This is a genomic window from Dactylosporangium sp. NPDC049742, from assembly GCF_040674675.1.
In the GTDB taxonomy this organism is placed as follows: Bacteria; Actinomycetota; Actinomycetes; order Mycobacteriales; family Micromonosporaceae; genus Dactylosporangium; species Dactylosporangium maewongense.
This window is the reverse complement of sequence record NZ_JBFANF010000001.1, coordinates 248,681-362,168: the sequence shown is the minus strand read 5'-3', so window position 1 is coordinate 362,168 and position 113,488 is coordinate 248,681. Positions and strand designations below refer to the sequence as shown.

Annotated in this window: 107 protein-coding genes (1 of these 107 only partly in view); 71 read left to right on the top strand and 36 right to left on the bottom strand. The window is 71.5% G+C overall.

Annotated elements, in window-relative coordinates; translation table 11 throughout:
- From AB0J72_RS01680 to AB0J72_RS01645, 8 genes are all read right to left on the bottom strand, one after another.
- On the bottom strand, positions 1–1,705 hold the 5' portion of the coding sequence (locus AB0J72_RS01680; protein ID WP_363393331.1) for a UvrD-helicase domain-containing protein. The gene continues 1,514 nt to the left of window position 1, outside the view; 1,705 of the gene's 3,219 nt are visible here — the first part of the coding sequence; it begins with the start codon at positions 1,703–1,705; its stop codon lies off the left edge, out of view.
- A gap of 911 nt (positions 1,706–2,616) precedes the next feature.
- Positions 2,617–3,954 carry a metallophosphoesterase gene (locus tag AB0J72_RS01675; RefSeq protein WP_363393927.1) on the bottom strand — a complete coding sequence of 446 codons (1,338 nt, stop codon included), beginning with the start codon at positions 3,952–3,954 and terminating at the stop codon, positions 2,617–2,619.
- A gap of 9 nt (positions 3,955–3,963) precedes the next feature.
- Positions 3,964–4,209, bottom strand: coding sequence for a MoaD/ThiS family protein (locus tag AB0J72_RS01670; protein WP_363393328.1), 246 nt, complete (start codon positions 4,207–4,209; stop codon positions 3,964–3,966).
- Positions 4,206–5,237 carry a GTP 3',8-cyclase MoaA gene (gene moaA, locus AB0J72_RS01665; protein WP_363393325.1) on the bottom strand — a complete coding sequence of 344 codons (1,032 nt, stop codon included), beginning with the start codon at positions 5,235–5,237 and terminating at the stop codon, positions 4,206–4,208. The genes AB0J72_RS01670 and moaA overlap by 4 nt, the downstream gene beginning before the upstream one ends.
- A gap of 31 nt (positions 5,238–5,268) precedes the next feature.
- Positions 5,269–6,135 (bottom strand): fructosamine kinase family protein, encoded by an 867-nt coding sequence (locus AB0J72_RS01660; RefSeq protein WP_363393323.1) that lies wholly within the window; start codon positions 6,133–6,135, stop codon positions 5,269–5,271.
- Complete coding sequence (locus AB0J72_RS01655; RefSeq protein WP_363393320.1) at positions 6,135–6,575, bottom strand: hypothetical protein; 441 nt, start codon at positions 6,573–6,575, stop codon at positions 6,135–6,137. The genes AB0J72_RS01660 and AB0J72_RS01655 overlap by 1 nt, the downstream gene beginning before the upstream one ends.
- Positions 6,547–8,205, bottom strand: coding sequence for a GTPase (locus AB0J72_RS01650; RefSeq protein ID WP_363393317.1), 1,659 nt, complete (start codon positions 8,203–8,205; stop codon positions 6,547–6,549). Before AB0J72_RS01650 ends, AB0J72_RS01655 begins: the two co-directional genes overlap by 29 nt.
- Positions 8,202–9,914, bottom strand: coding sequence for a dynamin family protein (locus AB0J72_RS01645; protein WP_363393925.1), 1,713 nt, complete (start codon positions 9,912–9,914; stop codon positions 8,202–8,204). Before AB0J72_RS01645 ends, AB0J72_RS01650 begins: the two co-directional genes overlap by 4 nt.
- 349 nt (positions 9,915–10,263) lie before the next feature.
- On the opposite strand from AB0J72_RS01645, the gene dnaK reads away from it, so the two are divergent.
- From dnaK to AB0J72_RS01625, 4 genes are read left to right on the top strand one after another with little or no spacing between them, the layout of a single operon-like run.
- Positions 10,264–12,135: a molecular chaperone DnaK gene (gene dnaK / locus AB0J72_RS01640; RefSeq protein WP_344500780.1), complete on the top strand. Its 1,872-nt coding sequence runs from the start codon at positions 10,264–10,266 to the stop codon at positions 12,133–12,135.
- Entirely contained in the window at positions 12,132–12,884 is a 753-nt protein-coding gene (grpE, locus tag AB0J72_RS01635) for a nucleotide exchange factor GrpE (protein WP_363393314.1), read from the top strand. Before dnaK ends, grpE begins: the two co-directional genes overlap by 4 nt.
- 24 nt (positions 12,885–12,908) lie before the next feature.
- Positions 12,909–14,156, top strand: a complete 1,248-nt coding sequence (locus tag AB0J72_RS01630; protein ID WP_363393311.1) for a DnaJ C-terminal domain-containing protein — start codon at positions 12,909–12,911, stop codon at positions 14,154–14,156.
- The gene (locus AB0J72_RS01625) at positions 14,146–14,589 is read left to right on the top strand and encodes a helix-turn-helix transcriptional regulator (RefSeq protein WP_363393308.1); all 444 of its coding nucleotides are present in this window, start codon (positions 14,146–14,148) and stop codon (positions 14,587–14,589) included. The genes AB0J72_RS01630 and AB0J72_RS01625 overlap by 11 nt, the downstream gene beginning before the upstream one ends.
- Positions 14,590–14,712: 123 nt before the next feature.
- Here AB0J72_RS01625 and AB0J72_RS01620 read toward each other — a convergent pair whose 3' ends face one another.
- Positions 14,713–15,144 (bottom strand): hypothetical protein, encoded by a 432-nt coding sequence (locus AB0J72_RS01620; RefSeq protein WP_360559150.1) that lies wholly within the window; start codon positions 15,142–15,144, stop codon positions 14,713–14,715.
- Positions 15,145–15,344: 200 nt separating this feature from the next.
- Between AB0J72_RS01620 and AB0J72_RS01615 the strand changes: the two genes are divergently transcribed.
- From AB0J72_RS01615 to AB0J72_RS01570, 10 genes are all read left to right on the top strand, one after another.
- A complete protein-coding gene (locus AB0J72_RS01615) occupies positions 15,345–15,899 on the top strand; it encodes a DUF1707 domain-containing protein (protein ID WP_363393305.1) in 555 nt (184 codons plus the stop codon).
- Entirely contained in the window at positions 15,887–17,092 is a 1,206-nt protein-coding gene (locus tag AB0J72_RS01610) for a sialidase family protein (protein ID WP_363393302.1), read from the top strand. Before AB0J72_RS01615 ends, AB0J72_RS01610 begins: the two co-directional genes overlap by 13 nt.
- Positions 17,093–17,165: 73 nt before the next feature.
- A complete protein-coding gene (gene clpB / locus AB0J72_RS01605; RefSeq protein WP_363393299.1) occupies positions 17,166–19,760 on the top strand; it encodes an ATP-dependent chaperone ClpB in 2,595 nt (864 codons plus the stop codon).
- An 11-nt stretch (positions 19,761–19,771) separates the two neighbouring features.
- Positions 19,772–20,140 (top strand): hypothetical protein, encoded by a 369-nt coding sequence (locus tag AB0J72_RS01600; protein WP_363393296.1) that lies wholly within the window; start codon positions 19,772–19,774, stop codon positions 20,138–20,140.
- A 69-nt stretch (positions 20,141–20,209) separates the two neighbouring features.
- Positions 20,210–20,884, top strand: a complete 675-nt coding sequence (locus tag AB0J72_RS01595; protein ID WP_363393294.1) for a hypothetical protein — start codon at positions 20,210–20,212, stop codon at positions 20,882–20,884.
- A 105-nt stretch (positions 20,885–20,989) separates the two neighbouring features.
- The gene (locus AB0J72_RS01590) at positions 20,990–21,784 is read left to right on the top strand and encodes an SDR family NAD(P)-dependent oxidoreductase (protein WP_363393291.1); all 795 of its coding nucleotides are present in this window, start codon (positions 20,990–20,992) and stop codon (positions 21,782–21,784) included.
- Between the two features lie 340 nt (positions 21,785–22,124).
- Positions 22,125–22,664: an orotate phosphoribosyltransferase gene (gene pyrE, locus AB0J72_RS01585; RefSeq protein ID WP_344500802.1), complete on the top strand. Its 540-nt coding sequence runs from the start codon at positions 22,125–22,127 to the stop codon at positions 22,662–22,664.
- Positions 22,665–22,727: 63 nt separating this feature from the next.
- A complete protein-coding gene (locus AB0J72_RS01580) occupies positions 22,728–23,108 on the top strand; it encodes a metalloregulator ArsR/SmtB family transcription factor (RefSeq protein WP_203848243.1) in 381 nt (126 codons plus the stop codon).
- 1 nt (position 23,109) lies between these two features.
- Positions 23,110–23,748, top strand: coding sequence for a class II aldolase/adducin family protein (locus AB0J72_RS01575; RefSeq protein WP_363393287.1), 639 nt, complete (start codon positions 23,110–23,112; stop codon positions 23,746–23,748).
- A 159-nt stretch (positions 23,749–23,907) separates the two neighbouring features.
- Positions 23,908–25,554, top strand: a complete 1,647-nt coding sequence (locus AB0J72_RS01570) for a VWA domain-containing protein (protein ID WP_363393284.1) — start codon at positions 23,908–23,910, stop codon at positions 25,552–25,554.
- A 2-nt stretch (positions 25,555–25,556) separates the two neighbouring features.
- Here AB0J72_RS01570 and AB0J72_RS01565 read toward each other — a convergent pair whose 3' ends face one another.
- Genes AB0J72_RS01565 through AB0J72_RS01555 form a run of 3 tightly spaced genes read right to left on the bottom strand, consistent with a single transcriptional unit; the run spans position 25,557 to position 30,170 of the window.
- Complete coding sequence (locus AB0J72_RS01565; RefSeq protein WP_344500810.1) at positions 25,557–26,294, bottom strand: VTT domain-containing protein; 738 nt, start codon at positions 26,292–26,294, stop codon at positions 25,557–25,559.
- Between the two features lie 25 nt (positions 26,295–26,319).
- Positions 26,320–28,815, bottom strand: coding sequence for a polynucleotide kinase-phosphatase (locus tag AB0J72_RS01560; RefSeq protein ID WP_363393281.1), 2,496 nt, complete (start codon positions 28,813–28,815; stop codon positions 26,320–26,322).
- The gene (locus tag AB0J72_RS01555) at positions 28,812–30,170 is read right to left on the bottom strand and encodes a 3' terminal RNA ribose 2'-O-methyltransferase Hen1 (RefSeq protein ID WP_363393278.1); all 1,359 of its coding nucleotides are present in this window, start codon (positions 30,168–30,170) and stop codon (positions 28,812–28,814) included. Before AB0J72_RS01555 ends, AB0J72_RS01560 begins: the two co-directional genes overlap by 4 nt.
- Before the next feature lie 65 nt (positions 30,171–30,235).
- On the opposite strand from AB0J72_RS01555, the gene amrS reads away from it, so the two are divergent.
- The 5 genes from amrS (at position 30,236) to AB0J72_RS01530 (ending at position 34,834) form a co-directional block, all read left to right on the top strand.
- Entirely contained in the window at positions 30,236–31,300 is a 1,065-nt protein-coding gene (gene amrS, locus AB0J72_RS01550; protein WP_363393275.1) for an AmmeMemoRadiSam system radical SAM enzyme, read from the top strand.
- 46 nt (positions 31,301–31,346) lie between these two features.
- Complete coding sequence (gene amrB / locus AB0J72_RS01545; protein ID WP_363393272.1) at positions 31,347–32,156, top strand: AmmeMemoRadiSam system protein B; 810 nt, start codon at positions 31,347–31,349, stop codon at positions 32,154–32,156.
- Positions 32,157–32,296: 140 nt separating this feature from the next.
- Positions 32,297–33,214: a phytanoyl-CoA dioxygenase family protein gene (locus AB0J72_RS01540; protein ID WP_363393269.1), complete on the top strand. Its 918-nt coding sequence runs from the start codon at positions 32,297–32,299 to the stop codon at positions 33,212–33,214.
- Between the two features lie 55 nt (positions 33,215–33,269).
- Positions 33,270–33,782 (top strand): SigE family RNA polymerase sigma factor, encoded by a 513-nt coding sequence (locus tag AB0J72_RS01535; RefSeq protein WP_363393266.1) that lies wholly within the window; start codon positions 33,270–33,272, stop codon positions 33,780–33,782.
- Positions 33,779–34,834 (top strand): LCP family protein, encoded by a 1,056-nt coding sequence (locus AB0J72_RS01530; protein ID WP_363393263.1) that lies wholly within the window; start codon positions 33,779–33,781, stop codon positions 34,832–34,834. The genes AB0J72_RS01535 and AB0J72_RS01530 overlap by 4 nt, the downstream gene beginning before the upstream one ends.
- On the opposite strand, the gene AB0J72_RS01525 is transcribed toward AB0J72_RS01530, so the two are convergent.
- Positions 34,831–35,049: a hypothetical protein gene (locus AB0J72_RS01525; RefSeq protein ID WP_344500826.1), complete on the bottom strand. Its 219-nt coding sequence runs from the start codon at positions 35,047–35,049 to the stop codon at positions 34,831–34,833. The two genes, AB0J72_RS01530 and AB0J72_RS01525, sit on opposite strands and share 4 nt — an antisense overlap.
- A gap of 203 nt (positions 35,050–35,252) precedes the next feature.
- Here AB0J72_RS01525 and fbaA point away from each other — a divergent pair, with 203 nt between their 5' ends.
- Positions 35,253–36,278, top strand: coding sequence for a class II fructose-bisphosphate aldolase (gene fbaA / locus AB0J72_RS01520; protein ID WP_363393260.1), 1,026 nt, complete (start codon positions 35,253–35,255; stop codon positions 36,276–36,278).
- Between the two features lie 61 nt (positions 36,279–36,339).
- On the opposite strand, the gene AB0J72_RS01515 is transcribed toward fbaA, so the two are convergent.
- Positions 36,340–37,560, bottom strand: a complete 1,221-nt coding sequence (locus AB0J72_RS01515) for a hypothetical protein (RefSeq protein ID WP_363393257.1) — start codon at positions 37,558–37,560, stop codon at positions 36,340–36,342.
- Positions 37,561–37,738: 178 nt separating this feature from the next.
- Here AB0J72_RS01515 and AB0J72_RS01510 point away from each other — a divergent pair, with 178 nt between their 5' ends.
- Positions 37,739–38,155: a DUF3151 domain-containing protein gene (locus AB0J72_RS01510; protein ID WP_363393255.1), complete on the top strand. Its 417-nt coding sequence runs from the start codon at positions 37,739–37,741 to the stop codon at positions 38,153–38,155.
- Positions 38,156–38,158: 3 nt separating this feature from the next.
- Here AB0J72_RS01510 and AB0J72_RS01505 read toward each other — a convergent pair whose 3' ends face one another.
- Positions 38,159–39,784 (bottom strand): chromosome partitioning protein, encoded by a 1,626-nt coding sequence (locus tag AB0J72_RS01505; RefSeq protein ID WP_363393252.1) that lies wholly within the window; start codon positions 39,782–39,784, stop codon positions 38,159–38,161.
- Between the two features lie 62 nt (positions 39,785–39,846).
- Complete coding sequence (locus tag AB0J72_RS01500; RefSeq protein WP_363393250.1) at positions 39,847–40,731, bottom strand: diacylglycerol kinase family protein; 885 nt, start codon at positions 40,729–40,731, stop codon at positions 39,847–39,849.
- A gap of 89 nt (positions 40,732–40,820) precedes the next feature.
- Here AB0J72_RS01500 and AB0J72_RS01495 point away from each other — a divergent pair, with 89 nt between their 5' ends.
- Genes AB0J72_RS01495 through AB0J72_RS01480 form a run of 4 tightly spaced genes read left to right on the top strand, consistent with a single transcriptional unit; the run spans position 40,821 to position 44,718 of the window.
- The gene (locus AB0J72_RS01495) at positions 40,821–42,107 is read left to right on the top strand and encodes an adenylosuccinate synthase (RefSeq protein ID WP_363393247.1); all 1,287 of its coding nucleotides are present in this window, start codon (positions 40,821–40,823) and stop codon (positions 42,105–42,107) included.
- Between the two features lie 8 nt (positions 42,108–42,115).
- Entirely contained in the window at positions 42,116–43,363 is a 1,248-nt protein-coding gene (purD, locus tag AB0J72_RS01490; RefSeq protein ID WP_363393244.1) for a phosphoribosylamine--glycine ligase, read from the top strand.
- Between the two features lie 60 nt (positions 43,364–43,423).
- On the top strand, positions 43,424–43,915 hold the full coding sequence (locus AB0J72_RS01485) for a SigE family RNA polymerase sigma factor (RefSeq protein WP_363393241.1): 492 nt from the start codon (positions 43,424–43,426) through the stop codon (positions 43,913–43,915).
- Positions 43,906–44,718, top strand: a complete 813-nt coding sequence (locus tag AB0J72_RS01480) for a hypothetical protein (protein WP_363393238.1) — start codon at positions 43,906–43,908, stop codon at positions 44,716–44,718. Before AB0J72_RS01485 ends, AB0J72_RS01480 begins: the two co-directional genes overlap by 10 nt.
- Here AB0J72_RS01480 and AB0J72_RS01475 read toward each other — a convergent pair.
- On the bottom strand, positions 44,715–45,554 hold the full coding sequence (locus tag AB0J72_RS01475; protein ID WP_363393235.1) for a hypothetical protein: 840 nt from the start codon (positions 45,552–45,554) through the stop codon (positions 44,715–44,717). The genes AB0J72_RS01480 and AB0J72_RS01475 overlap by 4 nt on opposite strands.
- The gene (locus AB0J72_RS01470) at positions 45,547–46,041 is read right to left on the bottom strand and encodes a SigE family RNA polymerase sigma factor (protein ID WP_363393232.1); all 495 of its coding nucleotides are present in this window, start codon (positions 46,039–46,041) and stop codon (positions 45,547–45,549) included. The genes AB0J72_RS01475 and AB0J72_RS01470 overlap by 8 nt, the downstream gene beginning before the upstream one ends.
- 144 nt (positions 46,042–46,185) lie before the next feature.
- Here AB0J72_RS01470 and AB0J72_RS01465 point away from each other — a divergent pair, with 144 nt between their 5' ends.
- On the top strand, positions 46,186–47,409 hold the full coding sequence (locus tag AB0J72_RS01465; protein WP_363393230.1) for a hypothetical protein: 1,224 nt from the start codon (positions 46,186–46,188) through the stop codon (positions 47,407–47,409).
- A 50-nt stretch (positions 47,410–47,459) separates the two neighbouring features.
- On the opposite strand, the gene AB0J72_RS01460 is transcribed toward AB0J72_RS01465, so the two are convergent.
- Genes AB0J72_RS01460 through AB0J72_RS01450 form a run of 3 tightly spaced genes read right to left on the bottom strand, consistent with a single transcriptional unit; the run spans position 47,460 to position 50,716 of the window.
- A complete protein-coding gene (locus AB0J72_RS01460) occupies positions 47,460–49,007 on the bottom strand; it encodes an AMP-binding protein (protein WP_363393227.1) in 1,548 nt (515 codons plus the stop codon).
- Between the two features lie 27 nt (positions 49,008–49,034).
- Positions 49,035–50,249, bottom strand: a complete 1,215-nt coding sequence (locus AB0J72_RS01455) for an acyl-CoA dehydrogenase family protein (RefSeq protein ID WP_363393224.1) — start codon at positions 50,247–50,249, stop codon at positions 49,035–49,037.
- An 11-nt stretch (positions 50,250–50,260) separates the two neighbouring features.
- Positions 50,261–50,716, bottom strand: coding sequence for an SCP2 sterol-binding domain-containing protein (locus tag AB0J72_RS01450; protein ID WP_360559176.1), 456 nt, complete (start codon positions 50,714–50,716; stop codon positions 50,261–50,263).
- A gap of 73 nt (positions 50,717–50,789) precedes the next feature.
- Between AB0J72_RS01450 and AB0J72_RS01445 the strand changes: the two genes are divergently transcribed.
- On the top strand, positions 50,790–51,404 hold the full coding sequence (locus AB0J72_RS01445) for a TetR/AcrR family transcriptional regulator (protein WP_363393221.1): 615 nt from the start codon (positions 50,790–50,792) through the stop codon (positions 51,402–51,404).
- On the opposite strand, the gene AB0J72_RS01440 is transcribed toward AB0J72_RS01445, so the two are convergent.
- Positions 51,401–52,366 (bottom strand): rhomboid family intramembrane serine protease, encoded by a 966-nt coding sequence (locus AB0J72_RS01440; RefSeq protein WP_363393218.1) that lies wholly within the window; start codon positions 52,364–52,366, stop codon positions 51,401–51,403. The genes AB0J72_RS01445 and AB0J72_RS01440 overlap by 4 nt on opposite strands.
- Positions 52,367–52,389: 23 nt before the next feature.
- The gene (locus AB0J72_RS01435; RefSeq protein ID WP_344500856.1) at positions 52,390–52,929 is read right to left on the bottom strand and encodes a peptidylprolyl isomerase; all 540 of its coding nucleotides are present in this window, start codon (positions 52,927–52,929) and stop codon (positions 52,390–52,392) included.
- 161 nt (positions 52,930–53,090) lie between these two features.
- On the opposite strand from AB0J72_RS01435, the gene AB0J72_RS01430 reads away from it, so the two are divergent.
- Complete coding sequence (locus AB0J72_RS01430; RefSeq protein WP_363393214.1) at positions 53,091–53,729, top strand: hypothetical protein; 639 nt, start codon at positions 53,091–53,093, stop codon at positions 53,727–53,729.
- Positions 53,730–53,801: 72 nt separating this feature from the next.
- Here AB0J72_RS01430 and AB0J72_RS01425 read toward each other — a convergent pair whose 3' ends face one another.
- Positions 53,802–54,872: a magnesium and cobalt transport protein CorA gene (locus AB0J72_RS01425; RefSeq protein WP_363393923.1), complete on the bottom strand. Its 1,071-nt coding sequence runs from the start codon at positions 54,870–54,872 to the stop codon at positions 53,802–53,804.
- A gap of 309 nt (positions 54,873–55,181) precedes the next feature.
- Positions 55,182–56,273: a PLP-dependent aminotransferase family protein gene (locus tag AB0J72_RS01420; protein WP_363393211.1), complete on the bottom strand. Its 1,092-nt coding sequence runs from the start codon at positions 56,271–56,273 to the stop codon at positions 55,182–55,184.
- A 99-nt stretch (positions 56,274–56,372) separates the two neighbouring features.
- Here AB0J72_RS01420 and AB0J72_RS01415 point away from each other — a divergent pair, with 99 nt between their 5' ends.
- A complete protein-coding gene (locus tag AB0J72_RS01415; RefSeq protein WP_363393208.1) occupies positions 56,373–56,876 on the top strand; it encodes a Uma2 family endonuclease in 504 nt (167 codons plus the stop codon).
- Positions 56,877–58,691: 1,815 nt separating this feature from the next.
- On the opposite strand, the gene AB0J72_RS01410 is transcribed toward AB0J72_RS01415, so the two are convergent.
- The gene (locus AB0J72_RS01410; RefSeq protein ID WP_344500864.1) at positions 58,692–59,084 is read right to left on the bottom strand and encodes a CBS domain-containing protein; all 393 of its coding nucleotides are present in this window, start codon (positions 59,082–59,084) and stop codon (positions 58,692–58,694) included.
- Between the two features lie 166 nt (positions 59,085–59,250).
- On the opposite strand from AB0J72_RS01410, the gene AB0J72_RS01405 reads away from it, so the two are divergent.
- The 4 genes from AB0J72_RS01405 to AB0J72_RS01390 all read left to right on the top strand — a co-directional run bounded on the left by AB0J72_RS01405 (position 59,251) and on the right by AB0J72_RS01390 (position 63,527).
- A complete protein-coding gene (locus tag AB0J72_RS01405) occupies positions 59,251–60,687 on the top strand; it encodes a GuaB1 family IMP dehydrogenase-related protein (protein WP_363393204.1) in 1,437 nt (478 codons plus the stop codon).
- Positions 60,688–60,851: 164 nt separating this feature from the next.
- On the top strand, positions 60,852–62,162 hold the full coding sequence (locus AB0J72_RS01400; RefSeq protein WP_363393202.1) for a hypothetical protein: 1,311 nt from the start codon (positions 60,852–60,854) through the stop codon (positions 62,160–62,162).
- Positions 62,163–62,226: 64 nt separating this feature from the next.
- The gene (locus tag AB0J72_RS01395; RefSeq protein ID WP_363393200.1) at positions 62,227–62,724 is read left to right on the top strand and encodes a SigE family RNA polymerase sigma factor; all 498 of its coding nucleotides are present in this window, start codon (positions 62,227–62,229) and stop codon (positions 62,722–62,724) included.
- 5 nt (positions 62,725–62,729) lie between these two features.
- The gene (locus AB0J72_RS01390) at positions 62,730–63,527 is read left to right on the top strand and encodes a hypothetical protein (RefSeq protein ID WP_363393197.1); all 798 of its coding nucleotides are present in this window, start codon (positions 62,730–62,732) and stop codon (positions 63,525–63,527) included.
- Here the strand turns inward: AB0J72_RS01390 and AB0J72_RS01385 are convergent.
- Both AB0J72_RS01385 and AB0J72_RS01380 read right to left on the bottom strand, forming a co-directional pair.
- Positions 63,493–64,845, bottom strand: coding sequence for a hypothetical protein (locus tag AB0J72_RS01385; protein ID WP_363393195.1), 1,353 nt, complete (start codon positions 64,843–64,845; stop codon positions 63,493–63,495). The two genes, AB0J72_RS01390 and AB0J72_RS01385, sit on opposite strands and share 35 nt — an antisense overlap.
- Positions 64,842–65,993 (bottom strand): glycosyltransferase family 4 protein, encoded by a 1,152-nt coding sequence (locus tag AB0J72_RS01380; RefSeq protein ID WP_363393192.1) that lies wholly within the window; start codon positions 65,991–65,993, stop codon positions 64,842–64,844. Before AB0J72_RS01380 ends, AB0J72_RS01385 begins: the two co-directional genes overlap by 4 nt.
- A 34-nt stretch (positions 65,994–66,027) precedes the next feature.
- On the opposite strand from AB0J72_RS01380, the gene AB0J72_RS01375 reads away from it, so the two are divergent.
- The 23 genes from AB0J72_RS01375 to AB0J72_RS01265 all read left to right on the top strand — a co-directional run bounded on the left by AB0J72_RS01375 (position 66,028) and on the right by AB0J72_RS01265 (position 93,474).
- On the top strand, positions 66,028–66,888 hold the full coding sequence (locus tag AB0J72_RS01375) for a DNA-formamidopyrimidine glycosylase family protein (RefSeq protein WP_363393189.1): 861 nt from the start codon (positions 66,028–66,030) through the stop codon (positions 66,886–66,888).
- A gap of 4 nt (positions 66,889–66,892) precedes the next feature.
- The gene (locus tag AB0J72_RS01370; RefSeq protein ID WP_363393186.1) at positions 66,893–68,311 is read left to right on the top strand and encodes a DUF2142 domain-containing protein; all 1,419 of its coding nucleotides are present in this window, start codon (positions 66,893–66,895) and stop codon (positions 68,309–68,311) included.
- A gap of 198 nt (positions 68,312–68,509) precedes the next feature.
- Entirely contained in the window at positions 68,510–70,021 is a 1,512-nt protein-coding gene (locus AB0J72_RS01365) for a sugar transferase (protein WP_363393183.1), read from the top strand.
- A 1,212-nt stretch (positions 70,022–71,233) separates the two neighbouring features.
- Entirely contained in the window at positions 71,234–72,421 is a 1,188-nt protein-coding gene (locus AB0J72_RS01360) for a histidine kinase (RefSeq protein WP_344500884.1), read from the top strand.
- Between the two features lie 20 nt (positions 72,422–72,441).
- Positions 72,442–73,254, top strand: coding sequence for a LytTR family DNA-binding domain-containing protein (locus AB0J72_RS01355; protein WP_363393180.1), 813 nt, complete (start codon positions 72,442–72,444; stop codon positions 73,252–73,254).
- Between the two features lie 73 nt (positions 73,255–73,327).
- Positions 73,328–74,032 carry a response regulator transcription factor gene (locus AB0J72_RS01350; RefSeq protein WP_363393177.1) on the top strand — a complete coding sequence of 235 codons (705 nt, stop codon included), beginning with the start codon at positions 73,328–73,330 and terminating at the stop codon, positions 74,030–74,032.
- Positions 74,029–75,048, top strand: coding sequence for an ATP-binding protein (locus AB0J72_RS01345; protein WP_363393174.1), 1,020 nt, complete (start codon positions 74,029–74,031; stop codon positions 75,046–75,048). Before AB0J72_RS01350 ends, AB0J72_RS01345 begins: the two co-directional genes overlap by 4 nt.
- A 303-nt stretch (positions 75,049–75,351) precedes the next feature.
- On the top strand, positions 75,352–76,998 hold the full coding sequence (locus AB0J72_RS01340) for a DUF4173 domain-containing protein (protein ID WP_363393171.1): 1,647 nt from the start codon (positions 75,352–75,354) through the stop codon (positions 76,996–76,998).
- 80 nt (positions 76,999–77,078) lie between these two features.
- Positions 77,079–77,465, top strand: coding sequence for a hypothetical protein (locus AB0J72_RS01335; protein WP_363393169.1), 387 nt, complete (start codon positions 77,079–77,081; stop codon positions 77,463–77,465).
- Entirely contained in the window at positions 77,462–79,168 is a 1,707-nt protein-coding gene (locus tag AB0J72_RS01330; protein WP_363393166.1) for a cation acetate symporter, read from the top strand. Before AB0J72_RS01335 ends, AB0J72_RS01330 begins: the two co-directional genes overlap by 4 nt.
- 41 nt (positions 79,169–79,209) lie before the next feature.
- Positions 79,210–79,974: an ABC transporter ATP-binding protein gene (locus AB0J72_RS01325; RefSeq protein ID WP_360559196.1), complete on the top strand. Its 765-nt coding sequence runs from the start codon at positions 79,210–79,212 to the stop codon at positions 79,972–79,974.
- A complete protein-coding gene (locus AB0J72_RS01320; protein ID WP_363393162.1) occupies positions 79,965–81,707 on the top strand; it encodes an ABC transporter permease in 1,743 nt (580 codons plus the stop codon). The genes AB0J72_RS01325 and AB0J72_RS01320 overlap by 10 nt, the downstream gene beginning before the upstream one ends.
- A 54-nt stretch (positions 81,708–81,761) precedes the next feature.
- A complete protein-coding gene (locus tag AB0J72_RS01315) occupies positions 81,762–82,271 on the top strand; it encodes a flavin reductase family protein (RefSeq protein ID WP_363393159.1) in 510 nt (169 codons plus the stop codon).
- 233 nt (positions 82,272–82,504) lie between these two features.
- On the top strand, positions 82,505–82,849 hold the full coding sequence (locus tag AB0J72_RS01310) for a DUF485 domain-containing protein (RefSeq protein ID WP_344500904.1): 345 nt from the start codon (positions 82,505–82,507) through the stop codon (positions 82,847–82,849).
- Complete coding sequence (locus AB0J72_RS01305; RefSeq protein ID WP_363393156.1) at positions 82,846–84,609, top strand: cation acetate symporter; 1,764 nt, start codon at positions 82,846–82,848, stop codon at positions 84,607–84,609. The genes AB0J72_RS01310 and AB0J72_RS01305 overlap by 4 nt, the downstream gene beginning before the upstream one ends.
- 108 nt (positions 84,610–84,717) lie before the next feature.
- Positions 84,718–85,689 (top strand): UDP-glucuronic acid decarboxylase family protein, encoded by a 972-nt coding sequence (locus AB0J72_RS01300; protein WP_363393153.1) that lies wholly within the window; start codon positions 84,718–84,720, stop codon positions 85,687–85,689.
- Between the two features lie 71 nt (positions 85,690–85,760).
- Positions 85,761–87,038, top strand: a complete 1,278-nt coding sequence (locus AB0J72_RS01295; RefSeq protein WP_363393151.1) for an LCP family protein — start codon at positions 85,761–85,763, stop codon at positions 87,036–87,038.
- 381 nt (positions 87,039–87,419) lie between these two features.
- Positions 87,420–88,808: an LCP family protein gene (locus AB0J72_RS01290; protein ID WP_363393148.1), complete on the top strand. Its 1,389-nt coding sequence runs from the start codon at positions 87,420–87,422 to the stop codon at positions 88,806–88,808.
- Positions 88,809–88,845: 37 nt separating this feature from the next.
- Positions 88,846–89,166 carry a rhodanese-like domain-containing protein gene (locus AB0J72_RS01285; RefSeq protein WP_363393146.1) on the top strand — a complete coding sequence of 107 codons (321 nt, stop codon included), beginning with the start codon at positions 88,846–88,848 and terminating at the stop codon, positions 89,164–89,166.
- A 10-nt stretch (positions 89,167–89,176) separates the two neighbouring features.
- Positions 89,177–89,986 carry a glycerophosphodiester phosphodiesterase family protein gene (locus AB0J72_RS01280; protein WP_363393143.1) on the top strand — a complete coding sequence of 270 codons (810 nt, stop codon included), beginning with the start codon at positions 89,177–89,179 and terminating at the stop codon, positions 89,984–89,986.
- Positions 89,987–90,092: 106 nt separating this feature from the next.
- Positions 90,093–91,670 carry a HAMP domain-containing sensor histidine kinase gene (locus AB0J72_RS01275; protein WP_363393141.1) on the top strand — a complete coding sequence of 526 codons (1,578 nt, stop codon included), beginning with the start codon at positions 90,093–90,095 and terminating at the stop codon, positions 91,668–91,670.
- Positions 91,651–92,073, top strand: a complete 423-nt coding sequence (locus AB0J72_RS01270; RefSeq protein WP_360559206.1) for an ATP-binding protein — start codon at positions 91,651–91,653, stop codon at positions 92,071–92,073. The genes AB0J72_RS01275 and AB0J72_RS01270 overlap by 20 nt, the downstream gene beginning before the upstream one ends.
- A 513-nt stretch (positions 92,074–92,586) precedes the next feature.
- The gene (locus tag AB0J72_RS01265; protein WP_363393138.1) at positions 92,587–93,474 is read left to right on the top strand and encodes a DUF5926 family protein; all 888 of its coding nucleotides are present in this window, start codon (positions 92,587–92,589) and stop codon (positions 93,472–93,474) included.
- Here AB0J72_RS01265 and AB0J72_RS01260 read toward each other — a convergent pair whose 3' ends face one another.
- A complete protein-coding gene (locus tag AB0J72_RS01260; RefSeq protein WP_363393135.1) occupies positions 93,475–94,692 on the bottom strand; it encodes an arginine deiminase in 1,218 nt (405 codons plus the stop codon).
- A 290-nt stretch (positions 94,693–94,982) separates the two neighbouring features.
- Here AB0J72_RS01260 and AB0J72_RS01255 point away from each other — a divergent pair, with 290 nt between their 5' ends.
- The 5 genes from AB0J72_RS01255 (at position 94,983) to pheA (ending at position 98,343) form a co-directional block, all read left to right on the top strand.
- Positions 94,983–95,588: a hypothetical protein gene (locus AB0J72_RS01255; RefSeq protein WP_363393132.1), complete on the top strand. Its 606-nt coding sequence runs from the start codon at positions 94,983–94,985 to the stop codon at positions 95,586–95,588.
- A 133-nt stretch (positions 95,589–95,721) separates the two neighbouring features.
- Positions 95,722–96,216 (top strand): hypothetical protein, encoded by a 495-nt coding sequence (locus tag AB0J72_RS01250; protein WP_363393129.1) that lies wholly within the window; start codon positions 95,722–95,724, stop codon positions 96,214–96,216.
- 157 nt (positions 96,217–96,373) lie between these two features.
- Positions 96,374–96,778, top strand: coding sequence for an ACT domain-containing protein (locus AB0J72_RS01245; protein ID WP_344500930.1), 405 nt, complete (start codon positions 96,374–96,376; stop codon positions 96,776–96,778).
- Between the two features lie 90 nt (positions 96,779–96,868).
- Entirely contained in the window at positions 96,869–97,387 is a 519-nt protein-coding gene (locus tag AB0J72_RS01240) for a hypothetical protein (protein ID WP_363393126.1), read from the top strand.
- Positions 97,388–97,404: 17 nt separating this feature from the next.
- Entirely contained in the window at positions 97,405–98,343 is a 939-nt protein-coding gene (gene pheA / locus AB0J72_RS01235) for a prephenate dehydratase (protein ID WP_363393123.1), read from the top strand.
- Positions 98,344–99,240: 897 nt separating this feature from the next.
- Here the strand turns inward: pheA and AB0J72_RS01230 are convergent.
- The 4 genes from AB0J72_RS01230 to AB0J72_RS01215 all read right to left on the bottom strand — a co-directional run bounded on the left by AB0J72_RS01230 (position 99,241) and on the right by AB0J72_RS01215 (position 101,592).
- The gene (locus AB0J72_RS01230; protein WP_363393120.1) at positions 99,241–99,948 is read right to left on the bottom strand and encodes an AIM24 family protein; all 708 of its coding nucleotides are present in this window, start codon (positions 99,946–99,948) and stop codon (positions 99,241–99,243) included.
- Between the two features lie 59 nt (positions 99,949–100,007).
- Entirely contained in the window at positions 100,008–100,739 is a 732-nt protein-coding gene (locus tag AB0J72_RS01225; RefSeq protein WP_363393117.1) for an AIM24 family protein, read from the bottom strand.
- A gap of 11 nt (positions 100,740–100,750) precedes the next feature.
- A complete protein-coding gene (locus AB0J72_RS01220) occupies positions 100,751–101,104 on the bottom strand; it encodes a metallopeptidase family protein (RefSeq protein WP_363393114.1) in 354 nt (117 codons plus the stop codon).
- Between the two features lie 62 nt (positions 101,105–101,166).
- Entirely contained in the window at positions 101,167–101,592 is a 426-nt protein-coding gene (locus AB0J72_RS01215) for an OsmC family protein (protein ID WP_344500940.1), read from the bottom strand.
- A gap of 24 nt (positions 101,593–101,616) precedes the next feature.
- Between AB0J72_RS01215 and AB0J72_RS01210 the strand changes: the two genes are divergently transcribed.
- From AB0J72_RS01210 to AB0J72_RS01190, 5 genes are all read left to right on the top strand, one after another.
- Positions 101,617–102,150 (top strand): hypothetical protein, encoded by a 534-nt coding sequence (locus AB0J72_RS01210; RefSeq protein ID WP_363393111.1) that lies wholly within the window; start codon positions 101,617–101,619, stop codon positions 102,148–102,150.
- The gene (locus tag AB0J72_RS01205) at positions 102,143–102,760 is read left to right on the top strand and encodes an NAD(P)-binding domain-containing protein (RefSeq protein WP_363393921.1); all 618 of its coding nucleotides are present in this window, start codon (positions 102,143–102,145) and stop codon (positions 102,758–102,760) included. The genes AB0J72_RS01210 and AB0J72_RS01205 overlap by 8 nt, the downstream gene beginning before the upstream one ends.
- 15 nt (positions 102,761–102,775) lie before the next feature.
- Positions 102,776–103,384: a hypothetical protein gene (locus AB0J72_RS01200; protein ID WP_363393108.1), complete on the top strand. Its 609-nt coding sequence runs from the start codon at positions 102,776–102,778 to the stop codon at positions 103,382–103,384.
- Positions 103,385–103,492: 108 nt separating this feature from the next.
- Positions 103,493–104,308 (top strand): HAD hydrolase family protein, encoded by an 816-nt coding sequence (locus AB0J72_RS01195; protein WP_363393105.1) that lies wholly within the window; start codon positions 103,493–103,495, stop codon positions 104,306–104,308.
- Positions 104,305–105,117 carry an HAD family hydrolase gene (locus AB0J72_RS01190; RefSeq protein ID WP_363393102.1) on the top strand — a complete coding sequence of 271 codons (813 nt, stop codon included), beginning with the start codon at positions 104,305–104,307 and terminating at the stop codon, positions 105,115–105,117. The genes AB0J72_RS01195 and AB0J72_RS01190 overlap by 4 nt, the downstream gene beginning before the upstream one ends.
- An 88-nt stretch (positions 105,118–105,205) precedes the next feature.
- On the opposite strand, the gene AB0J72_RS01185 is transcribed toward AB0J72_RS01190, so the two are convergent.
- Positions 105,206–105,742 carry a bacterial proteasome activator family protein gene (locus tag AB0J72_RS01185; RefSeq protein ID WP_363393099.1) on the bottom strand — a complete coding sequence of 179 codons (537 nt, stop codon included), beginning with the start codon at positions 105,740–105,742 and terminating at the stop codon, positions 105,206–105,208.
- Positions 105,743–105,825: 83 nt separating this feature from the next.
- On the opposite strand from AB0J72_RS01185, the gene AB0J72_RS01180 reads away from it, so the two are divergent.
- The 3 genes from AB0J72_RS01180 (at position 105,826) to AB0J72_RS01170 (ending at position 110,031) form a co-directional block, all read left to right on the top strand.
- Entirely contained in the window at positions 105,826–106,644 is an 819-nt protein-coding gene (locus AB0J72_RS01180; RefSeq protein WP_363393096.1) for an alpha/beta hydrolase, read from the top strand.
- Positions 106,645–106,656: 12 nt separating this feature from the next.
- Positions 106,657–107,931, top strand: a complete 1,275-nt coding sequence (locus tag AB0J72_RS01175) for an ABC transporter substrate-binding protein (RefSeq protein ID WP_363393093.1) — start codon at positions 106,657–106,659, stop codon at positions 107,929–107,931.
- Between the two features lie 225 nt (positions 107,932–108,156).
- Positions 108,157–110,031: a hypothetical protein gene (locus tag AB0J72_RS01170; RefSeq protein WP_363393090.1), complete on the top strand. Its 1,875-nt coding sequence runs from the start codon at positions 108,157–108,159 to the stop codon at positions 110,029–110,031.
- A 51-nt stretch (positions 110,032–110,082) separates the two neighbouring features.
- Here the strand turns inward: AB0J72_RS01170 and AB0J72_RS01165 are convergent, their stop codons facing one another.
- Both AB0J72_RS01165 and AB0J72_RS01160 read right to left on the bottom strand, forming a co-directional pair.
- Positions 110,083–110,331 carry a hypothetical protein gene (locus AB0J72_RS01165; RefSeq protein WP_344500958.1) on the bottom strand — a complete coding sequence of 83 codons (249 nt, stop codon included), beginning with the start codon at positions 110,329–110,331 and terminating at the stop codon, positions 110,083–110,085.
- Positions 110,332–110,385: 54 nt separating this feature from the next.
- Positions 110,386–111,750 (bottom strand): ABC transporter substrate-binding protein, encoded by a 1,365-nt coding sequence (locus AB0J72_RS01160; protein ID WP_363393087.1) that lies wholly within the window; start codon positions 111,748–111,750, stop codon positions 110,386–110,388.
- A 109-nt stretch (positions 111,751–111,859) separates the two neighbouring features.
- Here AB0J72_RS01160 and AB0J72_RS01155 point away from each other — a divergent pair, with 109 nt between their 5' ends.
- Both AB0J72_RS01155 and AB0J72_RS01150 read left to right on the top strand, forming a co-directional pair.
- Entirely contained in the window at positions 111,860–112,285 is a 426-nt protein-coding gene (locus tag AB0J72_RS01155) for a hotdog fold thioesterase (RefSeq protein ID WP_344500962.1), read from the top strand.
- 48 nt (positions 112,286–112,333) lie between these two features.
- Complete coding sequence (locus AB0J72_RS01150; RefSeq protein ID WP_363393084.1) at positions 112,334–112,726, top strand: hypothetical protein; 393 nt, start codon at positions 112,334–112,336, stop codon at positions 112,724–112,726.
- The last annotated feature ends 762 nt before the right edge of the window (positions 112,727–113,488 follow it).

Below are 113,488 nucleotides of genomic sequence, written 5' to 3'. Positions count from 1 at the left end.
GCCGTTCCCGCAGTTCCTCCGCCGCCCGCCGGGTGAACGTGATCGCCAGGCACTCCTCCGGGTACACGTCCAGCTCGGCGCACAGGTACGCGATGCGATGCGTCAACGTCCTCGTCTTGCCGGTGCCGGGTCCGGCCACGATCAGCAGCGGCCCGCCGGGCGCCGACGCCGCCACCCGCTGCAGCGCGTCGAGCCGGTCGAGCAGCCCCGTCCCGACCTCCTCCATCCCGGCCAGCATCGGCTCGAGCGGCTCATGCGGCGACGCGGGCGCCGAGATCGGCGGCGCGGGCTCGGGTGCCGCAGCGGACGCCGGTCGGCGTCGCTTCGGCGCCGGCTTCGGAGTGGGTTCAGCCTTGCGCTGTTTCGGCAGCTGCGGCATCGGTACGTCGAACAGCACGTCCTCTTGCATGCCACGCGATCGCAGCTCGTCCGGTTCGAAGAGCTTGATGACCCCGTACTCGCCGTCGAAGCCCGGCGTGCGCCGCACCTCGCCACGCCGCAACCTGCCGATGCCCTCGCCGAGCAGTTCCCCGCCCACGCGGCTGATCTCGTCGACCGGGACCTCGCGCAGGATCGCCAGCTCCGAGCCGAGCTCCGCGACGAGCGACGCCAGCTGCGAGTCGACGGTCTTGGACTTGGCGCCGACGCCGTGGATCTCACCGAGAATCTCGTGCAGCTGGATCAGGTGCGTGACCTGCGGCGCGCCCGGCGGCACGTACCCATCTGGCCGGTCGGCCAACTCCTCGACGCGGTGCAGCACACCGACCGTGAGCGCCTTGCCACAGACCGGGCACAGGCCCTGCGCCTCGCGGGTCTGAGCCGGCAGCCAGTTCACGTCACAGACTCGATGCCCGTCGCCGTGATACTTGCCCTCCTCCGGGAAGAACTCGATCGTCCCCGCGAGGCCGTCGCCGGTACGCAGCGCGTCCCGCACCTTGAAGTAGTCCAGCTCACTGGTCAGCAGCGTCGCCTCGCGAGCCAGCGCCGGCGGCGAGTGCGCGTCCGAGTTGGACACCAGCCGGTACTGGTCCAGCGACGACACCCGCCAGTTCATCGCCGGATCGGACGACAGGCCCGTCTCCACGGCGAAGATGTGCCCGGCCAGGTCGCCGTAGCAGTCGGCGATCGCGTCGAACCCCGACTTCGACCCCAGCGCGGAGAACCACGGCGTCCAGATGTGCGCCGGCACCAGGAACCCGTCGGGGCTCGCCTCCAGCGTGATCTCGAGCAGGTCCCGCGAGTCGAGCCCCAGGATCGGCCGCCCGTCGGACCCGAGGTTGCCGATCCTGCCGAGCGCGGCGTTGAAGCGCCCCGCCGCCTCGAAGTCCGGCTGGTACACCAGGTGGTGCACCTTGCGCGTCCGATCGCCCCGCTTGTAGATCGTGGAGATCTCCACCGACAGCATGAACCGCACCGGCGCCCCGTCGGCCGCGTTCGCCAGCCGCCCCGGCAGCCGCCGCAGGATCTCCGCCTCACGGTCCGGCTGCAGGCGGAACAGGCCCGGCTCCGCCGGGACCAGCGCCTCCCGCAGGTGGTCATGCCAGGCGGGGTGGGTGAAGTCGCCGGTGCCGAGCAGCGTGATGCCCTTGCGCCGGGCCCACCAGGTGAGCGTCTCGATGCTGAGGTCGCGACTGCACGCCCGGGAGTACTTCGAGTGGATGTGCAGATCGGCTACGAACGAGTGGTCGTCGACGTTCGAAGGCACGCCGAATACTGTCACACTGTGCCTCCGCCCCACCGCTGCCGCGGCGGGTCCCGGCGGGGATTCTCACCCGCACCCCAATGCGCCGCTCCGCGACGCACTGCCCGCGCCGAGGCGCGAGGCAGGGCAAGCGGCGCGTGCGCGCCGCATCCGGTGGCCGCCCTCCGCCGTGGCCAGGGTCGCTCTCCCGCCCATGATCCCGAATGGTTCTGGTGGCCCTGATTACCAGAACCGCACGGGATCATGGGGCACGGCATCGGCATCTTGCCCTAACACCACCGCAAATCCGAAATATCCGGTGTGAGAAACCTCGCCCTGCCTCGCGGCGGCTCGCCGGTCGCGTCCACGGAGGGCGACTCGCCTGCTTTGGGCGTGATGTGATGAATGGAACGGCCACCGCTAGATCCTTCGAACGGCGAAGTAACGAAGGAGAGATCAAGCGATGGCCGCACCTCTTCCCGGACTGGCTGTTGCAGCACCGCCCCCGCGCCGAACAGGCACCGATCAGCCTCGTGGGGAAGCTGGGCATCACGAAACCTGTCGAGTCGCAGGTGTCGGATGGTGGCGCATCTGGACGCGCGGGTCGAGGCGCTTCCGTCTTCGGTTCCTCGACGCAGCTCATTGCATATTTGTGTGGATGGACCCGCACGTGATCAAGGTCTGCGAACACGGCCGGGTTGGGTCGTGCGCCGTCGTGTGGCCAGGGAATCGTGAACCACTTGAAGCATCGGTGTCCGGGGCCGGGGCAGTCGGGTCTGGTGTGCCGGGCGGTGCGGGCGTAGGCGTCGCCGCGTGTGCCCGGGACCCGGGCCAGAGTGGGAACGCTCACCGGGGCGATCGAGGCGAGCCCACCCGTCGACGCGACGACGAGCGCCGTGTCGCTCGCGCGGACCTGCCTCTGGGTGGGTGGCTTGTCAGGCGCGGTGTAATTCGATGACCGAGATGTCTGGTGGGGCGCCGAAGCGGACCGGTGGGCCCCAGAAGCCGGCGCCGCGGGTGACGTAGACCTGGGTGCCGTCGACGGTGCCGAGGCCGGACACCACGGGGGCCTCCAGGCCCACCAGCAGGTTGAAGGGCACCATCTGGCCGCCGTGGGTGTGGCCCGACAGTTGCAGGTCGACACCGTGCTTGGCGGCGTCGTGGGCCTGGACCGGCTGGTGGGCGAGCAGCACGACCGGGCGCGAGGCGTCGCGGCCGTCGAGGGCCTTCGCGAAGTCCGGCCCGTCGCCCACGTCGGAGCCCGTGACGTCGTTGACGCCGGCGAGGTCGAGGCCCTGGATGTCGAGGCGCTCGTTGCGCAGCACGCGCACGCCGAGCGAGTTCACCTCGTCGACCCACTCCTGGTAGCCGGAGAAGTACTCATGGTTGCCGGTGACGAAGAAGCTGCCCTGCCGCGACCGCAGGTCCTGCAGCGGCTCCGCCGCCGGGCCCAGCTCGGCCACCGAACCGTCGACCAGGTCCCCCACGATCGCGACGAGGTCCGCGTCGACCGAGTTGATGATGCGGACGATCCGCTCGGTGTGCGAGCGGCCCAGCAGCGGGCCGAGGTGGATGTCGGAGACCAGCGCGATCTTGAACCCGGACATGCTCGCCGGCAGCTTCGCCAGCTGGATCGGGACGCGCTTCAGCTGCGGCGCGCTCTTCGCCTGCCACGTGCCGATGCCCACCGCGCCCACGGACAGCACCCCGGCCGTCGCGGCCAGGGACCGCCCGAGCAGCAGCCGCCGTGACGGGTCGTGCCTGTTGTCCACAGCCTGTGGCAGCGGCTCCGCCGGCGACCGCTCGTCCACGACCTCGGCGAGCGCGCCGTCGTCCACAGCCTGGGCCGGCCCGGCGGCGGCGCCGATATCCACAGCCCGCCCGCCCGCGTCCACAGTCTCCTGCACAGGTCGGGGACTTCTGTCCACAGGCCCCGCAGTTGTTTCCACAGAGTTATCCACAGGGCGGCGGCGGGTCCACAGGCGCAGGGCGAGCCGGGGCAGCTCCAGCAGCGCGAGCGTCACCAGCAGGTAGAACATCAGGGCCAGCCACAGGAACCCGGGCCACGCCAGGATCGGCTGCTGCTTCAGCGGCAGCACCCGCGAGCCGACCAGCGTCACCGGGATCAGCACCCCGAGCAGCACCACCACCAGCGTGCCGATCCTGCGGCCGCGGCGGGTGGTGAAGACGTCCTTGACCAGGCGCTTCCACAGATACCAGTGGATGCCGAACACGATGAGCAGCACGACCACCAGGAACAGTGCGATGAACACGTACACGTGTCAGCCGCCCGCGAACGGTGGAAGGACGTCGACCGTCGCCGTCGCTGGCAGGGCCGCTTCGCGGTCCCGCCAGGACATGCCGTCGACCAGGAACGAACAGGCCGTGAGCACCGACGCCAGCCTGGGCCGGTCGTGGGTGAGCACGGCCACGAGCTCGCCGAGCGTCGCCGCCTCGACCTTCTCCTCAGGCACGCCGGCGGCCGCGCGGGCCCCGGCGAAGTAACGCACGAGCAGCACCGCGGTCATCCCCCGATCGCTGACATGGGACGGGCGGGCTGCAGGAACGTCGGGTCGTCGATGCCGTGCCCGGCCGGCTTCGCCCACATCGCCTTGCGCCACAGGTCGGCGAGCTCGCCGTCGGTGGCGCCCCCGCGCATCGCGCTGCGCAGGTCGGTCTCCTCCTGGCTGAACAGGCACGAGCGCACCGAGCCGTCGGCGGTCAGGCGGGTGCGGTCGCAGGCGCCGCAGAACGGGCGCGACACGCTCGCGATCACGCCGACCCGCGCGGGTCCGCCGCCGACGGCGGTGTGCCCCTCGACCAGCCAGGTCTCGGCCGGGGCGCCGCCGCGCAGGACGGGGTCGGGCCGCAGGTCGAAGGACTCCCGCAGCCGGGCGAGGATCTCCTCGCCGGTCACCATCTCCTCGCGCCGCCAGGTGTGCCCGGCGTCCAACGGCATCTGCTCGATGAACCGCAGCTCATAGCCGTGCTCGAGGGCGAACCGCAGCAGCGGCACCGCCTCGTCGTCGTTGACCCCGCGCAGCAGCACCGCATTCATCTTCACCGGCACCAGGCCGGCCTCCGCCGAGGCGGCGAGCCCGGCGAGCACGTCGGCGTGCCGGTCACGGCGGGTCAGGGTCTGGAACCTGGCGGGGTCGATGGTGTCGAGCGAGATGTTGACCCGGTCGAGGCCCGCCTCGGCGAGCGTGCCGGCGAGCCGGGCCAGGCCGACGCCATTGGTCGTCAACATGCTGCTCGGGCGCGGCTCCAGCGCGGCGACGGCCCGCACGATCTCCGGCAGCCCGCGGCGCAGCAGCGGCTCGCCGCCGGTGAACCGGACCTCGGTCACGCCGAGCTGGGTGACCGCGATCCCGATCAGCCTGACGACCTCGGCGTCGGTGAGCAGGGTCGGGCTCGGCAGCCAGTCGAGGCCCTCGGCGGGCATGCAATAGGTGCAGCGCAGGTTGCACCGGTCGGTGAGCGAGACCCGAAGGTCGGTAGCCACGCGGCCATGGCGGTCGGCGAGACCGGCACCAGGTGGCTCCGAAGGCTTCATGCCGGAAACGGTACCCCAGGGGTCTGACAGTTCAGAGTGCCCGCAATGTCGACCGCACCGACTCCCGGTACGCCGCCCCGAACAGCGCCGTGTGCACCAGCAGCAAGTACAGCCGGTGCAACGCCACCCGGTCCTGCCAACCATCGGCGAGCGGCCACGCCTCGCGGTACGCGGCCATGATCCGGTCATGGTGCGGCGCCCCGCCCCACAGCCCCAGCAGCGCCAGGTCGGTCTCCCGGTGCCCGCCGTGCGCCGCCGGGTCCACCAGCCACCCGGCGCCGGACCGGTCCCACAGCACGTTGCCCGGCCACAGGTCGCCATGGATTCGCGAGGGCGGTTCGTCGCCACCGTACGACGAGATGCCGGCGATCACGCGCTCCGCATCGGCCACGTCGGAGCCGGTCAACGCGCCGTTGTCGATCGACGTCCGCAGGAAGGGCAGCAGCCGCCGCTCCGCGAACCACGGTCCCCACGGCCCGTCGGAGGGGTCGTTGGGCAGCGGCGCCGTGCCGATGAACCCGGGCCAGGCGGCCCCGAACGACGGCGCGCCCGCCCGGTGCATCGCCGCCAGCTGCCGCCCCAGCTCGGCAGCCCCGTCGGGGGTCGCCTCACCGTGCTCGATCCACTCGAGGGCGAGCATGGCCGGCAGCTCGGCGATCACCGACGGCACCCGCACCGTGCCGGACTCCTGAAGCCACCGCAGACCGGCGGCCTCGGTGGCGAAGAACCCCGCGGGCGGGTCGTCGAGGGACTTGCAGAAGATCGAGCTGCCGTCGTCGAGCGTGAGTCGCTGCGCGGTGCAGATCGACCCGCCCGGCACCGGCGTCTCGCGGATCCGCTGGTGCTTGATGAACACCGGCAGCTGCCCGGGGTGTGCGCGCAAGAAGTCCAGATCCATCAGCGCTGCCTCCGCAGAGAAACCGAGTGGGTCGCGGCCAGCGCCGGCGGCACCAGCGCCCCGGCCACCAGGCTCAACAGGCTCAGCACCCGATCCGTCGCGCCCATGTGCCCGGCGTGCAGCGCGTGGAAGCCGAAGTGCAGGGTGCCGAAGACGGCCGTGGCCACCCCGGCGAGCCAGCTGGTGGCGGGCCGGTCGAGCACGGCGGCGCCGCCGCAGAGCACCGCGATCATGAGCATCGTGGCGCCCAGGTCGACGATCAGGTGCTGGTTGTAGGGCGGGTACGCGGCCGTCCAGTGCAGCCCGAAGCCGGGAAACGTGGCGAAGAACCGCTCCGGGAAGACCACGGCCCACGCCCCCCAGGCGACGTTGACCAGGGCGATCACGGAGAAACCGGCGCGGCGGACGAAGTCAGCGGGCGGCGGCGCGCAAAGCGTCACGCGCGTCATCGTACGAGCGCAGCACCCCACGCATCGGCGTGACGATGTGCACGTCCGCGACCTGCGCGATCGCGGCCCGCAGCCGGCGGTCGGCGCGCGCCCTGGCCTGGCGGGCGGCCATCCCCACGACCGGGCGGACGACGACCGACAGCAGCACCCCGAACAGCAGCCCGCCGGCGAGCAGCGCGGTCGGCAGCGGCAGCCGCCCGGCGTGCGGCGCCGCGACGTCCGGCAGCCCGAGGAACGCGAAGGCCGCCCGGACCGTCAGCCACAGCAGCCCCACCAGCGCGGTCGCGGCGCCGAGCCACTGCAGCGCCCCCACCAGCCGCCACCAGAACGGTTTGCGGTCCATGCCGAGGTCCGCCGAGGCGACCGCCACGTCCAGCGCGTCGGGCACGTCGTCGAGGCGTGCGCGGGAAGCTGCGGTGACCGCGGCCGGCCACGGCTCCGGCAGCCCCTCGCTCGCCTGCTCGGCGACCTCTCGGGACGCGAGCGCGACCGCGGCCTTCTGCGCGGCGCTCGACTCAGGCAGTGACGATGCGGCAGGTGTACTGCCGGCAGGCTGGTCCAGGTGCAGCCGCCGCAGCGGATCCGGCCGCAGCCGGCGGACCCAGCGGGCGACCGGCCAGCCGAGGACGCCGGTGGCCCGGTGCCGGTAGGTGCGCTCGGTCGCCGCGACGACGATCGGCACCCCGGCCGCCGTGGCGAGGGACTCCGCCAGGCGGTCGATCGCGGCGGGTTGGATGCGCTCGCCCCGTACATCGGCGGCCACCAGCGGATCGAGCTCGCCGACGGCACCGCTCACGTCGCCGGCGAGCCGCTGCAGGAAGGCCTGGCGCTTCGCGACGGTGCGCTCCAGCGTGGCGCGGAGCGTGTCGAGGCCGGGCTGGCCCTTCGCGGACGTCGGGAAGGCCGGCACGCCGCCGAGCCCGTCGGCGTCCAGCAGGCGGCCCAGGTCGGCGACGAGCCGCTCGCTGTCGGTGCGGGTGAGCCGGTCGGCCTGGTTGAGCACCACGACCGTCACGTCCCGGTGCCGCTGGAACTGGGAGAGGTACTGCTGGTGGACCACGCGGTCGGCGTACTTCTGCGGGTCGAGCACCCACACGACCAGGTCGACGAGGCGCAGCAGCCGGTCGACCTCAAGCCGGTGCCGGGCCTCGATGGAGTCGAAGTCGGGCAGGTCGAGCAGCACCAGCCCGCGCAGGCCGGCCTCGTCCTCGCCGTCGAGCGCGCTCTCCCGGGTGAAGCGCCGGTTGGGCGGCACGCCGAGCCAGTCGAGCAGCGGCCCGGCGCCCTGCGCGCCCCACACGCAGGCGTGCGCGACGCCGGTCGTCGGGCGGCGCACCCCGACCCGCGACAGCTGAAACCGGCACAGCGCGTTGAACAGGCTGGACTTGCCGCTGCCGGTGGCGCCCGCCAGCGCGACGACGGTGTGCGCCCTGGACAGCGCGAGCCGCTCGCCGGCCCGGTCGATGACCGTGCGGGCCGTGACCAGCCTGGCGTCGGGCACGTGGTCCTCGGCCGCCTGCACGAACCGCCGCAGCGACTCCACCCGGTCGGCGAGCTGGTCGGCGTCCACCGCGCCGCCCTGCCGCGGGATCACCTGCTTGATCTTGTCCACCAAGCTCATTTCTGCGGCTCCAGCCGGACGTCGGCGCGGGCGAGCTGCACCGCGGTGCTGGCGGCGCGCAGGCGGCCGGCGTAGTCGTCGTCGATCCCCGCCCCGGCCAGCGCGCTGCGGTAGCGGCCGGCCTCCTCGTCGAAGAGGGCGGTGACCCGCTCCAGCAGGTCCTGTCTGGCCCGGGCGGCGAGCGACCGCACCGCCTGGTCGCCGAAGATCGCCTCGAGGACCTTCTGCGCGGTGACGGTGGTGCCGCCGGCGACCACGATCTCCAGCCCGGTCGGGATGAACGCGGTCGCCGCGAAGACGGAGACCATCACCAGCAGCCCGGTCGCGTTGACCGCATAGGCGCTGGCCCGGGCGAGCACCCGCTTGTCGCCGGCCTCGGAGCGCACCAGGTCGAGGACCGAGCGCTGCCAGTCGCGGATGAGCCGGGCGATCCGATCGTCGAGGTCGTCGGAGGGGCGGGTCAGGTTCGGCGCGGCGGTCAGCAGCGCGGCGCCCGCGGGGTGGGCCTTCCAGGCCGTGCCGGCCCGCTCGGCGGCGTCGGTCGCGGCGCCCTTGAGCAGGATCGCGAGCCCCGAGCCGATCGCCTCCTGGAAGCGCTCGCCGGGCGCCGGGCGGCCGGTGACGGCGGCGACGACCCGGTCGCGGGCGCGCCCGACCCGGGCCTGCAGCGCGCGCATGATGTCGCCCGTGCCGACGAGCTCCTGCCATCGGGCCAGCACCTCGCCCCGCAGCAGCGCCCCGTCGTGGATGCCCTGCTCGACCGATGAGGTGGCGGCCCGGTAGGACCCGCGGACCGCGTCGTCGAGCGACTTCGCCGCCGTGACCTGGTCCTCCGCGGCCGAGGCGAGCACGCCGACGTCCATCGTGAGCGCGTCGACGGCGCCGCCGACGGTCTGGCGGACCACGGCCGCGCGCGCCTCCGCGGAGCGGGCCAGCTTGCCGAACCAGTCGCGCAGCGGCGCCACCTGCGCCTCGCTGAGCAGCCCCTGACTGTCGAGCCGGGTCTCGGGCAGGATGAACAGCGGCACCCCGCCGAGGTCCTGCTCCTGCAGCATCCCGGTCAGGTGCGGGCCGATCTCGTCGGCCGCGCCGCCGCCGGGCACCCGGTCGAGCACCAGGGCGATGGCGGTGCCCCGGTTACGGGCGGTGCGCAGCATGCCCCACGGCACCGCGTCGGCATACCGCGCGGCGGTGGTGACGAAGAGCCAGAGATCGGCGGCGGCGAGCAGTTGCGAGGCGAGCTGCCGGTTGGCGTCGACGACGGAGTCGATGTCGGGCGCGTCGAGCAGGGCCAGCCCGGGGCTGAGCGCCTGGGCGGACACGACCTGCAGCGTCCTGGCGTCGCTGCTCGCGCCGCTGGTGCGGGTCAGCGAAGGCAGCACGTTGGCCTTGGCGAACCACGACATGTCGGTGGGGTGGCAGACGAGGACCGGCGCCCGGGTGGTGGGGCGCAGCACGCCCGACGGGCTGACCGGGGTGCGGACCAGGCTGTTGACCAGCGTCGACTTGCCGGCGCCGGTCGAGCCGCCGACGACCACCAGCAGCGGCGCGTCGAGCCGGTCGAGCCGGGGCAGCAGGTAGTCGTCGAGCTGGCCGACCATGGCGGCGGCGACCTCGGTGGCGCGCTCGGCGCTGGGCAGCGGCAGCGCGAAGCGGGTCTCTTTGCCGAGGTCGCGGAGATCGACGAGCGCCGAGACGAGGTCGGCCAGTCCGGACCGCTCCGGCTCCCGGGCGCGTGGGGGCCGACCGGCGGACGGGCCATCAGCTGAAGGGCTGGCAGCCGCCGACCGGGCGGACACCGACTCGCCCTGTGTGGTCACCGCTAAAGCGTGCACGATGTCGCTGTCTAGCGCCATGCAATGGCCGTAAGCATCGATGTCACCCAGCGCAATCTCACCCGTGGCGTACCACGGCGCCGGCCCCGGGTGTGACAAGTTGCGTCGGTCTCACTCAAGGTTGGACTTGACGATCGTGACTTGCATGGCACTATTGAGTGACAGTCACTCAACTTCGCAGCCGGGGCTCTCGCTCCGACTGTCTCTTGGAGGTCAAGCAGCTATGGCACGTGCGGTCGGCATCGACCTCGGAACCACCAACTCGGTGGTCAGTGTCCTGGAGGGCGGCGAGCCCAGCGTCATCGCCAACGCCGAAGGTGCGCGCACGACGCCGTCCATCGTCGCGTTCGCCCGCAACGGTGAGGTGCTGGTGGGCGAGGTCGCCAAGCGCCAGGCGGTCACCAACCCGGACCGGACCATCCGCTCCGTGAAGCGTGAGATGGGCACCAACTGGGCCATCGACATCGACAGCAAGAAGTACACCCCGCAGGAGATCTCCGCGCGGGTGCTCATGAAGCTCAAGCGCGACGCCGAGGCCTACCTCGGCGAGCAGATCACCGACGCGGTCATCACCGTGCCGGCATATTTCAACGACTCGCAGCGCACCGCCACGAAGGAAGCCGGCGAGATCGCCGGTTTCAACGTGCTGCGCATCGTCAACGAGCCGACCGCCGCCGCCCTGGCCTATGGCCTGGACAAGGGTCCGAAGGAGCAGACCGTCCTGGTCTTCGACCTCGGTGGTGGCACGTTCGACGTGTCGGTCCTGGAGCTCGCCGAGGGCGTCGTCGAGGTCAAGTCGACCTCCGGTGACAACCACCTCGGTGGCGACGACTGGGACGAGCGGGTCATCGACCACCTGGTGAAGATGTTCCGCGGTCAGCACGGCATCGACCTGTCCGCCGACAAGATGGCGATGCAGCGTCTGCGCGAGGCCTCCGAGAAGGCCAAGATCGAGCTGTCCGCCGCCACCACCACCTCGATCAACCTGCCCTACATCACCGCCGGCCCCGACGGCCCGCTGCACCTGGACACCCAGCTGTCGCGCGCCGAGTTCCAGCGGATGACGCAGGACCTGCTCGACCGCACCAAGGTCCCGTTCGAGAACGCGATCCGCGACGCCGGCATCAAGGTCGGCCAGCTCGACCACGTCATCCTCGTCGGCGGCTCGACCCGTATGCCCGCGGTGACCGAGCTGGTCAAGCAGCTCACCGGCAAGGACCCCAACAAGGGCGTCAACCCGGACGAGGTCGTCGCCGTCGGCGCCGCCCTGCAGGCCGGTGTCCTCAAGGGCGAGGTCAAGGACGTCCTGCTGCTCGATGTCACCCCGCTGTCGCTGGGCATCGAGACCAAGGGCGGCATCATGCACAAGCTGGTCGAGCGCAACACGACCATCCCGACCAAGCGCTCCGAGGTCTACACCACCGCCGACGACAACCAGCCGTCGGTGCTCATCCAGGTCTTCCAGGGTGAGCGGGAGATGGCGGCCTACAACAAGCGCCTCGGCACCTTCGAGCTGACCGGCCTGCCGCCGGCGCCGCGTGGCGTGCCGCAGATCGAGGTCACCTTCGACATCGACGCCAACGGCATCGTGCACGTGTCCGCCAAGGACCTCGGCACGGGCAAGGAGCAGTCGATGACGATCACCGGCGGCTCGGCGCTGCCGAAGGACGACATCGAGCGGATGATGCGCGACGCGCAGGAGCACGCCGACGACGACAAGCGTCGCCGCGAGGAGGCCGAGACCCGCAACCTGGCCGAGGCCCTGCAGTGGCAGACCGAGAAGTTCCTCGCCGAGTCCGGTGACAAGATCCCGGCCGACGCCCGCGACCAGATGAACGAGGCGCTGGGCGACCTGCGCAGCGCGCTGGGCGGCAACGACACCGAGCGGATCAAGGCGGCGCACGAGAAGCTGGCGCAGGTCTCGCAGCAGGCCGGCAGCGCGCTCTACGAGCAGCAGCGGCAGCAGAGCGCCGGCGGCGAGGCCCCCGGCGCCGGGTTCGGCGGCGGCGACACGGCCGGCACCGCCGGCACCGCCGGCAACGGCCCGGATGACGTCGTCGACGCCGAGATCATCGACGAGGGCGACAAGAAGTGACCGACGAAGCCCGCGCCGCCGGCCCGGAGGGGCCGGCGGAGCGCGTTGTGATCAAGGACAAGCGGAAGGTGCCGGCCAACAGCAAGCCGACCGAAGCACCCGACGCCGGACACACCGCGGAGGAGGCACACGTGGAGGTCGAGGAGACCGAGACCGTCGCCGAGCAGGCCGGGACGGACGTCGCAGAGACCGACGAGGCGCCGGTCGAGGGCGAGATCGTGGACGAGGCGTTCACGGTGCACGCGCCGCCGGCCAGCGAGCCGGGCGAGGCCGCCGCGCAGGGCACCACGGACGACGCGCACCAGCACGGCCTCGGCGCCGAGCTGGCCGCGCTGCGCACCGACCTCGACGAGCGCACCCGCGACCTGCAGCGGGTCACCGCCGAGTACGCCAACTACCGCAAGCGGGTCGACCGTGACCGGGCGATGGTGGTCGAGCAGTCCACCGGCAACGTGCTCGGCGCGCTGCTGCCCGTGCTCGACGACCTGGACCGGGCCCGCGAGCACGGCGACCTGGTCGGGCCGTTCGGCGCGGTGGCGGAGCAGCTGACGGCGGCGCTGACGAAGTTCGGGCTGACCGTCTTCGGGTCGAAGGGCGATCCGTTCGACCCGACCCGTCACGAGGCGGTGGCCCACCTGACCTCGGCCGAGGTGAGCGAGCCGACCTGCATCGACGTGATGCGGCGCGGCTACCTTCTCGGCGAGCGGCTGCTGCGACCGGCCCTGGTCGCCGTTGCCGACCCGGAGTAAGAGACGCCTGGAGGAGGTGGCGCGATGAGTTCGAAGGACTGGTTGGAAAAGGATTTCTACGCGGTTCTGGGCGTCACCAAATCCGCTTCCACCGACGAGGTCAAGAAGGCGTACCGCAAGCTCGCGCGCGAGCTGCACCCCGACCGCAACCCCAACAACGCGGCGGCCGAGGAGCGGTTCAAGGCGGTGTCGGAGGCGTATGACGTGCTCTCCGACCCGGGCCGGCGCAAGGAGTACGACGAGATGCGGTCGCTCTTCGGCGCGGGCGCGTTCCGGCGCAACGCGCGGGCCGGCAACCACGGCCCGGGCGGGCCCGGCTTCGACTTCTCCGACCTGTTCGCCAATGGCGCGCAGGGCGGCGGGGCCGGCCCGGGCGCCGGCGCCGGGGCGGGTGTAGGTGGCGACCGCCGCTTCGGCGGTGCGGGTTTCTCCGACCTGTTCAGCTCGATCTTCTCCGGTGGCGGCGGACCCGGCGCGCCCGGTGGGGCGCCCGGCCGCCGCGGCCGAGGACGCGACGTCGAGACCGAGGTGGTCCTCAACTTCGCCGACGCGGTCCAGGGCGCGACGCTGCCGATCACGCTGCGCACGCCCGGCACCTGCGAGACCTGCCACGGCAACGGCGCGGCCCCCGGCTCCACGCCGCGGACCTGCCCCAACTGCCGCGGCCAGGGTGTCGTCAGCAGCAACCAGGGCTCGTTCAGCTTCACCGAGCCGTGCCGCGAGTGCCAGGGCGTGGGCACGATCGTCGACGAGAAGTGCCCGGAGTGCGTGGGCAGCGGCGGCGTGACCAAGACCCGCACGATCAACGTGCGCATCCCTCCGGGGGTCGCCGAGGGTCAGCGGATCCGCCTGAGCGGTCGGGGCGAGCCGGGCACGCGTGGCGGCGCGGCCGGCGATCTGTTCGTGTTGATCAGGGTGCGTCCCGACTCGGTCTTCGGCCGGACCGGCGACGATCTGACCCTGACGGTGCCGGTGACCTTCGCGGAGGCGGCGCTCGGCGCCGACCTGCGGGTGCCGACCCTCGACGCGGCCGTGACGCTGCGGGTGCCCCCGGGCACCCCGAGCGGGCGGACGCTGCGGGTGCGCGGCAAGGGGGTCGCCCGGCGCGACGGGAAGGTCGGTGACCTGCTCGTCACGATCGACGTCCACGTGCCGGCGGAGCTGAGCGAGGCCGCCCGGCAGGCACTGTCCGACTACGCGGCCGCGGCGCCGCCGGCTCCGAGGGAGCGGCTCGACGCGATCGCACGGGAGCGCAGCAGCTATGAACGATGACGATGACGAGCGCGCGATCTTCATCGGCTTCGAGGCGGTCTCCGACGCCAAGGTGCTGATCATCTCGATCGCTGCCCGGCAGGCCGGGATGCACCCGCAGACCCTGCGGCAGTACGACCGCATGGGGCTGGTGCAGCCCGGCCGCACCTCCGGTGGCGGCCGCCGCTACAGCGAGCGCGACGTGGCGCTGCTGCGTGAGGTGCAGCGGCTCAGCCAGGAGGAAGGCGTCAACCTCGCCGGCATCAAGCGGATCATCGAGCTGGAAGGGCTCGTCGGTGACCTGCGCCAGCGGGTGGCCGATCTGGAGGACGAGCTGATCCGCACCCGGACCAGGCTGGCGCAGCTGGAGGCGGCCGGCTTCCCGCGCCGCGACCTGGTGCCGACCAACCAGCACCAGACGGCGCTGGTGGTGTGGCGGCCTTCGCAGAAATAGCGTGTTTGCCGTTCCCCGCCGCAGGGCATCAAGTGCGCAGGGAATGGTGTGGTCATCCGGAGGGCTGACCGGATGCTCGCAGGGTGTGGTCAATGAGGGGGCGCCGTCGCTGACGGCGCCCTTTCAGCTGATCCTGCGGGGTGCGCGGGTCAGGCCGCCCTCGCACCAGTCGTGATACTCGAACAGCTCCGGCCGGGCCAGCAGCATCCGGGCGTTGTGCGCCCAGGTGGTCAGGTGCTCGTCGCCCTGCTCCTCGGCCTGCTCGACAAACTTGCGCAGCCGCCGCTTCGGGTGGGCCCGGAAGTGCGTGCGGATCCCGTCGGCGGCGTAGATGTACAGGCAGTGCAGTGCGAACCGGCGGGCCGGGCAGGCCGGGTCCATCGCCAGGTCGAACAGCGTGCCGATCAGCCGGTCGCCGGCGACCAGGAGGTCCCAGTCCGGCGGCATCGTCTGCAGCACCGCCGCGTCGGGGTGGTAGGCCCAGGCACGCAGCTCTGCTGGAGTAGGGTCGACCGGATTGGCAAAGCCCCGGAATCCCGCTTGTTGCACGCTCACCGTCAGCTCCCGTGGCCAGCGGGTATGTGATCGCCAGAGGTCCTGGAGTCGGCGACAACTTAGCCCGCCACCTGGTGACTGCGGAAGAGCCGAAGGGACCGGTTACTCTCCGGATACAGCCATACGGGTGGCTTTAGGGTGAAAAGTCGCCCTGGTTCAGGGCTATATCAATGAATCTCGCCTGGGTCTACAGTGTCGTCGTGAGCACGGACCATCGCGACATGCGCATCTCAGACGCGGAGCGCGAGCGGGTCGTGGCCCAGCTGAACACGGCGGTGTCCGAGGGTCGGCTCACCCTCGCGGAGTTCGAGGAACGCGTCGACGGCGTCCTGCGCTCCCGCACGTTCGGCGAGGTCGAGCCGTATGTGATCGACCTTCCCGTGCAGCAGGTGACCGCGCCCAAGCTCGTCGAGATCCGCAACCGGGCGTCGGCGCTGAAGCGGCAGGGCCGCTGGACCGTCCCCCGCCTGCTGTCGATCTCGACCCGGTCCGGTTCCGTGAAGATCGATTTCACCGAGGCGATCTTCAGTGCCGCCGCCGTGGACGTCGCGCTCGACGCGCAGTCCAGCTCGGTCGAGCTCATCCTGCCCGCCGGTGCCACCGCCGACCTCGACAGCATCGACGCCGACGCGAGCAACGTGCGGTCGAAGGTCGAGCCGTCCGGGCCGGGCGTCGCGTTCCACATCAGCGGCCAGGTCAAGCGCAGCAGCGTCAAGGTGCGCTACCAGCGGAGGTTCCTGCGGTGGCGGTGGTGAAACACGCGGCGGTGGCGAAGCAGGTGGCGTCGGGGAAGCAGGTGGCGTCGGGGAAGCGTCGTGCACTCGCCGCCGCCCTGGCCGTCACACTGCTCATGACGCTGACCGCCGGTTCCTGCGGCCCCGGCGAGGAGCAGGCCGACGACCCCGCGCCGGACGTGTCCTACCAGGAGGAGGCGCCGGCCCCGGCCGGCACCGAGGACCCGCACAACCGGCAGTCGGTGGTCCAGGTGCCGAAGGGCACCTCGCCGCGCTCGGTCGAGTTCGCCGACGCCGACACCGGGTATGCCCTGTTCAGCACGTGCGTCAACGGGCAGGCCTGCCAGGTCGGCCTGGTCATCACGCTCGACGGCGGGCAGTCGTGGGTGCCCCGCAAGGTGCCCTTCGACGACGCCACCGAGGTCGAGATGCGCCTCGGCCGGGGCAACGTGCTGCTGCTCCGCACGGCGCCCGGCGGCTGGTACGTCTCCAAGGACACCGGCCATACGTTCAAGCAGTACCCGCTCAACCCGCCGCCGCCGGAGCTCAACCTCACCGAGCCGCGCTTCAGCGTCGGCTGCCTCGACGGCACGGTCGACTGCGCGGCGCGCCAGCCGATGGAGATCACCGACGACGGCAAGCGCGTGGCGCTGCCCAGCCACCCGTCGGGCAACCAGCGCTTCACGAGCCTGGTCGCGCAGGCGGACGGCAAGCTGTGGCTGACCGCGCAGTCCGTCGAGACCTCCGGCAGCGCCCCGCCGATGATCACGGTCAGCGTCTGGAGCAGCGCCGACCGCGGCCGCACCTGGCGCACCGAGGGCGCGGCCAGGCTGCCGCAGCAGAGCGGCGTGGAGCCGCACGTGGTGGTGGCGCCCGACGGCTCCGACGTGTGGCTCGCCGCCAACCAGTTCGCGGCCCGCCGCGCCGAGGGCGGGACCTGGGTCGAGGCGAGCGCGATGCGTGAGGTCGCCGAGGTGTACAGCGCGGAGGTGCTGCCCGGCGGCCTGCTGCTGGTCGCCAGCGGTCAGGGCGTCTGGACGGTGGACAGCGAGCGGCGCACCCGCGACCAGGGCGGCCGGCTGGTCTTCCGGCTGCGCCGGCTGTCGGAGACGACGATCCTGGGCTACCCCGCGCAGCAGTCGGGTGAGGTGTGGCTGTGCGAGGTGAAAGACAGGAATTGTGAGTGGTCGAGGGTCGCTGTCGCTGCACGATAAGACTTGAGTGGAATAGACTCAACCTCGCGAGCGTCGTACCTGGTGCACAGGTATGGACCGGAACGAGGAGCCGATGAACGCCGAACGCCTGACCACCAAGAGTCGCGAGGTCATCAAGGCCGCCGTTGACGCGGCGAGCCAGCGCGGACACGCGACCGTCGAACCATGGCACCTGCTGCTGGCGCTGCTGGACACGGGTGGCTCGACCGCCGCGGGCCTGCTGCGCGCCGTGGGCGCCAACCCCGCCGACATCCGCCGCGCCGCGCTGCACGCCGTGGACCGGCTACCCAGCGCCAAGGGTTCCAGCGTGGTCGAGCCCAATGTCGCCCGCGAGTTCGCCAACGCGATCGCGGCCGCGGAGCAGATCGCCCGCCCGCTCGGCGACGAATACACCTCGACCGAGCACCTGCTGGCCGGCCTGGCCCGCGTCGGCGGCGCGGTCGGCGCCCGCCTCAAGGAGTCCGGGGCCACCGAGGAGACCCTGGTCGCCGCGTTCCCGCAGGTCCGCGGCGGCGATCGGCGCGTCACCACCGCCGACCCGGAGCAGACCTTCCAGGCCCTGGAGAAGTACGGCGTCGACCTGACCCAGGCCGCCCGCGACGGCAAGATCGATCCGGTCATCGGCCGGGACTCCGAGATCCGCCGGGTGATCCAGGTGCTGTCCCGCCGCACCAAGAACAACCCAGTGCTGATCGGCGAGCCGGGCGTCGGCAAGACCGCGATCGTCGAGGGCCTGGCCCAGCGGATCGTGGCCGGCGACGTGCCCGAGTCGCTGCGCGACAAGCGCCTGGTCAGCCTCGACCTGGCGGCCATGGTCGCCGGCGCGCAATACCGTGGCCAGTTCGAGGAGCGCCTCAAGTCCGTCCTGGAGGAGATCAAGGGCTCCGACGGGCAGGTCATCACGTTCCTCGACGAGTTGCACACGATCGTCGGCGCCGGCAAGGGCGAGGGCTCGATGGACGCCGGCAACATGCTGAAGCCGATGCTCGCCCGCGGCGAGCTGCGGATGGTCGGCGCGACCACCCTGGACGAATACCGCGAGCACATCGAGAAGGACCCCGCGCTGGAGCGCCGGTTCCAGCCGGTCGTGGTCGGCGAGCCGTCGATCGAGGACACCATCGGCATCCTGCGTGGGCTCAAGGAGCGCTACGAGGTGCACCACGGCGTGCGGATCACCGACGCGGCCCTGGTCGCGGCGGCCACGCTCTCCGACCGGTACATCAGCGACCGCTTCCTTCCGGACAAGGCGATCGACCTGGTCGACGAGTCCGCGTCGCGGCTGCGTATGGAGATCGACTCCCGGCCCGTCGAGGTGGACGAGGTCGAGCGGACCGTGCGGCGGCTGGAGATCGAGGAGATGGCGCTGGCCAAGGAGCCCGACGCCGCCTCCGCGGAGCGGCTGGAGCGGCTGCGCGCCGAGCTGGCCGACCGCCGCGAGCACCTGACCGCGCTGACCGAGCGCTGGCAGAACGAGAAGCAGCACATCTCCGCCGTCTCCTCGATCAAGGAGCAGCTGGAGCAGCTGCGCGGCGAGGCCGACCGGGCCGAGCGCGACCTCGACCTCGCGAAGGCCTCGGAGCTGCGGTACGGGCGGATCCGCGACCTCGAGCAGGAGCTGCGCACCGCGGAGGTCGAGCTCGAGGAGCTGCAGTCCGCCGGCTCGATGCTGAAGGAGGAGGTCTCCGCCGACGACATCGCGGCGGTGGTCGCCTCGTGGACCGGCATCCCCGCCGGCCGGCTGCTGGAGGGCGAGACCGCCAAGCTGCTGCGGATGGAGGAGTCGCTGCGCAGCCGGGTCATCGGCCAGGAGGCCGCGGTGCAGGCCGTCTCCGACGCGGTGCGCCGCGCCCGCGCCGGGATCGCCGACCCCGACCGCCCCACGGGCAGCTTCCTGTTCCTGGGCCCGACCGGCGTCGGCAAGACCGAGCTGGCGAAGGCGCTCGCGGAGTTCCTCTTCGACGACGAGCGCGCCATCGTCCGCATCGACATGAGCGAGTACGGCGAGAAGCACACGGTCGCCCGGCTCGTCGGCGCGCCGCCCGGATACGTGGGCTACGAGGAGGGCGGCCAGCTCACCGAGGCGGTCCGCCGCCGGCCCTACTCGGTGGTGCTGCTCGACGAGGTCGAGAAGGCGCACCCCGACGTGTTCGACGTGCTGCTGGCGGTGCTCGACGACGGCCGGCTCACCGACGGGCAGGGCCGCACGGTCGACTTCCGCAACGCGATCCTCATCCTGACCTCCAACCTCGGCTCCGAGGTGCTCGCCGACGACCCGACGCTGACCGCGGAGCAGCGGCGCGACGCCGTGATCGCCTCCGTCCGGCAGCACTTCAAGCCGGAGTTCGTGAACCGGCTCGACGACATGGTCGTGTTCGACACGCTGTCGCCCGCTGACCTGCGCGAGATCGTCGACATCCAGCTGCGGGCGCTCGGCCGGCGACTGTCCGACCGGCGGCTGACCCTGGACGTCACCGACGCGGCACGTGACTGGCTCGCCAGTCTGGGGTATGACTCGGTGTATGGCGCCCGCCCGCTGCGGCGCCTGGTCCAGACGTCCATCGGCGACCAGCTCGCCAAGGCGCTGCTGGCCGGCACGATCCGCGACGGCGACCGCGTCGTGGTGGACCTGGCGGACGACAAGAAGGCGCTCGCTGTCAGCGCCGGATAAGGACGAGGGCGATGCTGTGGAAGAGGAAGGGCGCGTTCGACGATGAGCTGAGCCAGCTCGCCGCCGCCGACACGCTGGCGTTCGGCGGGGTCGGCTTCGCCGGCACGCTCACGCCCGCCACCAAGGCGTATTTCGCGGTCGGGGAGGGGCTCCAGCGGCACGGTGCCAAGCTGCGGCCCAAGCTGGAGGCGCTTCTCGACCGCGCCACGCCCGCCGGCCGGGTGTACGCGGCGGAGCTGCTGACCCGCATCGACCCGTCGGCCGGCAGGGCCGCGTGGCAGCGCCTGGCGGGGCAGGACGCCGCGGTCAGCACGTTCACCGGATGCATGATGGGCAGCACCACGCTGGCCCAGTATGCGCAAGATCGCCTCAACAGCTGAGCCCATTACCTGCGCCCGCAGCCCGACATCGATACGGTTGATCCCCAAGGTTTCCTGGGAGGAGATCCGATGGCATTCGCCGACCCAGCGTCTGGGCCGCGAGCCCGACCGTCCACCGTCAACCTGGCCGTCTACCTGCTCTACGCGGCGGCCGGGATCGAACTGATCAATATCATCATCTCGCTCGTCTACGCCGGTGCGCTCGCCGACGGCGCCAAGAAGGCCGTCGCCGGCACGTCGCAGGAGGGCGCCGGCTTCGGCGCTGGTGCCAACGGTGCCGTCACGTTGATCTTCGGCATTCTGATCATCGTCCTGCTGGTCCTGCTCGCCGTCTTCGTCGGCAAGGGCAAGCAGGTCGCCCGCATCCTCACGTGGGTGCTCGGCGGCCTCGCGGCGTGCTGCTCGCTCGGTGGGTTCGCCTTCTCGCTCGCCGGGGAGAGCCTCTGGGAGCAGGCGCGCAAGAACGACCCGAAGCTGCCGACCTGGGACAAGTACAACGAGCTGCTCTACTCGGAGGTGCCGGGCTGGTTCCAGCCGGTGACCACGGTGCTCGGCGTGCTGCTGATCCTGGCGATCCTGGCGGTCATCGTGCTGCTGGCGCTGCCGGCGTCGCACCCGTACTTCCGCAAGGTCGAGGCGCAGTGGGAGCCGCCGGCGCCCGGCACGCCCGGCGACACCGGCTACCCGGGTGGCTACCCGCCGCCCGCCGACGGCCCGCCGCACCAGCCGCCGCCGGCTCCGTAAGGCGGCACCGCCTCCGTAAGGCGACACCGTCGAAGCGGCTCGGCGAACACTCGAAGGCCCCGGGAGACCGGGGCCTTCGGCGTGCCCGGGACTAGATTGGCGCGCATGACCCAACGGCCAGTCGCCCTCATCACCGGCGCCACCGCGGGCATCGGTGCCGCGTTCGCCCGTGAGCTCGCCAAGACCCACGACCTGGTGCTGGTGGCCCGGGACAAGGCCCGCCTCGAGGCCGTGGCGGCCGAGGCGGCGGCGGCCGGGGCGGGCGGCGCCGAGGTGCTGCCGGCGGACCTGTCGACGCCCGAGGGCTGCGACCTGGTCGCGGCCCGGATCACCGCCGCGGACCGCCCCGTGGACCTGCTGGTCAACAACGCCGGGATGAGCCTCAACACGCCGTTCCCGCGCTCCAGCGTGGAGCGGGAGGAGCTGCTGCTACGGCTCAACGTCCACGCGGTCATGCGGCTCACGCTCGCCGCGCTGCCCGGGATGACCGCCCGCGGCCGGGGCGACATCATCAACGTCTCCTCGGTGTCCGGGTTCGCCGCGATGATGCCCGGCTCCACGTACCCGGCGACCAAGGCCTGGGTCACCAACTTCAGCGAGTCGACCGGCCAGCTGGTGCGGGCCGGAGGGGTCCGCGTGATGGCGCTGTGCCCGGGGTTCACCCGCACCGAGTTTCACCAGCGGGCCGGCATCGACACGGGCAAGACGCCGCCGTGGCTGTGGCTGGACGCCGGCAATGTGGTCCGCGACGCCCTGCGCGATCTGAAGAAGGGCAAGCTCGTCAGCGTGCCCAGCTGGAAGTACAAGATGGTCGTCTTCGGGGTGCGGCACGCCCCGCAGGCACTGATGCGGCGTGTCGCCCGCGGCACGAGAAGCCGCATCGGCCGCGATGATCATTGAGTGGGGCCAGCATCGAGCATGATTGACGTCACGATGCCGCCGAACGGTCGGACTTGTGCGGCGAAGGGCTGAGTCCCTGGGACAGGCCCACCCTCAAAGCAGTGTTCGCGCAGGTCAGAGCCCATGTGACGACCCCTGCAGAGGGGTACGAACCGGTGAAACCAACGCGAATCTCCCTCACGTGCGGTTCGTTGACCCCTGTCACCGTCACCCCTCGCGTCACTCGTGGTGATCGCTGCGATCACCTTCGTATTCCTCCTTGTCCACTTGACGGCCCTAAATTTCTGCGAGAGTGCGGGTCATCGATTCGCCGAGCAGATTTAGCGCGTACGCTTCGGTCATGACCGACCGTGACGACCTGCTGAAACTCGTACTCGACCTGGCTGTGGTCCGAGGCAAGGTGACGCTGTCGTCGGGACAAGTAGCTGACTGGTACGTGGACCTCCGTCGCTTGACGCTGCACCATGCTGGTGCGCCGCTCGTCGGCCGGGTGCTGCTCGATCTGGTCGCCGACTGGGATTTCGACGCTGTGGGAGGGCTGACCCTCGGCGCCGATCCGGTGGCCACCGCGATGCTGCATGCGGCTGCCGCGCGGGGGACGGGACGCGAGCTCGATGCGTTCGTCGTCCGGAAGAGTGACAAGGCTCACGGTCTGCAGCGCCGGGTCGAAGGACCCGACGTGGCGGGCCGGCGGGTGCTGGCGGTCGAGGACACCTCCACGACTGGGGGAAGCGTCCTCACTGCAGTAGAGGCGTTGCGCGAGGCCGGCGCGGAAGTTGTCGGTGTCGCGGTTATCGTCGACCGTGGGGCGGAAAAGGCGGTCCGCGCCGCGGGGCTGAGCTATCGCTCAGCATTTTCGTTGGCCGACCTCGGCCAATAGGGCTGAAAAATTGTCGATTCGGACCTGCGTATATGCAGGCGGGTCGATGGTGTTGGTGGAAGGATGGAATACGTGGGAACTGCGCTGGCTGAGATGACCCTGCCCCAGATCTCGCCACTTGCTGGCGAGCCGATTGACCGCGCCGATGCCGAGCGTCTTGCCGGCGTCCTGAAGGCACTTGCCGACCCTGCCCGACTCCGGCTCCTGAGCCTGATCCAGTCGGCACCGGACGGCGAGGCGTGTGTGTGTGACCTGACGGCCCCGCTCGGGCTCTCGCAGCCCACGGTGAGCCACCACCTGCGGATCCTGACCGAGGCCGGGCTCCTGGAGCGCGAGAAGCGGGGTGTCTGGGCGTTCTACCGCCTGGTGCCCGCCGCTATCGGCACCATCGCCGACCTTCTGACGCCGCCGCGCAAGCGCGCGACCAAGAAGGCACCTCGGTAGGTTGCTCCAGCAGCCCGGCGACCTGCGCGACCAGCTTGCCCTCCTGGGGCGGGCGGTCGTGCGGTCAGGGCTCGTCGTGGGCTCGGGCGGCAACCTGTCCGCCCGGGCGCCCGGCTCCGACGAATGCTGGGTGACGGCTGCCGGCACCTGGCTCGACGGACTGTCGCCAGACTCGTTTGTTCGGGTCCGAATCAGCGATGGCGCGGCGCTTGACAAAGATGCCGCGCCATCATCTGAGCTTGGGCTCCACCTGGCGACCTACCGCGTCCGACCCGACGCGAATGCGATCGTGCACCTCCACCCGCAGACGGTGCTGCTGCTCGACGCGATCGGCGAGCCGATCCGGCTCGTCACCACCGACCATGCCTTCTACCTCCGGCAGGTCGTGACCACCCCGTTCAGCCCGCCCGGCGATCCCCGGGTCGGTGAGCTGGCCGCGGCCGCGTGCGCGGGTGGCGTCAACTGCGTGATCCTCTCCCATCACGGCTGCTCCGTGATCGCCGACTCGGTCGAGCTGGCCCACAAGCGCGCCCTCTACCTGGAGGAAGCCGCGCTGCTGACTTACCGAGCGTTAACCCTGGGTCGCACCCCGCAGCCGGTGCCGACCGACTGGCTGAACCTTCCCTCAGCAACCGCCTGACCTGCGCCTACACTGCTCCGATCGCGAAGACTCGCGACAACGCGCGACGACACGCGACAACGCGGGCAGAGGCACGCGACGCCATGCGGCAACGCGAGCAGAGGCACGCGAAGACGCGTACAGGGACGCGAGCAGGCGGCGAAGGGCACGGTGAGGCACGTGGCGCGAGGGAAAGCACCGTTGGCGGTCGCCGGGATCGTGGCGCTGATCGGCGTCACCGTGGTCGGCGTCCGCGCCGTGGCCGGCGGCTCCGGTGACTGCGACGGCGGGATCAGGCTCGTCGTCGCCGCGGCGCCCGACATCGCGCCCGCGGTCCGCGACGCCGCGACCCGCTGGAGCGCCACGAAGCCCGAGGTCGGCGGCGACTGCGTCCAGGTGCAGGTGCGCGCCGCCGAGCCGGCCGACGTCGCCGGCCAGCTCGCCGCCCGGGCCGGCGGCGCGATCAACGTCGCCGCCACCGCGGTCCCTTCCCCCGCCGACGCCGACGTGCCGACCGTGTGGATCCCCGACTCGACCGCGTGGCTGGTGCGGATGCAGGCGGTCAGCCGCGAGGCGTTCGAGCCCGACGCCCAGTCCGTCGCCACCAGCCCGGTCGCCATCGCCGTGCCCGATCCGCTCGCCGCCGCGCTCGACGCCACCGGCGGCACCGCGGGCGCGCCGCAGATGGCGGCGCTGCTCGCCAAGGTCGCCAGCAAGCAGGTCCAGCTCGCCGCCGTCGACCCGCGCCGCAGCACCGCCGGCCTCGCCGGGGCCGGCCTGCTCTACGACTCGATCCTCACCGACCCCAAGCGACTGGTCGACGTGGTCAAGGCGTACCGGTCGATCGCCGTCGCCGCCGACCAGACCGCGCTGGACAAGAGCACGGGCCCGGCGCAGGTGGCGCCGATGAGCGAGCAGGCGGTCATCGCCCACAACGCGGGTGGGCCGGTCGTGCCGCTCACCGCCCTGACCGTGGATCCGGCCGTGACGCTCGACTACCCGTACGCCATGATCAACGGCAAACCGAGGGCCAACCTCGAGGCGGCGGGCCGCTTCCGGGCCGCGCTGACGGCGGAGGGCAACCGCGACCTCTTCGCCAGGCTCGGCTTCCGCGCCGCCGACGGCTCGACCAGCGCCGGCTTCCCCGCCGGCCGCGGCGCCGCCACCGCTCCGGTCACGGTGAAGGCGCTCACCGAGGAACGGAAGATCACCGACATCCTCGGGTACTGGAACGCCACGACCGCCCCGTCGCGCGTCCTCACGCTGGTCGACACGACGTCGTCGGTGAACCGGCCGATGGCCGGCGCCGGCTCCCCGTCGCGCCTGCAGGTGCTGCGCAAGACGGCCACCGACGGGCTCGCCCTCTTCACCGACGACAGCGAGCTGGGCCTGTGGGCCTACGCCTCCGGCCATCAGGAGGTCGTGCCGCTCAACCCGCTCAGCCAGGGCCAGCGCGCCAGGCTGACCACCGCCGTCGCCGGCGCCAAGGCCACCACCGCCGACGTCTGCGGGCTCTACGAGACGGTCCTGGCGGCGTACAAGGCGCTGAAGGAAGGCTACAAGGAGGGCCGCTCCAACACCGTCGTCGTCTTCACCGACGGCACCAACTCCAAGCCGGGGATGAGCCTGGAGACGCTGAAACTGGAGCTGGAACGAGCGACGGACCCGACCCGTCCAGTGCGCGTGGTGCTACTGGGGGTCGGGCCCGACGTCAAGCAGCAGGAGCTGGCGGAGATCGCCGCGGCCACCGGTGGCCGGTCCTTCGTCGTCACCGACCCCGAGCAGATCGGCAACATCTTCCTGCAGGCGCTGATCAGGACCAGCTAGTGCTACTCCGCGGCGCGGTGGGCGCCGGCGCGGCCCTCCTCGACGGGGACCGCAGGGGTGCGGCGGCGCTCCCGCCAGCCGCGGAAGATCTCGATGAAGATCGGCAGGGCCGAGATCAGCACGATCAGCAGCACCGCCGGCAGCAGGTACTTGTCGATCTGGCCGTCCGGGATCGCGTCGTTGATCTGCTTCGCGAGGCCCCAGCCGACGAGCAGGATGCCGTCGGTCCACAGGATGCCGCCGATCACGTTCCACAGAAAGAACTGCCGCGCCGGCATGCCGATCGTGCCGGCGACCGGGTTGAGGAACGTCCGGACGATCGGGATGAACCGGGCGAGCACCACGGCCTTCGCCGGGCCGAACTTCACGAAGTAGTGCTCGGCCTTCTCGACGTACTCCTTCTTGAACAGCCGTGAGTTGGGCCGGTCGAACATCCTGCGGCCATACTTGGCGCCGAGGAAGTGGCCCAGCTGGGCGCCGGCGATCGCGCACAGCGGCGCGCCGATGAGCAGCTGGGTCAGGCTCAGCCTGGTGCCCAGCAGCTCCTCGGCGACCGATGACGCGCCGACGCCGGCCAAAAACAGCAGTGAGTCTCCGGGGAAGAAGAAGCCCACGAGGAGGCCCGTCTCCACGAACATGATGATCCAGACGCCGATCACGCCGAAGGTGTTGAGCAGGCCCTTCGCGTCGAGCGGGTTGAAGGCGAGCAGCTCGCTGAAAGCGCGAGTCTTTTCTTCCATGGCGCACCAGCGTACGTGAGCCCGGCTACAAACGGGGATCGACCGGCTCGCTTTCACAGGCCAGCAGGGCAAACACCAGCTGGTGCACAGCTCGCGTGGAGCCTCCGGCCGCCAGCAGGTCCAGCGCCGCGAGCCCCAGGCCCTGCTCCCGCAGCGCCAGGTTGCGCTTGCGCTGCAGCCCCCGGGCCCGCAGCTGGTCGAGCCGCGTCAGGTAGTCGGGTCCGTAGATGATCCGCAGGTACTCCCGGCCGCGGCACTTCAGCGCCGGCTGGACCCGCGGCCCGGCGTCGACGGCCGGCTTGAGCACCATGCCCTCGCCGCCCGCCGCGGTCAGCTCCAGCCACCAGTCGGTCGCGGCCGCGACGTCCGCGGGGGACGCCGGGTCGACCACCAGCCGCCGGGTCGGGGCGAACAGGTCGTCCGCCGCCACGAGCCGGTCCACCATCGCCAGGTGCCACTCGTGGTCCTGGCGCAGGTACGACGCGCCCTCCCCGGCCAGCACGTGGAACGGCGCCAGCCGGAGCCCGTCGAGGCCGTCCGTCGGCCAGCAGTACTGCCGGTACACATCCGTGAACGCCGCCATCGACGTCACCCGGCCGGTGAAACGGGCCCGCAACGACGCCACGTCGATGCCCCGCCCGGCGGCGGCGGTCAGGGCCGCGACGGCGGCGGGCAGCGCGGCACCCGCCGCCGCGGCGACGCTCGCGTACTGCTCGCGGATCAGCGGCTCGGCCTTCGCCGACCACGGCAGCACCTCGGCGTCCAGCAGCAGCCAGTCGGTGCCGAGCTCGTCGAAGAGCCCGCCGGCGGCGGCCCGGACCCGATCGAGCAGCGCCGTCTCGATCGGCGGCGGGAAGAACGGCCGGCCCGTCCGCGTGTAGATCGCCCCGCCACCCGAGCCGCCGAAGCGCCGCTCACCCGCGGCAGCGGACCGGCAGACCACCAGCACCGCCCGCGAGCCCATGTGCTTCTCCTCGCACACGACCCGCGGCACGCCCGCCTTGGCGTAGTCGGTCAGGGCCTCCACCGGGTGCTCCAGGTAGCCCTCGACCGCCGACGTCGACGCGGGCGCCATCGTCGGCGGCAGCCACACCAGCCAGCGCGGGTCGACCGCGAAGCGGCTCATGACCTCCAGGGCCGCCGCGGCGTTCTCGGCCGCCACCGTCACCCGCCCCGCGGGCGTCTCCAGGGTGCGCCGTCCGGTGACGTCGGCGATGTCCAGTCCGCGCTCCTCCGGCACCGGCACGACCAGCGGCCGCACCGGCTCGTAGTGCGCGCGGACGGCCGGCACCGAGACCAGCTCCCGGGACGGGTACCGCAGCGCGGTCAGCGCGCCACCGAAGACGCAGCCGGTGTCGACACAGATCGTGTTGTTGACCCACTCGGCGGCCGGCACGGGCGTGTGGCCGTAGACGACGGTCGCCGCGCCCTGGTACTCCTGCGCCCACGGGTAGCGGACCGGCAGCCCGTACTCGTCGGTCTCGCCGGTCGTGTCGCCGTACAGCGCGAACGCCCGCACCCGTCCCGACGCGCGCCCGTGGTAGGCCTCCTTGAGCCCGGCGTGCGCGACCACCAGCCGCCCGCCGTCGAGCACGTAGTGGCTGATGAGCCCGTCGAGGAAGGCGGGCAGCACGGCGCCGAGCTCGGCGTCGGTCTCGAGCTGGTCGAGGGTCTCCTGCAGCCCGTGCGTCCGCTTGACGTTGACGCCCCGCAGTGCCCGCAGCAGCTTCGCCTCGTGGTTGCCCGACACGCACAGCGCGTGCCCGGCCGCGACCATGCCCATGACCAGCCGCAGGACGCCGGGGGAGTCGGGGCCGCGGTCGACGAGGTCGCCGACGAACACCGCCGTGCGCCCGTCCGGGTGCCGCGCGTCCGCGGGCCGCCCGGCGGCGTCGCGGGCCAGGACGTAGCCGAGCCGGTCGAGCAGCAGCTCCAGCTCCTCCCGGCAGCCGTGCACGTCGCCGATGATGTCGAACGGGCCGGTCAGCTCCTTCTTGTCGTTGAAGAGCTTCTCGTACGCCACGACCGCCGACTCCACCTCGGCCACGTCACGCAGGACGTGCACCTGGCGGAAGCCCTCCCGCCCGAGGTGCTTCAGCGAGCGGCGCAGGTCGCGGTGCTGCCGCGACAGCACGGGCCGGCCGAAGTCCCGGTCGGGGCGCAGCTCGGTGCGCGCCCAGCACTCGCTCTCCGGCACGTCCAAGACGATCGCGACGGGCAGCACGTCGTGCGCCCGGGCCAGGTCGACCAGCGCCTTCCGCGCGTGCGCCTGCACGTTGGTCGCGTCGACGACGGTGAGCCGGCCGGCCCGCAGCCGCTTGCCGGCGATGTAGTGCAGCGCGTCGAACGCCTCCGCGGACGCGGACTGGTCGTTCTCGTCGTCGGCGACCAGCGCCCGGAACGCGTCGGACGACAGCACCTGCGTCGGCGCGAACTGCCGCCGGGCGAACGTCGACTTGCCGGAGCCGGAGATGCCGACCAGCGCCACCAGGCACAGCTCGGGGATCGTCACCGTGGTCACTTCTTGAACACCGCCATCTGGGTGGACGTGCCGACTTCAAGGTCTTCCTCGCCGATGCCGTGGCGCGTCACGGTGTACCCGTAGCGGGCCGCGACGTCGTCGCACCACGCGCCGAACTGCGCCCGGTCCCACTCGAACCGGTGGTCGTGGTGGCGCATCCGGCCGTGCTCCAGGCCGGGGTACCGGACGTTGTACTCGACGTTGGGGGTGGTGACGACGACCGTGCGCGGGGCCGCGTGCCCGAAGACGCTCGCCGCGAGCGCCGGCAGCCGCGACGGGTCGACGTGCTCGACGACCTCCATGAGGACCGCCACGTCGTAGCCGCGCAGCCGGTCGTCGCGGTAGGTCAGGGCCGTCTGCAGCAGCCGGATCCGTGCCCGCTGCCGGTCGGGGAGGCGGTCCAGGCGCAGCCGGCGGGCGGCCATCTCCAGCGACACGGTCGACACGTCGGCGCCGACGATCTCGGTGAACCGCCGGTCCCGGATCAGCTCGCCGAGCAGCGCGCCGGGGCCGCAGCCGAGGTCCAGCACCCGGCTCGCGCCGGCCTCGGCCAGCTGCCGGACGACCGCGGCCCGGCGCAGCGCCGCCAGCGACTCGGGCCGGGGAGCTCGTTCGATCACGGAGTCGGCGTCGGGATCCACGTCCGACAGCCGCGACAGCGCCTCGTTGGTCAGCGACGTGCGGTGCGCGAGGTATCGGCGGGCGATCACGCCCTTCGCCGGGTGCTCCGCCAGCCACCCGGTCCCCGCCCGGATCAGCTTTTCGACCTCGTCGGAGGAGACCCAGTAGTGCTTGGCGTCGTCGAGCACCGGCAGCAGCACGTACACGTGGTTGAGCGCGTCCGCGAGCCGCATCGTGCCGCGCAGCGTCAGGTCGACGTACCGGCTGGGCCCCCACTCCGGGTGCGCGGCGTCCAGCGGGATCGGCGCCGCCTCGACGGTCCAGCCGAGCGGCTCGAAGAACGTCGCCGCGTCACCCTTGCAGCGCAGCGCCGGGATCCGCAGCTCGAGGGGGATCGGGGTGGCGGCGAGCTCGGGCCGGTCCCGTGAGTCGCCGCGCAGCGCGGTGCGCAGCACCCGGCCGAGCGCCACCGCCAGCAGGCTCGACGCGGCGTAGGGCCGGTCGTTGACGTGCTGGCGCAGCGTGAACGTGTCGGGCCCCTTCGCCGTGCGTGCCGCCGCCGGATCCGCCTCCAGCAGCAGGGCGGCCGTGCACCGGTCCTCGCCCGCCTCCGGGTAGAAGACGTGCGCCGTGCCGCCGCTGACCTCGAACGACTGCAACCTGCCGGGATGCTTCACGAGCAGGTAGCCGAGGTCGGTCGCGGGCCGGTGGGTGGTGGTGATGGTCAGCAGCACCGCGCCATCGTCCCGCCGCGATTATCGGTGGGTCAGGCGGATTTCGCGGGCGTACAGTCGGGCTTATGGCGACGGTGCCGACCGTGCACTGGCACCGGTTGGCTGACGGCCGGGTGCAGTGCGACGTCTGCCCGAGAGCGTGCCGGCTCCACGAGGGCCAGCGCGGGTTCTGCTTTGTCCGGCAGTGCTCCGGTGACGAGATCGTCCTCACCACCTATGGCCGTTCGTCCGGTTTCTGCGTCGACCCGATCGAGAAGAAACCGCTCAACCACTTCCTGCCGGGCTCGCCGGTGCTGTCCTTCGGCACCGCGGGCTGCAACCTCGGCTGCCGCTTCTGCCAGAACTGGGACATCTCCAAGAGCCGCGAGATCGACACCCTCGCCGCCTCCGCCGACCCCTCGCAGCTCGCCGCGGCCGCTGTACGGCTGGGCTGCCGGTCGATCGCGTTCACCTACAACGATCCGGTGATCTTCATGGAGTACGCGATGGACGTCGCCGACGCCTGTCGCGAGGCCGGGATCAAGGCGGTCGCGGTGTCCGCCGGCTACATGAACCCGGCGCCCCGGGAGGAGTTCTACCGGCACATCGACGCGGCCAACATCGACCTCAAGGGGTTCACCGAGCGGTTCTACGAGAAGGTGACCTTCGCCCGACTCGACGCGGTGCTGTCCACATTGGAGTACCTGCGCGGCACCGACGTGTGGTTCGAGATCACGACGCTGCTCATCCCGGGGCAGAACGACGGCGACGACGAGCTGCGCCGCGAGTGCGACTGGCTGCTGGAGCACCTCGGCACCGACGTGCCGCTGCACTTCACCGCGTTCCACCCCGACTTCAAGATGCGCGACATCCCGCGCACGCCACCGGAGACGCTGCGCCGGGCCCGCCGCATCGCGCTCGACGCCGGCCTGCGGTTCGTCTACACCGGCAACGTCCACGACCCCGACGGCCAGACCACGCACTGCCCGGGCTGCGACCGGCCGGTCGTCGTCCGCGACTGGTACGACCTGCGCGCCTACCACCTGACCGACGACGGCCTCTGCGTCCACTGCGGACACCAGCTGCCCGGCGTCTACGACGGCCCGGCCGGAACCTGGGGCCAGCGCCGCCTGCCGGTGGTCCTGTCATGACGCGCCCGGCGGTGGCGGGCCCGTTCCACCCGGCCGTGGTTCTGTCGTGACGCGCCCGGCAGCGGTGGCCGGCACGTTCTACCCGGCCGATCCGGTGGAGCTCGCGACCCTGATCGACGCGATGCTCGACGCCGCACCCCCGGCACAGACGATGGTCACTACCACGCCCGTCGATGGACTGGTGGCCTACGTCGTGCCGCACGCGGGCTACCAGTTCTCCGGCCCGACCGCCGCCCACGTCTACCGTGAGCTGCGCGACCGCCCGGCGCCCTTCGAACGGGCCGTGGTCCTCGGGCCCGCCCATCACGTGCCGCTGCGGGGCGCCGCCGTGTCCACCGCCACCGCGTGGGCGACCCCCCTCGGCGAGATCGCGATCGACACGGACGGCGTCCGGCTGCTGGTCGACCGCGGGCTCGCCGTCGCCGACGACCGCCCGCACGCCCCCGAGCACTCGATCGAGGTGCAGGTGCCGCTGCTGCTGCGCGTACACCTGCCGAAACTGCTGCCGGTGCTCATCGGGCCCGACGATCCCGACGCGGTCGCCACGCTGCTCGACGCCGTCGCCGGACCGGGCACGGTGGTGCTGTGCAGCACCGACCTGTCGCACTACCTGACCGAGGAGGAGGCCCGGCGGCGCGACGCGGTCACCGCGGCGGCCATCGACGACCTGGCGCCGGAGCGGATCGGCGCGGGCGACGCCTGCGGCCGGCACGCGCTGCGCGGCCTGCTCACCTGGGGCCGGCGGCACGCGCTGCGGGTGGACCGGCTCGCGCTCGCCACGTCCGCGGACACCGGCGGGCCGAGGGACCGGGTCGTCGGCTACCCGGCGATGCGTCTGTCCCGCGCGTCTTACTAGGTAGACGTCGCGGACGGGTTCATCCGTTGCACGCGAAATGTCCAGAAATTGCCGCACGAACGGGCGACCACGGTCGTGGAGCCCGTGCCCGTCTGGTGCGGTGAGGGCGCCTGCGGACGGCGCCGGAACTGGAGACGGGGATGTCAGCGATAGCGGCAGCGCCGGACAACGGCACCGCGACCTGGACGCCGATGACCCGCGAGCAGCGCGAGCAGTTCGACGCGGACGGTTACCTCGTGATCAAGGGCGTGCTGAGCCCGGGCGAGGTGCGCCACTACGCGTCGGTGCTGGAGACCGCGCACCAGCAGCACCCCCGCGCCGCGGACGGCTCGTTGCACCTGCTCAGCCCGGTCACCCACCACCCCGACCTGGTCGACCTGATCGACCACCCGGCGACGTTTCCGCTGGTCTGGTCGATCCTCGGGTGGAACGTGCACATCTACCACTCGCATCTTGACGTACACCCGCCGCTGGCGGCGCCGAAGCCCGACTGGTGGCACTGGCACCAGGACGGCGGCCGGCAGAACCGCGAGCTGGAGACCGATCCGCGCCCCCGGCTGTCGGTGAAGCTCGCCTACTGGCTGTCCGACGTGTCGGAGACCGGCCGCGGCAACCTGACCCTGATCCCCGGCAGCCACCGGACCAACTGGCTGCCCGGCCCGCCGACCCGCGACGTGTCGTGGCCGACGCCGGACGGTGCGCGGCAGGTCGCGGTCGACGCCGGTGACGTCGTGTTCTTCGACCGGCGGATCTGGCACGCGCGGTCGGACAACCTCTCCGACATCACGCGCAAGTGCGTGTTCCTCGGCTACACGTACCGGTGGATCGCCATCCGCGACGACGTCGCCGGCCTGTCGCAGCGCCCCTGGTGGTCGGGCCTGAACCCGGTCCAGCAGCAGCTGCTCGGCGGCGTCGGGAACACCGGCGGCGGGCACGGTCACGACAACGGCACCGACGGCGACCACCACTGGGGCCACTATCCGCAGACCACGCCGCTCTACCAGGCGCTGCGCGACCGCGGACTGTTGGACCCCGGCTACGCTCCGCTGATTCCCTGACATTCGCAACAGATCCCTCCCCCGACCCGTCATAAGGTCAGGGGAGGGGGTCGGGTTGACGTTCGAGGAGTTCGTGGAGGCGCGGCTGCAGGCGCTGCTGCGCTACGCGGTCATGCTCACCGGCGATCCGCACACCGCGCAGGACCTCGTGCAGGAGACGATGATCCGGGCGCAGCTGAAGTGGCGCCGGATCGCCGCGGCCAGCGTGCCCGAGCACTACGTCAAGCGCATGCTCACGAATGCCTATATCGACCTGCACCGCGGCTCGTGGCTGCGCCGGGTGGTGCTGCGGGCCGAGCTGCCCTCCGAGGCGGCCCACCGTGATCTCGTGGTGGCCGATCACGCCGGGGCGTCCGCCGACCGCGACCAGATGTGGATCTGGCTCGCCCGGCTGCCCCGGCGGCAGCGGGCCGCGCTCGTGCTGCGGTACTACGAGAGCCTCAGCGACGTGGAGATCGCCGAGGTCCTCGGCTGCGCGATCGGCACCGTCCGCTCGCTGATCTCCAGGGCGCTCGTGACGCTGCGCGCCGAGGTCGTGCCGGAGCTGATCGGCGGTGACGTCCGATGAACGACGCCGTGACCTCGTCCCTCACCGACGCCCTCACCGACGCCTTCGCGCGGCACGAGGACGACGTGCCGGACGCCATGGCGCTGCGCCCGGCGATCGCCGCCGGTGCCAGCAAGCGCCGCGCGCGTCGCCGCCGCCGCTGGGCGGTCTCCTCCGGCGCGCTCGTCCTGGCGCTCGTCGCGTCCCTGGTATTCACCCTGCGCGACCCGTCGCCGCCCGCGACCCAGGTCGAGTCGCTGGTGGACGCGGGCACTGCCGACGTCAGCAACTTCCTGCTGCTGGGCACCGACCGGCGGCCGCAGTCGGCGGGCGACACCGTGCGCGCCGACGCGATCCTCCTGTTACACGTCGACCCGGACACCCGCACCGTCTACCAGCTGTCCATCCCGCGCGACCTGGCCGTGGAGGTGCCCAACTTCGGCCGCCAGCAGGCCAACAACGCCTACGTCTTCGGCGGTTACGAGCTGACCGCCCGCGTCCTCGGCGACCTGCTCGGGGTCGGGATCGACGGTGGCGCGGTCGTCGACTTCAACGGCATGCAGCAGGTCACGGACGCCGTCGGCGGGGTCGACCTCTGCGTCGACCAGCGGACCGTCTCCATCCACCTCGGCGTCGACGACGCCACGGGCCGCGCCGCGCCGCTCCGTCCCGGTATGCGCCCCGTCGTATACGAGCCGGGCTGCCGCCACTTCGCCGGGTGGGAGGCGCTGGACTTCGTCCGGCAGCGCCAGTCGCTCACGAACGGCGGCGACGACCGCGACACGCACCTGCGGCAGCTCCTCGCCGCGCTCGCCCGGAAGCTCGGCGACCCGGTGAAGCTGGCCAAGGCGATGCCGGTCGCGGGCGCCGCCCTCGACCTGCACCTCGGCGACATGTCACTGCCGACGCTGGCCGGCATGCTGGCCCGCTACGACGCCGCGCACGTGCCGGGCCTGAAGCTGCCGCTCAGGGCGGACCGCACGATCGTGCCGGGCGGCGACGGCCTGTTCGCCGCGCTGCGCAACGGCACCGTGCCGGAGTGGGCCGCCGCGCATCCGCAGTTCGTGTCCTAGCGGTATTCGTCGTCCTGGCCGGCGTCGCGGTCCTGTTCGACGGCGTCGTACTCGTTCGCGTCCCAGGGATGCGCGCTCTTGAACACCGTCCCGCGCTCCGTCGGGTCGGCGGGGAGTGCCTGCTCGGCGGCGTCGGCGGGCGATGCCTCCGGGTCGCGCACATCGGGGTCGAGCCGGTCGTCGACGGTCAACAGGTCTTCATCGGGCTGAGCCATGTGTCCTCCCTCAGGTTTCTCCAACCGTACGACCGAATCGGCGGTAACGCGGCCTAGCCGGGCAATTCACCTTGTCCCCACCCTCCCGCCGTACATGAGCCAATGCCACTGCGAGATACTCCGTTGCAGGACAGCGCGGTCCTCGACGAGCCGCGCACGCCCGGCTCCAACACCGCACGATCCAACAGCCAAGGAGCGCCGTCATGCCCATCGCCTCTCCCGATGTCTACGCCGAGATGCTCGACCGCGCCAAGGCCGGCGCGTTCGCCTACCCGGCGATCAACGTGTCGTCGTCGCAGACGCTGAACGCGGCGCTGCGCGGCTTCGCCGATGCGGAGAGTGACGGCATCATCCAGGTCTCCACCGGCGGCGCGGAGTACCTCTCCGGCCCGACGGTCAAGGACATGGTCACCGGCTCGGTCGCCTTCGCCGCGTTCGCCCGCGAGGTCGCGAAGAAGTACTCGATCAACGTGGCGCTGCACACCGACCACTGCCCGAAGAACAACCTCGACAAGTTCGTCCGGCCGCTGCTCGCCATCTCGGCCGAGCGCGTCGCCAAGGGCGAGGAGCCGCTGTTCCAGTCCCACATGTGGGACGGCTCGGCGGTGCCCCTGGCGGAGAACCTGCAGATCGCCGAGGAGCTGCTGGCGCTGACCGCCGCGGCCAAGATCGTCCTGGAGATCGAGGTCGGCGTCGTCGGCGGCGAGGAGGACGGTGTCGTCGGCGCGATCGACGAGAAGCTCTACACCACCGTCGAGGACGGCCTGGCCATGGTCGACGCCCTCGGCCTCGGTGAGAAGGGCCGCTACATGGCCGCCCTCACCTTCGGCAACGTCCACGGCGTCTACAAGCCGGGCAACGTGAAGCTCAAGCCCGAGATCCTCAAGACCATCCAGGACGCGGTCGGCGCCAAGTTCGGCAAGGACAAGCCGCTCTCCCTGGTCTTCCACGGCGGCTCGGGCTCGCTGCTCGAGGAGATCCGCGAGGCCCTCGACTACGGCGTCGTGAAGATGAACATCGACACCGACACGCAGTACGCCTTCACCCGCCCGGTCGCCGCCCACATGTTCAGCAACTACGACGGCGTCCTGAAGGTCGACGGCGAGGTCGGCAACAAGAAGGCCTACGACCCGCGCGCCTGGGGCAAGGTCGCCGAGGCCGGCCTGGCCGCCCGCGTCGTCGAGGCCTGCGAGCACCTCCGCTCGACCGGCACCACGCTGTCCAAGTAGTTCTTCCGCGGTTCCCGAGGCCCGGCGCCCTCCATCGTGAGGACGCCGGGCCTTCGCGTGCTCAGGCGGTCAGGATCTCCGCGGCCTCGGCGACGTCGTCGGTGATGTGGAGCAGGTGGCGCAGGTCGCCGACCGGGGACGCGGCCAGCAGGGGCTCCAGCAGGCTGCGGACCGGCAGGCGCTCGGTCCAGTGCCTGCCGTCGAGGAAGACGAACGGGCCGCTCACGCCGTCCGTGGCGTAGAACGTCTTCGTCGCGGCCTGGAAGATCTCCTGCACCGTGCCGGCCATGCCGGGGGCGAAGACGATGCCGCCGCGGGACAGACGCAGGATCGTGTCCTCGCGGATCGCGTTGGAGAAGTACTTCGCGATCTTGGCGGCGAAGAGGTTGGCGGGCTCGTGGCCGTAGAGCCACGTCGGGATCGCCAGGCCGCCGCGGCGGGCCCAGGTCACCGGGTCGACGGCCACCTGGTCGGCGGGCTCGACCGAGTCGGGCGTCGGCGGGACCGGTCGCGCATACGCCGCTCGTACGTCCAGCGCCGCCCTCGTGAAGGGGTCGTGGTCGTGGAAGTCGGGCGCCGCGGACAGGCGGTCGATCGCCTCGGCGAGCGTGCTCAGCGGCTGGTCGGCGAGGAACGCGCCCAGGTTGGCGGCCTCCATCACGCCCGGGCCGCCGCCGGTGACGACCAGCCGGTCCGCGCCGGCGAGACGCCAGGCCAGCTCGGCGGCGTTGCGGTAGTCGGGCGCGCCGCGCGGGACGGCGTGGCCGCCCATGATGCCGATCGCGGCGGCCGGCCCGCGCGCGCCGATCCAGCCGGCGGTGACGTTGGCCAGCGCGTTGTCGATCCCGGAGTCGTGCATCCGCTGCGCGATCGCCTCGCGGATCTCCGGTGTCGCGCCGCCGGTCGCCCGGAAGTGCTCGTAGACCAGCGTGTCGAACATGCCGGCGAACCCGTCGGAGGCGAACCCGGCGGCGAGGTCGTCCGGCACGTACAGCTGCGACGGGTGCGTCGGGTAGGGCAGCCCGGCGAACTCGGGCACCACCACCGCCCGCCGCCGCAGCAGGTCGACGATGGTCTCGGTGGCCGCGAAGTGGCAGCCGACGAACAGCGTGTCCTGCACGTCGACGCCGGAGAGGTCCACGGCGGCGAGGTCGAGGCCCTGGACGACCTTCGTGGCGAGCGAGCCGTTGTCCAGGTGGAACAGCAGCTCCTCCGACGACTCGATCTCGTCGGGCGAGTGGTCGTGCAGCGCGACCACGTCTGGCGGGGGCGGAGTGGGCACGACGCCATCTTGCCAGGTGGTGCAAAGGGCGATGGCCCGACCGTGGAGATCGGGCCACCGCGTAACCGGGTCCTGGGGAGGCTCCGGACCTCTCTTTCTAGTACCCGCCCGAACCGGGCACACCCCCCGCTCGCGGGACGTAGCCTCCACCGTTCAGCCAACCTGGTTGAATGGCTGAATGCAGAACCTGCTGCCCCAGCCTTCACCGACGCTGCTTCCCGCCGAGCCCGAGGCCGCCGCGAAGCTCGCCGCCGCCGCCGGTTCCGAGAAGGATGTCAAGGACGTCGCAGCGGCCCACCCGGCGTTCAGCGCCGCCTGGGCCGAGCTCGCCGAGCTCGCCCTCGCCGACGGCGAGCCGGTCACCGCCTACGCCTACGCCCGCACCGGCTACCACCGCGGCCTCGACCAGCTGCGCCGCAGCGGCTGGCGCGGCGCCGGTCCCGTGCCGTGGTCGCACGAGCCCAACCGGGGCTTTCTGCGCGCGCTGAACGCGCTCGGTCTCGCCGCCGAGTCGATCGGCGAGGCCGACGAGGCGGAGCGCTGCGCGAAGTTCCTCGACGACAGCGACCCGGCCGCGACCGCCGCCCTGCGGTAACCCTTACAACCCTTCGGAGATGGCCGCGGCGACCTTCAACCAGGCGTCGCGGCTCGCCGAGGTCAGGCCCCCGTAGCGGATCGGCTCCCCCGAGTCGATGAAGCGCTCGTACGGTGCGAGCAGCACCGTCCTGGTCCGCGCCGCGAAGTGGCGGGTGATCGCCGGGATGTCGAGGTGCCGGCGGCTCGGCGGCATCGACACGACGGTCACCGCCTGCCGGACCAGCCGCTGCCGGCCGTGCTGCTCCAGGTGGTCGAGCATCCTCGACGCCGTCTCGGCCGAGTCGTTGCGGGCCGACATCGTGACCACCAGCTGGTCGGTGGCGTCGATCGCGGCCTGCCAGTTCTCCGCGCGGACGTTGTTGCCGGTGTCCACCACGATCAGCTTGTAGAACCGGCTGACCACGTCGCGGATCTCGCCGAACGACTGCGCGGTGAGCATCTCGCCGGCCGTCGCGGACTCGTCGCTGGCGAGCACGTCGAACATGCCCTCGCCCTGCGCCCTGACGTACTGCGACAGGTCGCCGACCCGGCCCTGCGCGCCCTGGAAGTGGCCCAGATCGCGGAGCAGGTCACGGACGGTCCTGTTGTGGAAGTCCTGCTGCGCCCGCATGCCGAGCGTGCCCTGGGTCTCGTTGTTGTCCCAGGCCAGCACGTACCCGCCGCGCTTCTGCCCGAACGTCATCGCCAGCAGCAGCACCGCGACCGTCTTGCCGGCGCCACCTTTCGGGTTGACCACGGTCACCTGCCGCAGCCCGCCGAAGTTGCGCCGGACGAGGTCGACGTCGCGCCGGAACTCCTGCTCCCGCCGTCCGGGGCTGAGCGACAGCATGCCGAGCGTGCCCTTGGACACCGCCCCGCGCACGCCGCGGGCCGCGACCGGGTCGGCGGGCCGCGTCTGCCTGCGCCGCGCGAACTCGTCCGCCGTCGGCGTGCTCCCGTCCGACCAGCTCGCCGGCGGCGGCGCCTCACTCGGCGGCCGGTGCGCCACCGGCGGTGCCGGGGGACCGGGCGGCGCCTGATGGGCCGCAGGTCCTTGGTGTGGCGGCGGCGGCTGATGTACGGGCGGCGCCGACGGCTGATCCGCCGGCGGCTGATCGGTGGGGGGCGCCGGATAGGTGGGCGGCGGTTGATACGTGGAGGGCGCCCGATAGGTGGGCGGTGCGGGCGGCGCCGGCTGCGGGTGGTGCAGGACCGGGGGCCGCGGCGCCGGCACGCCGTTGACCGGCACCGCGCCGTTGCCAGGTGGCGCTCCGCCGCCCGGCATGAAGATCGGCCCCGCGCCCGAGACAGGGATCCCACCGGCCCCGGAGACCGGGATCGCGCCCGCGCCCGAGACCGGCACGTGCGGGACCGGCTGCCCGTGCTGAATCTCACTGCCGTGGTCGTCGGCGTCCGGTGCGGGCTCGAGCCACGGCCCCGGATCGCCGGCGTCGGCGTCGTCCTGCTCGCTCGCCTGCGTCAACCGCGTCCGGGTCGGCGGCTGTGACCAGGGCGACCCGACGTGCTCCGGTTCCTCCTCCTCCGGAGCGTCGTCCTCCTGAGGAGCGCCGCCGGCCTCCCGGCCGGCGTGAGCTTCGGTGCGCCGGCCCGAGACGAACTCGTCGGGCGGCCAGAGTGCGTCGTTCACAGCTGTTCCCCTCCCGCGCTCCCCCACCGTATGCGAGGCGGCACCGTATGCGAAGGAGACGATTAGGGGACGTACACGGCCCAGGCCGCGCGCTCCATCCACCACGAGCGCTTCCGCGTGAGGGTGCCCTCGGCGCCGTCGTCGACGAAGGGGATCTCGGTGCGGGGGGTGATGGCGACCGCGCGGCCGTGCGCGCGGCGGACCTCGATCTCGACGCGGGGGCGGCGGAAGAGCGACCGGGACGCCCGCGGCACCGCCACCGCCACGTCCAGGACGCCGTCGTCCACGGAGGGCGAGAGGACCAGCGGGAGGCCGTCGACCGTCGCATACCGCGAAGCGTTGGCCACCACCGACATGAGCACGGGCTCGGTGCCGTCGGCGAGGACGGCGTCGTCGACCTCGACCCGGGCGAGGAACGTGTTGGCCGAGCCGGTTGCGTCGACCCCGCCGACCAGGACGCCGTCGAGGGTGACCCCGCCGCCGTCGTTGCGCAGCAGGTCGAGGCGGCGGGTGTTGCCCCCGAGGACGGCGGCGGCCACCTCGGCGGGGCTGCGGGGCAGGCCGAGGCGGGTCACGAGGTCCGTGGAGTCGGGGCCGAGCGGCAGGATGCCGACCGGCGGCAGGTCCGGCAGCGTCCGGTCGTCGGGGATGACCTCGTCCGACTGTGCCCGCTTGCTGGGCGCCGGGGCGTACATCCGGACCAGCCGCCGCATGACCGCGCGGAGCTGGCCGTCGGCGGCGGTCGCCACGACGAGCCGTACGTCCGGCAGGGCCTTCAGCGCCGCGTCGATCTCCGCGTCGGTGTGCGCGACGACCGTCTCGACCTGGGCGCTTGCTGTGCGCAGCGCGTCGCGGCAGGCAAGAATAGGGGTACGCGTGCCGCACGCGCCGCCATCGCAGCCGCAGGAGCTGCCTTCGCCCAGCGCGAGCACCACCACGTCGACCACCGTTGTCAACCTGCCTTTCACGCGGTTGTTAGCCTGGCACCCCGGGCGACCCGCTGGGGCGCCCGACCCTTTGGAGAGGGCAACAGACGATGCCAGCGATCGTGCTCATCGGCGCTCAGTGGGGCGACGAGGGCAAGGGCAAGGTTACCGACATGATTGGCGGCGACGTCGACTACGTCGTGCGCTACTCCGGCGGCAACAACGCGGGTCACACCGTGGTGACGCCGGACGGGCAGAAATTCGCCCTGCACCTCATGCCGTCAGGGGCACTGTGGCCCAACGCGGCGATCGTCATCGGCAACGGGGTGGTCATCGACCCGAAGGTGCTGCTGGTCGAGATCGACGGTCTCGCCGAGCGCGGCGTCGATGTGTCCCGCCTGATGATATCGGGTGACGCACACCTCATCATGCCGCACCACCGGGCCCTGGACCGGGTCGTGGAGCGCTACCTCGGCTCGTCCCGGATCGGCACGACCGGCCGCGGCATCGGCCCGGCGTATGGCGACAAGGTCGCCCGCATGGGCATCCGCGTCCAGGACCTGCTCGACCCGGGCATCCTGCGCAAGAAGCTCGAGATCGTGCTGCGCGAGCGCAACCAGGTCCTCTTCAAGGTGTACAACCGCAAGGAGATCGACGTCGACGCGACGGTCGAGGAGTACCTGACCTACGCGGAGCGCCTGCGGCCCTACATCACCGACACCCGTCAGGTGCTGTGGAAGGGCCTGGAGGAGGGCCGGACGGTCCTGCTCGAGGGCGCCCAGGCGACGATGCTCGACATGGACCACGGCACGTATCCGTTCGTGACGTCGTCCAACCCGACCGCGGGCGGCGCCTGCGTCGGCGCGGGTGTGCCGCCGACCGCGATCACCCAGGTCATCGGCGTGACCAAGGCCTACACGACGCGGGTCGGCTCCGGCCCGTTCCCGACCGAGCTGTTCGACGACTTCGGCGTGCACCTGCGCAAGATCGGCCGGGAGTACGGCACGACGACCGGCCGGGAGCGCCGCACCGGCTGGTACGACGCGGTCGTCGCCAAGTACGCCACCAGGCTCAACGGCATCACCGACCTGGTCGTCACCAAGCTCGACGTGCTCTCCGGCCTGGAGAAGGTCCCGATCTGCGTGGCCTACGAGGTGGACGGCAAGCGCACCGACGAGATGCCGATGACGCAGACCGAGTTCCACCACGCCACCCCGATCTACGAGGAGCTCCCCGGCTGGTGGGAGGACATCTCGAAGGCGCGCGAGTTCGCCGACCTGCCGGCCAACGCGCAGCGCTACATCGAGCGGATCGAGGAGCTCGCCGGCACCCGCGTGTCGATCGTCGGGGTGGGCCCGGGCCGTGACGAGAACGTGGTGCGTCACAGCCTGCTTTAATCTGTCGCGTGCGCGTACTCCTGCTCGGCTCCGGCGGTCGTGAACACGCCATCGCCGCCGCCCTGGTTGCCGACCCGGCCGTGACCGACCTGATCGTCGCGCCGGGCAACCCCGGCACCGCCGCGATCGCGACGAACGTTGGGGTCGACGCGCTCGACCCGGACGCGGTCGCGGCCCTCGCCGTCGAGCGCGGCGTCGACCTGGTCGTCGTCGGCCCGGAGGCGCCGCTCGTGGCCGGTGTCGCCGACGCGGTCCGGGCGAAGGGCGTCGCCTGCTTCGGCCCGTCGCAGGCGGCCGCGCAGCTGGAGGGCTCGAAGGCGTTCGCGAAGGACGTGATGCGGGCGGCGGGCGTGCCCACCGCCCGCTCGTTCGTCTGCACCACGCCCGAGGAGCTGGCGGAGGCGCTCGACACGTTCGGCGCGCCCTACGTGGTGAAGGACGACGGCCTCGCCGCCGGCAAGGGCGTCGTCGTCACCGACAGCCGCGACGAGGCCCTCGCGCACGGCGCCGCCTGCGGGCGGGTCGTCGTCGAGGAGTACCTGGCGGGCCCCGAGGTCTCCCTCTTCGTCGTCACCGACGGCACCGCCGCCGTGCCGCTGCAGCCGGCCCAGGACTTCAAGCGCATCGGCGACGGCGACACCGGGCCCAACACCGGCGGGATGGGCGCGTATTCGCCGCTGCCCTGGGCCCCCGTGGGGCTGGTCGACGAGGTCATGGCGGCGGTGGTGCAGCCCACGCTGGCCGAGATGCGCAAGCGCGGCACGCCCTTCTCGGGGGTGCTCTACGTGGGGCTGGCGCTGACCGCCCAGGGGCCGAAGGTCATCGAGTACAACTGCCGCTTCGGCGACCCGGAGACCCAGGTCGTCCTGGCCCGCCTCGAAACCCCCCTCGCCGGCGTCCTGCACGCCGCCGCCGTCGGCCGGCTCGCCGAGGACCCGCCGCTGGCGTGGCGCCCCGGCTCGGCCGTCTGCGTGGTCATGGCCAGCGCCGGCTACCCGGAGTCGGCCCGCAAGGGCGACGTCATCGCCGGCGCCGACGGCGTCCCCGGCGTCATCCACGCCGGCACCGCCCGTTCCGAGGACGGCGCGCTGGTCACCGCCGGCGGGCGGGTCCTCACCTGCACCGCGACCGGCGACACCCTGGCCGACGCCCGCGCGGCCGCATACCGGCTCGTCGACGCGATCAGCTTCGACGGCGCTCAGCACCGCACCGACATCGCCCTCGCCGCGCTCGAGAACAGGATCTCGGTCCCCTAGGCAACCCCGCACGCGCCGGCCTCCGTTCTCCCGGTGAACCCGAACGGAGAGGGAGCACGGATGCCGACCGAGCAGGCCTACCGCGAGTACGTCGCGGGCAACCTGGACCGCCTGCGCCGCACCGCGTACCTGCTGTGCGGCGACTGGCACCTGGCCGACGACCTGACGTCGACCGTGCTGGTCAAGCTGCTACGGCACTGGAAACGCGCGGCGGTGATGCAACATCCCGACGCGTATGTGCGGCGCATGCTCATGTCCGCCTGGCTCGACGAGCGCCGCCGCCCCTGGCGGCGCGAGTCGTCCACCGACCGCCTGCCGGACCGGCCGGCCCCGGGTCCGGACGCCGACCAGCGGCTGGACGTGCTCTCCCTCCTCGCCGGGCTGCCCCCGCGCCGCCGGGCCGTGCTCGTCCTGCGGTACTTCTGCGACCTGTCCGTCGAGGAGACCGCGCAGGCGCTCGGCTGCAGCGAGGGCACCGTCAAGAGCCAGGCCGCCCGAGCGCTGGAGTCGCTGCGGGCCGGCCTCACGGAGGGAGACCCGCAGTGGATCTGACCCATGCCATGCACGCCGCCACCCAGGACCCGCCACCCACCAGCATCGACGTCGACCAGCTCATCACCGGCGAGCACCGCCGGGTCCGCCGCGTGCGGGCGGTCGCCGGGGCCCTCTCGGTCGCGGTGCTCGTGACGGGCGTCGTCGCGCTGCCGCAGTACCTGTCGCAGAAGCCGTCGGGGCAGAGCCCCGGCCTGCCCCCGCCGACGGCGGTGGCCACCGCGACCCGGTCGCCGGGCGTGTGCGTCACGCCGTCGCCCACGGTCGTCGTGCCGACCGGAAACCCCGGCAAGGAGGAGGTCACGCCGCACCCGCTCGTGCCGGTGACCGAGTCCTGCGGCGCCGCGACCGCCCGGCTCAGCGACGAGCTGACCGCGCTGCTGCCCCGCATGGCGCCCGGCGCCACCTTCACCAACGCCAGGGACGGCAGCCCGCTGCCCGCGGTGGTGATGAAGGACGGGGGCCCGCAGCTCGGCTACTCCGCCGGGTTCAACGTCGGGGTCGATGTCGTGTCGATCCATGTCGTGGCCGCCGAGGAGACCCCCGCGCAGTTCCGCGCCTTCGCCGTCGAGCAGTGCGCGATCGCCGGGGCGAACTGCCGGGCCGCCACGGTGTCCGGCGCCGAGCTCCTCGTCCGCAACGACCTGAAGAGCGGCTACGGCATCGACGTCTGGGCCGTGCGCCCCGACGGCGTGCAGCTGCTCGCCCTGACCCGCGCCAGGACCCCCGACCGGCCGACGCCGCTCACCGAGCAGCAGCTCATCGATCTGGTCATGAACCCCGCCCTGACGCTCTACCCCTAGGCAGGCGGCGAGGTCGGCGCCTTCGGCATGCAAGCGCTGATCTTCGTCAGCCTGGCGAGCGAGTAGACGGAGATCAGCCGCGGCATCGCGATGGCGTTCTTCTGCAGGTAGTCCATGACGGCGCTGTCGGGGTCGGCGCTGTCCTGGACGGACCGCGGGATGGTCGCCGGCACCGGCCGGCCCGTCGCGAGCAGGGTGCCGATCTCACCGCAGATGTCGTTGTCGGGCCGGTGATAGCCCGGTCTCGGCATGGTCGGCTGTGCCTTGGTGAGGACGTACGAGGCGAAGTAGATCTGGACGTACTGCTGGCGGTCGACGTCCCAGCCGTAGGCCACGTCCACGAACGGCACTCGGGCGGCTGGACACAGGTCGAACAGGTTGGCCGGCGACGGCACCAGCATCGTCGCCCCGTCGTTGTAGCCCGGGGACACCTCCTCGTAGCGCGCGGTCGGCAGGAGCGGGAGTCCTCGCGGCGACGTGCCGCAGGTGCCGCCCGAGCTCGGCGGGCGGGACCCCGGGGAGGAGCCGGCGGACGAGGCGGCGGTGGGTGGCGGCGGCGCGGCCGCGAAGGCCGACGAGACCGACGGGCTCGGGGCCGGCGTCGGTGAGGTGGCCGGCGTCGGCGAGGGCGCGTCCCCGCCCCACGAGGGCAGCGTGACGAGCGCGATCAGCGCGACGACGGCGAGGAACACGACGGTCGCCTTGCGGCGCCGGTTCCGGCGGAGACGGTGCGGGATCTCCGCCACCGGCGGCGGGAGGGCCGAGCCGGCGGTCTGCTCGCGGAACGCGTCGAAGTGGCCGCGCAGTGGATCGTGCAGTGGGTCGCGCTCAGTCATGGCGCACCCCCTCCCCGTCCACACTGAGCAGCTTGCCCAAGGTAGTCCGGGCCCGGTGCAGCCGAGCCTTGATCGTGCCTTCGGGCACCCCGACGAACTCGGCGATCTCGCGCACCGACAGGTCGGCGAGGTAGTGCAGCACCGCCGCCTCGCGGTGCGCGGGCGGGAGCTGCTTCAGCGCGCGGACCAGGTCCAGCGACAGCCCGTCGGGCCCGGCCACGTCGTCGCCGACCAGGTCCCGGCGCAGGTGCAGCAGGCGGGCGGCCCGCCGCCACCGGCTGATCGCCAGGTTCCACGCGACCCGGCGGACCCAGCCGACCGGGTCCTCGAGCGAGGACACGGCCGTCCACCGCGCGAAGGCGCGCGTGTACGCCTCCTGCACGAGGTCCTGCGCGTCGGCCCGGTCGCCGACGAACGCATAGAGCTGGGTGAGGAGGCGCGGATAGGACGCCGAGTAGAACTCGGCGAAGTCCGGCGCGACGGCCATCGAGGTGCACCACTCAGGTCCTGGGGTCGGCAGCAGCGTAGATCATCGGGTCGGAAGATTTCTGTCCCGGAGATGCAACCTCCCGCCGCGGCCGGCGTGTCAGTGCTGCACACCCGTCCCGGTGTGCCTGACGGGGAGGAACCCATGAGAAGACACCCGCTGCTGGGGGCGGCCGTGGCCGGCGCCGCGCTGGTGCTGGCGCAGGTCCTGGTCGCGCCCGCCGCGACGGCCGTGACGGTCCCGCCGGCCGCGCCGACGGTGACCGCGGTCAGCACGTCGTTCACCGTCGGCGTGAAGGGGAAGTTCCGCTTCGCCGAGCCGGCCGGCAGCCCGGTCCCGGCGGCGTTCGTGTATCAGCTCAACTCCGGGGCGCCCACCCGGGTCGCCACCAGTACGCGCGCGGTCACCGTCCAGGTGGTGCCGACGCGCTTCACCAACACGCTCGCGGTCACGGCCGTCGAGCCGGACGGCACGTTCACCGACACCACCACGATCATCTTCAACGCCGCGTACCCGCCGCCCTTCGCCGACCAGGACCTGACCGGCGACGGCCGGCCGGACCTGCTGACCGCCGGGCCGGCGACCGGGCTGCCGCAGGGCGTGTGGCTCGCCGCCGGCCGGGCGCAACGCGGCGGCCTGCGCATCCCGGCGGTGGGCATCGCGGGGCTGTCCTCCTGGCCCGCACCGGACTTCGACGGCGCGCAGGTCATCTCCGGCCGGTTCACCGGCACGAGCTTCAACGACGTGTTCGTGTTCTACCCGACCGGCCCCAACGCGGGGCTGGCCATGATCGTGCCGAGCCTCGACGACGGCGGCCCGCTCGACGTCACCGGGGCCACGATGCTGTACGCCGGCACCATGTCGGACCTCGACGGCAACAACCCGATCGCGGTCGCCAACGCCTACGACAGCGCCGGCACGGGCCTCGCCTACCCCGACCTGTTCGGCATCGTCGGCGCCCCCGGCTCGGGCTACACCCTCGACTACTACCCCAACTTCAACGGCACCGGCGCCTACTACATGCCCACCCCGACGCCGCTGGCCACGCCGGCGGGCGGCACCGACTGGGCGTCGTGGCGGATCGCGTCGAAGCTGCTGCCCAGCGGCACCGCGCTGCTGCTGTGGAACGGATCCACGGGCGCGGTGCACCTGTGGACGTCGGTCACCTACGACGGCACGACCCTGCACTACACGGACCACCGGCTGGCCACGGACTGGCACCCGGAAGCCGCGTCGGTGCAGCTGACCCAGGACGCGGACGGCAACCCGGTCATCTGGACGGTGTCCACGGCCGGGGTCGCGACCGCGTACCTGGTCAAGAACCTGTCGACGCTGAAGGCCCAGCCGGCGCAGCCGCTCCTGCCGTGAACCCGGGCCCGGGTGCGGTCGACAAACGGGGGACCGCACCCGGGCGCGGTTCAGTCGCCGAAGAGGCGGCGGCGGACGACCTTGCCGGTGGCGTTGCGGGGCAGGGCGGCGACGAAGTACACGTCGCGCGGGACGGAGAAGCGGGCGAGGCGGTGCCGGACGTATTCGCGCACCGCCTCCGGGTCGACGTACTCGCCGTCGTGCAGGGCGATCCACGCGGCGAGCCGCTGGCCGAACTCCTCGTCCGGCACCCCGGCGACGGCGACCTCGCGAACCTGCGGCAGCTCGGCGATGACGTCCTCGACGGAGCCCGGGTAGACGTTCTCGCCGCCGGAGATGACCATGTCGTCCTCGCGGCCGTCGACGAAGAGCAGGCCGTCGGCGTTGAGGTGGCCGAGGTCGCCGGTGGCCAACAGGTCGCCGTAGGACTCGCGGCCGGTGCCGTTGGTGTAGCCCTCGAAGAGCATGTCGTTGCCGACGAAGATCCGCCCGATGACGCCGGTCGGCAGCTCGGTGCCGCTGTCGGAGAGGATCGCGACCCGGGTGCCGCGCGGCGGGCGGCCCGCGGTGCCGGGGGCGGTCCGCAGCTCGTCCGGGGTGGCGATCGACGCCCAGGACGCCTCGGTGGAGCCATACAGGTTGTACAGCACCGGCCCGTACACCTCCATGAAACGCGATGCGAGAGGGCCGGTCAGCGCCGAGCCCGAGGTGGCCACGACCCGCAGCGTCGGCATTGGTGCGGGCGCCTCCAGCAGGCGTTGCAGCATCACCGGCACGGCGAAGAGCGAGGTGCACCCGGTGGCGCCGACCGCGGCCACCGTCGACTGCGGGGTGAAGCGGCGCGCGACCACGATCGTGCCGCGCAGCGCCAGGCACAGCTGCAGCGCGGCCAGGCCCCAGGTGTGGAACAGCGGCGCGGCGACGAAGATCCGCTCGCCGGCGTACAGCGGGATCCGTGACACCACCGACGCGAGCGGCCCGAGGCCCGACGGGTTGCGGCGCCTCGCGCCCTTCGGCGCGCCGGTCGTGCCGGACGTCAGCACCACCACGGAGCCGGCGGCCGCGGGCGGCTCCAGCTCGGCGGAGGGTGCCCGGTGGATGAGCCCGGCGGTCTTGGACATCGCCAGCCGCGGCAGGTTCGGCGGCACCGCGGCGAGCATCCCCAGCAGGTCGTCGTCGTGGATCAGCAGGGCCAGCGACTGGTCGTGCGCGACGGCCTCCAGCTGGGCGTCGCCGAGGCCGGTGTTGACCAGGACGGCCTGCGCGCCGAGCGCGATCAGGGCGAGCATCGCCTCGACCATGCCGACGGAGTTGTTGCAGAGCAGGCCGATCCGGTCGCCGGCGCGCACCCCGTGCTCGGCGCGCAGGGCGTTGGCGAGGCGGCGGACCCGCAGGTCGAGCTCGGTGTACGTGAGCTGCCGGTCCTCGTCGACGACCGCGACCCGGTCGGGGTCGCGGGCCGCGGTCGAACGCATCTCGCCGTACAGCCCGAAGCCCCAGCGGCGCAGGGCGTTGAGCTGCCGGACGATCCGCGTGGGCCGGCCGGGGTTGAGCAGTTTCCGGCCGGCCATCGTGCGGAGGATGAAGGGGGTGTCCATGGCTCCTCCGGCCTGTCGAAGGGGGAGTTACCGGATGTAGGTGCCCGAGATCGCGCGGGCGACGACCAGGCGCTGGATCTCGCTGGTCCCCTCGAAGATCGTGTAGATCTTCGCGTCGCGGAACCAGCGCTCGACCGGGTGCTCCCGCAGGAAGCCGGCCCCGCCGAGGATCTGCACGGCCTTCTCGGTCGTCGCGACGGCGACCTCGCCGGCCTTGAGCTTGCTCATCGAGCCCTCGCCGGCCTCGAACGGGCGGTTGTTGCGGCCCATCCAGGCGGCCCGCCACACCAGCAGGCGGGCGGCGTCGATCTCCATGCGCATGTCGGCGAGGGTGAACGCGATCGCCTGGTTCTCGATGATCGGCCGGCCGAACTGCACCCGCCCCTTGGCATACTCCAGCGCGTACTCGTACGCGGCGCGGGCCACACCGAGCGCCTGCGCCCCGACCGCCGGCCGGGACAGCTCGAACGTGCGCATCGCGGCCTGCCCCTGCGCCTTGCGGCCCTCGCGGGCGCGGGCGAGCCGGGCGTCAAGAGCGTCCTTGCCGCCGAGCAGGCACCGGCCGGGCACCCGCACGTCGTCGAGGAACACGTCGGCGGTGTGTGAGGCGCGCAGGCCGAGCTTCTTGAGCTTCTTGCTGCCGTTCAGTCCCACTGTACCGGGGGGCACGACGAACGCCGCCTGCCCGCGGGACCCCAGCTCGGGCTCCACGCTGGCCGTCACGACGTGGACATCGGCGATGCCGCCGTTGGTCGCGTAGGCCTTCTGCCCGCTGATGACCCACTCGTCCGCCGCTTCGTCGTACCGCGCGCGGGTCTTCATCGAGCCGACGTCGGATCCGGCCTCCGGCTCGGTGGTGCAGAACGCCGCGACCTTCGGGTCGTCGGTGTCGCCGAAGCACTGCGGCACCCATTCGAGCATCTGGTCGGGTGTGCCGGAGGCGTAGATCGCGGCGACCGCCAGGCTGGTGCCGAAGATCGCCATGCCGATGCCGGCGTCGCCCCAGAAGAGCTCCTCGGACGCCAGGCAGAGCGACAGGCCGGTCGGGTCGCCCCAGGTGTTGGCGAGGAACTCGAAGCCATACAGGCCGATCTTCGCCGCCTCCTGGATCACCGGCCAGGGGGTCTCCTCGCGGGCGTCCCACTCCGCGGCGGCCGGGCGCACGACGTCGGCTGCGAAGCCGTGCACCCAGTCGCGGAGATCCCGCTGCTCCTCGTTCAGATCGAGCGAGAACTCGGGCATGGGGCGCTGCCTCAGGCCTTCGGGATGTCGAACAGGTTCGCGATGTTGGCGGCGAGGCCCAGGTCGCCCTTGGCCTTGAGCTTGCCGGTCATGAACATCATCATGGGGTTGCCGGCGCCGGAGACGACCTTGAGGAAGTCGACCGGGCCGACGGTGATCGCGAGCTTCGGCTCCTGGTCGGCGCTCGGCGAGAGCACGCAGGTGCCGTTGGCGATGACCAGCTCGTAGGTCTCGGCGCCGCCGTCGGGCGCGCCGGTGATCGTCCAGTGGATGATCGCGTTGGTCGCGCCGGCCCGGTCGGCGCGGAAGAGCTCGGGGAAGCGGGAGAAGATGGTGTCGAGGATCGCCTTGCGCTGCGGGCCCGCCATGAGTTCGCCGAGCTGCGCGTCGGAGGCGCCCTTCACCAGCTGCGCGAACTGCTTGGGGTCGACGGAGTTGAAGTCGCCCAGGGCGTCGAGGTCGGCCATGTCGGTGTGCCCTTCGTTCTCTGAATTAAGCTACTGATGCGTAACCTTACGCACGAGTAGGTAAGGTGACAAGATGCTGAAACGACTTCCGCGCGTGGTGCGTGAGCAGCAGATGCTCGACGCCGCGGTGCAGGTCTTCTCCAAGCGTGGCTTCCACGCCGCGTCGATGGACGAGATCGCGGAGGTCGCCGGCATCTCCAAGCCGATGGTCTACGCATACCTCGGCACGAAGGACGAGCTGTTCGTCGCGTGCCTGCACCGGGAGGCGACCAGGCTCATGGAGGCGGTGGCGGCAGGTGTACTGCCCGCGGCCCGCCCCGACGAGCAGCTGTGGCACGGGTTGCGGGCGTTCTTCACCTTCGTCGGGGCGCACCGGGACGGCTGGCGGGTGCTCTACCGGCAGGCCCGCAGCGAGCCGCACTTCGCCGGCGAGCTCGCCGGGATGCGGGCCAGAATCGTCGAGGTCGTCGCCGGGCTGCTGGAGAGCGCCGCCACGGCCGCGGAGGTGCCAGGCCGCCCGGGCGACTTCACCGCGATGGCCTACGCCTACGTCGGCGCCGCCGAGTCCCTCGCCGACTGGCTCGCCGACCACGAGGAGGAGGACCCCGACCACACCGCGACGCGCATGATGAACTTCGTCTGGGTCGGGGCCGACTCGCTCCTGCAGGGCCGCGTCTGGCGCGCCTAGTTACCGCTGTTCAGCTGGGTGACGTAGTCGCCCGTGGGCATCAGCCCGGCGGTGTGCACCACGGTCAGGACCGCCAGCAAGGCCACGACGGCGACCAGTGCCCCCGACTGGATCAAGGTGCGGTGCTGCCGCGGCGCATACGCCAGCCCGGCGGCCGCGGCCGCGCCGGCCACCATGCCACCGAGGTGCCCGGCGATCGAGATGCCGTCGATGCTGAACGTCAGGACCAGGTTGAGCACCAGCACCGGCAGGATCCCGGCGACGCTGCGCCGCATCTTGCGCAGCACGATGATCAGCGCGGCGAACAGCCCGAAGATCGCGCCCGACGCACCCGCGGTCTGCGCCAGCGGGTCGGAGAACAGGTAGACCGCGACGCTGCCGCCGAACCCCGACACCAGGTAGAGCGCGGCGAACCGGGCCCGGCCGAGCATCGCCTCCAGCGGCCGGCCCAGCACCCACAGCGCCCACATGTTCATCAGCAGATGGAAGACGCCGTAGTGCAGGAACATCGAGGTGAAGAGGCGGTAGTAGTCGCCGTCGATCATGCCGCCGGGAATGATCTGCGCCTCGGTGGCGCTGATCGGCCGCGAGTTGTAGGTGACCAGCGAGCCCCACTCGTGCAGCGGCGTGCCGCCACCGAGCAGCCCGCCCATGCCGCCGCCCGCGATCGACTGGGCGCTGCCGGAGCTGATCACACCGGCGAGGAACACCAGCACGTTGATCACGATCAGTGTGATCGTGACCGCACCGACGGCACCTTCCGTGCCGCCGCCGAACGCGGTCCGGGCGGGACGCTGCGTCCTGGCACCCTCGCGGACGCACTCCGGGCACTGGAAACCGACCGACGCCTCATTCATGCAATTCGGGCAGATCGGCCGGTCGCAGCGGGTGCACCGGACATACGTCTCGCGGTCAGGGTGCCGGTAGCAGTGAGGGACCACGTTCGCCGGCGGCTGAGTCATGCAGACAAGATTAGCCAGGCCTCCTATGAGACCCGTTCGATGTCCACCCGCTCGATCACGATGTCCTGGCGGGGCCGGTCCATCTGGCCGGTCTGCGTGCTGCCGATCTGCTGCACGACCTTCTTCGAGTCGTCGTCGACGACCTCACCGAAGATCGTGTGCTTGCCGTTGAGGTGCGGCGTCGGGCCGAGGGTGATGAAGAACTGCGAGCCGTTGGTGCCCTGGCCGAAGCGGATGCCCGCGTTGGCCATGGCCAGCAGGAACGGCCGGTTGAAGTGCAGCTCCGGGTGGATCTCGTCGTTGAAGTTGTAGCCCGGACCGCCGGTGCCGGTGCCCGTCGGGTCACCACCCTGGATCATGAAGCCGTCGATCACGCGGTGGAAGATGACGCCGTTGTAGTACGGGCCCTTGCCGGGCTCGCCCGTGCGCGGGTCGGTGTATTCCTTGCTGCCCTCGGCGAGCTCCACGAAGTTGCGAACCGTCTTCGGGGCGTGGTTGGGGAACAGCTCCAGCCGGATGGCGCCGACGTTGGTGTGCAGCGTCGCGAACAGTTGCTCGGCCACCAGTTCTCCCTTTCTTTGGTGACATTCCGTCATCACGGTATCGGATGCGGATTCTGGCGGATCCGGGTGTGCGGGCCGCTCGCACGCGGCAGGATGGCCAACAGCGGACCGGTTCGGAATGTTCTGCCTGGGTAACCCGGGGAGGACGAGGTTTCGCGGCCATGGAGGTGGAGCAAGTGTTTGGACGTCGTGAGGTCAAGACGCACCGTCGTCTCATGCAGGAGGAGCTCGGCGAGAGCCTGGGCCACCTGCGGATGGCCGCAGCGCACGCAGCCGATGGCGCTTCGGGTGCCTTGGCGCCGCGCGTCGAATACGCCCGCAAGGCGGTCAAGCCGGGCCTCGCGAAGGCCAGCGGCGCGGCGGGGACCGTCCTCGTCATCGCCCGCGAACGTTCGCTCCAGGCGAGCAAGCAGGCCGAGAAGATGGGGCGCAAGGGGAAAAAGAAGATGATGAAGAAGGAGAGCCGCAACGGCCGCCGCTGGCCGATGACCATCGGTGGCCTGCTGATGGCGGGCGCGGCGGTCGGCGCCGCCACCGCCCTGATGCGGCGTCGCCGGGCCAACCAGGCCTGGGACGAGTACGGCTCGACCCGGACCACCAGCGACACCGGCTCGATGCTCGACTCGGCGAAGTCCACGATGGATGCGGGGGTCGACAAGGCCAAGACGATGGGCGAGGCGGCCAAGGACCGCGCCTCGGACCTGATCGGCAGCAAGAGCACCAACACGGGCCCCGCGGGCAGCGGCGAGTACGAGAAGCACCCGATGCCGCAGGCGGCGTCGAAGAACAGCCGGTCCTGACGTGAGCGCGCGGACGGGCCCTCCCCAGCCACGGGGGACGGCCCGTCCGCGTTTCGCTGCCTTACGACGTTTCTACAACCAGCCCGACTTGCGGAACGCGCGGTAGAGCAGGGCCGAGGCGACGACCATCAGCGTCATGACGCCCGGATAGCCGAAGACCCACTTCGTCTCCGGCATGAAGTCGAAGTTCATGCCGTACACGCCGGCGACCGACGTCCACACGGCGGCGATACCGGCCCAGGCGGCGATCTTGCGCATGTCGTTGTTCTGGTCGACGCTCACCTGCGCCAGCCGCGCCTGCAGCACCGAGTTGATCACGTCGTCGAGGTAGAGCACCTGCTCGACCGTGCGCACCAGGTGGTCGTTGACGTCGCGGAAGTAGCGGCGGATCTCCTCGGGCACCTCGGCGAGCTGGCCGCTGACCACCCCGGCCAGCGGGCGCTGCAGCGGCAGGACCGCCCGCTTGAACTCCATCAGCTCCCGCTTCAGCTGGTACACCCGCTGAATCCGATCGGTGCCGGTCTTGCCCTTGCTCCGCTTCGCCGGGCTGAACACCTGGTCCTCGATGATCGCGACGTCCTCCTCGATGGCCGCGACGACCTCGACCATCACGTCGACGATGGTGTCCGCGACGGCGTACGCGACCGCCCACGGCCCGCGCGCCAGCACCTCCCGGCGCCGCTCCAGGTCCGCGCGCACCGGCGTCAGCCGGCACGCGTCGCCGTGCCGGACGGTGATGATGAAGTGCTCACCGATGAACATCAGCACGTCGCCGGTCTCCACGACCTCGCTGCTCTCGGTCAGCTCGTCGTGCTCGACGTACCGGGCGGTGCGCATCGTCATGAACGTCATGTCGCCGTACCGCTCGACCTTCGGCCGCTGCGAGGAGGTCACGGCGTCCTCGACGGCCAGCTCGTGCAGCTGGAACGTCTCCGCGATGGCGGCCATCTCCTGCGCGCCCGGCTCCTTCAGCCCGACCCAGACGAACCCGTGCCGTTGCCGCCGGGCGGCGGTGAGCGCCTCCGCGTAGTGCCAGCTGCCGGGTTGCCGTACACCATCCACATACAGCGCACAGTCGACGATCGAGCTCGCCGTCGTCGGGGGCTCAGCCGTCGCCGCGACCGGTGTCGCGGGGCTCAGCATGCGTGACATCGCTCGCACCGGCCTGGCCAGTGCCCTGGACAGGGAGCCGGCCAGCTGCTCGTCGGTCATCGCGACCTCCGCCCTGTTTGTTCTCGCGTTGTTCTCGCGCCAAAAATTAGGCACCGGGTGAGTCGACCGCAGGTGGGGGGTGGGGGCGCGGTCGACCCACCCGGTGCCGTTGGGGGGCGGGGGGTGATGTCTGCAGCGCGATTCAGCAAAGCGCGCCGGGCTGGATTTTGGGCCATCCGGAGCCGCCTGCGGAACCCACCCCGCCATCACGGTTTGGTGTCGCTTTGGTTCAGCTGCGGTTCAGCCCTTGCGGACGGCCTCGATCGCCGCAGCCAGGCGGCTCACACCCTCGTCGACCTGGTCCGTCAGTACCGCGGAGAACGCCAGCCGCACCGAGTGCTTCCCGCCCTCGAGGAGGAAGTCGCTGCCCTTGACCACGGCCACCCCGAAGTCCCGGGCCGCCACGGTCTCCAGCTCCGTCGTGTCGACGTCCTCGGGCAGCTCGACCCACAGGAAGTAGCCGCCGTCGGGCTCCACGAACGTCGCGTCCGGCACGTGCTTGCGCAGCCCCTCGGCCAGCAGGCGGGCCCGCTCGCCCAGCGTCGCCGACACCTTCGCGATCGACCGCTCGATGTCCCCGCTGACGCAGAACTGGTGCGTGATCGCCTCGGCGACCATGCTCGGGGAGATGTACAGGTTGGTGGCCCGCTTCGCGATCGCCGCGATCGTCGCCTTCGGCCCGACCAGGTAACCCACCCGCAGCCCGGGCGCGATCGTCTTGGTGAACGAGCTCGCGTGCACGACCACGCCGGTCGTGTCCTGCGACAGCATCGTGGGCAGCTTCTCGCCGCGCCAGCGGATGTCCGCGTACGGGTCGTCCTCGAAGATCGTGAACCCGAACTCCTGCGCGAGCGCGACGAGCGTCGCCCTTCGCTCCGCGCTCAGGGTGACCCCGGCGGGGTTCTGGAAGTTCGGGATGATGTGCGCCAGCGTCGGGCGCACCCCTGACTCCAGCAGCGCGCGCAGCTCGTCGGTGTCGATGCCGTCGGCGTCGACCGTCACCTGGTGCACCGTGGCGCCCAGGTTGCGCAGGTTGAGCAGCGTCCGGTCATACGTGGGCTTCTCCACGACCACCACGTCGCCCGGCTTCACCAGGTGCTCGAAGAGCAGCGCGTCGGCCTGCAGCGAGCCGTTGGTCACGATGACCTGCTCCGCGTCGACGCCGTGCTTGGCCGCGATCCACGACCGCAGCGGAAGGTAGCCGACCGACGTGCCATACGCGGTGATGCCGGCCGGGTCGGCCTCAAAGGCCCGCACCGCAGCGGCCTTCAGCCCGTCGATGTCAATGATGTCGAGACTGGGTGCGCCACGGGCAAAAGAGATGAGCTGCATGCCGCCAGCCTACGAGAGTGTGCCGGTGCCCCTCAGCCGAGTTCCGCGCGCTCCACCTGGTGGAAAAAATATGTCGTACCCCAGTGGCAGCATGGGGGCATGACGATGGTTGGTGTTCTGGCTGACTCGGCTCAGTCCCTGCTCACGCTGCCGCCGGCGGTTTCCCACCGCCGCGCGAGCCACCGCCTCGAGACGCTGCTGCGCAAGGCCTGCCCGCCCGACTTCACCGTCCTGGCCGTCGGCCTCGGCGTCGACTGTGGCGAGGGTCGCACCTATGTCCCCGACCTGCTGGTCACCCGCCCCGAGGCCACCGACGACGACGGCGACGTGGTCCCCGCCACCGACGTCCTGATCGCCGTCGAGGTGATGTCCCTCAGCAACCCGCTGCCCGGCCTGGTCCTGCGCCGCCACGACTACGGCGCCGCGGGCATCCCGCAGTACTGGATCCTCGACGCCCGCAACCAGAACCTGACCGTCCACACCACCCCCATGCCCAGCCCCCACCCCGACGGCTACGAGACCACCACCACCGCGACCCCCACCACCCCGTTCACCACCACCGTCCCGTTCCCCATGACCATCGACACATCCCTGATCCGCTGACCTCCGTCCCGCCCTACTCGCCCAGCCCGCGGGCAGGGGCCGTTCTGCTGGCGGGCGGCCCGCTCAGCCCGCGGGCGGCCCGTTCGGCCGAACGGGCTGCCTGTCCGGTTCGGCGGGCCGAGCGGCGCGCAGACTGCGGGCCTCGTGTCCCGGACGGCCGCCGCGCTGCGTCTGTCGGCTTCGGGTGCCGGTCGGTGCGCCGACCTGGGCGGGCATGACTGGGCGCGGCGGCATGCCGGGCGGACTGCGGCGGCGCGCGTCGGGCTGTGCTGTGGCGCCTGTGCCCTGTCGCTGGCGTGACCCGCGGCACCGTCGATCGCGGGACCGGAGTCGCCGCTCGGCCGGTGCTGGGTGGTTGGCGCTGGTCGGCTCAATCGAGGGACGGTTCCGGCTGTCGTTGTGCCGGGACCCGTCTTCGGTCACCGCACCACTGAACCCCTGCCGCAGCGAAATCCTTGCCCCGTTGACCACGGCGCCGGTTGAACGCGGGGCAGTTGATATGGCGGCGTTTCCACATCGGGCCGGCGTGTCCGTACGCAACTCCGACCCCGCGGGCTTGCTGCGGTCCGCATGTCCCGGTCGGCCACCATGCTGTTTCTGCCAACTTCGACCGTCGCTCAGTGTGCCCGGGTGGGTGCTCGACTGAGTGAGCCAGACTGGGCGCGGCGGTCTGCGGTGCCTGTGTCCTGCCGCTGGCGTGACCCGCGGCACCGTCGATCGCGTGACTGGAGGCGCCGCTCGGCCGGTGCTGATGTTCGGCGCTGTTCGGCTCGATCGAGGGACGGTTCCGGCTGTCGTTGCGCCGGGACCCGTCCTTCGGTCACCGCGCTGCTGAACCCTGCCGCAATGGAGCACTCGTCCGTTGACCCACGGTGCGCCGGTCGACCACGGCGGCGCCTCCACACCGCCGCTTGGCCCGCGAGCTTGCCGCGGTCCTCGTGTCCCGGTCGGCCGTCGTGCCGCGCGTGTCGCCTTCGGGGCCGGTCGGTGCGCCTGACCTGGGTGGGCATGACTAGGCGGACGGCTTATTGGGCGGTCTGCGGTGCCTGTGCCGTGTCGCTGGCGTGACCCGCAGGCTCCGTCGATCGCGGGACTGGAGTCGCCGCTCGGCCGGGGCTGGTGTTCGGCGCTGGTCCGCTCAATCGAGGGACGGTTCCGGCTGTCGTTGCGCCGGGACCCGTCCTTCGGTCACCGCACCACTGCACCCTGCCGCAGCGAACTCTTGCCCCGTTGACCACGGCGCCGGTTGAACGTGGGGCAGTTGATGTGGCGGCGTTTCCACATCGGGCTCGGCCTGTCCGTAGGCGACTCCGGCCCCGCAGGCTTGCTGCGGTCCGCATGTCCCGGTCGGCCGTCGTGCTGTTTCTGCCAGCTTCGACTGCCGCTCAGTGCGCCCGGCTGGGTGTTCCTGACTGAGTGGGCCAGATCGGGTGCGGCGGTCTGTGGTGCCTGTGTCCTGTCGCTGGCGTGACCCGCAGGCTCCGTCGATTGCGGGACCGGAGGCCCCGCACGGCCAGCGCTGGTGATCGGCGCTGTCGGCTTGATCGAGGGACGGTTTCCGGCCACCGTCGCGCCGGGAGCGGTCCTTCGGTCACCGCGCCGCTGAACTCTGCCGCAATGAATCTGTCGCAGCGCAACCTGCACGGTGAACGCGGTGGCGGGTTCGCGGCGGTGCAGGGCGCTGTTGGCTGGATGAGGTGCGGCAATTGAGCTTCTGGGGTGGCTGGCTTTCGTTGGTGGCTCATGATCCCGAACGATTCCGGTAGCCAGAGCTACCGAGATCGTTCGGGATCATGAGGGGGTGGCGGGTGGGGGTTAGGCGGCTACGGGGGAGTTCTGGTGGACCCAGACGCGGAGGATGTCGCGGACTGAGATGACGCCCAGGACGTCGTCGTTGTCGAGGACGACGAGGTGGCGGAAGCCGCCGCGGACCATGGCGGAGGCGGCCTCTTCGATGGTCCAGGTGGGGCTGGCGTAGACGACTTCCCAGGTGATGTGCTCGGCGGTGCGTTCGACGTCGGGGTCGAGGTCGGCGCCGATGGCTTTGAGGATGTCGCGTTCGGTGATGATGCCGACGCCCGCGCCGTCGGGGTCGAGGACGATGGCGGAGCCGACGCGGTGGCGGGACATCAGCTGGGCGGCCTGGCGGAGCGTGTGGTCGGGGCCGAGCTGGACGACGGCGGTGGACATGGCCTCGTGGACCTGCATCAGGCATCACTCCTCGCAACCGGCACTTCACGCAATTCTCCCTGCTCAGGAGGGCGCGCTCAAGGGTTGACCACCCTCGCGGAGGGGGCAGGAACAGGGGCATGACGCGAGAAGGAGCGCGAGAAGGCCCGATACCGCGCCGGAACGCGCGTTAGAGTTCCGAGACGTGCGCTTCCTCAACGATCTGCAGCCGGGCTATGACCTGACGTATGACGACGTGTTCATGGTGCCGAGCCGCAGCGCCGTCGAGTCACGCATGGCGGTCGACCTGAACTCGCGGGACGGCAGCGGCACGACGATCCCGATCGTGGTGGCGAACATGACCGCGGTCGCGGGGCGGCGGATGGCGGAGACCGTGGCGCGGCGGGGGAGCCTGGCGGTCATCCCGCAGGACATCCCGATCGACGTGGTCGCGGAGGCGGTGTCGTGGGTGAAGCAGCGGCACCTGGTGCACGACACGCCGATCACGCTGGGGCCGACGGAGACGGTGTCGCTGGCGCTGGACCTGCTGCCGAAGCGGGCGCACGGCGCGGTGATCGTCGTGCAGGACGGCCGGCCGGTGGGTGTGGTGACCGAGAGCGACTGCCACGACGTCGACCGGTTCAGCCAGCTGCAGAGCGTGATGTCGCGCAACCTGCAGACGCTGCCGGAGGACATCAGCCCTGAGGACGCGTTCGTGCAGCTGACCGCCGGGCATCACAAGCTCGCCCCGGTCATCAACGCCGACGGCCGGCTTGTCGGAATTCTGACGCGGAACGCCGCGCTGCGCGCCACGCTGTACCAGCCGGCGGTGGACAAGCACCAGCAGCTGCGCATCGGCGCCGCGATCGGCATCACGGGCGACGCGGCGGGACGGGCCGACAAGCTGCTCGCCGCCGGCGTGGACGTGCTCGTCGTCGACACCGCGCACGGGCACCAGGAGCGGATGATCTCCACGCTGCGGGCCGTCAGGGCCCTGGACCCGGGCGTGCCGGTGGTCGCCGGCAACGTCGTGACCAGGGACGGTGTCGCGGACCTCATCGACGCGGGCGCCGACATCATCAAGGTCGGCGTCGGGCCGGGCGCGATGTGCACCACGCGGATGATGACCGGGGTGGGCCGGCCGCAGTTCTCCGCGGTGCTCGAGTGCGCGGCGGAGGCGAAGCGGCGCGACAGGCACGTGTGGGCCGACGGTGGCGTGCGTCACCCGCGCGACGTGGCGCTGGCGCTCGCCGCCGGAGCGTCCAACGTGATGATCGGCTCATGGCTGGCCGGCACCCACGAGTCGCCGGGCGACCCGCGGCGGGACCAGAGCGGCCGGCTCTACAAGGAGAACTTCGGCATGGCGTCGGCGCGCGCGGTGAGCCGCCGGACCGCCGACGACAGCGTGTACGAGCGCGCCCGCAAGGCCCTGTTCGAAGAGGGCATCTCATCGTCGCGGATGTATCTGGACCCGCGCCGTCCGGGCGTGGAGGACATCCTCGACGCGATCGTCGCCGGGGTCCGCAGCGCCTGCACCTACGCCGGGGCGAGCAACCTGGAGGAGTTCGCGGAGCGTTCCACAGTGGGCGTGCAGAGCGCCGCCGGGTACGCGGAGGGAAAACCGCTGGATGTCAGTTGGTGAAGGGGCCGACGGGATAGTCTCGTCACCCGCAGGTCACGTATGGTGCGTGTCGTGAAGCTCGTTCGCGACCATGGCCGTCGAGGGTGACCGACCAGCAGCCGCCTGAGGTTACCGGTCAGCAGCCGCCAGAGGTTACCGGCCAGCAGCCCTCCCGCAGCCGCCGTATGCAGGCGATACGCGTCGCGTCCCGTTTCGTTGGTGCCGGCCTGCTCGACCAGGTCGTCATCGCGACCGCGAACGCGGCGAACACGCTGCTCGGCGGCATCCTGCTGCCCAAGGACCAGTTCGGCGCGCTGGCGCTCGCGCTGAGCGTCGGCTACTTCTCGATGTACCTCAACCGGGCGTTCGTCGGCGACGTGCTGCTCGCCCTCGCGTCGCGGTTCGAGGGTGAGCACCGGGGCCGGCTCATCCGCAACGGGCTGACGACCGCGTTCTGCTCCGGCGTGACCACGATGGTCGTCTTCACCGTGCTGTGGCTCGTCTGGCCGCACGACGGCAACATCGACCTCGACGAGCTCATCTGGCTGGTGCCGTTCATGGTGCCGCTGATGCTGCACGACACGGCCCGCTGCGACTACCTCGCCGACCGCCGGCCCGACAAGGCGCTCGGCATCGACCTCGTGTGGGCTGGCACCCAGGGCGTCGTGATCATCCTGATGATCCTGACGGGCAACGAGAGCCCGGGCGGGTTCCTCGCCGCGTGGGGGATCGGCGCGACCGCCGGCGCCACCGTCTACCTGCTGCGCGAGCGGCGGGTGCCGTGGCGCGGCAACCCGAAGGCGTGGCTGGCCGAGACCCGGCACCTGTCCGGCTGGTTCACCGCCACCGCGATCGTCGCCCAGGTGCAGGTCCTCGCGATCAGTTTCCTCGTCGCCGGCAAGCTGTCGAAGATCGAGCTCGGCAACCTGCGCTTCGTGCAGACCGTGCAGCTGCAGCCGGTACAGAACCTGGTGGCGGCGATCCAGGGGCTGCTGGTGCCGCGGGCGTCCCGGGCCGCCGCCGACGCCGCGAAGCCCGGCGCCGAGGGGGCCGACGCCGCCGCGACCCTGCGCCGCCAGACCAGACAGCTCGCGCTCGCCTTCGCGGTGCTCGGCACGTTGATGGTCGTCATCGTGTGGCCGTTGGTGTCGTGGGTACTGACGACGACGGACAAGTTCGCCGAGGCCGCGCCGCTCGCCCTGCCGATCGCGTTGCAGGGCGCCGTGTACCTGCTCCAGGTGCCGTTCACCGCCGCGATGCGCGGCATGCACCGCGCCAGGATGCTGTTCGTGCAGTACGTCGTGTTCGCGACCGTGTCGCTGACCGGCCTGTCCGTCGGCGCCAGCCAGGGGCTGCAGGGCGCCGCGTGGGGCCTGCTCACCGGCTCCACCACCGGACTCATCTGCATGGTCGTCCTGTACGGGTACGCGCTGAAGTCCGTCGGCCCGCCGGCACCCTCGCCGGCGCCGCGACTGGACGCGACCCAGAAGGCCTGAACACAGAAAGCCTGAGACGCAGAAAGCCGAGCAACCTTTCGGGCCCCCCGGACGTGCAAGGGCCGTGGAAGACACCGACGCCACCTACGTGGCCTTCGTGGAGGCCGCCTGGCAGCGGCACCTGCGGCTGGCCATCCTGCTGACCGGCGACCGGCACCGCGGCGAGGACCTGCTCCAGGACTGCCTGGTCAGGATCTACGAACGGTGGCGGCGGCTGGCCCGCGCCGACGACCCGCACGCATACCTGCGGCGCATGCTCGTCAACAACAACGTGTCGCTGTGGCGGCGGCTGCGCCGCGAGCGGCTCGTCGCCGACCCGCCCGACGCCGCCGACCGCTCCGCGGAACGGCACCCCGACACCGAGCTGCTCCGTCAGGCCCTGCGGGCGCTGGCGCCCCGGCAGCGCGCGGTCGTCGTCCTGCGCCACTACGAGGACCTGCCCGAGGCGGAGATCGCGGCCATCCTCGGCTGCTCCGTCGGCACGGTCAAGAGCCAGAACGCGCGGGCGCTCGCCAAGCTGCGGACGGCCCTGCGCACACCGATCTTCGAACAGAACAGGTGACGCTCATGCCCATCGACCAGCACCTTTCGGACCAGCTGCACGACCTGGTGGACCGCGAGCCCGGCTCGCCCGCGCCGACCCGGCTGCTGCTGGAGCGCGGCCGCCGCCGCGCACGCCGGCGCCGCACCGCGACCCTGGCCGGGGTCACCGCCGCCGCCGTCCTCGGGGTCGCCGCCGGCACCGTCGCGCTCCAGCAGTCGCCGGCGAGCGGCCCGGCCGTGACCGCGCAGCAGAGCGCGCAGGAGAGCGCGCCGCAGGGGACGCCGCAGCTCAGGCTGGCCGCCGCGGTCGCCGCCAGCGGGTCGACCAGCTACGCGTTCACGATCACGATGGTGGCCGGCCCCGAGACCCGCACCGCCAGGGGCGAGTTCGACCCGGCCGCCACCACCGGCGTGCTGCGCTACGGCGACGGCAGCGAGCAGCGCCTCGTCGACGGGCAGCGCTTCATCGGCGACGGCAAGGGCCACTGGAAGTTCCAGAACGACGGGCGGCACGACTCGCTCACGTTCAGCGGCCTCGGCGACGACCCGTTCCCGGTGTCGGGGGACCCCGCTCAACTGCTGCAGAACCTCGCGAAGGTCGGCACGGTCACCGAGGCGTCCCCCGGCGTCTACCGGTTCACGATTCCGGCCGGTCCGACCGAAGGCGAGGCGACCGTCGCGGACGGCAAGGTCAAGAAGGTCACGTACAACACGCCGTTCTACGGGCTGGTGGACCGGAAGCTGGTCGCCACGGTCACCGTCGAGTTCGCCGGCTACGGCAAGACCGTCACGGTCCAGAAGCCGGAGCGCTGGGTGGACTGACCGGGCCGAGCAGCAGGGCGGCCTCGCCGGCGAGCAGCAGCAGCCACAGCGTGCCGCCTGTGCCGCCGATCAGCCACTCGTTCGTGATCATCGTGAACAGCGCGCCCGGGATCAGCACCACCAGCCAGGGGTCGGCGTCCCGGCGGCGCCGCCACACGTTCCACAGCAGCAGGCCGAGACCGGCGAGGAAGGCGGCGACGCCGGCCACGCCGGCCTTGCGCAGCGCCGCGATCGGCGCGTTGTCGACGGTCAGCTTGATGTCGGCGCCGCTGCTCGCCCGGTACACGGTGGCCCGGGCGTCGCGGGTGTTGCCGAGCAGCTGCTCGGTGCGGCTGTCGTGCCGCCAGTCGGATCCGACCTGCCGCCACGTCTCGACCCGGCCGCTGCTGACCCCGGCGTCGTCGCCGTACCGCTCCTTGACCAGGAACGACGGGCCGTTGACGAGCAGCACGAGCCCGAGCGCCGCGGCGGGGACGAGGGCGAGGCGGCGGCCGTACCAGATGAACACCAGCGTCGCGATCGCCATCAGCAGGAAGCCGGTGCGGGAGTCGCTGGCGCACAGGACCAGGGCGGCGGTCGCGACCGATCCGATCCGCTGCCAGGCGGCGACGCCGGTGTCGGCGCCGATGCGGATCGCGGCGAGCACGGCGATGCACGCCATCGCGTTGGGGTGGTCCAGCAGCCAGGACGCGCCCCAGAACCGGTACTCGAAGCCGCGCCCCCACGGCGTGTCCGGCACGACGTGCGGCGACGTGAACAGGTTGCCCGAGCCGGCCGCCAGCAGCACCGCGACCGTGCCGAGGAACGTGACCGCGATCCCGAGCGTGAGCCGCGCGAACGACCCCCGGAACGCGAACACCGCCAGCACGACAAGTCCGAAATATCCGGCGTACAGCGTGCGCTGCACCGCGATCTCCGGCTTGAGCACCAGCGCCGCACCGAGCGCGCCGATGATCAGGTACGACACGCCGAGCCACGCCGCACCGGACCGCAGCGCGGCCCGCGAGACCGGCCGGAACCAGAACAGCAGCAGCAGCCCCGACAGCAGCAGCAGGCCCCACACGACGGCGCCGGTGTTGGTGTACGTCCAGCTCAGCACCCCCTGCACGGCGAACACCGCACCGAGGACCAGCCCGCGGCGGTCCGAGCCCGGCACCAGCGACACGGTGAGCGCCCCGACCGCCCCCGCGAGCAGGCCGGCGACCAGCGCGAGCGCGGCGTCGCGGTAGCTGTCGTCGACGACCAGCTCGACCGCCCCGGCGATGAGGCCGACGGCCACGATCCCGGCGACGGCCCAACCGGCCCGCCGGGGGGTCACCGCACGACGCTGCGGTAGATGTCGATCAGCCGCTGGGTGAGCACGTCAGGGGAGAAGTGCTCCTCGAACCGCGCCCGCGCCACCGGCGCCAGGGCCGCGGCGCCCGCCTGCGCCACGACCAGCCCGCCGGCGAGCGCGGCGGGATCGGGCTCGACGACCCACCCGGCGTCGCCGGCGAGGAACGGCAGCCCGCCCCGGTCCGTGACCAGCACCGGCCGCCCGGCGCACAGCGCCTCCAGCACGATCGTGGGCAGCACGTCGTGCCAGGTGGATGCCGCGATCACGCACGCCGCGGCGCCGATCTGCGCCCGCACCTCGGCGTTCGGCAGCACCCCCAGATACGTGATGTCCGAGCGTTCCGCGGCGGCCGCCTCGGCCAGCGGGCGCAGCGGGCCGTCGCCGATGATCCGCAGCGGCCCCAGCGCCCCGTCTGGGTGCCGCCGCCACGCGTCCAGCACCAGCGACAGGCCCTTCTCGGGGGTCAGCCGCGCCGCGTACAGGAACCCCTCGCCGCGACCGGCGGCCGCTCCCGTGTCCGGGATGCCGTTCGGCTTGACCGTGATCCGCTCGTCCGGGATGCCGAAGTCGCGCAGGTGCTCCGCGATCCGGTCGGTGAGCGCGACGAACCGGTCCACCCCGCGCCAGGTGCCGCGGTGCACGGCGAGCGTCGTCGCCATCACCGCCGACTGCGCCTTCGAGTCCCGGTAGCACGAGTGCCGGATCGCCGGCAGCGCGAACGCCTTGCCCCGGCACTCGGTGCAGATGTGCCCGTCGCGGAAATAGAGTCCCGGCGCGCAGACCTGACGGTAGTTGTGGACGGTGTGCACCACCGGTACACCTGCCGAATGCGCCGTCCGGACCACCCAGGGCGACAGGAGCGGATAGGCGTTGTGCAGATGCAACACATCCGGCTTTTCCGCTTTTATCAGTTTTTCCAGGGCGCGCTGCGAGTCACCGTTGCGGATCGGTGACAGCGGCAGCAGCACCTTACGCGCCGTGGAGAACGTGCCGATCTCGTCGGAGCTGCGCAGGAACGGCAGCACCGACACCCCGGCCGTGGACAGTTGCGCGATCTCGGCATCGACGATGACATTCTCACCGGACGGTGCGCCGGACGCGTAGCGATTGTGCGCGACAACGACCTTCATGACGGGAAAAGACTAACTGAGGCAGACTGTACGAGTGCCCGAGCTTCCCGAGGTCGAAGCGCTCGCCGCGTTCCTCCGCGAGCGCGCCGTCGGCCACACCATCGACCGCATCGAAGTCCCGTCGCTGAGCGCGTTGAAGACCTTCGACCCGCCGGTGACCGCCGCCGCGGGCCAGGCCCTGACCGGCGCGTCCCGGCACGGCAAGTTCCTCGACATCCACGTCGGCGACGACCTGCACCTCGTCACCCACCTGGCCCGCGCCGGCTGGCTGCACTACCGCGAGACGTTCAACGCCAAGACCCCGCTCAAGCCGGGCTCCGGCCCGATCGCCGTCCGGGTGCGACTCGACGACGACTCCGGCTTCGACCTCACCGAGGCCGGCACCAAGAAGAGCCTCGCCGCCTACTTCGTCACCGACCCCCGGCTGGTGCCCGGCATCGCCCGGCTCGGCCCCGACGTCCTCGCGGTCACCACCGACGAGTTCGCGACCGCGATCCGCAGCCGCAAAGGCCAGATCAAGGGCGTCCTCACCGACCAGACCGTGATCGCCGGCGTCGGCAACGCCTACTCGGACGAGATCCTGCACGCCGCCAAGATGTCGCCGTTCGCGCTGACCAACCGCATCACCGACGACACGATGGCCACCCTGCACACCGCCACCCGCACCGTGCTGACCGACGCCGTCTCCCGCTCGGTCGGGCAGAAGGCGGCGACCCTGAAGTCGGAGAAACGCTCCGGCCTCGCCGTGCACGCCCGCACCGGCCTGCCCTGCCCCGTCTGCGGAGACACCGTCCGCGAGGTCTCCTTCGCCGACACGTCACTGCAGTACTGCCCCACCTGCCAGACCAACGGCAAACCCTTGGCGGACCGGCGGCTGTCGAAGCTCGTACGCTGACCCGGTGCGCCGTGCCTTCCTGATCGCGTTCACCGGTTTCTTCCTCCTCGGCGCGGCATGGGCGCTCGCGCTGCCGTCCAACGGCACCTACGACGAGAAACAGCACCTCGTCAGGGCCTGGGCCGTGTGGACCGGCCAGTGGCTGCCGCACGACCGCGCCCTGGACGCCAGCGGCGTCGAGACCAACGCGTTCACCGGCCCCCGCAGCCTGCTGCCCTCCGACGCGGACTGCACGTGGATCGACAAGCCGCTCTACCGGCCGGCGTCCTGCCTCACGTTCACCGACGACCGGGCGACGGTGCTGCAGCCCAGCGCCGCCGCCCGGTACAGCCCGATCTACTACGCCCTGGTCGGCCTGCCACTGCGGATCTCCCCGACGAACGCCGGCCTGATCTGGGCGCGGCTGCTGTCCGCCCTGCTGTCGGCCCTGCTGCTCGCCGTGGCGTTCGCCCTCGCCGGCACGGCGCTGCTCCGGGCCGCGGTCGTGCTCGCCGCGACGCCGATGCTGCTGAACCTCGCCGGCGCGCTCAACCCCAACGGCCTGGAGATCAGCGCCGCCGTCCTGCTCTACGTCGCCGTGCTGCGCAAACACTGGCCCGCGGCGGGGGTCGCCGCGGCGCTGCTGCTGACGACCAGGGACCTCGGTCCGTTCTTCGCGGCGTCGGTACTGGCGGTGTCGCTGTTCGTGACGAAGACATGGGTCCGGTCCCGGGCATTCTGGCTGCCGGCCGCCGGCGGCCTGGCGTTCGCCGTCTTCTGGACACTGGTCGCGTCCCGAGGCAACGCCGTCGACCCCGGCCGGCCGATCGCGGCCACCACCAGCGGGGCGATCCTGCGCGACATCGCCGACAACCGCGCCGAGTTCTGGATCCGCCAGATCGTCGGCCAGTTCGGCTACGGCGAGACCACCGTCTCCCTCGGCATGATCGGACTCTGGTACCTGCTGATCCTCGCCGTGGTGGTTCCCGCCCTCTGGTTCGGGCCCGGCCGGCTGCGCATCGGCATCGTCGCCGTGGCGCTGGCGTCCGCCGCCCTGCTCACCGCCCTGGAGCTCTACTTCGCCCCGAAGGTCGGCCACTTCGCCCACGGCCGCTACGTCATGCCGCTCGCCGTCGGCGTGATCCTCCTCGCCGGATCCACCGACCGTTACGCAACGTGGTCCCCGTCTCGCTGGCTCGTGCCGGGGATCGTCGCCGTGACGATCCCGCTCCACCTGTACGCGCTGGCCCGCGTCATGACCCGCTTCCAGCACGGAATCAACGAACGGCTGAACCCGTTCGGTGGAACCTGGCAGCCGCCGCTCGGCAGTGTTGTGCCCCTTCTGGCGTGTTTGGTAGGTGGTGCGCTACTCGCGGTGATTGTCACGCGGAGTTCTGTCCGGCCCACGCCAGTGCACTCGACAGCCAACACGTTCAGCAACTAGTCTCGGCCGGTCGTCGTCAGTAGCCCGAACCAACATGGGACACTTCTCGCGTGCGATCGGGTGTTCTTGCGTCGGCGACCACATCCCACCCGGTCGAGCAGTTGAGCGCCCTGATCCCCGGATCGTGGTGCGAGAGGACACACTCAGGTGACCGCTAGTCTCCAACGTCCGGCCACCCCGCCGAGCCGGAGATCTATCTTGGGTGAGCTTGACAGCTTCGAGATCCTTCCCGAACACGCGCTCACTCCCCTCGGCCCCAACGGCGTGCCCCGCTCCGGCTGGCAGCGCGCCCGGCGGGTCTCCCGCTGGCACCGCCCCTACGCGGCGATCCTCCTGCTGCTCGACACGCTCGCCTGTGTCATGGCCAGCGTCACCGCGAGGACCTTCCTCGACACCAAGACCAACGAGATCTTCGAGCAGGCCCCCGGCCTGTGGACCTCGATCACGTTCGGGATCCTGCCGGCCGTCTGGCTGCTCGTCCTCTGGGGCCACGGCGCCTACGACCGCCGCTACCTCGGCACCGGCACCGACGAGTTCAAGCGCGTCGTGCGCGCCTCCTGGACCGTCGTCGCGATCGTCGCCTTCGCCGCGTTCGCGACCAAGACCGCGGTCTCCCGGACCTCGGTCGGCGCCGCGCTCGTCGGTGGCCTGCTCTACGTGCTCGTCCTGCGCTACTTCGCCAGACGCGCCCTGCAGTACGTGCGGACCAAGTTCAACCTCGCGACCCACCGGCTGCTGCTCATCGGCACGCTCCAGGAGGCGCTCGAGGTCCACCAGGCGATCGCCCGCGACCCCGCCGCCGGCCTCGTCCCCGTCGGCATCCACCTCACCGAGGGCTACGCGCCACGGCCGAGCACCATCACCCCGGTGCCCGTGCACGCCGGCCGCGACATCCTCTCCCTGGTCCGCGAGCTCAACGCCGACACGATCGCCGTCTGCGGCTCCGCCAGCGCCGAGCCCGTCGAGCTGCGGCGCCTCGCCTGGCAGCTGGAAGGCACCGGCATCGACCTCGCCGTCGCCCCGCAGCTCACCGACATCGCCGGCCCCCGCGTCCACATCCGGCCGATCGAGGGCATCCCGCTGCTCTACGTCGAGGAGCCCAAGCTCTCCGGCATCGGCTGGCTCTTCAAGAACGTCATCGACCGGGTCCTGGCGCTCGTCGCCCTGCTCCTCGTCCTGCCGTTCTTCCCGATCGTCGCCCTCGCCATCAGGCTCTCCGACCCGGGTCCGATCTTCTTCCGCCAGCCCCGCATCGGCCGCGAAGGCAAGATGTTCAAGGTCTGGAAGCTGCGGACCATGTACGTCGACGCCGAAGAACGCCAGGCCACCCTCGACGAGCACAACGAGAGCGACGGCCTGCTCTTCAAGATGAAGAACGACCCGCGGGTCTTCAAGGTCGGCAAGTGGCTGCGCGCCACCTCGATCGACGAGCTCCCGCAGATCCTCAACGTCCTCGCCGGCGAGATGTCGCTGGTCGGCCCCCGCCCCCTCCCCGCCGACGACGGCGACTTCCTCGGCGACGTGCGCCGCCGCCTCCTCGTCCGCCCCGGCATCACCGGCCTGTGGCAGGTCAGCGGCCGCAGCGACCTCTCCTGGGACGACGCGGTCCGCCTCGACCTCTACTACGTCGACAACTGGTCCCTCGTCCTGGACCTGCACACCCTCTGGCGCACCATCGGCGTCGTCGTCTTCCGCAAGGGCGCCTACTGACCCGCCGGGCACCGATTGGGTAGAGGCTTCCGGATCCGGCTGGCATCGCGCTGGTGCGCGCGTGCCTGAGACGCCCCCCCACGCCCGCCCTGCCATTCATCCCCTCCTCACCCGTCACTCGTCACCCGCCCCCTTTCGCACAGACATTGATCAATGCCCCGAAACGCCCCTTTCGCGATAGACGTTGCGCGATCCACCCCCATTTGGATCACTGAAACCGCGGCAGATCGCGCAGCGTCGATGTGTAGAAAGCCGCAAATTCGGGCACTGGCCAACGTCTACCACAGGCGGTGGCGCGCTCCCGTTTCGATGCCCGGCGGCCCGTCGACGACGGCTAGGTGGGCATTGACCAGCGTCTGCCGCAGGCGGTGTGTGCTGCCGTTTCGATTCCCGGCGGCCTGTTGCCGACGGCTGGGCCGGATCATCGGCCGCCAGTGGCCGCGCGACGTCGTCGGCGAGGATCTGGAAGCTCGACCCGCCATTTTCCGTTACCCGGCTGCGGTGGGGCTCGTCGCCACCCACCCGTCTGCGGGCGGCGCGCTCCCCGCCACCGCGGGCAGCCGCCGGCCCCGCGCAGACGTTGGTCAATGCCCGGAAAGTCTGTTTCAGGATGGACGCGGGAGTTGGTGCTCATGAGCCGCGCAGTCGGGCATTGACCAACGTTTGTCATGGGCGAGTGGTGCGCTGCCGCTTCAACGCCCGACGGGCAGTCGGCGAAGATTGGGCTGGATCTGGAAGCTCGACCCGTCATCGTCCGTTGCCCGGCTGCGGTGGGGCATGTCGCCACCCACACGCTGCGGGCGGAACGCTCCCCGCCGCCCGCGGGCAACCGCCTGCCCCGCGCAGACATGCGGGTGGCACGCTCCCTGCCGCCCGCGGGCAACTACCTGCCTCCGCGCAGACATTGGTCAATGCCCCGGAAAGTCTGTTTCAGGATGGACGCGGGAGTTGGTGCTCATGAGCCGCGAAGCTGGGCATTGACCAACGTCTGTCGTGGGCGAGTGGTGCGCTGCCGCTTCGACGCCTGGCGGGCAGTCGGCGGAGATTGGGCTGGAGCTGGAAGCTCGACCCGCCATCCCCGCCACTCGCCCTGCCTGCCCAGGAACGGATGCGAAATGCCCGCTTCATGGTGGTGCTGAAGCTGTGTAGCGGGGGTGCCTGGCGGGGGATCGCGGGCTGTTCTGGGCTGCGCGGGTGGTCCAGGATGGGCGCGTGGGTGGGAACCTGGCCGCTGGGATCGCGGTCGTCGGGCTGGCGGTGGCGCTCGGCGTCGCGGTGTGGGCCGTGGTCCGGCTGCGGTCGCGGCGGGCGATCGCGACGGCGGCGCAGCGGGCGACGTACGACGTGCTGCACATCGCGGCGCTCGCGGCCGAGCCGTTGCGCAACGGGCTGACCGACGTCGCGGCGGGCAAGGCGGTCCGGCACCTGCGGACGCTCACCGGGGCCGCGGGGATCGCGGTCACCGACGCGGCGCGGGTGCTGGCGTTCGACGGGGCGGGGGAGCACCACCGGGAGCAGGTGGCGGCGGCCGGGGCGAAGGCGGTCACCGCCGGGCGGTCCACCGTGCTCGGCAGCGACGAGCTGCCGTGCGACCTCGTCGACTGCCCGGTCCGCGGGGCCGTCGTCGTCCCCCTCGCGCAGCGGGAGGGGGCGCTCGTCGCGCTGTCGGACGGGCCGCCGGCGCCGGGGCTCGTGCAGGCCACGGCGGAGACCGCGCGCTGGGTGGGGACGCAGCTGGCGCTCGCCGAGCTCGACACGTCGCGGGCGCGGCTGGCGCGGGCGGAGGTCCGGGCGCTGCGGGCGCAGATCAGCCCGCACTTCATCTACAACGCGTTGACGGCAATTGCGAGTTTTGTCCGGACCGATCCCGAGCTGGCGCGGGAGTTGATTCTCGAGTTCGCGGAGTTCACGCGGTACTCGTTCCGGGCCCACGGGGAGTTCACCACGCTCGCCGAGGAGCTGCGGTCCATCGACCGCTACCTGACGATCGAGCGGGCGCGGTTCGGTGAGCGGCTGCAGGTGCGGCTCCAGATCGCGCCGGAGGTCCTGCCCGTGACGCTGCCGTTCCTGTGCCTGCAGCCGCTGGTCGAGAACGCGGTGCGGCACGGGTTGTCGCGGAAGCCCGGAATGGGCACGATCAGCATCGTGGCGCGGGACGCGGGCGCGGAATGTCACATCACCGTCGAGGACGACGGGGTGGGGATGGAGCCTGCCGCGCTGCTCAGCGCCGACGACACCACCGACGCCGGGCAGCACGTCGGGTTGCGCAACGTCGATGAGCGGCTACGGTCGGTCTTTGGCGACGGGTTCGGCGTCGTGGTCGAGACGGCCCCCGACGCGGGCACGAAGGTCAGCATGCGGGTCCCGAAGTTCCACCCCGGAGTGCGGAGCAGCCAATGAACCGGAGTGCGGAGCAGCCGATGAGCTCGAGCGCGGGCAGGAGCATCACCGGCCAGGTCGTGCACGAGCACCAGCAGCAGCCCGGGTTCCTGCGGGTCCTCGCCGTCGACGACGAGGTGCCCGCGCTCGACGAGCTCGCGTACCTGCTGCGCGCCGACCCCCGCGTCGGCCGGCTCCACACGGCCGGCGACGCGACCGAGGCGCTGCGGGTCCTGCGGGACATCGACGTCGACGCCGTCTTCCTCGACATCCGCATGCCCGGCCTCGACGGCATGGAGCTCGCCCGGGTCCTCGGCCGGTTCGCCAAGCCGCCCGCGGTGGTGTTCGTGACGGCGTACGACGACCGCGCCGCCGAGGCGTTCGACCTGGGCGTCGCCGACTACGTGCGCAAACCGGTCCGGGCCGACCGGATCGCGGAGTCGCTGCGCCGCGTGCTGGCCGCCAGGCTCGTGCCCACGCACCCGTCCGTCGCCGGCCGCCGCGACCGGCAGGACGACCCGACGATCCCCGTCGAGCTGGCCGGCACGACGAGGATGCTGCCCCGCTCGTCGGTGCGCTGGGTGGAGGCCCAGGGCGACTACGCCCGGCTCCACACCGCTGACGCGTCCCACCTGGTCAGGGTGTCCCTGGCGACGCTGGCCGAGCGATGGGCCGACGCGGGTTTCGTACGGGTGCACCGCTCCTTCCTGGTGCAGCTGAAGCTCATCACCGAGCTGCGGATGACCAACACCGGCTACGTGGTGGTCATCGACGACCACGAGCTGCCGGTGAGCCGCCGGCACACCAGAGAGCTGAAGGACCGACTGGTCCGCGCCGCGAAGTCGTGGTCATAACAAGGGACAGGTCTTCACGACTTCCACACATCACGCACCGTTGCCCCTCGCATCTACCCAATACGCTGCTGGCATGACCGCAGGTGGGGCTGGGGAACGGCGCAGGGTGCTCGTCGTCGACGACGAGCGGATGATCGCGGAGTCGATCGCGGTCCGGCTCCGCGCCGAAGGGTTCGCCGTCGACCAGGCGCACGACGGGCCGTCCGCGGTCGCCGCGGCCCACCTGCTGCGCCCCGACCTGGTCGTGCTCGACGTGATGCTGCCCGGGTTCGACGGCCTCGAGGTGTGCCGGCGCATCCAGGCGGAGCGGCCCGTCGCCGTGCTCATGCTCACCGCCCGTGACGACGAGACGGACCTGCTCGTCGGGCTCGCGGTCGGCGCCGACGACTACCTCACCAAACCGTTCTCGATGCGGGAGCTCGCCGCCCGCGTCCACGTGCTGCTGCGGCGCCTGGAGCGGCTGGCGCAGTCCCAGCCGGACCCGGACGCCACCCCGATCGTCCTCGGCGACCTGGAGATCAACCGGGCGCAGCGGCGGGTCAGCCGCGGCGGCGTCGAGGCGCACCTGACGCCGACCGAGTTCGACCTGCTGGTGAACCTCGCGACCCGCCCCCGCACGGTCCTGCCCCGGGAGCGGCTGCTCGCCGAGGTGTGGGGCTGGGCGGACGCGTCGGGCACCCGGACCGTCGACAGCCACATCAAGGCGCTGCGCCGCAAGCTCGGGTCCGACCTGATCCGGACCGTCCACGGAGTCGGGTACGCGCTGGAGACCACATGAAGCACTTCCTGGACCTGCTGCCCCGGCCGCTCGACCCGCTGCGCTCGATCAAGCTGAAGCTCGCGGTGCTGCTCGTCGCGTCCGCCGGCGCGGGCCTCGGCGTGTTCTGGATCGGCATCGGCTGGATCCCGCCGACGACGACGGAGATCGCGCTGACCGTCGGGCTGCTCACCTCGCAGGTCCTGGCCCGCGGGGTGACGTCGCCGCTGCGCGACATGACCGCCGCGGCGCAGGCGATGGCCCGCGGCGACTACTCCGCCCGGGTCAGGGCGACGTCGAAGGACGAGGTCGGCCAGCTCGCCGTCGCGTTCAACCAGATGGCCGCCGAGCTCGCCGCCGCCGACCAGCAGCGCCGCGAGCTGATCGCCAACGTCTCGCACGAGCTGCGGACCCCGATCTCGGCGGTTCAGGCTGTACTGGAGAACGTCGTCGACGGTGTCGTCCAGCCCGACCCGGCGACGCTGCGGACCGCGCTCGCCCAGACCGAACGCCTCGGGCGGCTCGTCACCGAGCTGCTCGACCTGTCCCGCCTCGACGCCGGCGTGGTCCCGCTGGACCGGGAGGACTTCCGGATCGAGGACCTGCTCATCGAGGTGGTGGCCGAGGCCGAGGTGAAGGCCACCGCCGCCGGCTACAAGGTCGAGTATCTGTTCTGCGCCTTCCCGGAGAACGCCCTGGTCAGTGCCGACCGGGCGCGGCTGCACCACGTCCTGACCAACCTGGTCGACAACGCGACCCGGCACAGCCCCGACGGCGGGACCGTCACGATCATCGGCCGGCGCGACGGCGACCGGGTGATGATCGAGGTCGCCGACGAGGGGCCCGGCATCCCGTACGCGGAGCGGGAGCGGGTCTTCGAACGCTTCACCCGCGGCGCCCGCGCGTCCGGTGGCGGCACGGGTCTGGGGCTGGCGATCGCCCAGTGGCTCATCGAGCTGCACAACGGCACGATCGCGGTCATCGAGCAACCGGATGGCATGGCGGGTTGCCGCATCCGGGTCACCCTGCCCGTCTGATCCAAGCGTCTTCAGTACGTGTCCGGCGACAGCCGGACGCGCGGATCCTCATACCCTCCGGAGTCCGACATGTCGTCCCCGACGGAACCATCCGACGGTCCGCACCGCCCCACCGTCCCCGCCCAGCCGACGCCACCCGCGCCGGACAAGCAGCCGACGCCACCCGCGCCGCCCGCGACGGACAAGCAGCCAGCACCGGTCGAGCCGACCCCGACGGAGAAGCCGCCGCCTCCGGTACCGCGCCCGCTGGAACGGCACGACCCCGCTCCGCAACAACCGAGGCCACCGTCGCCGCCTGGAGGGGTGCGAAAGGCTCCGCCGCAACCACCGCACCCCGTACACCAGGAGCAGCGGCAACAGGGGCACGGCGGGCCACCGGGAGCGGTCGCGACGCTCGCGCCGCCGACCCATCCGCAACACCCGGCACCGACCCCGCCGAACCCGGCGTTGATCAGCCCGGTCCGGCTCGGCCCGCCGCACCCGACCCTGTTCCAGCGGCACTGGCCGGTCCGCAGCGTCGCCGCGGGCCCCGCCGTCCTCATCGGCGGCCTGGTCACCGCGGTCGTCGCGGCCGCCGCCCTGCCGCTGGACCGGCCCGGCATCGGCTGGCCCGTCGCCGGCCTCGCGCTCGTCGTCGCCCTGCTGGTCGTGCTGCTGCGGATGGATCCGAAGCAGCGCGGCACCAGCGTGGTCGAGGCCACCTGCTGGAGCGCCGCCACCGTGGCGCTGCTGTCCGTCGGGGTGTTCCGGGCCGCGGGCTGGCTGTTCTTCCTGTGCGTCCTGGCCGCGTTCGGCAGCGTCGCGCTCGCCGTCGGCGCCGGCCGGAGGGTCCCGGCGGTCTTCGCGGCGCTGGTCAACCTGCCGATGGCCGGGTTCCGGTCGCTGCCGTGGGTCCGGTACGGCATGAGCCGGGCCCGGGCGAAGGAAGGCGCGTCCGGCGCGACGCGGCTGCTCGGCTCGATCGGGCTCGGCGTGCTGCTGCTCGTCGTCTTCGGGGCGCTGTTCGCCAGCGCCGACGCCGCGTTCGACCAGATCGTGCAGACGATCCTGCCCGACCTGTCGCTCAGCACGCCGTTCCGGTGGCTGTTCGTCGGCGCCGTCGCCGCCTGGCTCACGTTCGGCGGGGCGTTCCTGCTGCACAACCCGTCCACCCTCGGCGACGGCCGGCCACGGCAGGGGCGGGTGGTCCGCTGGTACGAGTGGGTCGTCCCCGTCGGCGCCGTCCTCGCCGTCTTCGGGATCTTCGTCGGCGTGCAGGTCGCGGTCCTGTTCGGCGACCGCGACTACGTGATGCGCACCGCCGGCCTCACGTTCGCCGAATACGCGCGGAAGGGCTTCTGGCAGCTGCTCGTCGTCACACTGCTCACGCTCGTCGTGATCGCGGTGACGGCCCGCAAGGCGTCCCGGGAGACGGCCCGCGAGCGGGCGCTGCTGCGGGTGGTCCTGGGGCTGCTGTCGCTGGGCGCGCTCGTCGTCGTGGTGTCCGCGCTGTGGCGGATGGACGTCTACGAGCAGGCGTACGGCTTCAGCCGCCTCCGCGTCCTGGTCAGCGCGTTCGAGCTGTGGCTCGGCGGCCTTTTCGTCCTGATCATGGTGGCGGGGGTCGTGCCGGCGACGCGCTGGCTGCCGCGGGCCGCGGTCGCCCTGTGGGTCGTCACGCTGCTGGGGCTCGCGGTGCTGAACCCGGACCGGTTCATCGCGGAGCAGAACGTCGACCGGTTCGCCTACAAGAACGCCGACCTCTGGTACCTGTCGAGGCTGTCCGCGGACGCCGCGCCGGCACTGGACAAGCTGCCGCCCGGCGCCCGCGAGTGCACGCTCAGCCGCATCTCCGCCGACGTGCACGACGGCGACGACTGGCGCGGCTGGAACCTGGGCCGCGCCGAGGCCCGCCGGATCGTGCCCGAGGTGATGTCCGCCGACGACTATCCCTGCTCCCGGCGGTACTAGCGAAGCGCGGGGGGCCGACGCTCAAACGGGGGGTGTCGGCCCCTTGCACTTGATTCACGCTCGTTGCGAGACTGCGGGACATGGAGCCACCCACCCCGCGGGTCCGCGTGGTGCTCGGTGACGTCGCCCGCGCCCCCATCGACCCCGCCCGCACCCGCGCGGAGCTGGAGGAGCAGAGCCCGGTCGGGGCCGCCCTCGCCCGCGGGCTCGTGCGCGCCCAGCTGGCCGTCGCGGTGCGGCTCGCGGCGGTCGTCGCGGTCGGGCTCGGCGGGCTGCCGCTGCTGTTCGCGGCCGCGCCCGCGCTCGGCAGGGCGCACCTGTTCGGGATCTCGGTGCCGTGGCTGCTGCTCGGGGTCGCCGCCTACCCGTTCCTGTTCGCCGTCGGGTACGCCTACGTCCGCCTCGCCGAACGCAACGAGGCCGAGTTCGTCGCGCTGGTCGAGGACAGGTCCCACCAGCAGTCATGAGTTCTTTCGGGCTGCCTTCGGTCATCGCGGTCATCGCGGTCACCCTCATCACCGTCGCCATCGGTCTGTACGGGCTGCGGTTCGCCCGCACGACCTCCGACTTCCTCGTCGCGTCCCGCATGGTCAGCCCGACCTGGAACGCGGCCGCGATCAGCGGCGAGTACCTGTCGGCCGCCAGCTTCCTCGGCGTCGCCGGTCTCATCCTCAAACACGGCGTCGACGTCCTCTGGTACCCGGTCGGGTTCGCCGCCGGCTACCTGGCGCTGCTGCTCTTCGTCGCCGCCCCGCTGCGCCGCTCGGGTGCGTTCACCCTCCCCGACTTCTGCGAGGTCAGGCTCCGCTCGAAGCGGCTGCGCAAGCTCGCGACCGCGTTCGTCATGTTCATCGGCTGGCTCTACCTCGTGCCGCAGCTGCAGGGCGCCGGCCTGACCCTGCAGACGGTGACCGGCGCCCCGTACGCGCTGGGGGCGCTGCTCGTCGGTGTCGTCGTCACCCTGAACGTCGCGCTCGGCGGGATGCGGTCCATCACGTTCGTGCAGGCGTTCCAGTACTGGCTGAAGCTCACCGCCCTCGCCGTGCCGTTCGTGTTCCTGCTCATGCAGTGGCAGTCCGACGGCCGGCCCGCCCTCACCGCGCCGGACGGCCCGACGTTCCCGGCCGTGACGACCGTCACCGTCGACCACCCGACCCGGCTGATCGTCACCGTCCAGACGCCGGTCACCGCGCACGGCCGCATCGACGGGGCCGCGGTCGACGGCGCCGTGCTGCTCACGGTCGGCGAGCACGACGCGGACCCGGACACCGCCATCGAGTTCCCGGCGGCCGCGTCGGTACCGAAGGTCGTCGCCGTCTCCGCCGAGTCGCCGACGGACTGGCTGCTGCCCGGCGACCGCTCGCAGGGGCTGTTCGCGACGTACTCGCTGATCCTCGCCACGTTCCTCGGCACGATGGGCCTGCCGCACGTGCTGGTCCGCTTCTACACCAACGCCGACGGCGCCGCCGCCCGCCGCACCACGCTCGTCGTCCTCGGGCTCGTCGGCGTCTTCTACCTGACCCCGACCCTGTACGGGGTGCTCGGCCGCGTGTACACACCGCAGCTGCTGATGACCGGCAACACCGACGCGGTCGTGCTGCTCCTGCCGTCGGCGGCGCTCGGCGGCGGCCTCACCGGCCAGCTGCTCAGCGCGCTCGTCGCCGCGGGCGCGTTCGCGGCGTTCCTGTCGGCGTCGTCTGGGCTGCTCACGAGCGTCGCCGGGGTCCTGTCCACCGACGTGCTCGGCCACGGCTCGGTCCGCGACTTCCGCCGCTCCGCGCTCGTCGCCGGGGTCGTGCCGCTGCTGCTCGCCCTGTTCGTCGCGAGCCTCGACGTGTCGCAGGTCGTCGGCCTCGCGTTCGCCGTCGCCGCGTCCAGCTTCTGCCCGCTGCTCGTCCTCGGCATCTGGTGGCGCGGCCTGACCGGGATCGGCGCGGCCGCCGGGATCGTCGCCGGCGGCGGCGCCGCGGCCGGTGCGGTGCTGCTCACGGTGCTCGGCGGGCCGCTGCCGGGCTGGGCGGGCGTCCTGACCACCCAGCCGGCCGCGTGGAGCGTGCCGCTCGCCTTCCTGGTCATGATCACCGTCTCGCTGCTCACCCGGCAGCGCCTGCCCAAGGACCTCGGCGCGATCATGCTCCGCCTGCACGCGCCGGACGCGCTGCGGATGTGACCACCCTGGCGGGCGATGCTGGCGTGACATACGGTCATGCTGTGACAGATCGCGAGCCTGCCTCGGCTCTCGCGCTGCGGGGGCTGTCCAAACGATTCGACCAGAAGGTCGCGGTCGCCGGCGTCGACCTCGACGTGCCGACCGGGTCGTTCTTCGGCCTGCTGGGGCCCAACGGTGCCGGCAAGACGACGTCGCTGTCGATGGCGGTCGGGCTGCTGCGCCCCGACGCCGGCCACGCGTACGTCCTCGGCCACGACGTCTGGTCCGACCCCGTCGAGGCGAAGCGCCGCCTCGGCGCGCTGACCGACTCGGCCCGCATGTTCGACCGGCTCACCGGCAGCGAGCTGCTCGCCTACACGGGCCTGCTGCGCGGCCTGCCGCAGGACGTCATCGACGGCCGCGCCGCCGAGCTGCTCGACGTCCTCGGCCTCGCCGACGCCGGCCGCACCCTCGTCGTCGACTACTCCGCCGGCATGAAGAAGAAGATCGGCCTGGCCTGCGCGCTGCTGCACGCGCCGCGGCTGCTGGTCCTCGACGAGCCCTTCGAAGCCGTCGACCCGGTCTCCGCCGCCCTCATCCGCGACATCCTCATCCGGTACGTGCGAAACGGCGGCACCGTGATCTTCTCCAGCCACGTGATGGAGGTCGTGGAGCGGCTCTGCACCCACATCGCCATCCTCGCCGACGGCCAGATCAAGGTCGTCGGCACCACCGAGCAGGTGAAGGGCGGCCGGGAGCTCGAGGACGTGTTCGTCGACGTCGTCGGCGGCCGGGTCGCGACGGGCGCTGAGCTGTCGTGGCTGTGACCCCCGAGCCGCACGTCCCCCAGCCACGCGCGGCACCCGACGACGGGGTGCTCGCGACGCGGCCCGAGCCGATCCGCGGCGGCGCCCCGAAGGTCACCGACTTCGTCCGGCTGAAGCTGCGCATCCTGCGCAACACGATGCGGGGCAAGAAGTCCCGCGTCTGGCTCTTCGTCCTCGGCATCATCTTCGGGCTGTGGGCCGCGTTCATCGGGGTGAGCGTGTTCGCCGCCAGCAGCTCCACCGGCGACAACCTGCGCCCGACCCTCGCCGCGTTCGCCGGCACCGGGCTCGTCCTCGCCTGGATCCTGGTGCCGCTGCTGTTCTTCGGCGTCGACGAGACCCTCGACCCGGCCAGGTTCGCGCTGCTGCCCGTGCCCCGCCGCACCCTCGCGCTCGGCATGCTCGGCGCCGCGTTCGTCGGCATCCCACCCGTCGTCACCCTGCTCGCCGCGCTCGGCTCCACCGTCGGCGCGGTCGGCGACGGCGGCGTCGCCGCGGGTGCCGTCGCCGTCCTCGGCGCCGCCGTCGGCCTCGCCGTGTGCGTCGCCGCGAGCCGCGCCGTCACCAGCGCGTTCGCGGGCATGCTCCGCTCGCGGAAGGTCCGGGACCTGGCGGCGCTGCTGATCGCCCTCGCCGGCATCTCCTGCAACCCGGTCTTCCAGCTGATCTTCGCCCTGGTCGAGAACGGCGAGTCCAAGCAGGCCACCACGATCGGCGGTGTCCTGTCGTGGACGCCCCTCGCGGCGCCGTTCGTCGCCTACGTCGACGCGATCGAGGGCGACTGGGCGCTCGTCGCGGCCCGCCTCGCGATCGGGGTCGCCGGGGTCGCCGCGCTGCTGTGGTGGTGGCTGCAGACGATCGAGTCCGCGATGCTCGGCACCGCCTCGACCGGCGCGGCGAAGAAGGTCAAGGCCATCGACAAGCGGCCCGTCCGGGCGTTCCTGCCGGGCGTCCTGCGGTCCTGGCCCGCCGGCCGGTTCACCGGCCTCGTCGCCCGGGAGGTCCGCTACTGGTTCCGCGACCCACGCCGCCGCGCCAGCCTGATCTCGCTGCTCGCCGCGTCCATCGTCGTGCCGTTCGCGTTCACGTTCGGCTTCGGCGGCGGCTCCGACGAGCAGGAGGCGGCCCGGCAGAGCGCCGGCATGAGCGGCGGCGCCCTCGTGTTCTCCCTGCTGTTCGCCGGCGCGTTCGTCGGTCTGGTACTGGTGAACCAGTTCGGCAACGACGGCACCGCCTACGCGCTGCACATGCTCACGAACGTCCCCGGCCAGGTCGAGCTCGCGGCCCGCGCCGCCGGCGTCGGCATCCTCGCGTTCCCGCTGCTGGCCGCCGGCACCGTCGTCGTGTCGGTGATCGCCGGCCACACCGACCAGCTGCCCGCGGCGCTCGGCGTCGGCCTGTGCGCGTTCGGCATCTCCGTCGGCGCCGCCGGCATCACGTCGGTGCTCGCCCCCTACCCGATGCCCGACACCACCAACCCGTTCGCGATGAACACCGGCCAGGGCAGCGCGAAGAGCATGCTGTCCCTCGTCTGCATGCTCGCCACCTGGGCGTTGACGGCGCCGCTGATCGTCGCGTTCTTCCTGCTCCCCGACGGGTTCGCGTGGGTGCTGCTGCCGGCCGGGCTGCTGTGGGGGTCCGGGCTCGCCTGGACCGGCACCCGCCTCGCCGGGAGCCTGCTGGAGCGGCGCGCCCCGGAGGTCCTCGTCGCCGTCACCCCGAAGCGGGCGTAGCCCACCCGGAGGGTTCCTCCGGGTCCGCGGCCGGGAACAGCGGACAATGAGCCGGTGAGCATCCACGCCTCGGATCCGTTCGCCACACCGGACGACCAGCGCTCGCCGCTGCGGCGGCTCCGCGGGCGCCTCCCGGCCGCGGTGACGCTGTGGACCTCGGCCGGCGCCGGCGCGCCCGCCGGGCTGACCGTGTCGTCGATGCTGGTCGTCGACGGCGACCCGGGCCGGGTCGCCGGGCTGGTCGACGACGAGAGCGACCTGTGGACGGCGATCGAGGCGTCCGGCCGGTTCGCGGTCGTGCCGCTCGCCGAGGGCGACAACCAGCTCGCCGAGCGGTTCGCGGGGCTCATGCCCGCACCCGGCGGGCTCTTCTCGACCGGCGACTGGGAGTCCACGGAGTTCGGGCCGGTCCCGCGCGGCTACCCGTGGGCCGGCTGCGGGCTCGACGGTGCCCGGGCGTTCGGCTGGTCGCTGCTCGTCGAGGCGACCATCCGTCACGTCGACCTGAGCGACACCGTGGCGAAGCCCCTGCTCCACCACCGGGGTCGGTACACCTCGATATAGACGCTCTTACCAGCCGCCCCACCGCAAGCGGCAGGGTCTCCACGCCACCGAACCCCAGGCGCCGCCGCGCGACGCATTCAAGCCGTTAAACGGTGTGACCGCTGTCACTCGGCGCACCGAACCCGCCGTTGGGCGCAGCGGGCCGCCGGGCCCGCCCAGGGATCTTCACCGCCGCGCGGCGGGTTCCTACCGTGCGCGTACCCACACCCCAAATGGCAGGTGGTGATCCCCCCATGAGCACCGAAACGCCGGTGCCGGCCGGCACGGACGACAACCGGTACGTCGCCGTCGCCAACACCCCGGAGTTCGACGCGTTGCGCCGCGCCCTGCGACGCTTCGTCTTCCCCGTCTCCGCCGCGTTCCTCGTCTGGTACGCGCTCTACGTGCTGCTCTCCGCGTACGCCCGCGACTTCATGAGCACGAAGGTCGTCGGGCACATCAATATCGCGTTGATCTTCGGGCTGCTGCAGTTCGTGTCGACGTTCCTCATCGCCTGGCTGTACACCCGCTACGCCGACCGTCGCGTCGACCCCCTCGCCGACGAGCTGCGCGCCAAGATCGAAGGGAGCCCCGAATGAACGACGTCACCCTCGCGGTAGGGGCGACCACCACCCGGACGCTGACGCTCACGCTGTTCGTCGTCCTGGTCGCGGCCACCCTCGCGATCACCATCTGGGCCAGCCGGCAGACCAAGAGCGCCGCCGACTTCTACGCCGGCGGCCGGTCCTTCACCGGCTTCCAGAACGGCATGGCGATCGGCGGCGACTACATGTCGGCGGCGAGCTTCCTCGGCATCGCCGGCATCATCGCCCTCAACGGCTACGACGGCTTCCTGTACTCGATCGGCTTCCTCGTCGCCTGGCTCGTCGCGCTGCTCCTGGTCGCCGAGCTCATGCGCAACTCGGGCCGCTACACGATGGCCGACGTCCTAGCGTTCCGGATGCGGCAGGCACCCGTCCGCACCGCCGGCTCGATCTCCACGATCATCGTGTCGATCTTCTACCTGCTGGCGCAGATGGTCGGCGCCGGCGCCCTCGTCGCCCTCCTGCTCGGCATCAAGGCCGGCGACACGTTCATGGGCATGACCGCGGAGACCGCGAAGATCGTCACCATCGCGCTCATCGGCGTGCTGATGATCGTCTACGTGACGGTCGGCGGCATGAAGGGCACCACCTACGTCCAGATCGTCAAGGCGTTCATGCTCATGCTCGGCGCCCTGCTGCTGACGCTGATGGTGTTCGCCGCGTTCAAGTTCAACCTGTCGTCGCTGCTCGGCGAGGCCGCCGCCAAGTCCGGCCGCACCCCGCCGGAGTCGTTCCTGCAGCCCGGCCTGCGCTACGGCCGCGACATCGCCGGCAACGCCGCCGCGACACTCGCCAGCAAGCTCGACCTGATCTCGCTGGGTCTCGCGCTCGTGCTCGGCACCGCCGGCCTGCCGCACATCCTGATCCGCTTCTACACCGTGCCCAACGCGAAGGCCGCCCGGAAGAGCGTCGTCTGGGCCATCGGCATCATCGGCGTCTTCTACCTGATGACGCTCGCCCTCGGCTTCGGCGCCGCCGCGCTCGTCGGCCGCCAGGCGATCCTCGCCCAGGACCCCGGCGGCAACACCGCCGCGCCGCAGCTCGCCGAGGCCCTCGGCAAGCGGTACCTCGGCGGCGACTTCGGCGGCTCGCTACTGCTCGCCATCATCGCCGCGGTCGCCTTCGCCACCATCCTCGCCGTCGTCGCCGGGCTCACCCTCGCGTCGTCGTCGTCGCTGGCGCACGACCTGTACGCCAACGTGATCAAGCGCGGGCAGACCACCGAACGGCAGGAAGTCGTCGTCGCCCGGTACTCCGCGTTCGTCATCGGCGCCGTCGCGATCGTCCTCGGCATCTTCGCCCGCAACCTCAACGTCGCGTTCCTCGTGGCGCTCGCGTTCGCGATCGCGGCGTCGGCGAACCTGCCGGCGATCCTCTTCTCCCTCTTCTGGAAGAAGTTCAACACCCGCGGCGCGACCTGGGGCATCTACGCCGGCCTCATCTCCGCCGTCGGCATCGTGCTCATGAGCCCCATCGCGTGGGGCGGCGTCAGCGACGCCCGCACCCCGGCCACCCTCACCGCCGCGCAGGCCAAGACCTGCGGCGTCGACGTGAAGTCGAAAGAGGTCTCCAACGCGACGGCCCTGTTCAGCTGCACCACCCCGGCGCCCATCCCGCTGGAGAACCCGGGCCTGATCTCGATCCCGATCGGGTTCATCTTCGCCGCGCTCGGCGCCCTCACCAGCAAGGAACGCGACCCGGACAAGTTCGCCGAACTGGAGGCCCGCTCCCTCACCGGAGCCGGCGCCCACTAGATGCAGGCGCCGGCTCCCCCTGGGGGCCGGCGCCCACCGGATGTAGTGCGCCGGGGTCGGGGTACCGCCGATTCCCTGACCCCGGTGCACTGCCGCTAGGCTGGTCTCATGGTCGTTGTTGCGCAGCGTTACGGCGAGGGACACCGCATCCTCCTCACCGGTGGTGCCGGGTTCGTCGGCTCGCACCTCGCTGACGCCTTGATCGCCCGCGGGGCGCACGTCGTCGTGCTCGACAACTTCGTCACGGGCAGTAAGGACAACGTCGCCCACCTGGTCGACCACCCTCGATTCACGCTCGTCGAGGCCGACGTCAGCGAGCCGCTGCCGGCCGTCGACGCCCTCAGCGCCAGGTTCGACGCGATCATGCACTTCGCGTCGCCGGCCAGCCCCACCGACTTCCAGCTGCTGCCCGTCGAGATCCTCCGGGTCGGCTCGATCGCCACCCTCCAGCTGCTCGAGCGCGCCGTCACCGACGGTGCCCGCTTCGTGATGGCGTCCACGTCCGAGGCGTATGGCGACCCGCTCGTCCACCCGCAGCCGGAGACCTACTGGGGCAACGTCAACCCGATCGGCATCCGCAGCGTGTACGACGAAGCCAAGCGCTTCTCCGAGGCCGCCACCATGGGCTACCAGCGCGGCCGCGGCGCCGACGTCGGCATCGTGCGGATCTTCAACACGTACGGGGAACGCATGCGCCCCGACGACGGCCGCGCCATCCCCACGTTCATCTCGCAGGCGCTGCGCGGCGAGCCGATCACCGTCCACGGCTCCGGCACCCAGACCCGGTCCATCTGCCACGTGTCGGACCTCGTCCGCGGCATCCTCCTGCTGCTCGACTCCGGCGAGACCGGCCCCGTCAACTGCGGCACCGAGCACGAGATGACCATGCTGGAGCTCGCCGACACGATCGTGCGGCTATCCGACAGCACGTCGACCGTGTCGCTGCTGCCGCGCACCGCCGACGACCCCGAGCGCCGCCGCCCCGACCTCACCAAGGCGCGTGAGCTGCTCGGATACGAGCCGTCCGTCGCCCCCGAGGAGGGCCTGCGGCGCACCGTGGAGTACTTCCGCAGCCGCTGACTCTCCCCGCTTCGTGCCGCGCCCGCCCGAGTTGCGTGGCGGAGCGGCCGGAGGTTCGTATCGTGGTTTTCATGTCCACCACGCCTGCCTCGAACGGCTCGTCGGGTCGCGCCTCAGTGCCCAACTCGCTCCCGCCCAGCGCGGGAGCGCGTGCGCGCGTCTCCGGCGCCTCCACACCGACCAGCCCGGCGTCGTCGTCAGGCGTCTACGGCCGGCCCGCCTCAGGGTCCACCTCCCGCACCGGCGGCGGCGGTGGCGGCGGGGCCGTCCCGCCCCGGCGGCCCGGCGGCAACGAATACCCCGGCCGCAAGAAGATCCGTCCCCGCTGGGGGCGCATCGCGCTCGTCTCCGGCGCCGCGATCATGGTGCTCGCGCTGCTCGCCGGCGTCGGCGCCTACGCCTACTACCGCTACGTCGACGCGGGCCTGCAGCGCGACGACCCGTTCTCGGAGATCACCAACGGCCGGCCCGCCAAGGTCGCCGACGGCGCGCTCAACATCCTGCTGCTCGGCAGCGACTCCCGCGACCCCGACAACAAGGGCAAGGCCGGGGAGTGGCGGACCGACACCATGATCGTGATGCACATCCCGGCGAGCCACGACAAGGCGTACCTGGTCTCCATGCCCCGCGACCTGTACGTGTACGTCCCCAAGAGCAAGTCGACGCCGTACGGCGACACCAACGCCAAGCTCAACGCGTCGTTCTCCTGGGGTGGCACGCCGCTGACCGTCGAGACGATCGAGAAGTACACCAACGTCCGCCTGGACCACGTGCTGCTCATCGACTTCGGCGGCTTCAAGCAGGTCATCGACGCCCTCGGCGGCATCGACATGAACATCGAGTCCGACATCACCTCCGTCCACCCGCCGAAGCGCAAGTTCAAGAAGGGCATGAACCACCTCAACGGCGACGAGGCCCTCGACTACGCCCGGCAGCGCTACCAGTTCCCCGACGGCGACTTCGCCCGCATGCGCCACCAGCAGCAGATGATGAAGGCGATCCTCGACAAGGCGGTCAGCTCCGGCACCGTCAGCAACCCGTCGAAGCTCAACTCCTTCCTCAAGGCGATCACCAAGGCGATGACCGTCGACAAGGACTTCTCGCTCGCCGACATGGCCCTGCAGTTCCGCAACCTGCGCAGCGACGACCTGACGTTCCTGGTCAGCCCGCACGACGGCAGCAAGAAGATCAACGGTGAGGACGTGGTCGTGCCCAACAAGGCGAAGGCCGAGGCGCTCTACACCGCGATCCGCACCGACAAGATGGCGGACTGGGCCGCCGCCAACGCCCCGAAGCCCGCCGCGAGCGGCTCGGCGCCACCGTCGACGAAGGCGACGACCAAGAAGTGATTATTCCGGCATCCCGGGCATGTCTCCCCACCTGTGGGGTTGCATGCCCGGGCTGTCGTAAAGATCTCATTGCAGGAGTCACCCTTGACCGAGTAGAAAACGCCTGATTGGTGGCATCTCTTCGGATCTTGTGCAGTGACGCTGGTCGGCACGATCCCCGCCGCGAACGTAGACTCGGATAAATCCCCGCCGCCGTGCGGGCACGCAGTCGGGGGCGACATGCAGCAGGACCAGGATCCGCCGGTGAAGCCTGAAGAAGGGCCGGCGGCGTCGGTTGACGCGACTTCGAGTGGCACGTCCTCGCGTGCGGCCGACGAAATCCCTCCCGCCGCCACCTCCGCGGGTCCGGATATGTCGGATTCTTCCGGCGAACCTGCCACCGTGTCCGGCGATTCAGGCGAGGCCGCCGCCTCCGCATCCGCGCCCGCTTCAGGGACAGCCGCCGCCACCGGTGATGCCGAGGAAGGCGCCACTGAGGAGACCGCCGCCTCCGGGGCTTCCGAGACCGCCGCCTCTGGCGCTTCCGAGACCGCCTCCGGGGCTTCCGAGACCGCCGCCGCCTCCGGGGATGCGGACGGTGACGCCGGCACCGCCGGTACACCTGCCGAAAACGCCGACAGTGCCGCATCGGACGTCGCCGCCGCAGCGAAGCCCCTCACCCGCCGGCAGAAGCGCAAGGCCCGCAAGGCCGCCCTGCCCGGACGCGACCCCATCTGGGCCAAGCTGCTCGTCGTCGTCGGCGCGCTCCTCGTCCTCGTCTCCGCCACCGCCGTCACCGGCTCACAGGTCCTCGCCAACCGGTACAGCAACAGCGTCCACCAGGAGAAACTCCTCGGCGCCAACTCCCGCGCCGGCAACGACGACAAGAAGGACGAGCGCCGCAGCGCCATCACCGGCCCGCTCAACTTCCTGCTCCTCGGCTCCGACCTGCGAGCCAAGGACCCCGAGGACGGGCAGCGCTCCGACTCGATCATCATCGTGCACATCCCGGCCAGCCTCGACCGGGCGTACCTGCTGTCGATCCCCCGCGACCTCCGCGTGAAGATCCCCGCGTTCGAGCCCACCGGGTTCCGCGGCGCCAACCACGAGAAGATCAACGGCGCGTTCCAGTACGGCGGCGGCGGCACGGGCGGCGTCCAGCTCCTCGCCGAAACCCTCACCGAACTGCTCGGCATCCACTTCGACGGCGCCGCCATCGTCAACTTCGACGGCTTCAAGGCCGCCGTCGACATCCTCGGCGGCGTCGACATGTGCATCGACCAGAAGGTCACCTCGATCCACCTCGGCTACGACGACAAGGGCAACTACCTGTCACCCGAGCACGGCGGCCGCCCCGCGGTGTACAACGTCGGCTGCCACCACCTCGAGTCGTGGCAGGCCCTCGACCTCGTCCGGCAGCGCAAGAGCCTCGCCAACGGCGACTACGACCGGCAGAAGAACCAGCAGAAGTTCATCCGCGCCATCCTCACCAAGGCGCAGCAGCAGAACCTGACCACCAACCCGATCGCCCTCGACAAGTTCATCCGGGCCATCGGCAGCGCCCTCACCGTCGACACCAACGGCGTCGCCCTCGAGGAGCTCATGTTCGGGCTCCGCAACGTCCGCCCCAGCAGCCTGGTCGGCCTCACCGTGCCGTCCGAGCCGCAGGACATCGGCGGCATCTCCTACGTCGTCGCACTCGAAGAGGCGCAGACGCTGTACAGCGCGATGGTCAACGACTCGCTCGACTCGTGGGCGGTGGAGAACCCCACCTGGGTCAACCCGATCTGAGCCTCTATAGGCTGGGACCGTGTTCAGGGGATCCGCTGTGCCGACCGTCACGGTCGACGAGGTAGCTGCCGACGCCTACATCCTCGACGTCCGCGAGGACGACGAATGGACCGCCGGCCACGCACCCGACGCCCACCACCTGCCGATGATGCAGATCCCGACGCGGATCGAGGAGATCCCCGCCGACCGCGACGTCATCGTCGTCTGCCGCGTCGGCGGCCGCTCCGCGCAGGTCGTCGCCTACCTGCAGCAGCAGGGGCTCACCCGCGCCACCAACCTCGACGGCGGCATGTCCGACTGGGCGGCCGCCGGCCGGCCCATGGTGAGCGAGGACGGCGGTGCTCCCCGGGTCGCCTGAGCGGCCGTGGGTGTTCGCGCACCGGGGCTCGTCGTACCGGCACGCCGAACACACCCTGGACGCCTACCTCCTCGCCATCGAGGAAGGCGCCGACGGCCTCGAATGCGACGTCCGGCTGACCCGCGACGGCCACCTCGTCTGCCTCCACGACTCCCGCATCGACCGCACCAGCGACGGCCGCGGCCGCGTCAGCGTGCAGACCCTCGCCGACCTCGACCGCTTCGACTTCGGCTCGTGGCGCACCGACCTGCCCGAATCACCCGACGAGCTCATCACCGAACGCAAGCTCACCGACGACCAGTGGCGCGGCCGGGTCCTCACCCTCGACCGACTCCTCGGCCTCGCCGTCGACGCCGGCCGGCCCATGCGGCTGCTCATCGAGACGAAACACCCCACCCGCTACGGCGCCGCCGTCGAAACCGCGCTGCTCAAGCTCCTCCGCCGGTACGGCCTGGACCGCCCCAGCGAAGAACAGCCCGTCCACGTCACGATGATGTCGTTCTCCGCCAACGCCGTGCGCCGGGTCCGGCAGCTCGCACCCGCCCTGCCCACCGTCATGCTCATCGACGTCTGGTCCGTGCCGAGCCGCATCGGCTGGCTCCCACCCGGCAGCAGCATCGGCGGCCCCGGGGTCTCACTCCTGCGCGCCTCCCCCGAGCTCGTCGAACGCCTCCACCGGCGGGGGTTCCCCGTGTACGTGTGGACCGTCAACGAACCCGACGACGTCGACCTGGTGGTAAAACTCAAGGTCAACGGCATAATCTCCGACCGGCCCGCATTCGTGATCGAACGGCTCAAGGAAATGGGCCTGCGCGACTGACCACTGCGGAATCCGTCGTCACGCCCATCGAGGTCACCGGAATCGCACGTCGAGAAGTTTGGGCATTGGGCTTTCAAAGCGAAGCGTGGGGAGGCAGACTCGCATCATGGTCGATGCTCGCGGTCCGGTCGACGCCACCGCCGTGTTCGGCGGCCTGGCCGAGATCGCCGAGCAGCTCGCGACCGGTGACGGCGGGCTCCCCGCACTCCAGCGCACCGTCGACGTCACCGTCGACGCGACCGGCGCGGCGGGGGCGGCCTTCGTCGAGTACGGGCACGACAGCGGGCGCGTCGTCGCCGCCGCGGGAGCGCTCGACTGGTCCCTCGGCCGCCCCGTCGACCTCATCCATCCGACGCTGCGCGGCCTGCTGCAGTACGGGTCCAGGGTCCGCGAGTTCCCCGTCGACCTGCTCGGCACCGTCGGCGGCGAACACCTCCGCGGGCGCGGCCTGCACCGCTTCGTCGCCGCCGAGGTCACCGCCGGCAAGACCGCCGTCGGGGTGCTCGTCGGCGGCTACCGCGACACCGAAGGCACCGCCGGCGCCGGCGAACGCGCCGCCCTCGCCTTTCTCGCGGGGCTCGTCGGCCTCCAGTACTCGCTGGGGCGGGGCCTGCCGATCCACGACGGCGGGCCGGTGCTCGACCCCGTGGGGGAGCCGTTCGCCCTGCTCGACGCCGACCATCTGGTGCGCACCTGGAACCCGGCCGCCGCCCTGCTCACCGCGCGCTCACCCGAGGCGGCGATCGGCGAGCCGTGGCCTTTCCCGTTGCCTTCGACTTCTCCGGCCGCCGGCGGTGGCTCGCTCGCCGGCGGTGGCTCGCTCGCCGGCGGCGACTCGCTCACTGGCGGTGGCTCGCCCGCTGGCGGCGAGATCGTTGAGCATCAGATGGCCTGCGGCACCTGGATCCAGATCCGCGCCGCCACCGTGCCCGGCTCCACCGACATCGCTGTGTCGTTCCACGCCCGGGCCGACCAGCCCTCCGACGGCAGGGACCTGTTCATCGCCCTCACCGGGCACGAGCTGCGGACCCCGATCACCGTCATCCGCGGGTACGCCGACACGCTCGTCGAGCACTGGGAGTCCCTCGACGAGGGCTCCCGCCGCGAGGCGGTGTACGTCGTCGGCCAGCGCGCCCGCGAGCTCAGCAGGCTCGTCGACCGCCTCCTGAACGCCGTCGGCGACGAGGCGAACCCCGGCGACGCCTCGGCGCTGCTGCCGTTCGACCTGATCGACACCCTCACCACCGCGGTCGACGACCTGAGCCCTGAGCAGCGCCGCACGCTGGCCGTTTCCCTGCCGCAATGCTTGCCGAAGGCCCTGGGCGAGCGCGCCACCCTCGCGACGATCCTTGCGGAATTCGTCACGAATGCGGGTAAATACTCACTGAATTGGGTAGAAGCGGATCTGACCGCGGGTGCAGACGAGCAGTCAGTCTGGTTCAGGGTCGCCGACCGAGGCATCGGCATCCGCCCGGAGCACGTCGAGCGGGCGTTCGAGCGTTTCTGGCAACTGGAGACCGGCGACCAACGCACCCGCGGCGGCGTCGGACTGGGGCTGTATCTGGTGCGTAGGATCGTTGAGCGTCAACATGGATGGGTATCATTGCGTCCACGCCAAGGCGGCGGGACCATCGCCGAGGTGCGACTGCCCCGCGCCGACGCAGATGCCCTCGGGGAGGCTTGAGAGCGTGTCCACAACCATCGCGGAGCGCGCCTGGTGCGTCGTGGTGCCCCACCACGCCCGGGGCGCCCACCTTGCCCGCCACCGCTTGGCCCACGAGCTCGACACCCTCGTCACCGCGGACCGCCTCGACGACGCCGTCGCCATCGCCGCCGAACTCGTCGGCAACGCCGTCCGCCACGCCGCCCCCCTTCCCGGCGACGTCATCCGCGTCGCGTGGCGCCTGCTCCCCGACGACACGCTGGAGATCCGCGTGACCGACGGCGGCTCCCCCGCAGGCCCCGAACTCCGCGTCGCCGCCCCCGACGCCGTCGACGGCCGCGGCCTGACCATCGTCGCCGCCTTGGCCACCCACTGGGGCGTCGAACGCGACGGCCTAGGCCAATGCGTCTGGGCCACGCTGTAACCCTGCAATCCCCCCACCGCTCCGCGGCGGGGCCCGGCGGGGGTTCCCACCCGCACCCCCATGCTCGCTGCGCTCGCACTGCCAGCGCTGTCGCGCGGCAGCCTCACGCGCGTGCGCGCGGCATGTCGGCGTCTGCCTGACCCCGGTCCCCGGACTGGTCGACCGGGCGCGAGAGTTCGTCGAACTGGGCGCCGCTGACAGGGGTGGTGGCCGATAGCGGCCGAGTGAAGCGGATGCGGGCCGGTTGGTCGCTGCCTGGCCGATCTACAGCAACCTTACACCCGCCGAACTAATTGACCTTTCGCATCTTACTGTCTGCGACTGGTCGGTGCGTCTGTGTGCCGGGTGGGGCGCTGTACAAGTCCAACTGAGAATACCGTCGGCGAACGGCGGCGATGAGGTGGGCGACATTTCCGACTTGTCGGTCAGGTGGTGGCGCTGGTGGGTGAGTGACGCGCCCGGGGTGGTGGGTCTTTGCCCGTGGGGGTTTCGGACCGCCTAGGCTGGGTCGCCGTGAGCAAGCGAGCGAAAACCCCCCGTGGCCGGTCCGCCGAGGGTGAGAAGCGCCAGAAGATTCGTGACGTCTACGTGGGGCGGCCGTTCGAGGGGCTGGCCGACGAGCCGGAGTGGATCGCGCTGCGTGAGCTGGTGCCGGCCGCCTCGGCGCCGCTGAAGCTGGCGCCCGAGCTGGCCGAGAAGTACGGCGACCGGCCCGTCATTCTCGCCACCGTGCTGCCGATGGCGTGGCCGGCGATGACGAAGCCCGACGGGCGGGTGTTCATCGGGCTGCAGCGGCACGTGCAGTCCGGGGACGTGTCCCGTGACCTGGCCGTGGCGCTGCAGTGCGCGCTGGACACGCCGACCGGGCAGACGGTCAACATCCCGGCGCTGCCGGGGGTCGGGCCGCGGCTGCAGGACGTGATCGTCAACGCGCCGCTGGACATCACCGTGCACACGGGCTTCGAGTTCTGGCTCGAGGACAACGCCACCGACGACCCGAACGTGCGGGCGTCGCTGGAGCGGGCCAACGCGAGCATCTTCCCGACGGTCCGTCTGTCGGCGGCGCCGGCGACGTACTGGTGCCGCGTCACCGACCGGGCCCACGTCCGGCTCGTCCTCGGCGACGACGAGGACCGGGCGCTCGACGCGCTGTCGCGGCTGTCGGCGGGTGGCGGGCTGCTGCTGGGCGACAACACCAAGTTTGCCGGCATGTTCCGCGCGCACGGGCTCCTCGCGCCCGTGTGGGACCTGCCGCTCGAGGTGGACGCCGAGGAGTGGGAGGCGCCGGTCGCCGAGTTCACGAAGCGGTACGCCGAAGCCCTCGCCGTCAGCGAGCCGCTGACCGCCGCCGAGCGCCGCAGCAAGCAGGGGCTGCTCGGCCGCCTCCAGCCGCTGCGCTGATCAAGCGCCAAGCGTCAAAGCAGACGAAGCCCGCACGATCGGTGCGGACATGCAACGCGGACCTCCCCGGCCCGAGCCCAACTCGGAGCCGGGGATCCGGATCACCTCGATCCCGTTCCGCTCCAGCTGGGCGTTCGTCTCGGTGTTTCGCTCGTACGCCACGCAGAGCCGCGGACCGATCGCCAAGGTGTTGTTGCCGTCGTCCCACTGCTCACGCTCGGCGGTGACCGGGTCGAGGCCGGTGTCGATGATCCGCAGGGTGTCGATCCGCATGGCCTTCGCGGCGGCGACGATGAACGGCTCCGGCCCGCTGACGACGAGCTCGTCCAGTTGCAGGTCGGTGCTGGTGACGGTCCACGCCCGCAAGGTGCTGGCGACGTTCGGGTACATGACGACCGCGTCGACGTCGACCATGGTGCACACCGTGTCGAGGTGCATGGTGGCCCGCTCCTGGGCGATCGGCACGACCAGGACCGTGTGGGCCAGGCCGCGCTCGAAGCAGCGCCTGGCGAGCCGCTCCGCGCCGGCCGGCCGGGTCCGCTCCCCGACGCCGACCGCGAGCACGCCCGGCGCCAGCAGCAGCACGTCGCCGCCCTCCAGGTGCTCCAGCCCAGGCTCGTACACCAGCGGCGTCCCGGAGAAGCGAGGATGGTGCCGGTAGATCGCGTGGGTGAGGGACGTCTCCCGCCGCCGGGCGTGCATCGCCAGGCTCGTCACCGCGACCTGACCCCCGATCCAGACCGATGAATCGCGTGTGAACAGCAGATTCGGCAGCGGGTCGATGACGAAGTCGGTCCGGTCCATCAGCGCGTGTACGAGACCACCGCCCGCCCGCAGCTCCGCCCGCGACAGCCCGGCGATGAGCGTGGCCGCGAGGCCGGCCGGGTCGAGCGCGGCCAGGTGTGCGGCGACGTGGCCGCGCAGGGTGTCGCCGAGCCGGACGTCGTCGAGGACGGCCCGCGTGACCTCCTGACGGGCAACCGGCAGGGTGAGCGTCTCGGCGAGCAGTTCCGAGACGTACAGCACCTCGACGCCACGAGTGCGCAGTGCTTGCGCGAACGTGTCATGCTCTTCCTGGGCCCTTCCGACCCATGGGATTCCGTCGAACAGCAGCGAGTCGTTGTTTCGCGGGGTCAGCCGGGCGAGCTCGGCGCCCGGGCGGTGCAGCAGCACCGTGCCGAGCCGGCCGACCTCGCTGTCGACGTGATGAAGGCTCACCGATTCAGACTAACGGCTGACCCGATATCCGCCGGTTGGGCGCTATCTGCAAATTCACGAGACGTCGTGAATGTGGCATTCATCCCAGTCATTCCGAGTCTTTCACCCATCCAAGTATGCTGGTTCGGCCCACAAACACGTACGGTGTTTGAACACACACGCAACCGAGCGGCGACTTGGAGGTGTGCGAGATGACCGAGCTGCTGCACCGTAGTGGCCAGGATTCGCAGCCCGAAGGGTTTGACGATCGCATCATTGTTGATGCCGGCCGGCCTTCCCCCATCGACTGGATGCGCGAGCGACGCGCCGAGCGCGGCGCCCGCCGGGAAGAGGCAGGGCACAACCGTCTGTACCGCAGAATGGGCAGCCTCATCGGCCGCCTCGGCGAGGACTGGCACGTCCTGGACCTGCGCGAGCTGACCGGCGCCGAGCGGCGTTCGTTCCTCGCCATGGGGCCCGGCGGCGTGTTCGCGGTGACGGTCAAGGACCACGGCCGCAGCCGCGTCTCGTTCGCGGGTGACATCGTGCAGATCGACGGCAAGCGCCCCAAGTACGTCGAGGAGACCCGCGCGGAGGCCAAGGCCGCCGCCGAGGCGCTCTCCCGCAGCGCCGGGGTGTCGATCCCGGTCATGCCGATCCTGGCGTTCGCCGGCACCGGCAAGATCAGCTTCTACGGGGTGCCGAAGGGTTGCCTCGTCACCGCGTACCACGAGCTGCCGCGCGTCCTGAACGCCCGGGGAATGCGGCTCGCCGGCGACACCGTCGACAAGGTGTTCTCGCTCGCGCTGCACCCGTCGACGTGGTCCTCGCAGTCCTACGCCGCCTTCGCCGACAGTTACCGCTGGTACAAGGACGATGAACGCGTGGGCACTGACAAGCGGGGTGACGCGGAGTAGCCTCTGCGGCGTGGAGCCGCTCGACATGAAGCGCCGGATTGAGCAATCGCTGGGGACCGATCAGCCGCTGAATGATGCGATGATGTCTTCGCTGCGCGGACGCGTCCGCCGCACCGGTGCCTGAGGAGGCGCTGTGGCGCATGTCGAGCTTTCCATCTCCGACCCACACCTGACCCGCTCGCCCGACGGGCGCGTGTCCGACTTCGGTGAGGTCGAGTCCGACGCTGTCGATGCGGGTCTGGCCGAGCCGCCCATCGAGTCGTCCCTCGACCGCTGGGCGGCGACCGTCGCCGAAGCGGCCGAGCCGAGCCTCGTGATCGACGACAAGGCGGTCATCGTCGCCGTGTCCGCGTCGTTCGAGGACCTGCTGGGGCTCACCGAGTCCGCCATCGACCGCCCGCTGGTCGACGGCGTCCTGCAGCTGCTCGACTTCGGCGACGGCGGCGCGCTCGACGCGTCCGAGATCAACAAGACGCCGCCGCTGCTCGCCCTGTCCTCCGGCCGGCTCGCCCGCGGGCTGCTCAGGGTGCGCTGCGCGACCGGGCCGCGCACGTTCGACGCGATCGCGACCCCGCTGCTGCAGGACGGCCAGGTCGTCGGCTCGCTGACGTTCTTCAGCGCCGTCTAGAGCGCCGTCGAGAGTGCCGTCTAGAGCGCCGTCCAGAGCGCCGTCGAGGCGGCTCCGGTCGAGCGTCGTTCACGAATACGACCTCGTCCGGGGGGAAGCACGTGGCCTGGCTCACGGCTACCGCCACGCAACGCGTTCGCACCGTACGCTCCTTGTCATGTTGGACCTCGAAGTGCTGCCAGGTGACTACGCGATCGCGCGGTTGCCGGCCGGGTCGCCCCTGCCGGCAGGCTTCACCGAGGCCGCCGCGGCGGGCCAGGACGTCATCTCCGTGACCTGGACACCCGACGAGGTCTCCATCCTGTGCCCCGCCGACCAGGTCCCCGAGGGCGCCTCGGTGGAGACGCCGTGGCGCTGCCTGCGGGTCGCCGGGCCGGTCCAGCTCGCCCTCACAGGCATCCTCGCCTCGATCGTCACGCCGCTCGCCGACGCCCGGGTCAACATCTTCGCGTTCTCCACCTTCGACACCGACTACGTGCTGGTGCCGTCGGTCCGGCTCGGTGAGGCACTCGCCGCCCTCGATGCCGCAGGACACCGGGTGTCCACCGCCGGCACCGTCTGACGCGCTTCCAGGAAGGGTGGGCGGCCCTGGCCGTTCGACGGCTCCGGCGCCGCATGAACGGCGGGAAACCCGCACCCTACGATGTCCTGCATGCGCACTGCGGCCGCTGTGCTTACGATCGTCAGCCTTGGATGTCTGCTGTCCGGCTGCACGCGGTCGGACGATGACGCCGGGCCGCTGCTGCCGCCCGTGTCGCACCAGCCGGCACGCACCGCCAGCCCCACGCCGGTCAGCACGCCCAACGTGCCGCCGGGGCGCACCACCGCGGCCGGCACCCCGTCCGCCCGGCCCAGCGCGAGCGTGACGCCGTTCTCCGAGGCGTACGTGTCGCAGTGCAACGGCCGTCCGAGCGGCGAGCAGGTCATCGCGGCGGTCCGCCGGGCGCGGCCCGGGCTCCCCGCCGGGAGCGGGCTGACCGTGAAGAGCGGGCCACTGTGTGCGGGGGTCTGGCAGTACACCATCCTCACCGTCGCAAACGCCGAGCCGCTGCAGATCATGTCCAAGGGCGCACCGGCCGCGCTCACCATCGTCACCGCCGGCACCGACCCGTGCAGCGTCGAGGTGAAAGCGACCGCGCCACCGGCGCTGCTGAGCGCCGCGAGTTGCTGAGCGACTAGGCTTGACACATGCCTGGTGTGCCGCCGACGCGGTTCGTGTACCTGGGGCCTGAAGGCACGTTCTCGGAGCAGGCGCTCAAGACCGTCCCGGCCGCCGACCACGGGGTGCTCACCCCGGCCCGCAGCGTCCCGGAAGCCCTCGACGCGCTGCGCGCCGGTGAGGCCGACGCCGCGCTCGTCCCGCTGGAGAACTCGATCGGCGGCCAGGTCGGCGTCACGCTCGACGAGCTGGCCAACGGCGAGCCGCTCATCATCACGCGCGAGGTCGTGCTGCCGGTGCAGTTCGTCCTCGCCGCCGCCGACGACCGGCCGCTGGACACCGTCCGGTCGGTCGCGGCCCACCCGCAGGCGAGCGCCCAGTGCCGCAAGTGGCTGCGCGACCACGTCCCGCAGGCGGCGGTCGTCGACGTACTGTCCAACGCCACCGCCGCGATCGGCGCCGGCAGCGGCGAGTTCGACGCCGCGATCTGCGCCGCCATCGGCGCGAGCCGGTACAAGCTGCACGTCCTGGCGAAGGACATCGCCGACAACGCCGGCGCGATGACCCGCTTCGCGCTCGTGTCGCGACCCGGACCGCCACCCCCGCCGACCGGCGACGACCTGACCACGCTCGCCGTCTACATCGCCCACGACCGGGTCGGCGCGCTGCTCGCCGTGCTGACCGAGCTGTCGGTCCGCGGGATCAACATGACCAGGATCGAGTCACGCCCGACGGGCGAGCGCCTCGGCCGCTACGTGTTCTTCCTGGACTGCGGCGGCCACGTCGCCGAGGCCCCGATGGGCGAGGCGCTGCAGGGCCTGCGCCGCATCTGCGCTGACGTGCGGTTCCTCGGCTCGTACCCGCGAGCCTCCCACGGCGACCCACCACCCCGCCGCGCCCCAGGTCTGTCCGGCGACGACTTCACCGCCGCCGCCCGCTGGCTCACCGAGATCCGCAACGGCACCTGACCCGCCGCCGCACTGATTGTGGCCGCCGCGACCGCGGAGGGTGACAACGGGGGGTTCGGTTTTTTCGATGGGTGTACGGTTTGAAAGCGGTCACCGTTCACCGGGGTTCGTCCGCCGTAGCAGCCGCTCGCCCCACCACGACCCGTCGTCCAGCCCAGCCGTGATCGCAGCCCGCCCCCGTCCCGCCCGCGCGACGTAGCAGCAGCCACCGCTCTGCCACGCGCCGGTCAGGACTGTGAAGACGAGGCGCATGCGCCGGTCAGGACTGTGAGGACGGGGGTGCACGCGCTGGTCAGGACTGTGAGGACGAGGCGCTTGTCGCGCCAGCCTGCCCGCCCGGCAGCAGGTCGGGCCGCAACAGCACAGGTCGGGCCGGCAGCGCATCCGGGCATCGGGTTGGCGGCGGGCCGGGTCGACGACCGGCCCGGGTGGCAGTGCATCGGGCGCGTTCCTGGCTGTCCTCGCGGAGGCGGACGCGGACACCGGGTCGGTCGCGCACGAGATGGCTGGCAGCGCGTCTAGCCTGGCAGCGGGTTGGCCGGTAGTGGGTCCGGCCCCGGGGGCGTTCGGCCCGGCGGCGGGTCAAGCCAGCGGCGGGCCAAGTCGGCGGCAGGCCAAGTCGGCGGCAGGCCAAGCCAGCGGCGGGCCAAGCCAGCGGCGGGCCAAGCCAGCGGCAGGCCAAGCCAGCGGCAGGCTAAGCCAGCGGCAGGCCAAGCCAGCGGCAGGCTAAGCCAGCGGCAGGCCAAGCCAGCGGCAGGCCAAGCCAGCGGCAGGCCAAGTCGGCGGCGGGTCAAGCCAGCGGCGGGCCAAATCGGCGGCGAACGCCGGAGGGGTGGGCAAAAGCGGGGTCGAAGGATGGGCGGGGTGGCCCACCCTTCGACCGTGGCTGGTTGGCGGTCAGCCGCCGAGGCTGCCGAGGAGGCCGCCGCTGCTGGCCTGCTGGGCGGACGGCTTGCCCTCGCTGGGCTGGACGATGACGAAGCCCTGGCCCTGCAGCATCAGCTGGAAGAGCTCACCCGAGCCGCCGCGCAGCATCGACTTGAGGCTCTGGTTCTTCTGGATGCTGGTCTGCAGGCTGCTCGACCAGCCGACAACCGCGTCGGTGTCGACCAGGACGGGGGCCTGCGGGCTCACCGGGATGATGATCGGGGCGCCCTGGGTGAGGATCGCGAGTCGGCCCTGACCGGTGAAGACGCTGTTGAAGAGGCCGCCGCCGAACATGCCGGCGCCCTTGATCATCTGGATGTCGTACCGCAACGAGGGGTCGAAGCAGAGGACGTTCTTGCCGTTGATGGACAACGCGTCGTTGGGCTCGATGTCGAGGATGTGGCAGTCGGAGGCGGCGTCGGCGAACCACACCTCGCCCTGTCCACGCACGGCCATGAGGGACAGGCCCTCACCGGTGACCGCGCGCTTGAGGAAGTTTCCGACGCCCTGGCTTTTCACCTCGAACTGGAGGTTGCCGCGGAAGGCGACCATGGCACCCTGACGGGCCAGGACCTCGCCGTTCACGGCGTACTTGACGCACTTGGAGTGCTGCAGGCTCATGCCTGCCTGGGTTGGGGGCTGGGCCATGTTCTCGGCCTTGAAGATGTCACCGCGCACGCTGCGCAGCGTAACCGGTCCCCCAAGGGCCTGCGGACCTGCCGTTACAAAAGCGCGACTCAACTGCCGAGCAGGTTGCCCAGGACCCCGCCCTGCCCCTGTTGTCCCTGGCCACCCGCGAGACCCTGCGGCGGCTCCTCCGACGGCTGGACGACGACGAAGCCCTGGCCGGCGAAGCTCATCGTGAAAGCCTCACCGGTGCTGCGGCCCAGCAGCGTGCCGATGCCGAGCTGGTCGGCGCGGTGGTAGCCGGTCTGCAGGCCCGCCGACCAGCAGATCGCGGCCTGCGGGTCGACGTACGTGGGCGCGTCGACGGTCAGCACCACCGGGGTGCCCTTCGTCGTGATCGCGAGCCGGCCCTGACCGGTGAACACGCAGTTGAACAGGCCCGCCGGCGACAGCATGCCGACTCCTTGGACCATTCTCACGTCGTACTGCAGCGACGAGTCGAACGCGAGGACGTTGGCGCCGTTGATGGAGATGGCGTCGCCCTGCTCCAGGTCGATGAGGTGGACGTCGGCGGAGCGGTCGGCGAAGAACACGTCGCCGCGGCCGGTGACCTTCATGAGCGGGACGCCCTCGCCGGTCAGCTTCGACTTCAGCCACTTGCCGACCCCGCCGGAGCCGAGCGCCTGGAACGTCACCTGGCCCTGGTAGGCGACCATCGTGCCGGTCCGGGCCATGATCTCGCCGTTGAGCTCGGCCTTGAGCATCTTGGAGTTCTGCAGCCGGAGGCCGGGCTGCTGCGACTCCTTCTCCATGTTCTCCGTGGCGAACAGCGCACTACGCATCAGGAAACCCCCTAGCCCCAGCCGAGCGCGTGGAGGCGCCGGTCGTCGATGCCGAAGTGGTGGGCGATCTCGTGGACCACGGTGATCGCGACCTCGTCGACGACGTCGTCCTCATCGTCACAGATGGCGAGGATCGGGTTGCGGTAAATGGAGATCCGGTCGGGCAGCACACCGGAGTAGTCCCAGCCGCGCTCCGTCAGCGAGAACCCCTCGTACAGGCCGAGCAGGTCCGGCTCGCCGGGCGGCGGGTCGTCGACGACCAGGATCACGACGTTGTCCATGAGGTCGAGCAGCTCCTCGGGGACCTCGTCCAGGGCCTCGCCCACGAGTTCCTCGAAGCGCTCCTTGCTCATCTGTACCGGCATGTCAAAGAGGGTCCCCCATGGCGGGGGACCCTCTCAAGGGAGATCCCTGACGAGCGCGGTGCTCAGACGAGCTGCGCGTCCAGGGTGATCTCGACGGCGGCGAGCGCCTTGGAGATCGGGCAGCCGGCCTTGGCGTCGGTGGCCTGCTTCTCGAACTCGGCCGCGTCGATGCCGGGAACGTCACCGCGGGTGGTCAGGTCGATCCGGGTGATGGCGAAGCCGCCCTCGACCGGGCCGAACTGCACCGCAGCGGACGTCTCCACGGAGGTGGGCGTGAACCCGGCCTTGGCCAGGCCGTTGGACAGCGCCATCGAGTAGCAGGCGGCGTGCGCGGCCGCGATCAGCTCCTCCGGGTTGGTGCCCTGGCCGCTCTCGAAGCGCGACGGGAAGGAGTAGGAACCCTGGAAGGTGCCCGAGCCGGTCGAGACGGTGCCGGCGCCGGACTTGAGGTCGCCCTCCCAGCGGGCGGATGAAGTGCGAGTAGGCATGAACCAGACGCTAGCCCATTCCGTGTGTTCCTTGGGACGAGCTCGGCAGTCTTGGGAGGGATCAAGTTGATGCAGCGCAAACTGGTGCAGATCGGCGGCCTGCTGGCCGTGGTCGGCCTGCTCACCGGCATTGCCTCGATCTTCGTGCCGTGGGTGCAGCAGCTGGTGGTGACGGGGTCCGGGCGCCGGGCCCAGCAACGTCTCGACAGCCTCACCGTGCTCAACATCCGCATGGGGCTCTGGTACGTGATTCTGCTGCTCACGCTGATCGCGGTACTCGGGGCGGCGGTCCTCGGCGCGAACCAGGGCCGCAGGTTCGCCGGGCTCGCCGGGCCGATCCTGTCGCTGGTGACCGCATCGGTCGTAGTGAGCCTCATCACCACGTTCGACGGTCAGCTCGCCGGGCCGGGCCGGATCGCGGATGTGGGCACGTCAGCGGGCAGCTGGCTGGCGCTCGTGGCGATGCCGCTGCTCGGGTTCGCCTGCGGGCTGATCGCGATCGGCCGCGCGCGCAGGCATGTTTCCGCGCCGGCGGGTGTTGCCGGTGAGCATGACTGATCTCAATGTGGGGGTCCTCGGCACCGGCATGGTCGGCGACGCGATCGCGACCAGGCTCGTCGAGGTGGGGTATGACGTCGTCATGGGTTCCCGCGAGGCCACCAACCCGAAGGCCGTCGCCTGGGCCGAGCGGACCGGCGGCCGGGCCGGCACGTTCGCCGACGCGGCCGCGCACGGCCCGCTGATCTTCAACGCCACCCCGGGCAACCTGTCGCTCGACGTGCTGCGCGCCGCCGGCGACCTGACCGGCAAGGTCCTCGCCGACATCTCCAACGACCTCACGGCCGCGGCGGTGAATCCCGTCGCTGCCGGCCTGCAGGAGGCGTTCCCCGAGCTGAAGGTCGTCAAGACGCTCAACACCGTCAACGCCGACATCATGGTGCGGCCCGACCTGTTGTCCGAGCGGCACAACATCTTCGTCGCCGGCGATGACGACGGGGCGAAGACCCTGGTCAAGGGGGTGCTGGCGAAGTTCGGCTGGCTCGAGGGCGACGTGCTGGACCTCGGCGGGATCGACAAGGCGTTCGCGATGGAGCAGTACCTGCCGATGTGGCTGGCCGTTTGGGGCGTCAAGCAGGATCTTCGGTTCAACCTGAGGTTCGTTTCCTGAGCTACCCTGCGCGGTATGTCTGAGCCGGCTGCTGTGGAATCCGTCGACGAGCGTGGGCGCGACGGTGGCGAGCGTGGCCCCGGCCCGGTCGGCGTGGCCCTGCTCGTCGCGGGGTTCGCGCTGGCCGCGGCCGCCCAGTACCTGCCGTGGGCGTCGGTCGACCTGCGGTCGGCGGCCGGCGGGGAGGACGAGGTCTCTGGGCCCGTGCCGGCCAGCATCGAGCTCGACCTGGCCAGCTTCAACAACGGCCACGTCATCGCCTACCTCGCCACCGTCGCGCTCGCCCTCGTGGGCGTCGGCGTGCTGGTGGCGACCCGCGGCACGGTCCGCCGGGCCGCGGCGGCCGCCGCGCTGGGCCTGCTCGCCGGCAACGCGCTCGTGCTCGTCGGGCTCAAGAAGGCCGGCGAGCACGTCGGGGGCAGCGCGCTGGTGTCGTACCGGCTGCCGGAGGAGAGCATCCACATCGGCGCCGGGTATCCGCTGGCGATCGCCGCGACCGCCCTGCTGGCCGCGGGGGTGCTGACCGCCGCCCGGATGCTGCCGGACACCGGCCGCCGGCGCCGCGTGGACGAGCCGCACGACGGCACCGAGCCGCTCGAGCTGACCGTCACCCCGCTGCAGTGATGTCCTCATCAGGACGTCGTACGTTCGGTTGAGATTTACTCGCATGGTGTGACCTTGGCTGACTGCGGAGGTACGGTTGCTGCCCCGCTGACGCGGAAGGAGCACCGAATGCACAGTTTGCCCAAGCTCATCGCGACCGACCTCGACGGCACGCTCGTGCGGAGTGACGACACGGTGAGCGCCTACACCCTGGACGTCCTGGAGAAGGTCAAGGCCGCCGGTATCCACATCGTGGGCGCCACCGGCCGCGGCCCCCGCCTGACCCAGCTCGTCCGGTCCGACATCCCGTCCGCCGACTTCCTCGTCATGGGTGGCGGCAGCCGGGTCCTGGACATCCGCGATCCCGCCCACCCGGTCGTCCTGCGCGACGAGCGGCTCGCCGGCGACGCCCTCGCCGAGGTCCTCACCCTGCTCGAGCGGGAGCTCGGCGCCCTGTCCGTGCTCATCGAGGCCGGCGACCACCACGAGGCGCCGCTGTGGGGCGACACCGACCCGCACTGGCGCTACCCCGACGTCGTCGAGGCGCGGGTCCGCGCGGAGTGCCTCACCGGTCCCGTCCTCAAGGGCTTCGCCCGGCACCCCACCTGCGACGTCGACGAGGTGCTCGCCGTCGCGGAGAGCGTCGTCCCCGCGAGCATGGCCACGATCACCCAGGCGGGCCTCGGGTACATCGAGATCTGCCCGCCCGGCGTCGACAAGGCCACCGGCCTGCAGTTCGTCGCCACCGCCCTCGGTATCGACCCCGGTGACATCCTCGTCTTCGGCGACATGCCCAACGACGTGCCCATGTTCCGCTGGGCCGGCTTCGGCCGGGTCGCCGTCGCCAACGCCCACCCGGCCCTGAAGGCCCTCGCCGACGAGACGACGCTCACCAACGACGAGGACGGGGTCGCGACCTACCTCGAAGCTATGTTGAAGCTGTGACGCAGACCCCGCGACTGGTGGCCACCGATCTCGACGGCACCCTCGTCGGCCGGGACCGCACGGTCAGCCCCCGCACCGTCGAGGTGCTCCACCGCCTCGACGCCGCGGGGATCGTGATCGTGCTGGTCACCGGCCGTCCGATCCGGTGGCTGCATCCGGTGTACGACCAGCTGACCGTCCGGCCGATCGCCATCTGCGCCAACGGTGCGGCGACCTACGACCCCCGCACCGACAGCATCGTGCACAGCACCCCGATCGAGCCGGCCGTCCTCGCCGAGATCTGCTTCCGCCTGCGCGCCACCGTGCCCGGCGTCGTCTTCGCCGTCGAGCGTGACGGCGGCCGCGAGATGCGCCACGAGGAGGAGTTCCCGGTCGGCCCGTGGGAGGTCAACCACGAGTCGGTGGGCCCCGTGACGCACGAGGAGCTCCTGACCCGCCCCGCCGCGAAGCTTCTCGTCCGCGCCGGCGTCCAGCAGCCCGACGAGTTCACCGCCCTGGTCGGCGCGTGCCTCGACGGCCTGGGCGAGGCCACGAACTCCTCCTCCAGCGGCATGGTCGAGGTCTCCGCCGTCGGCGTCACGAAGGCGACGGCGCTCGCCCGGGTCGCCCGCGAGCACGCCGTGCCGTCGGCCGAGGTGGTCGCCTTCGGCGACATGCCCAACGACCTGGCCATGCTCGCGTGGGCCGGCCGGGGTGTCGCCATGGCCAACGGCCATCCCGCCGTCCTGGCCGCCGCCCACGACGTCACCACCGCGACCAACGAGGACGACGGCGTCGCCGTCTACCTGGAGTCCCTCTACCGCTACTGAGGCCCGCTATTGACGCGGCCGGATCACGAGAACGCCACGACCGGCAGGCGCCTTCGCGGTCCTGTCGATCGTGGCGCTCCGCAAGGTGTTACAGATACTGGCCGGTGCCGGAGGGCATCGGCTGACCCGTCGGGGTCTGCGCGCCGCCCGGGCCGCCGGTGAGGGCGGGCCGGCCGCGCATCTGCTCGAGCTGGACCCGGGCCGCCATCTGCTGGGCGACCAGCGCCGCCTGGATGCCGTGGAACAAGCCCTCCAGCCAGCCGACCAGCTGCGCCTGGGCGATGCGCAGCTCGGCCTCGCTCGGCGTGGAGTCGTCGTCGAACGGCAGCGACAGCCGCTCCAGCTCGTCGCGCAGCTCGGGGGCGAGGCCGTCCTCCAGCTCGGTGATCGACCGGCGGTGGATCTCCTTGAGCCGGCTGCGTCCCGCCTCGTCGAGTGGGGCGGCACGGACCTCCTCGAGCAGCTGCTTGATCATGCTGCCGATGCGCATGACCTTGGCCGGCTGCTCGATGAGCTTGCTCGGGTCCTCCGCACCTTCCTCGTCGCTGGACATGGTGCCGAGCGGACGTCCGTCGGGCCCGACCACCAGCACGGTGCGCGACTCGTCCTGCGCCTCATCTGCCATGGTTCCTAGTCTTGCCTACCCACCGCTCGGGCTACCACAAAGGGGCCCTGTTGCCACGCTTCGTGACGCGTTAATGTCGCCCCGTGACGAGTGACCCCCGCGAGGTGCTCAGCCGGCCCGCCCGACCCGCGGACTTCACGCTGCGCTACGGAGAGCATCCCGACCAGCTGGCCGACGTCCGGCTCCCGGCCGTGGCCGGCGCGCCATTGGTGCTCTTCATCCACGGCGGGTTCTGGCGCAGCGAATGGGACCGTGCGCACGCCGGGCCGCTCGCCGCGGACCTCGCCGACCGGGGCTACGCCGTAGCGACCGTCGAGTTCCGCCGCACGGGGCAGCCCGGCGGCGGGTGGCCCGGCACATTCTCCGACGTGGCGTCCGCCGCGGTGGCCGTGCCCGACCTGCTCGGCAAGGAGATCGCGCACCGCGGCCTGCGGCCCGTCGCGGTCGACCGGCCGATCCTCGCCGGGCACTCCGCAGGCGGGCACCTCGCCCTCTGGTACGCCGCGGTCGCCCCCGACGCCGTCGGCGGGGTCGTCGCCCTCGCACCCGTGGCCGACCTGGCCCGCGCGCACGAGCTCGACCTGGACGGCGGCGCGGTGGCGGCGCTGCTGGGCGGGGCGCCGGACCGGGTCCCGGAGGCGTACACGGCGGCCGACCCGATGCGCAACCTTCCGTCGAACGTCCGGACGGTGATCGTGCACGGCAGCGACGACACGATCGTGCCCGTGGAGCTGTCCAGGGACTTCTGCCGCGCCGCCCGCCGGGCCGGCGACGACACCACGCTGGTCGAGCTGGCAGGTGTGGAACACTTCGCTGTGATCGATCCGCTGTCGGCCGCCTGGCCCGCCGTCCTCGCCGCGTTCGGGACGGTAACCCGAGGTGAGGCCGACCTCGCCGATTGACTGTCCGGCGCGATGGCGGTAGAACGCAGCGTGGGTGTCGAGGTCTTCTCGCCGCCGCAGGGTGCTGGGGAGGAAAAGTACGTGTCCCACCTGAACCGCCGCCAGGCGCTCCGACTCTTTGCGGCCGCGGGCGTGGCAGGAGCGGCCGCGCCGTTACTCTCCGCATGCAGCGACAACTCCAGCACCACGTCCAACACCGCGCCGCCGCCCGGCCCGCCGGTCAAGATCGGCATGATCGTGCCGCTGACGGGGTCGCGCAAGGACCTCGGCAACGAGATGGACAACGGCTTCCAGCTGTATCTCAAGCTGCACGACAACAAGCTCGGCAACCGCGAGGTCCAGCTGCTCAAGGTCGACGAGGGCGAGACGCCCGACATCGGCAAGGCCGCCGCCGAGAAGCTGACCAAGGAGGACCGCGTCCTCGCCCTGACCGGCGTCGCGTCCGCCGCGACGATCATGGCGATCCGGGACACCGTCGAGACCGCCGCCGTGCCGCTCGTCGGGTCCAACGCGTCGCCGACCGCGCTGCAGGGCGCCAACTACATCTGGCGCACCTCGTTCGTCGCCAACGAGCCCGGCCAGGCCCTCGGCAAGTGGGCCGCCGACAACGCGGGCGGCCCGCTCGCGATCGTCGCCTCCGACTATCCAGGCGACGACGACGAGGTCGCCGGGTTCCGCGACGCCTTCGTGTCGGCCAACGGCACCATCGCCGGCAACGCCATCAAGTGGACGCCGTTCCAGCAGAAGGACTTCAGCCAGGTCTTCCAGCAGGTCAAGAACTCCGGCGCGACGTCGATGTTCGCCTTCTACGCCGGCGCCTCCGCGATCGACTTCGTCAAGCAGTTCAAGGCCGCGAAGTTCCCCGGCAACTTCAAGCTGATCGCGCCCGGCAGCCTCACCGAAGGCTATGTCCTCAAGCAGCAGGGCGCCGACGCGAAGGACATCTACACCGCGATGAACTACTCGCCCGACCTGGACAACGCGGCCAACCGCCGGTTCATCGCCGACTACCAGAAGGCCTACGGCACGATCCCGTCGACCTACGCGATGGCCTCCTACGACGCCGCCGCCGTGCTCGACAAGGCGATCGGCGACGCGAGCCGGTCACTGGACTCGTTCTCCCTCAACGCCGCGATCGGCAAGCTCGGGCAGATCGACAGCCCGCGGGGCGGCTGGCAGTTCAGCCAGAACCGGACGCCGCTGCAGCGCTGGTACCTGCGGCAGGTCCGCATGGACGGTGCGCTGCTGTCCAACGTGCTCACGGCCGAGCTGACCACGCTCGGCTAGCACCTGGACCAATCAGGACCAGTGCTGAGCCGGCGCCGCCCGGCTCGGCCGCCGCCGTGGCCGGGCCGGGGTCGACAAGGACCGCCGGCCTGGCGGAGGATGTGTTTCCGCTCCTCGACGTCGGCAGGCGATGTGACCAACCCCGAACCGGCCGCTGTGGCACCGTCCGCAGCCCCTTCGACCGATGCTGCGCACGCCGGGGAAGGTCCAGCGCCGGACGCCCCCGTGACGGCCGGTCCGGCGACCGTCATCCCGGCCCAGCCCGGGCCCCCGCCGGCCGAGTCGCTGCCGTCCGCCGCTCCGGTCGCCGCGGCAGGTGGTGTACCGGTGGCCGCGCCGCCTCCCGCACCGCCCGCGGCCTGGCCCGGCGCCGTTCAGCCGGGGCAGTATCCGGCGCCGCCGTCCGGTGTGCCGCAGCAGTTCGCGCCGGGCCAGCAGTTCGCGCCGCCTCAACAGTTCGCGCCGGGCCAGCAGTTCGCGCCGCCTCAACAGTTCGCGCCGGGCCAGCAGTTCGCGCCGCCCCAACAGTTCGCGCCGGGCCAGCAGTTCGCGCCGCCGCAGCAGTACACGCCGCAGCAGCAGCCATACGGGGCGCCGCAGCAGTACGGGCCACCACCGCAGGCATACGGGCCGCCGCAGCAGTTCGCGCCGCCCGGTCAGTACGGACCGCCGCCCGGACCCCCGCAGGTCGGAGGGCCCGGTCAGCCGGCACAGTTCGTACATCAGCCGCTGACGCAGACACATCCCGCTCCCGGCTACGGCTGGCCGCCGCCGCACCTGCCGCCGCCGCCACGCCGGAGCCTGCTCTGGCCCGTCCTCACCACCCTGCTGGTGGTGAGCATGGTCCTCGCCCTCGGCGGGGCGGCCGCCGCCGCGTTGGCGCTGCGCGGAGGTGGCGGCGGCGAGACCGACCTGGTCTCCTCCACCTGGGTCGACATGCGGTCCGGGGTCGGCGGCAAGGCGATCGAGGAGCTGCTCGCCCGGCACACCGAGGCGGTCAAGAAGAAGGATCTCAACGCCTGGATGGCGGACGTCGACCAGAGCGACGCGGCGTTCGTGAAGCGGCAGAAGCAGCTGTTCGACAACCTGGTCAAGATGCCGTTCGCGGACATCAGCTTCGACCGCACCCGGCTGCCCGCGCGGCAGCTGGCGAAGTTCCTGCCGACGCAGCTGTTCGACCGGTACCACGCCGCCGTCCACGTCGAGGCGGTCACCATCCGGCACCGGGTCGAGGGCGTGGACAGCAAGACCGTCGCCACGCCGTGGATGCCGGTCGTGGCCTGGACCAACGGCAAGTGGCTCATCGTCGGCGACGCCGCCGGCAAGGACATGCCGCTCGGCGCCAACGGCCAGCCGTGGGACTCGACCGGGCCGGTCGCCGTGCTGCGCAACGACCGCATCATCGCCGTGGTCTCCGCCGACGACGCCCAGCGCGGCCGCAACCTGCTGCAGATGGCCGAGACCAGCCTCAAGGAGGTCATCGAGGTCCGCCCGTCCGGCTGGGACGGCAAGGTCCTGTTCACCGCCGTGCAGGACAAGCGGATCTTCGACACGTACTTCGCCGAGTCGCAGGAGCGGGTCGCGCAGGTGGCGGCGATCGCCGTGCCGTTCTACAACCAGGTCGGCGACTGGGCGGGTTCGCCGGCGTACAGCTCCACCCGGGTCGTGTTCAACCCGACGCAGCTGACCGCCCAGACCGAGGAGCTCGCGCACGACCTCACGCACGAGTTCGCGCACGCCGCCATGGGGCCCGTGACGACCGCGCGGACGCCGCGGTGGGTGGTGGAGGGGTTCGCGGAGTACGTCGCCTACAGGAAGGACAAGGTGCCCGCGGCGGGCATCAGGCAGGCGCTCGGCAACCTCGTCATCTCGACCCTGCCGACCGACGACCAGTTCTACGCCGAGCCGCGCAACTACATCGCCAGCTGGCTCGCGAACCGCATGATCGCGGAGAAGTACGGCCAGGCGAAGCTGATCGCGTTCTACGAGGCGTTCCAGAACGTCGCGGAGGTCGAGTCGGCGGCCCGCGAGGTCCTGGGCATCGGCGTCAGCACGCTCGAGCAGCAGTGGCGGGACTACGTAGCACAACAGCGCGGCTGAGAGGCATTCCTCCCCGCCGCGCTGCCGTGGTCACGTCGTGATGCGGTCCGGTCAGACCGTGGCGGGCGGGAGACCGCCATCGCCGTCGACGACCTGCTCCGGCGTGCCGTCCTCGTCGATGTCGCTCATCGTGATGTCGACCTTGCCGTCGCCGTTGGTGTCGAACTGGAACACGTCGGCCTTGCCGTCCCCGTCCGTGTCGATGGCCCAGAGGTCGGGCTTGCCGTCGTTGTTCGTGTCACCGACGAGGAGCTCGATGCGCTGGTCGCCGCGCGTTTCGACGGTCTCGTTCTCGCTCATGCTGGGTCCTCTCACGTCAATCGAGGGGTGGGGGCTCGACGCCCCTGTGGTTCGCTAGGCCGTTGGTGCCTTTATGCCCGCGGCGACCAGAGCTTTAATCACCAGCGCCGACTCGTCGAAGCCCACCAGCAGGATCGCGGTCGCCTCGGAACTCTTGATCTGCCCCGCGATCGGCGCGAACAGCTTCGTCGCGTCGGCCTTCGGGTCGTAGTTGTCCTTCGCCTCGTACTTGAGGATCAGCAGGTTGCTGGTCTTGATGCCGGCGGCCGTCAGGTCGTTGCGGACGCCTTCGGCGAGCCCGCTGCCGTACGTGTCGTCCCGCGCGACGATCGCGACCTTGGTGTGCCCGTCCCGCATGATGATGTTGGCGATCGCCTTGGCCTGCAGCATGTCGGGCGGCGACGTGCGGAAGAACAGGCCCTTGTCGTCGAACTTCGTCAGCTCGTCCGACGTCGCCGACGGCGAGATCATCACCTTGCCGGCCTGCACGACCCGCGGGATGACGGCCTTGCTCACTCCCGAAGCGCCCGCGCCGATGATGACGTGCACGTTCGAGTTGATGAACTTCTCGACCGCCGACTTGGCGACGTCCGGGTTGGTGCCGTCGTCGCCCTCCTCGACCACGACGGGCTGGCCGAGCACGCCACCGGCCTCGTTGATCTCCTTGATCGCCAGCTTGGCCGCGGCGAACATCGGCGGCCCCTGGAACGCCAGCGCGCCGGTCTTCGGCAGCAGCAGGCCGAACTTCAGCGCCGCGCCTTTCCCGCCGCCCTTGTTGCCACCGCTCGCCGGCGGCGGCGCCGTCTTGTTCTCGTTCTTCTCGTCACCAGCGCCGACGAATTCGGTCTTCGCCTCGTCGATGGTGTTGCTCCGGCCGAAGTTCAGCACGCCATACATGGCCGACGACGGCTCGCCCGCGTCGGTGAAACCACTGCGGCGCAGCGAGATTCCGCGGTACTTGAAATCCTTGCCGGACTTGGCGGCCGTCAGGCACGCGGCGATCGTGTCGCACACGTTTTCGCCGGTCGTGACCCCGATCAGCTGCTTGGCGATCGACGCCGACTCGACCGACTTGCCCGCCTCCGCGGCCAGCGCCGCCACCACGACGGCGTCATAAGCCTCGCCCGCGTAGTTGAAGTCCGTGAGACTGGAGTCAATGGACTTCACCCGCCGTTTGAAGTCCTCGCTCAGCGGGGTCAGCGGGGTCGTGCCCTTCATCCCGGCGAGCACGGACGGCGAATCCTTCAGCGCCTCGCCGAACGAGTTCGCCATGTTGCCGTCGGATCCGTAGAAGCGGATATCGCTTTTCGGTTGGGCGTCGCCGTCACTCTGCGCTGTGGAACCGCAGCCGGACGCGGTAAGCAACAGACCAATCGCGGTGATTGCTCCCACGATGGCTTTGGCCGACCGTGCGCGCATGAGTGTTTCTCCTCCCCAAAGGTGCCGTGCGCACCATAGCGCGGTCTGGCCGAGGACTTAAGTGGGGAGGTGCCGGCCGGCCGCGTACCACCCGGTAACCTCTAGCGGCATGGAGGACACTGGCGTCACCCAGAGTGATGCGCTGACCGACGGCATGTCCATGCGGGGCACCCTCGCCGAGCGGATGGGCATCACCCTGCTGGAGGCCACCCCGGAGCGGGTCGTCGCCACCATGCCCGTCGCCGGCAACACGCAGCCCTACGGCCTGCTGCACGGCGGCGCCTCGGTGGTCCTCGCCGAGACGCTCGGCTCGATCGGCGCCGCCCTGCACGCGGCCCGCCTCTTCAACGGCATCGCCGTCGGCATCGACGTCAACGCCACCCACCACAAGGCCGCCCGCGACGGCATCGTCACCGGCGTCGCGACCCCCCTCCGCCTCGGCGGGATGATCGCCTCGTACGAGATCGCCATCACCGACGAAAAAGGCGACCGCGTCTGCACCGCCCGGCTGACCTGCGCACTCCGCCGGTCGTAGTCTGCCGTTCGGCGCCCGCGGCTTGACTGAGCCGCATACGGTGTCGGCGTGGATGAGGCCGGAGACGAGACCTACCAGGACGCTGCCATGGTCCTGGAGTCCGCCTTGGCGGGCGATGGCGAAGGTGTGGTCCACACCTTCGACACGGTCGTCGACCGGCGCGGGATGAGCGCCGCGTACGACGTCGCATGGCGCCTCGCCGGCGAGATGGTCGGCGAGAACTTCGCCCGCGGCCCCTGGCGCCTGGAGTTCCCCGACATCGACGACGCCAACTACGACAAGCGCTGGGTCGCCCGCTTCGTCAGCGCCTACGTCAACGAGGACATCCCCAGCGGCACCGCCCTCTTCACCGTCGCCCTGGTCGACGGCAAGCTCCCCGACTGCCTTATGACCCTCGCCGGCTCCGCCGTCGCTACCCTCCGCCGCCGCGGCGCCGCGTAGGGCAATTTCGCACTTGCATATTTGCAGTGGATGCATGATAGTTGTGCATACGTCGTTACCGAGCGTCGCAGCGCCCGAACCCCTGACCGTGCGTCGACTGAGGGGTCCGCGCGGTCGGGTGAACGGGCGGGCGCTCGCCTAGCCAACTGGCCTTGGCGACCCCGGGCGCCCGCCCCCTTTTCTCGATTCCTCTCGAGGGGGCCGCGCCCATGCCACACGACTCCGTCCCACCCACCCGTCTCGGGCCCTCCAACGTGCCCGCGCCCGCCACGCACGCCGATGCCGGCCGTCTCGGAACCGTGCGCGCCATCCGGCTTGGAACTTCCAGCGCGCCCACCGAAGCCGATCGTCCAGAGATTTCCGGCCTTCCAGCCCACACCTCCGTTCCCGCCCACAGTCCAGAAGCCCAGCCAGCGTCTCGGCCTGGATCACGACCGCGGGCCGAACTCGGCGTGCCGCTGGTCGCCCTCGCCTCCGACAACGATCTGGCCAACGCCGAACGGCTGCTCCTCCTTCACATGCCCCGCGAGGTGACCCGAGCCTTCTGCCTCGCCTGCCGCGCCTCCTGGCCGTGCCCAGAGGTGCGGTACGCCAGAGCCCTCACCGCCGGCCAATCCGTCTGGGGGCACCTCCTCACATGACCACCCCTGACCGCGCCGCTTCTGACCGCGCCGCCGCCCGTCGCGCCGGCCTTCAACGAATGCACCCTGACTGCACCACCCCTGCCTGCACCACCTCTGACCGAAACACTCCTGACCACCT

Excerpts from the sequence above, each read along its gene's own strand:
- AB0J72_RS01600 (WP_363393296.1), top strand. The coding sequence starts at position 19,772 with ATGCTGTGGAAGAGGAAGGGCGCGTTCGACGATGAGCTGAGCCAGCTC.
- AB0J72_RS01195 (WP_363393105.1), top strand. The coding sequence starts at position 103,493 with ATGCACAGTTTGCCCAAGCTCATCGCGACCGACCTCGACGGCACGCTC.
- AB0J72_RS01155 (WP_344500962.1), top strand. The coding sequence starts at position 111,860 with ATGGAGGACACTGGCGTCACCCAGAGTGATGCGCTGACCGACGGCATG.
- AB0J72_RS01205 (WP_363393921.1), top strand. The coding sequence starts at position 102,143 with ATGACTGATCTCAATGTGGGGGTCCTCGGCACCGGCATGGTCGGCGAC.
- pheA (WP_363393123.1), top strand. The coding sequence starts at position 97,405 with ATGCCTGGTGTGCCGCCGACGCGGTTCGTGTACCTGGGGCCTGAAGGC.
- AB0J72_RS01460 (WP_363393227.1), bottom strand. The coding sequence starts at position 49,007 with ATGGACACCCCCTTCATCCTCCGCACGATGGCCGGCCGGAAACTGCTC.
- AB0J72_RS01185 (WP_363393099.1), bottom strand. The coding sequence starts at position 105,742 with ATGGCAGATGAGGCGCAGGACGAGTCGCGCACCGTGCTGGTGGTCGGG.
- AB0J72_RS01350 (WP_363393177.1), top strand. The coding sequence starts at position 73,328 with ATGACCGCAGGTGGGGCTGGGGAACGGCGCAGGGTGCTCGTCGTCGAC.
- AB0J72_RS01335 (WP_363393169.1), top strand. The coding sequence starts at position 77,079 with ATGGAGCCACCCACCCCGCGGGTCCGCGTGGTGCTCGGTGACGTCGCC.
- AB0J72_RS01220 (WP_363393114.1), bottom strand. The coding sequence starts at position 101,104 with ATGCCGGTACAGATGAGCAAGGAGCGCTTCGAGGAACTCGTGGGCGAG.
- AB0J72_RS01160 (WP_363393087.1), bottom strand. The coding sequence starts at position 111,750 with ATGCGCGCACGGTCGGCCAAAGCCATCGTGGGAGCAATCACCGCGATT.
- AB0J72_RS01165 (WP_344500958.1), bottom strand. The coding sequence starts at position 110,331 with ATGAGCGAGAACGAGACCGTCGAAACGCGCGGCGACCAGCGCATCGAG.
- AB0J72_RS01470 (WP_363393232.1), bottom strand. The coding sequence starts at position 46,041 with ATGGCCGTCGCGCCGGACTTCGCCGAGTTCTACTCGGCGTCCTATCCG.
- AB0J72_RS01425 (WP_363393923.1), bottom strand. The coding sequence starts at position 54,872 with ATGCTGAGCCCCGCGACACCGGTCGCGGCGACGGCTGAGCCCCCGACG.
- AB0J72_RS01430 (WP_363393214.1), top strand. The coding sequence starts at position 53,091 with ATGGAGGTGGAGCAAGTGTTTGGACGTCGTGAGGTCAAGACGCACCGT.
- AB0J72_RS01580 (WP_203848243.1), top strand. The coding sequence starts at position 22,728 with ATGGAATACGTGGGAACTGCGCTGGCTGAGATGACCCTGCCCCAGATC.
- AB0J72_RS01440 (WP_363393218.1), bottom strand. The coding sequence starts at position 52,366 with ATGACTCAGCCGCCGGCGAACGTGGTCCCTCACTGCTACCGGCACCCT.
- moaA (WP_363393325.1), bottom strand. The coding sequence starts at position 5,237 with ATGAAGCCTTCGGAGCCACCTGGTGCCGGTCTCGCCGACCGCCATGGC.
- AB0J72_RS01450 (WP_360559176.1), bottom strand. The coding sequence starts at position 50,716 with ATGGCCGACCTCGACGCCCTGGGCGACTTCAACTCCGTCGACCCCAAG.
- AB0J72_RS01380 (WP_363393192.1), bottom strand. The coding sequence starts at position 65,993 with ATGAAGGTCGTTGTCGCGCACAATCGCTACGCGTCCGGCGCACCGTCC.
- amrS (WP_363393275.1), top strand. The coding sequence starts at position 30,236 with ATGGCGACGGTGCCGACCGTGCACTGGCACCGGTTGGCTGACGGCCGG.
- AB0J72_RS01270 (WP_360559206.1), top strand. The coding sequence starts at position 91,651 with ATGCCCTCGGGGAGGCTTGAGAGCGTGTCCACAACCATCGCGGAGCGC.
- AB0J72_RS01565 (WP_344500810.1), bottom strand. The coding sequence starts at position 26,294 with ATGGAAGAAAAGACTCGCGCTTTCAGCGAGCTGCTCGCCTTCAACCCG.
- clpB (WP_363393299.1), top strand. The coding sequence starts at position 17,166 with ATGAACGCCGAACGCCTGACCACCAAGAGTCGCGAGGTCATCAAGGCC.
- AB0J72_RS01400 (WP_363393202.1), top strand. The coding sequence starts at position 60,852 with ATGCAGGCGATACGCGTCGCGTCCCGTTTCGTTGGTGCCGGCCTGCTC.
- AB0J72_RS01355 (WP_363393180.1), top strand. The coding sequence starts at position 72,442 with ATGAGCTCGAGCGCGGGCAGGAGCATCACCGGCCAGGTCGTGCACGAG.
- AB0J72_RS01625 (WP_363393308.1), top strand. The coding sequence starts at position 14,146 with ATGAACGATGACGATGACGAGCGCGCGATCTTCATCGGCTTCGAGGCG.
- AB0J72_RS01300 (WP_363393153.1), top strand. The coding sequence starts at position 84,718 with ATGGTCGTTGTTGCGCAGCGTTACGGCGAGGGACACCGCATCCTCCTC.
- AB0J72_RS01305 (WP_363393156.1), top strand. The coding sequence starts at position 82,846 with ATGAACGACGTCACCCTCGCGGTAGGGGCGACCACCACCCGGACGCTG.
- AB0J72_RS01215 (WP_344500940.1), bottom strand. The coding sequence starts at position 101,592 with ATGCCTACTCGCACTTCATCCGCCCGCTGGGAGGGCGACCTCAAGTCC.
- AB0J72_RS01485 (WP_363393241.1), top strand. The coding sequence starts at position 43,424 with ATGCCGACCGAGCAGGCCTACCGCGAGTACGTCGCGGGCAACCTGGAC.
- AB0J72_RS01590 (WP_363393291.1), top strand. The coding sequence starts at position 20,990 with ATGACCCAACGGCCAGTCGCCCTCATCACCGGCGCCACCGCGGGCATC.
- AB0J72_RS01445 (WP_363393221.1), top strand. The coding sequence starts at position 50,790 with ATGCTGAAACGACTTCCGCGCGTGGTGCGTGAGCAGCAGATGCTCGAC.
- AB0J72_RS01255 (WP_363393132.1), top strand. The coding sequence starts at position 94,983 with ATGCGCGAGCGACGCGCCGAGCGCGGCGCCCGCCGGGAAGAGGCAGGG.
- AB0J72_RS01455 (WP_363393224.1), bottom strand. The coding sequence starts at position 50,249 with ATGCCCGAGTTCTCGCTCGATCTGAACGAGGAGCAGCGGGATCTCCGC.
- AB0J72_RS01540 (WP_363393269.1), top strand. The coding sequence starts at position 32,297 with ATGTCAGCGATAGCGGCAGCGCCGGACAACGGCACCGCGACCTGGACG.
- AB0J72_RS01225 (WP_363393117.1), bottom strand. The coding sequence starts at position 100,739 with ATGCGTAGTGCGCTGTTCGCCACGGAGAACATGGAGAAGGAGTCGCAG.
- AB0J72_RS01410 (WP_344500864.1), bottom strand. The coding sequence starts at position 59,084 with ATGCAGGTCCACGAGGCCATGTCCACCGCCGTCGTCCAGCTCGGCCCC.
- AB0J72_RS01245 (WP_344500930.1), top strand. The coding sequence starts at position 96,374 with ATGTTGGACCTCGAAGTGCTGCCAGGTGACTACGCGATCGCGCGGTTG.
- fbaA (WP_363393260.1), top strand. The coding sequence starts at position 35,253 with ATGCCCATCGCCTCTCCCGATGTCTACGCCGAGATGCTCGACCGCGCC.
- pyrE (WP_344500802.1), top strand. The coding sequence starts at position 22,125 with ATGACCGACCGTGACGACCTGCTGAAACTCGTACTCGACCTGGCTGTG.
- AB0J72_RS01420 (WP_363393211.1), bottom strand. The coding sequence starts at position 56,273 with ATGCAGCTCATCTCTTTTGCCCGTGGCGCACCCAGTCTCGACATCATT.
- AB0J72_RS01530 (WP_363393263.1), top strand. The coding sequence starts at position 33,779 with ATGAACGACGCCGTGACCTCGTCCCTCACCGACGCCCTCACCGACGCC.
- AB0J72_RS01660 (WP_363393323.1), bottom strand. The coding sequence starts at position 6,135 with ATGGATCTGGACTTCTTGCGCGCACACCCCGGGCAGCTGCCGGTGTTC.
- AB0J72_RS01310 (WP_344500904.1), top strand. The coding sequence starts at position 82,505 with ATGAGCACCGAAACGCCGGTGCCGGCCGGCACGGACGACAACCGGTAC.
- AB0J72_RS01475 (WP_363393235.1), bottom strand. The coding sequence starts at position 45,554 with ATGACTGAGCGCGACCCACTGCACGATCCACTGCGCGGCCACTTCGAC.
- AB0J72_RS01390 (WP_363393197.1), top strand. The coding sequence starts at position 62,730 with ATGCCCATCGACCAGCACCTTTCGGACCAGCTGCACGACCTGGTGGAC.
- AB0J72_RS01510 (WP_363393255.1), top strand. The coding sequence starts at position 37,739 with ATGCAGAACCTGCTGCCCCAGCCTTCACCGACGCTGCTTCCCGCCGAG.
- AB0J72_RS01295 (WP_363393151.1), top strand. The coding sequence starts at position 85,761 with ATGTCCACCACGCCTGCCTCGAACGGCTCGTCGGGTCGCGCCTCAGTG.
- AB0J72_RS01650 (WP_363393317.1), bottom strand. The coding sequence starts at position 8,205 with ATGAGCTTGGTGGACAAGATCAAGCAGGTGATCCCGCGGCAGGGCGGC.
- AB0J72_RS01465 (WP_363393230.1), top strand. The coding sequence starts at position 46,186 with ATGAGAAGACACCCGCTGCTGGGGGCGGCCGTGGCCGGCGCCGCGCTG.
- AB0J72_RS01630 (WP_363393311.1), top strand. The coding sequence starts at position 12,909 with ATGAGTTCGAAGGACTGGTTGGAAAAGGATTTCTACGCGGTTCTGGGC.
- AB0J72_RS01175 (WP_363393093.1), top strand. The coding sequence starts at position 106,657 with ATGGCGGTAGAACGCAGCGTGGGTGTCGAGGTCTTCTCGCCGCCGCAG.
- AB0J72_RS01525 (WP_344500826.1), bottom strand. The coding sequence starts at position 35,049 with ATGGCTCAGCCCGATGAAGACCTGTTGACCGTCGACGACCGGCTCGAC.
- AB0J72_RS01495 (WP_363393247.1), top strand. The coding sequence starts at position 40,821 with ATGCCAGCGATCGTGCTCATCGGCGCTCAGTGGGGCGACGAGGGCAAG.
- AB0J72_RS01330 (WP_363393166.1), top strand. The coding sequence starts at position 77,462 with ATGAGTTCTTTCGGGCTGCCTTCGGTCATCGCGGTCATCGCGGTCACC.
- AB0J72_RS01595 (WP_363393294.1), top strand. The coding sequence starts at position 20,210 with ATGGCATTCGCCGACCCAGCGTCTGGGCCGCGAGCCCGACCGTCCACC.
- AB0J72_RS01275 (WP_363393141.1), top strand. The coding sequence starts at position 90,093 with ATGGTCGATGCTCGCGGTCCGGTCGACGCCACCGCCGTGTTCGGCGGC.
- AB0J72_RS01240 (WP_363393126.1), top strand. The coding sequence starts at position 96,869 with ATGCGCACTGCGGCCGCTGTGCTTACGATCGTCAGCCTTGGATGTCTG.
- AB0J72_RS01670 (WP_363393328.1), bottom strand. The coding sequence starts at position 4,209 with ATGACCGCGGTGCTGCTCGTGCGTTACTTCGCCGGGGCCCGCGCGGCC.
- AB0J72_RS01415 (WP_363393208.1), top strand. The coding sequence starts at position 56,373 with ATGACGATGGTTGGTGTTCTGGCTGACTCGGCTCAGTCCCTGCTCACG.
- dnaK (WP_344500780.1), top strand. The coding sequence starts at position 10,264 with ATGGCACGTGCGGTCGGCATCGACCTCGGAACCACCAACTCGGTGGTC.
- AB0J72_RS01200 (WP_363393108.1), top strand. The coding sequence starts at position 102,776 with ATGTCTGAGCCGGCTGCTGTGGAATCCGTCGACGAGCGTGGGCGCGAC.
- AB0J72_RS01345 (WP_363393174.1), top strand. The coding sequence starts at position 74,029 with ATGAAGCACTTCCTGGACCTGCTGCCCCGGCCGCTCGACCCGCTGCGC.